A 115,343-nucleotide genomic window follows, 5' to 3' on the forward strand; every position below is an offset into this window, starting at 1 on the left:
TCCGATTATGACTGACAGTCGCGAACAACAAGGGGGAGCAAGCTCCCCCTTTGGTTTTTACCGGACACTAGTGACGCAGAGCGTGGGAACGATCAGGCCCCTGGATTCTCACCCAGGGGCCTTTTGCATTACCGCGACAGCGCTTACGCCGCCTTCGCTTCCAGCTGGCTCAACGAGCGGTTCAGCGCACTGAACACCGCCTTGAAGCTCGCCGTGGTGATATTTTCATCAATCCCCACACCATGCACCGGACGCTCGCCGTTCACGCGCAGCTCGATGTAAGCCGCCGCCTTGGCATGGGTACCGGCGCCGATCGCGTGTTCGTTGTAGTCCATGATCTCAACCTTGATCGGCAGCGCCGCAACCAGCGCTTCCAAAGTGCCGTAGCCCTTGCCGTTCCAGCGCAGGTTGGTTTCGCCCTGGCCCTTGCCCGAGACTTCCACTTCCACGGTGCTATTGCCGTTTTCTTCCTGCAGGCGATGGCTGACCAGCGCGTACGGGGTGTTGGCTTGCAGGTATTCACGCTGCAACAAGGCGTAGATCTGTGGTGCAGTCATCTCCAGGCCCACGCGGTCGGTTTCGGCCTGTACCACTTGGCTGAACTCGATCTGCATGCGGCGTGGCAAGCTGATGTCGTACTCCTGCTCCAGCAGGTAGGCGATGCCGCCTTTGCCCGACTGGCTGTTTACGCGGATCACCGCCTCGTAGCTGCGGCCGATATCCGCCGGGTCGATCGGCAAGTACGGCACTTCCCACAGTGCGTCGGCTTTCTGCTGGGTAAAGCCCTTGCGGATTGCGTCCTGGTGGGAGCCGGAGAATGCGGTGTGCACCAGGTCGCCGACGTACGGGTGACGTGGGTGCACCTGAATCTGGTTGCACTCCTCGACGACTTTGCGCACGCCATCGATATCGGAAAAGTCCAACTGCGGGTCGAGGCCTTGGGTGTACATGTTCAAGGCTACGGTCACAAGATCGACGTTACCGGTACGCTCGCCGTTGCCGAACAGGCAGCCTTCGACACGGTCGGCGCCGGCCATCAGGCCCAGCTCGGTAGCGGCCACGCCGGTGCCGCGGTCGTTGTGGGTGTGCAGGCTGATGATCACGCTGTCACGACGGTTGATATGGCGGCCGAACCACTCGATCTGGTCGGCATAGATGTTGGGTGTCGCGCATTCAACCGTGGCCGGCAGGTTGAGGATCATCTTGTGCTCTGGCGTCGGGTTCCATACCTCGATCACCGCATCACACACTTCCTTGGCGAACTCCAGCTCCGTGGCGCTGAAGGTCTCTGGGGAGTACTCGAAAGTCCACTGGGTTTCCGGCTGCTGGGCGGCGTATTTGACGAACAGCTTTGCCGCGTTGACCGCGATGGCCTTGATGCCATCTTTGTCCTGGTTGAACACGATGCGGCGGAACGACGGCGATGTGGCGTTGTACAAGTGCACGATGGCCTTTTTAGCGCCGCGCAGGGATTCGAAAGTACGTGCGATCAGGTCTTCACGGCCCTGGGTCAGCACCTGGATGGTGGTGTCCGCGGGGATGTGGTTGTCTTCGATCAAGGTGCGCACGAAGTCGAAGTCGGTTTGCGACGCGGCCGGGAACGAGGCTTCGATTTCCTTCACGCCTACAGACACCAGGGTCTTCCAGAAACGCAGCTTTTTCGCGGCGTCCATCGGCTCGATCAGCGACTGGTTGCCATCACGCAGGTCGGAGCTGCACCAGATCGGCGCTTCGGTGATGGTCTTCGACGGCCAGGTACGGTCCGGGATATCGATGGTCGGGAACGCGCGGTACTTCGAAGACGGGTCTTTGAGCATGCTCATCGGGAAATCCTTTGTAGTAGGGGCCGAGAAAAGGCGGCCTGCCGTAAAACTGTTATTGGGGGCGAAGCTTGGGACGAGGCAGATCGATTCAGCCTGGCAGTCGTGCGCTGACGAGGCACAGGCTACGGTGCTGGCGGAGCTGAATGAGGGTGTGAGAGGTTTTCATAAGCTCAACCCTAACCGCAGGGGTGAAAGATGGCAAGCAGTCGGGAAAAATTGAGATAAGTTCTGCTATTTGGCTGGGATTCGATATTTTGTGTCGGTTATTGAATGTGGGGTTTCTTTTTATTGCGCGGTACTTATCGGGCGCGCAATTGGGCTGGCAGGCTTGGCGTCATCGCGGGCAAGCCCGGCTCCCACAGGGAATCGCGTTCACCTGTGGGAGCCAGGCTTGCCCGCGATGAGCATAGGTATCTACACAACCGGTTAACACGAAGTCTGTGGCAGGTGGGCTGTTGTGGCGAGCAGGCTTGTCCTGCGTTGGGCTGCGAAGCGGCCCCAGTACAGGCACGGCAATTTTGCTGAAAGTACTCAGCGTCTGTTTTTGGGGCCGCTTCGCAGCCCAACGCAGGACAAGCCTGCTCGCCACAGGAGAAATAGGCTGCTTTTAAAAGTTGTGTAGATACCTATGCCACGATGAGGCCGGTAGGTTGAATATTTTTATCAGGGCTGGAACGCGCCAATAAAGATCGCCGGGTCAACCCGCGCATCGTTAAGGCTGATGTTCCAATGCATATGCGGCCCGGTTGCACGGCCAGTGGAACCGACCTTGCCCACCACTGCGCCGCGTGCCAGTTGGTCGCCGACTTTGACGTCGATCTTCGACATATGGCAGAACATGCTGATAAAGCCCTGGCCATGGTCGACGAACACGGTGTTGCCGTTGAAGAAGTAATTGCCGGTGAGGATCACCTTGCCCGCCGCCGGCGTCTTGATCGGCGTGCCCGCGCCCACGGCAAAGTCCAGGCCCGAATGCGGGTTGCGTTCCTCGCCATTAAAGAAGCGGCGCACGCCGAATTTGCTCGACAGTGGCCCGTTGACCGGTTTGTCCAGCAGCAGGTTGCTCGGTGTGTTCGGGCTGAAGCTGCGGTAAGCCTTGAGCTGCACGGCCAGTTCGCCCTCGATGCGCTTGAGTTGCGCCGGGGCCGGGTTCACCTGGCTTTTGTTCTTCAAGGTGATGTGCTGTTCGGGGTATTTCTTGAAGCCCACCACAAACGGCAAGTTCTGCCCGCCGCTGGTGATGCGCTCGGTACCGGGTTTGACGGTCAGCGGGATCCCGACAATCGCCAGCCAGTTGTTCTGTTCCTTGACCACAAGCACCGGCCGGTTCAGGTAGGTGGCTTTGGGCGCGCTGGCCGAAGTGCCGAGGTCGACCACCGCCACGCCACCCGGCACCGGCTTGTTCAGCAAACGCGTGATGTAGCTGTCGGCGTGGGCGTTGAAGGTCAGGCACAAGAGCATCAGCAGGCTAAATAAACGTGGCATCAATCAATCCAGTAACGAAAGGGTGACGGGCGTCAGGTGGTTATCTTCCACCCGCACCTGCAATTGGCCTTCGCCGAGCCGCGCGGTCAGGCGTTGGCCGGTGTGGGTTTGCGCGGCGTTGCGGATCGCCTGGCCGCGCTCGTCCAGCAGGATGCTGTAGCCACGGCCCAGAGTCGCAAGCGGACTGACCACCTGCAACGTCTGCACCTGGCTTTGCAGTTGCAGGCGGCGTGCCTTAAGGCCTTCGCGCATGGCGCGGGGCAGGCGTTCTGCGAGGCTATCGAGGCGCTGGCGCAGCAACGCCAGTTGACGGCCGGGGTGTTGGCCTGCGAGGCGGGTTTCGAGGCGGATCAGGCGTTCGCGACGGGTATTGAGGCTGCGCTCGAAGGCGCGGCGCAGGCGCATGTCCAGGTCGTCCAAACGCTGGGCTTGCTGGCGCAGACGTTCGCCAGGGTGACGCAGGCGGCGGGCCATGCCTTCCAGGCGCAGGCGATCATGGCTCAGGCGGTTGCGCATCAGCATCACCAGGCGGCGGTGCAGGTTTTCGACTTGGCGCACCAGGTGGCTGGCATCTGGTGCGAGCAATTCGGCGGCGGCGGAGGGCGTGGGGGCGCGTACGTCCGCCACAAAGTCGCAGATCGACACGTCGGTTTCATGGCCGACGGCGCTGACGATGGGCGTCACGCAAGCATCCACCGCGCGGGCCACTGCCTCTTCATTGAAGCACCACAGGTCTTCGAGCGAACCGCCGCCTCGGGCCAGGATCAACGCGTCGAAACCGCGCGCATCCGCCAGTTTCAGCGCGCGCACAATCTGCGGGATGGCTTCGCGGCCCTGTACGGCGGTGGGGATCAGTGTCAGTTCAACGTTCGGCGCACGACGACGGAACACGCTGATGATGTCGCGAATCACCGCGCCCGTCGGCGAGCTGATAATCCCAATGCGCCGAGGGTGCGCCGGCAGCGGCACCTTGCGCTCCGCGCTGAACAGGCCTTCGGCGCTGAGCTTTTCCTTCAACGCGTCAAAGGCCAAACGCAGCGCGCCATCGCCGGCAGGTTCCACGGTGTCGAGGATCAGTTGGTAGTCGCCCCGGCCTTCGAACAGCGAGACCTTGCCGCGCACCTTCACCGCCAGGCCGTCCTTCAACGCCTGGCGCACCCGTGCGGCGTTGTTGCGAAACAGCGCGCAACGCACTTGGGCGCCGCTGTCCTTGAGGGTGAAATACACATGGCCGGAAGCCGGGCGGGCGAGGTTGGAGATCTCGCCTTCGACCCAGATATTGGTGAACACGTCTTCCAGCAACACCCGCGCGCGGCCGTTGAGCTGGCTGACAGTCAGGACTTCGCGGTCCAGGCCCAAGCGGGCAAACGGATCTTTAATCATGAGGAGCGATCTTTAATCATGGGCGGCAGTTTATAGGCATTCGTGCAAGGTTTGGCAGAATTGCTCCACCAGTGCGCTCGGCGCCTGCGTGCAGGCAAGGGCCACGGTACTCAAGCAGTCCGGGTCCGCCAGGGACAAAAAGTGCAGGTTGGCCGGCGCTATGTCCTGCATGGATTTTGGTAACAAGGCAATTCCGAAGCCGGCCTGGATCAGCTGCAATTGCGTGGTTTTGCGCGACATCACCCGCGCTGCCTTGGGGAAAAATCCTGCGCGCATGCACAGTTCGGCTGACAGATAACTCAAGCCGCCACGTTGGGGGTGCGGAACTGAAATAAACGCTTCGTCCTTGAGCTGTGCCAGTTCGACAGGTGTATCACTGCCTGCCAGCGGGTGATTGGGCGGCACCGCCAACACCAGTTGTTCGCTATATAAAGGCACCACGCGCACGCCTTCGCGCTGTCGCAGCACCGGTAACCGTAAAAGGCCGACTTCCAGGCGCCCGTCGGCAATTTCTTCAAGTTGCGCCTCGGAAGACAGTTTGACGATATCCATCGATACGCCGGGGCAACGCTGCAGCCAGGTGCTGATGCCGTGCAGCAATGGCCCGCTCATCGGCACGGTGCTCGAATGGCTCAGGCGCAGGGTGCCAAGCTGACCCTTGCCAACCAGGGTGGCCATCTCGCTGGCCTTGAGCAGCTCGCTCAGCAGGTTGCGCGCCCTCGGGTAAAAGGCTTCGCCCGCCGCCGTCAGCCGGGGCTGGCGCGCGGTGCGTTCGAACAGTGAAGTTTGCAGCTGGGTTTCCAGCGCCTTGATCTGGCGGCTCAGGGCCGATTGCGCCACGAACAAACGCTCGGCGGCGGCGCTGAAGCTGCCGCTGTCGGCGATCTCTACGAAGTAGCGCAGTTGGCGGGTCGAGATCACTTGTCATGCCTTTTCAAGATAAGTGGAGGGCTTTGAAGATATTAGTCGCAACACTCGGCGATGGCTAAAGTGTTGGTTATCTCTTTCAAGGAATACGACATGAGCCCGGTTGAGCTGATGAGCCAGTGGTCGTTCAGTGGTGTCGATTGGCTGGTCATCGGCCTGGGTGTGGTGCTGGCCTATATCGTCTTCGGTATTGCCGGCTTTGGCACGGCGCTGGTGGCGGGGCCGATCCTGATTGTGTTTATGCCGCTGTCGAAGATCATCCCGCTGCTGGTGCTGCTGGATTTTGTCGCGGCCTTTGGCAATCTGCTGCAATCGCGGCGAGACGTGAACAAGCCCGAGCTGCTGCGGTTGCTGCCATGCATGGCCATCGGTTGTACGCTGGGTGTGATCTTTCTGCTCAACCTGCATTCGGATCTGCTGTTGCTGCTGATGGGGGTGTTTATCAGCGCCTATGCGATCTACAGCTTGTCGGTGAAGGCGCGGCCCACTCAGCTTTCCAAAGGTTGGTCGATTCCAATGGGCACCGTCGGCGGCCTGTTTGGTGCGCTGTTCGGCAGCGGCGGCTTTTTATATGCGATCTACCTCAACAGCCGTTTGCCCAAGGATGCGGCGCGGGCCACGCAAAGTGCGTTGATCAGTTGCAGCACGGTGGTGCGCTTGAGTCTGTTCCTGATTGCCGGGGTGTATGCGGACTTGCCGTTGCTGTTGTTGGCGCTGTGCCTGTTGCCGGCGATGGCCCTGGGGCTGTGGTGTGGGCGCAGGTTGACGATGCGGATGTCCCGCGAAGCCTTTGTGCGCTTGGTGACTTGGTTGGTGTTGGCCAGTGGGATTGCATTGATTGGGCGGTATTTGAGCACTTGACCTGTGTGGGGCAGGGATTAAGCTGCCAGGCTTCAAGGCCTCATCGCAGGCAAGCCAGCTCCCACAGGTGAATGCATTCCAAATGTGGGAGCCGCGCTTGCCCGCGATGTCGGCAGTCGCCACACCGCAGGGCTCCCAAGCACCATGAACTCCCAAAGCATCCTTGTCCCCAAAATCTCCACCTTGCCCGTCCACGAACCCCGCGCCCGGGCCATCGTGCGTTGGCTGGTGCGCAACAACATCATCAAGGAAGAGCTGACCACCTGCGGGCGCACCGGCAACCGCATGGCCTACGCCCTGGCCGACGGCGCCCGCGCCGTGGTGCTGCACCCCGAAGCGCTGCCGTTCAACGAGCCGATCAATGGCCTGGAGATCATCTACAAGCGCTGCATCTACACGCCGGCCAAGGGCTTTCTCGAAGAGGCCGGCTGCCCGGAGTGCCTTAAAGAAGTCGGCGAGGCGCTGTTCGAAAGCCTGGAAGACTGGATGCCCGGCCACACCGATAACTTCACTTGCCCGTTGTGTGGGCATGAAGATGACATCAATGGGTTTCTGTTCCTGCAGGAATGCGGCTTCTCCAACCTGGGTTTCATCTTCAACAACTGGGCGGAAGCGGGGTTCAAGCAGAGCTTTATCGACGAATTTGCCGACTGGTTGGACCAGAAGATGAGTTGGGTCAAAGTCGAGCTTTAACCTGATCGTTCCCACGCTCCTGCGTGGGAATGCATCCCGTGACGCTCCGCGTCACCATTGCGCAAGACCCCGGACGCGGAGCGTCCCTGGCGGCATTCCCACGCGGAGCGTGGGAACGATCTAGCGCTGCAGGTTTTATCCATCTATCAGTATTACCAAGTTTGTCAGAGTTTTACATTGAGCCCGACAGGGTGCATGTATATAATGGCGCGCTTCCATTTTCCCGCTCGGGAGCCCCCGCGATGCTGCGTATCAGCCAAGAAGCTCTGACATTCGACGACATTCTCCTAGTGCCCGGTTATTCCGAGGTGCTTCCTAACGAAGTCAGTCTCAAGACCCGCCTAACCCGTGGCATCGAGCTGAATATTCCTCTGGTTTCCGCTGCCATGGACACCGTCACTGAAGCCCGTTTGGCAATTGCCATGGCTCAGGAAGGCGGCATTGGCATCATCCACAAGAACATGACCATCGAGCAGCAAGCTGCCGAAGTGCGCAAGGTCAAGCGTTACGAAGCCGGTGTGGTGAAAGATCCAATCACCATCGAAGCCGACGCCACCGTGCGTGATCTGTTCGACCTGACCCGCCTGCACAACATCTCCGGCGTTCCGGTACTGCACGATGGCGACCTGGTCGGCATCGTCACTTCCCGTGACGTGCGTTTCGAGAACCGTCTTGAAGTCACCGTCCGTGAAGTGATGACGCCTAAAGAGCGCCTCGTTACTGTCAAGGAAGGCGCCGACAAGAACGATGTGCGCGAATTGCTGCACAAGCACCGCATCGAGCGCGTGCTGATCGTCGACGACAAATTCGCCCTCAAAGGCATGATGACCGTCAACGACATCGAAAAAGCCAAGGCTTACCCGCTGGCCAGCAAGGATGACCAAGGTCGTCTGCGCGTCGGCGCTGCGGTCGGCACCGGTAAAGACACCGGTGATCGCGTTTCGGCCCTCGTGGCTGCCGGTGTTGACGTGGTGGTGGTCGACACTGCCCACGGCCACTCCAAAGGCGTGATCGACCGCGTTCGCTGGGTCAAACAGAATTTCCCTGACGTACAGGTTATCGGCGGCAACATCGCCACCGGCGCAGCCGCCAAGGCCCTGGCCGAAGCCGGCGCCGATGCGGTCAAGGTCGGTATCGGCCCTGGCTCCATCTGCACCACGCGTATCGTCGCCGGTGTAGGCGTGCCGCAAATCAGCGCCATCGCCAACGTTGCTGCTGCCCTTGAAGGCACGGGCGTTCCGTTGATCGCCGACGGCGGCATCCGTTTCTCCGGTGACCTGTCCAAGGCCATCGTAGCCGGTGCTTCCTGCGTGATGATGGGCTCGATGTTCGCCGGTACCGAAGAAGCACCAGGTGAAATCGAACTGTTCCAGGGCCGTTCGTACAAGGCTTACCGCGGCATGGGTTCGCTGGGCGCCATGTCCCAGGCGCAGGGCTCTTCCGACCGTTACTTCCAGGACTCCTCGGCAGGCGCCGAGAAGCTCGTACCGGAAGGCATCGAAGGCCGTGTGCCGTACAAAGGCACCCTGAGCGCGATCATCCATCAATTGATGGGCGGCCTGCGTTCCTCGATGGGCTACACCGGCAGCGCCGACATCGAAGAAATGCGCACCAAGCCAGAGTTCGTACGGATCACCGGCGCCGGCATGGCTGAATCCCATGTCCACGACGTGCAGATCACCAAGGAAGCGCCGAACTACCGCGTAGGTTGAGGCTTCCAGCAAAACGTTAAGTAACCGGGGCTGTTCTTTCAGCCCCGAGTTGTTTCTGATTCATTAGACGAGACTGACTTCATGGCCCTCGACATTCACGCCCACCGCATCCTGATCCTCGACTTCGGTTCCCAGTACACCCAACTGATCGCCCGCCGCGTGCGTGAAATCGGCGTGTACTGCGAACTGCACCCGTTCGACATGGACGACGAAGCGATCCGCGAATTCGCACCGAAAGGCGTCATCCTTGCCGGTGGCCCCGAGTCCGTGCACGAAGCCAACAGCCCGCGTTGCCCGCAAGCCGTATTCGAACTGGGCGTGCCCGTCTTCGGTATCTGCTACGGCATGCAGACCATGGCCGAGCAACTGGGCGGCAAGGTTGAAGGTTCCGAACTGCGTGAATTCGGTTATGCCCGTGTCGACGTGGTCGGCAAGAGCCGCCTGCTGGACGGCATCGAAGACCACATCGACGCCGACGGCCTGTTCGGCCTCGACGTGTGGATGAGCCACGGTGACAAGGTCACCAAGATGCCGGAAGACTTCCACATCCTGGCCAGCACCCCGAGCTGCCCGATTGCCGGCATGTTCAACGACGAGCGCGGCTACTACGGCGTGCAGTTCCACCCGGAAGTGACCCACACCAAGCAAGGCGGCCGCATCCTGTCGCGCTTCATCCTCGACATCTGCCAGTGCGAAGCCCTGTGGACCCCGTCGAAAATCGCTGAAGACGCCATCGCCAACGTGCGTGCCCAGGTCGGTACCGACAACGTATTGCTCGGCCTGTCCGGCGGCGTTGACTCCTCCGTGGTTGCCGCGCTGCTGCACAAAGCCATCGGCGACCAGCTGACGTGCGTGTTCGTCGACAATGGCCTGCTGCGCCTGCACGAAGGCGAGCAAGTGATGGCCATGTTCGCTGAGAACATGGGCGTCAAGGTGATCCGCGCCAACGCCGAGGACCAGTTCCTCAACAACCTGGCGGGCGAAAGCGACCCAGAGAAGAAGCGCAAGATCATCGGCCGCACCTTCATCGACGTGTTTGATGCCCAGTCCAACAAACTGGACAACATCAAGTACCTCGCCCAAGGCACCATCTACCCTGACGTGATCGAGTCGGCTGGCGCCAAGAGCGGCAAGGCCCACGTGATCAAGTCCCACCACAACGTGGGTGGCCTGCCGGAGGAGATGAACCTCAAGCTGGTAGAGCCGCTGCGCGAACTGTTCAAAGACGAAGTCCGCCGCCTGGGCCTGGAACTCGGCCTGCCGTACGACATGGTCTACCGCCACCCATTCCCAGGCCCGGGCCTGGGCGTGCGCATCCTGGGTGAAGTGAAAAAGGAATACGCCGACCTGCTGCGTCGCGCCGACCACATCTTCATCGAAGAACTGCGCAAAGCCGACTGGTACCACAAGGTCAGCCAGGCATTCGTGGTGTTCCAGCCGGTGAAATCGGTGGGCGTTGTGGGCGATGGCCGTCGTTACGCGTGGGTTGTTGCGCTGCGTGCCGTAGAGACCATCGACTTCATGACCGCGCGTTGGGCACACCTGCCGTACGAGCTGCTGGAGACTGTCAGCGGCCGTATCATCAATGAAATCGAAGGTATTTCGCGCGTGACGTATGACGTGTCGAGCAAGCCGCCGGCGACGATTGAGTGGGAGTGATCCTGCGCTAGCAGGTGAATGCTGAATAACAAAACCCCGGCCAGGTGCCGGGGTTTTGTGTTTCTGGAATACGCCAGATCAAACAACACTGATCGAAGTGTGGGAGCGGGCTTGCCCGCGATGAGGGCCTATCAGGCAACACATCGATAACTGACAGGACGCCATCGCGGGCAAGCCCGCTCCCACATTTGATCTTCTTTCGGCTTTAGCGCCGCGCAATATCCGAAAAATAAAACTTATCCAACGTATGCCGCGACTCGGTGTACTCGAACTGCCTGCCATCCTGCAAAAACGTCTGGTTGCTCACCACAATCACATGGCTTTGCCCATCCAGATCCAGATGCGCCTGGTCGTCCTTGCTGCGCGGCAGGGCTTCGATGGTGCGCTGCGCATAACTGATCTGCAGCTCCAGCGTCTGTTCGATAAACGCATAGATCGACTGCTCGGCGATGTCGCGGTCCAGGCCGGGGATCAGGTCAGCCACAAAGTGGTTGATGTCCAGGATCACGCGTTTGCCGCCGATGCGCCGTACCCGTTTGATGCGGGTGATCAGAGCGCCGGGCGCGGCTTCGATGTGTTGCAGCAGCGAGCCTTCGAGCGGGAACTGGCTGAATTCGACTACTTCGGTGCGTACGTCATCGCCCAGGTCAGCGTGGGTTTCGTGGAAGCTGACGATGCCGCCCAGTTGGAACTCAATGGGGTTGGGCGACAACACAAACGTGCCCTTGCCGTGGATTTTTTGCGCAAAACCACGCTCCTGCAACTGCTCGATGGCGCGGCGCACCGTGCCACGGCTGGCCTGGTAGGCGTCCATCAGTTCGGTTTCAGAGGGAAGGCGCGTACCGCGTTGCAGGCGTTCAGTGGTGATGCTGGCAAGCAGATCCGTATAGATCTGGTTGTATTTGCTCATGGGGATGGCTCTGTGCCGGCTTGATGAAAGTGAACGGCGGGTTCAAGGCAGGAACCTTAGTGGCAGAGGTGGGCTTTGTCCATTGGACCTGCGTGGAATTAGGGAAATGTCTGACTTCAAATTCAGAAATTTAAACTTTATGTAACTCGTACAGACGAGTTATTGATTTAACTCGTACATACGAGTACTTTTGCCCACGGCGTGCTGCCAATGACTGCCCCCAAATAAAAAAACCAAAGTGGAAACCAAGCATGAGCCACGACTATTCCAATATTGCCCGCGAGATTCTCGAGAACCTCGGGGGCAGCGACAACCTTGAGCAAGCCGCCCACTGCGTGACCCGCCTGCGCCTGGCGCTCAAGGACCCGAGCCTGGTCAACAGCAGCGCGTTGAACCAGGTCGATCTGGTCAAGGGCTCGTTCTTCACCGGCGGCCTGTTCCAAGTGGTGATCGGCCCCGGCGAAGTGGAAAAGGTCTATGCCGCCCTGCGTGAGCAGACGGGTCTTGCGGCTTCGACCATCGCTGACGTCAAGCAGAAGGGCGCCGACAAGACCAACGCCATGCAGCGTCTGGTGCGTGTGTTCTCCGACGTGTTCATGCCGATCCTGCCCGCGCTGATCATCGCCGGCCTGCTGATGGGCGTGAACAACCTGATGGGCGCCAAGGGCATGTTCATTGAGGGCCAGACGCTGCTGGAGGCGTATCCGAACCTGGATGGCCTGTGGAGCCTGATCAACCTTATGGCCAACACCTCGTTTGTGTTCCTGCCGGCGCTGGTGGGCTGGTCGGCGGCCAAGCGCTTCGGCGGCAGCGAAATCCTCGGCATCGTGCTCGGCCTGATGCTGGTGCACCCGGACTTGCTCAACGCCTGGAACTACGGCAAGGCGGTGGCCGGGCTCGATGGCCAGAGCTTGCCGTACTTCGATATTTTCGGTTGGTTCAAGATTGAGAAGGTGGGTTATCAGGGCCAGATCCTGCCGATCCTGATGGCGGCCTATGTGATGAGCGTGATTGAAAAGTGGCTGCGGGCACGCGTGCCAAACGCCATCCAACTGCTCGTGGTGCCGATCACCACCATCGTCGTCACCGGCGTGCTGGCGCTGGCCATCATCGGCCCGGTGACCCGTCACCTCGGCATCCTGATTACCGAAGGCGTGGTCACCCTGTTTGACCTGGCGCCGATGGTTGGCGGGGCGATTTTCGGCCTGTTGTACGCGCCGCTGGTGATCACCGGCATGCACCACATGTTCCTCGCCGTGGACCTGCAACTTATCTCCACCCAGGGCGGCACCTTTATCTGGCCGATGATCGTGATGTCCAACCTGGCCCAGGGCAGCGCCGCACTGGGCGTGTTCTACATGACCCGCAACGCGCGGGACAAAAGCATGGCCTCGACCTCGGCGATTTCCGCTTACTTCGGCATTACGGAACCGGCGATGTTCGGCGTGAACCTGCGCTTCAAATTTCCGTTCTATGCCGCGCTGCTGGGCTCGGCGCTGGGCAGCATTTTCCTGTCACTTAACAAGGTGACGGCCTCGGCCATCGGCGTGGGTGGCTTGCCTGGGTTTATTTCGATCATTCCGCAGTTCATCCCCAGTTTTGTGATCGGAATGGTCATCGCCATGGTCGTGCCGTTTGTTCTGACCTGTGCGTTGAGCATGAAGATTGTGCGGCCGGGGTATCGCGTCGCTTGATCGATCGCTATCGCAGGCAAGCCAGCTCCCACATTTGAATGTGTTCACACATCAAAGTGGGAGCCGGGCTTGCCCGCGATGAGGCTCTCAAAGCCAGCACACAACTCAATTGAAGGAACCCACCATGCAAGACTGGCAAGACTCGGTGATCTACCAGATCTACCCCAAAAGCTTCCACAGCCACGCGGGTAACGCCACCGGTGACCTGCTTGGCATCGTGGACAAACTCGATTACCTCAAGTGGCTGGGCGTGGATTGCCTGTGGATCACCCCGTTCCTGCGCTCGCCGCAACGCGACAACGGCTACGACATCAGCGACTACTACGCCATCGACCCCAGCTACGGGACCATGGCCGATTGCGACCTGCTGATCAGCGAAGCGGCCAAGCGCGGCATCAAGCTGATGCTCGACATTGTGGTCAACCACACCTCCATCGAGCATGAGTGGTTCCAGCAGGCGCGCAGCAGCCTCAACAACCCGTACCGCGACTTTTACATCTGGCGCGACCAGCCGAACAACTGGCAATCCAAGTTCGGCGGCTCGGCCTGGGAATACGAGGCGCAAACCGGCCAGTACTTCCTGCACCTGTTCGACCATACCCAGGCCGACCTCAATTGGGACAACCCCAACGTGCGCGCCGAGGTGTACCAGTTGATGCGCTTCTGGCGTGACAAAGGCGTGGGTGGCTTCCGCCTGGACGTGATCAACCTGATCTCCAAGCCTGCCGATTTCCCCGAAGACAACACCGATGGCCGCCGCTTCTACACCGACGGCCCGAACGTGCATGAGTACCTGCAGGAAATGCACCGTGAAGTCTTCGAAGGGCACGACCTGATCAACGTCGGCGAGATGTCGTCCACCAGCCTTGAGCACTGCATTCGTTATTCGAATCCGGCGTCCAAAGAGCTGTCGATGACCTTCAACTTTCATCACTTGAAAGTCGATTACCCGAACCTGCAAAAGTGGGTGAAGGCCGACTTCGACTTCCTGCAGCTCAAGCAGATTTTTTCCGACTGGCAACTGGGCATGCAGGCCGGTGGCGGCTGGAACGCGCTGTTCTGGTGTAACCACGATCAGCCGCGAGTGGTCTCGCGTTTTGGTAACGACGGCGAGTACCGCGTGGTCTCGGCCAAGATGCTCGCCACTGCGCTGCACTTCCTCCAGGGCACGCCGTATGTGTACCAGGGCGAAGAGCTGGGCATGACCAACCCGGGTTTCGACAAGATTGAGCAGTACCGCGATGTCGAGACCCTGAACATCTTCCGCCTCAAGCGTGATGCCGGTGAGTCCGAGGCGTCGAGCATGGCGGCGATCATGCAGAAGTCGCGCGACAACAGCCGCACGCCAATGCAATGGAACACCCAGGCCAATGCCGGTTTCAGCAGCGGTGAACCGTGGATCGGCATCCCGGCCAACGCGGCGCAGATCAACGTCGAAAGCCAGCTGGATGACCCCGATTCGGTGCTGCATCACTACCGCGCGCTGATTGCGTTGCGTCGTCACGAGCCGCTGATCCAGGAGGGCGTTTATCGCCAACTGCTGCAAGACCACCTCCAGGTCTGGGCGTATCTGCGCGAAGGCGATGGCGAGCGCTTGTTGGTACTCAACAACTTCTACGGCACACCCTGCGAAATCCAACTGCCGGAAGGCGTCATCAGTGCGGCGAACGAGCAACGCCTGCTGATCAGCAATTACCCCGACTGCCCGTTGCGTTCGAGCACGGTGGTGTTGCGCCCGTATGAATCGTTTGTGCTGCACCTCAAGGACTGAGACCCGCTGCATCCCCCGTATGGGAGTGCGGGGGCGCTTCACCAAAAAACATAATAAAAATATCGGAGTGCTTCATGAAAACAACAATAAAGCTGGGCCTCATTGCTTCATGTCTTACCGCACCTTTTGCCGTTCAAGCCCTGGAGTTTGCCGGCTACTTGCGCAGCGGCGCGGGGACTTCAACAGGCAGTGGCAAGCAACAGTGTTTCCAACTGCCGGGGGCGCAATCCAAATACCGCCTGGGCAACGAATGCGAGCAGTACGCCGAACTCGAGTTGCGCCAGGACCTGTTGACCCTCGACGACGGCTCGGTGCTGAGCGTCGATGCCATGGCATCGCTGTACAACAAATACGACCGAGCCCTGAAGTTCCAGGGTGAGGACAACGGCTCGGCGCGCATGCCGCAGATGTACGCGCAGTGGTCCAACCTGCCCAGCCTCAATGGCGGCTCGGTGTGGGCGGGGCGCCGTTACTACAAGCGTAACGACATCCATATCTCCGACTTCTACTACTGGAACCAGAGCGCCACGGGCGGCGGTGTCGAGGACGTCAAAATCGGCGACCTCAAATACAGCTACGCGCTGTCGCGCAAGGACAACCTCTACCAGAAAGAATACGCCACCCGTCACGACTTCAACGTGGCAGGCTTCAAGACCAACCCCGGCGGTGAGCTGGAGTTTGGCTTGAGCTATATAGAAAAAGCCGGCGGGCGTGAGGCCAACAGCGGTTGGGCGATCACCGCGCAGCATGTGCAAAAACCGTTTCTGGGCGGCAAGAACAAACTCGCCTTGCAGTACGGCGAAGGCCCCGGCACGGGTTTGGGCTATACCGGCGATACCGCCTTGGACAAGAGCAGCAAAAGCTACCGCGCCGTGGAGTTTTTCGACTGGCAGGTGACGCCGCGTTTCGGCGGGCAGGTCGAGGCAGTGTATCAAAAGGATATCCGCCCGGGCAGCCAGGACCAGACCTGGATGTCCATCGGTGTGCGCCCGGCATATGCCATCAGCGAACAGTTCAAACTGGTCACCGAGCTTGGGCATGATCAAGTCGAGGCCGCCGGTGGTACGCGCAAGCTGAGCAAATTTACCTTCGCCCCGACCTGGTCGCCCAACGGCCCGGATTTCTGGGCACGGCCGGAAGTGCGGTTGTACTACACCTATGCAACCTGGAACGAAGCGGCCAAGCGTGCGGCGAACGAACTGGCGGCGGGCTCGGCGTTGTCCGACACCGGCGCCTACGGCACGGCGCGGCACGGCTCGAATGTGGGTGTGCAAGTCGAATACTGGTGGAAATAGCTCGGTTTTAAGTGAACGCTTTTTAGGTGGGAGCTGGCTTGCCTGCGATAGCAACCCCTCGGTCTTACTGAGACACCGAGTCGCCGGCATCGCAGGCAAGCCAGCTCCCACAGTGGATCGTCGTTCGCCCTATGATTTTTACAGAACAAAACAGCAGGTGAAGTCATGACCACAACTCAACCCCTGGAACTGCTGGCGCCCTTGTCCGGGGTGCTGCTGGCGCTGGACCAGGTGCCTGACCCGGTGTTCGCCAGCCGCATGATCGGCGACGGCCTGTGCATCGATCCCACCTCGCAGACCCTGTGCGCGCCGTTGGCCGGGGTGATCAGCAATATCCAGGACACCGGGCATGCGGTCAGCGTCACCGGCGACAACGGCGTGCAGGTGCTGATGCATATTGGCCTGGACACGGTGCACCTGGCTGGCAAGGGCTTCACCCGTCTGGTCGAGGAAGGCCAGCGGGTCGAGGTCGGGCAGCCGTTGATCGAGTTTGATGCCGACTACGTGGCGCTCAATGCGCGCAGTTTGCTGACCTTGATGCTGGTGGTCAGCGGCGAGCCGTTTGTGTGGCTGGCATCGGGCAGTGGCGCGGTGGAGGTGGGCCAGCCGCTGTTGCACGTCTCACCCGGCCAGGCCGCTGAAACCGTGGGCGAGGAGGAAGGCGATGCACTGTTCTCCAAACCGCTGACGTTGCCCAATGCCAACGGTTTGCACGCACGCCCGGCCGCCGTGCTGGCCCAGACGGCCAAAGGTTTCAACGCCAGCATTTACCTGCACAAGCAAACCCAGAGCGCCAACGCCAAGTCATTGGTGGCGATCATGGCGCTGCAAACCGTGCAGGGCGATACCTTGCAAGTGAGTGCGGCGGGAGAGGATGCCGATGCGGCCATCAAGGCATTGGTAACCCTGCTGGCGCAAGGTTGCGGGGAGGCAGTCGAAGAGTCTGTTGCGCCTGTTGAAACGCAGTCACCCGAGTCATCGGCGACCTTGTTGCGCGGCGTGTGTGCTTCGCCCGGCTCCGCGTTTGGCCAGGTGTTTCAAGTGGCGGAACCCGAGTTGCACATCGAGGAACAGGGCGCGGGTGAATCCGTTGAACACGCTGCGCTGAGCCGCGCCTTACTGGTAGCCACCGAAGCGCTGCAAGTGTTGCAAGACAAAGCGGTTGGCAGCGCCCAGGCGGAAATCTTCCGCGCCCATCAGGAACTGCTTGAAGACCCGACCCTGTTGGAGCAAGCCCATCGCCTGCTCACCGAAGGCAAGAGTGCTGCCTTTGCCTGGAACAGCGCCACGGCCGCAACCGCCAAGCTATTTCTCGGCCTGGGCAGTGCGTTGCTGGCTGAGCGCGCAGCGGATTTGGCCGATGTTGGCCAGCGTGTGCTGAAGTTGATCCTCGGTATTGAGGACAGCGCCTGGGCGTTGCCGGATCGTGCGATCGTGATTGCCGAGCAACTGACCCCCTCGCAAACCGCTGGCCTCGATACGCGCAAAGTGTTGGGGTTCGTCACCGTCGGCGGCGGCGCCACCAGCCATGTGGCGATCCTGGCGCGTGCCCTTGGTTTGCCGTCGTTGTGCGGCGTTCCGGTACAGGCACTGGCGCTGGCCAACGGCAAGCAGGTGCTGCTCGATGCCGACAAAGGCGAGCTGCACCTGGAGCCTGACCTGGCCGCTGTCGAGCAACTGGCCGCTACCCGCAAGCAACACATACTGAGACGTGAGCGTGAGGTGGCGCAGGCCGCCTTGCCCGGTATCACGCGCGATGGTCATCATGTCGAGATCACGGCCAATGTCGCCTCGTTGCAGGAGGTCGAGCAATCCCTGGCCTTGGGCGGTGAAGGCGTTGGCCTGTTGCGTTCGGAGTTTCTCTACCTGGACCGCAATCGCGCGCCCAGCCCCGAGGAGCAAGCCGGCACCTACAGCGCCATCGCCCGAGCCCTGGGCAGCGAACGCAATCTGGTGGTGCGCACCTTGGATGTGGGCGGCGATAAACCTTTGGCCTATGTGCCGATGGAGCGCGAGACCAACCCGTTCCTCGGCCTGCGTGGTATTCGCCTGTGCCTGGAACGCCCTGAATTGCTGCGCGAGCAGTTCCGCGCGATCCTGGCGAGTGCCGGATTTGCGCGGCTGCATATCATGCTACCGATGGTCAGCCTGCTGTCGGAGCTGCATCTGGCGCGCAAGATCCTTGAAGAGGAAGCGCTGGCGCTGAGCCTGACCGAGCTGCCAAAGCTGGGCATCATGATCGAGGTGCCGTCTGCGGCCTTGATGGCAGATGTCTTCGCGCCGCATGTGGATTTCTTCTCCATCGGCACCAATGACCTCACCCAATACACCCTGGCCATGGACCGCGACCACCCGCGCCTGGCAAGCCAGGCCGACAGCTTCCATCCGTCGGTATTGCGCCTGATTGCCACCACGGTCAAGGCCGCCCACGCCCATGGCAAGTGGGTCGGCGTGTGCGGCGCGTTGGCGTCTGAAGCACTGGCGGTGCCGGTGTTGATCGGGCTGGGGGTGGATGAACTGTCGGTCAGCGTACCGCTGATCCCGACCATCAAGGCCACCGTGCGCGAGCTGGACATGGCCGACTGCCAGATCATCGCCCGCCAGGTGCTTGGCCTGGAAGAAGCCGCCCAAGTACGCGAGGCCCTGCGCCTGTACCACGCGGCCACTGTTGAAACCTCACCTGTCGTGGAGCACTGAGCATGTTCGAGAAATTACAGCGCGCATTCTGGAAGGCCCTCACCCCGGACTTGATTGCCGAAACCGTGGTGGCGCCTGCGCAGGGTCTGTTGTCGACCGAGGTACTGAGCGCATTGGGCGGTGTGGATAACCTCAAGTCGCAACAGCGCGTGGCACTGACGCGGGTGCGGGTGCAGTTGCAGGATGCAGGGCGGCTGGATGCCCAGGCGCTGAAGGCGGCGGGTGTTGCGGGTGTGATGGTCTTAACGGGCGGGGTCGTGCATCTGCTCACTGGCCTATAAAACGACGAGGATCAACTGTGGAAGCCGGGCTTGCCCGCGATAGCGGTGTGTCAGGAAACGAATATGTTGACTGGCTAGCCGCCATCTCGGGCAAGCCCGGCTCCCACAGGGTTATGGGTCGTTTGGGCGATTGGGTTTACAACTGCGGGTTATCTTCCGGCGGCTTGGTCTTGTCGATACCCGGCACGTGCAAGTTGCCTTCCACCACCTGGTTGCCTTCCAACTGCGGCTGGGTCACCCAGGTGAGAATGTCGTAATACCGGCGGATGTTCGCGACAAAATGCACCGGCTCGCCACCGCGGGCATAACCGTAGCGGGTCTTGCTGTACCACTGCTTCTGCGACAGGCGCGGCAGCATCTTCTTCACGTCCAGCCACTTGTTCGGGTTCAGGCCGTCTTTCTTGGCCAGCGTGCGCGCATCTTCCAGGTGGCCGGTGCCGACGTTATAGGCGGCGAGGGCGAACCAGGTGCGGTCCGGCTCGGCAATGCTGTCGTCCAACTCATCCTTGATCTTGGCCAGGTACTTGGCACCGCCCATGATGCTTTGCTTGGCGTCCAGGCGGTTGGACACGCCCATGGCCTGGGCGGTGTTCTGGGTCAGCATCATCAGGCCGCGCACGCCGGTCTTGGAGGTGACGGCCGGTTGCCACAGCGATTCCTGATAGCCGATGGCCGCCAGTAGGCGCCAGTCGACCTTTTCTTCCTTGGCGTAGGCGCGAAAGTGTTTCTCGTACTTGGGCAGGCGTTGCTGCAAATGCTGGGCGAAGGTGTAGGCGCCGACATAGCCGAGTACATCGACATGCCCGTAGTAACGGTCTTTCAGTCGCTGCAGGGTGCCGTTTTTCTCAACCTTGTCCAGGTAGCTGTTGATCTCGTTGAGCAGGCTATTGTCTTCACCCGGCGCCACGGCCCAGCTCTGGTTGCTGGCATTGCCGAGGTCGAAGGCCACGCGCACGTTGGGGAAGTACACCTGGTTCATCGCCACTTCGTTGGAGTCCACCAGGGTCAGGTCGATCTGGCCCTCGTCCACCATGCGCAGCAGGTCCACCACCTCCACGGCGTCGGACTCTTCGTATTCAATCGCTGGGTTCTGCTTTTTAAGTGCCGCCAATTGCTCGGCGTGGGTGCTGCCTTTGAGCACCATGATCTTCTTGCCCACCAGGTCTGCCGGGCCGGTGGGGCGCGACTGGCCATTGCGGTAGATGATCTGCGGCGTGACTTCCAGGTACGGATGGGAGAAACGCACCTGTTGCGCGCGCTGCTCGCTGCTGACCAGGCCGGCGGCCGCAAGAACCGGACCGTTGGGTTTGCCCAACTGGCCGAACAGGTCATCGAGATTATCGGCGGTCTCGATCTCCAGCTTCACGCCCAGGTCATCGGCAAAGCGCTTGACCAGTTCGTACTCGAAACCGGTTTCACCGTTGCGGTCCTGGAAATACGTCGCCGGGCTGTTCCGGGTAATCACCCGCAATACGCCATCCTCCTTGATTCGCTCGAGCGTGCTGGGCTTATCAACACAGGCGCTGAGCATCAGGAAGAGTCCGGTTGCGATCAGCCATTTGGCGCATCGCGGGCGTAAAGCAGTAGGGGAGAACATCTGCGCAGTATACGCAAACGGCCCTCGGCGCCATATCTCGACAGCAGCGGACTTGTCTGCTAGCACCCGCAAAACCGGGCTGCAGCCCGCAGAAACGTGGGTTGGCGAGGGTTTGTGACGGTTAAAATAACTGCTCGCCAACCCCAGGATTTCGCCCCGAAAGCGTGCAATCGCTGCCAACTGACGTTCGGCAGCGGCCAGCCGTGCCGTTTCGGGTGCCGTTGGCGCAGGTTTACGCTAGAATGCACGGCCTCAAAGCACACCCCCTTCCCGAGGCTGTCCCGAAGATGTTGATCCTGCGCGGCGCTCCTGCCCTTTCTGCCTTTCGCCACAGCAAACTCCTTGAGCAACTGAGCCAAAAGGTTCCAGCTGTTACAGGCTTGTATGCTGAATTTGCTCACTTCGCCGACGTAACCGGCGTCTTGACCGCCGACGAACAGCAAGTGCTCGCACGCCTTCTGAAGTACGGCCCCAGCGTTCCCGTTCAAGAGCCCACCGGCCGCTTGTTCCTGGTTCTGCCGCGGTTCGGCACCATCTCGCCCTGGTCGAGCAAGGCCAGTGATATCGCGCGTAATTGCGGCCTGGAAAAAATCCAGCGCCTGGAACGCGGTATCGCTTTCTACGTCGCCGGCCAGTTCAGCGATGCCGAAGCCGAGCTGATTGCCAGCAGCCTGCACGACCGCATGACCCAGATCATCGTCAGCCAGCTGGAACAGGCTGCCGGCCTGTTCAGCCACGCCGAGCCCAAGCCGCTCACTGCGATTGACGTGCTCGGCGGTGGCCGCGCCGCCCTCGAGAAGGCCAACACCGAACTGGGCCTGGCGCTCGCCGAAGATGAGATCGACTATCTGGTCGACGCCTTCAATGGCTTGAAGCGCAACCCGCACGACATCGAACTGATGATGTTCGCCCAGGCCAACTCCGAGCACTGCCGTCACAAGATCTTCAACGCCAGTTGGGACATTGACGGCGAAAGCCAGGAAAAAAGCCTGTTCGGCATGATCAAGAACACCTACGTGATGCACAGCGAAGGCGTTCTGTCGGCTTATAAGGACAACGCTTCGGTGATCGTCGGCTCCGTTGCCGGCCGTTTCTCCCCGGCCCCTGAACCCCGCCAATACGGCGCGGTGCAGGAGCCGGTGCACATCCTCATGAAGGTTGAGACCCACAACCACCCGACCGCGATTGCCCCGTTCCCGGGCGCAGCGACAGGTTCGGGCGGCGAAATCCGTGACGAAGGCGCCACCGGCCGTGGCGCCAAGCCAAAGGCTGGCCTCACCGGTTTCACTGTGTCCAACCTGCAGATCCCGGGCTTTGAACAGCCGTGGGAAGTGCCCTACGGCAAGCCTGAGCGCATCGTTACCGCACTCGATATCATGATCGAAGGCCCGCTGGGCGGCGCCGCGTTCAACAACGAGTTCGGGCGCCCGGCACTCACCGGCTACTTCCGTACATTTGAACAATCCATCACCACCCCGCGTGGCGATGAAGTGCGCGGCTACCACAAGCCAATCATGTTGGCCGGCGGCATGGGCAACATCCGCGAAGAACACGTCAAGAAAGGCGAGATTCTGGTCGGCTCCAAGCTGATCGTCCTCGGCGGCCCGGCGATGTTGATCGGCCTGGGCGGCGGCGCAGCTTCTTCCATGGCCACCGGCACCAGCTCGGCAGACCTGGATTTTGCTTCCGTACAGCGCGAAAACCCGGAAATGGAACGCCGCTGCCAGGAAGTCATCGACCGTTGCTGGCAGTTGGGTGACAAGAACCCGATCAGCTTCATCCACGACGTCGGCGCCGGCGGTTTGTCCAACGCCTTCCCCGAGCTGGTCAACGATGGCGACCGTGGTGGCCGTTTCGAACTGCGCAACATTCCAAACGACGAGCCGGGCATGGCCCCGCACGAAATCTGGAGTAACGAATCCCAGGAACGCTACGTACTGGCCGTTGGCCCTGAAGACTTCGCGCGCTTCCAGGCCATCTGCGAACGTGAGCGTTGCCCGTTTGCCGTGGTCGGCGAAGCCACTGCCGAACCACAGCTGACGGTCACCGACAGCCACTTCGGCAACAGCCCGGTCGACATGCCGCTGGAAGTACTGCTGGGCAAAGCCCCGCGCATGCACCGCTCCGCCGTGCGTGAAACCGAGCTGGGCGATGACTTCGACCCAAGCACGCTGGAACTGGCCGACAGCATCGAACGCGTGCTGCACCACCCGGCCGTGGCGAGCAAAAGCTTCCTGATCACCATTGGCGACCGCACCATCACCGGCCTGGTGGCCCGTGACCAAATGGTTGGCCCATGGCAAGTGCCGGTGGCCGACGTTGCCGTCACCGCCACCAGCTTTGACGTGTACACCGGTGAAGCCATGGCCATGGGCGAGCGCACGCCGCTGGCCCTGCTGGACGCCCCTGCGTCGGGCCGTATGGCGATTGGTGAAACCCTCACCAACATCGCCGCTTCGCGCATTGGCAAGCTGTCCGACATCAAACTGTCGGCCAACTGGATGTCCGCTGCCGGTCACCCAGGTGAAGATGCGCGCCTGTACGACACCGTCAAGGCTGTCGGCATGGAGCTGTGCCCGGAACTGGGTATCACCATTCCGGTGGGCAAGGACTCGATGTCCATGGCCACCCGTTGGAACGAAGACGGCACCGACAAGAGCGTGACCTCGCCGCTGTCGCTGATCGTGACCGGTTTTGCCCCGGTCACCGACATCCGCCAGACCCTGACCCCGCAACTGCGCATGGACAAGGGCACCACCGATCTGATCCTGATCGACCTGGGCCGTGGCCAGAACCGCATGGGCGCCTCGATCCTCGCGCAAACCCACGGCAAACTCGGCAAGCACGCGCCGGACGTGGATGACGCCGAAGACCTCAAAGCCTTCTTCGCCGTGATCCAGGGCTTGAACGCCGACGGCCACCTGCTGGCGTACCACGACCGTTCCGACGGCGGTTTGCTGACCAGCGTTGTCGAAATGGCATTTGCCGGTCACTGCGGCCTGAACATTGTGCTCGACAGCGTTGCCGAGGATGCTGCCGAAATCAACGGCATCCTGTTCAATGAAGAGTTGGGCGCCGTGATCCAGGTTCGCCAGGACGCCACTCCGGACGTACTCGCACAATTCAGCGCCGCTGGCCTGGACGACTGTGTGGCGGTGATCGGTCAACCGATCAATAACGGTGAAATCAATATCTCCTTCAATGGCGATACCGTGTTTGCCGGCCAGCGCCGCTTGCTGCAACGCCAGTGGGCCGAGACCAGCTACCAGATCCAACGCCTGCGTGATAACGCCGACTGCGCCGAGCAGGAATTCGACGTGATCCTGGAAGAAGACAATCCGGGTCTGAGCACCAAGCTCAGCTTCGACGTCAACCAGGACATCGCCGCGCCTTACATCAAGAAAGGCATTCGCCCACAAGTTGCCGTACTGCGAGAGCAGGGCGTCAACGGCCAGGTGGAAATGGCGGCCGCGTTCGACCGCGCCGGCTTTAATGCGATCGACGTGCACATGAGCGACATCCTCGCCGGTCGCGTTGACCTCAACGAGTTCAAAGGCCTGGTCGCTTGCGGTGGTTTCTCCTACGGTGACGTGTTGGGTGCCGGTGAAGGCTGGGCCAAATCGGCCCTGTTCAACAGCCGTGCGCGCGATGCGTTCCAGGGCTTCTTCGAGCGTAACGACAGCTTCACCCTGGGTGTGTGCAACGGTTGCCAGATGATGTCCAACCTGCACGAGTTGATCCCGGGCAGCGAGTTCTGGCCGCACTTTGTGCGTAACCGTTCCGAGCAGTTCGAAGCCCGTGTCGCCATGGTGCAGGTGCAGGAATCCAACTCGATCTTCCTGCAAGGCATGGCCGGTTCGCGCATGCCAATCGCCATCGCCCACGGTGAAGGCCACGCTGAATTCTCCAGCGAAGAAGCCCTGCTCGAAGCCGACCTGTCCGGTTGTGTGGCGATGCGTTTCGTCGACAACCACGGCAAGGTCACAGAGAGCTACCCGGCCAACCCGAACGGCTCGCCGCGCGGGATCACCGGCCTTACCAGCCGCGACGGTCGCGTGACCATCATGATGCCGCACCCGGAGCGTGTATTCCGCGCCGTGCAAAACTCGTGGCGCCCTGAAGAGTGGAACGAAGACGGCGCGTGGATGCGCATGTTCCGCAACGCTCGCGTGTGGGTGAACTAAGGCGGTGTACAAGCTTGCCTTCTTTGTGCCCGCCAGCCATGTGGAGACGGTGAAAACCGCCGTCTTCGCCGCCGGCGGCGGGCGCATCGGCAACTACGACAGCTGTGCCTGGCAAGTGCTGGGCCAGGGCCAATTCCGCGCGTTGGACGGCAGCCAGCCGTTTCTTGGGCAGGTGGGCCAGGTTGAAGTGGTTGAAGAATGGAAGGTTGAGCTGGTGGTGGCGGATGAGTTGATCGTGGCGGTTGTAGCCGCGTTGAAACTCAGCCATCCCTATGAGACACCGGCGTATGAGGTGTGGCAGTTGGCGGATTTTTGATTCGCAGGTTGCAGAAACGAGAAACCCGCTGGGCCAGTTTGGTCAGCGGGTTTTTTGTTGGTTGTAAGGGCCAATCGCAGGCAAGCCAGCTCCCACATTGATCGTTCCCACGCTCCGCGTGGGAATGCATCCTGTGACGCTCCGCGTCACCCTTGTGCAGGGCGACGGCCTGGACGCGGAGCGTCCGGGGCGGCATTCCCACGCAGAGCGTGGGAACGATCGGTCAGGCGTTGATTGGTCGGGTAACCAGCCGCTCCAGTGCCTCGCCCAATCCAGTGGCCTTGTCACCAATCAACAAATGCCAAACCCCGCTGTCCAGCTGGCTCACACCCTGGCAACCCAGCGCAGTCAGGTCCGCTTCAGACAGCACCGAATCATCCCCCAGTTCCACCCGCAATCGGGTCATCGCCACCGCTTCCAGCTGGCGCACATTCGTGCGGCCGCCTAAAGCATTCAGCCACTTCTCGGCCTCTTGCACATTCACCGCGACCGGTTTATCCACAGGCTGGGCGGCCACCGGCGCACTGGCAACAAACGACGGCATCGCCAGGCGGATCTCATCCGCAATGCTGTCGGCCATCGGCCCTACGACCACCTGCAAGCTCCCGCCGTTACCCGGCCGAACCACGGCCATCGCGCCCAGTGCTTTCAACTGCGCATCCACCGCCTTGTTACGATCCACCATGTCCAGGCGCAGACGAGTCGTACACGCGCCGACACTCAGCAAATTCTCTGCACCGCCGAGTGCACTGATGTAGGCACTGGCCCGCTGGTTATCGGTCATCACCTCAGCCTGCACCACCTGGTTGTCTTCACGCCCCGGTGTCTTCAGGTTGAACCGACGAATGCAATAGTTGAACACGCTGTAGTAGATCACCGCGTAAGCCAACCCGACCGGGAATACCAGCCAGCCGTTGGTGGATTTGCCCCAACCGAGCACCATGTCGATAAAGCCACCGGAGAAGGTAAAACCGAGGTGGATATTCAGCATATTGGTCACGGCCATCGACAGGCCGGTGAGCACCGCGTGGATGAGGTACAAAAATGGTGCGAGGAACATAAACGCGAATTCGATCGGCTCAGTCACACCGGTCAAAAACGAGGTCAGCGCCATCGACAGGAAAATCCCGCCCATGACCTTGCGGCGTTCCGGCAGTGCATTGCGGTACATCGCCAAACACGCGGCGGGCAGGCCGAACAACATCACCGGGAACATGCCGGTCATGAACTGGCCGCCTTTCGGGTCGCCGGCAAAATACCGGGTCAGGTCGCCGGTGACGATGGCGCCGGTGGTTGGGTCGGTAAAGCTGCCAAACACAAACCACGCCATGTTGTTGAGGATATGGTGCAAGCCGGTGACGATCAGCAGGCGGTTGAACACGCCAAACACGAATGCGCCAAAGCTGCCGCTTTCCATCAGCAGCACGCCGAAACTGTTGATGCCGTGCTGGATCGGCGGCCAGATCAGGCCAAAGATCACGCCCAGGGCGACCGCCGAAAACCCGGTGACAATCGGCACAAACCGTCGCCCACCAAAGAAGGCCAGGTACTCCGGCAGCTTGATGTCCTTGAAGCGGTTATACAGCCCACCGGCCATCAAGCCGCTGGCGATACCGGCGAGCATGCCCATGTTGATGGTGGTGTCCATCACCTTGAGCGTGGAAATCATCACCAGGTAACCAATCGCCCCGGCCAAACCCGCCGTGCCGTTATTGTCGCGGGCAAAACCGACGGCAATACCGATGGCGAAGATCAGCGCCAGGTTGGCGAAGATTGCTTGCCCGGCATCGTGCATCACCGCGATGTTCAAAAGGTCGGTGTCGCCCAGACGCAGCAAGAGGCCGGCGATCGGCAGAATCGCGATTGGCAGCATCAGTGCGCGGCCGAGGCGTTGCAGGCCTTCGATGAAATGTTGGTACATGGCGTGTCTCCCTATTCTTGTTGTTTTCAGCTCAGCGGCCAGTGGTGTTGACAGGCTTGGCGAACGGCCTTGGCGCTGCTCAGGTCGAGCAGGCCTTGGCTCAATTGCCGGCATTGCGCCGCGTCCAGGTGGCGAACGCGGTCCTTGATTTCTCCGATTTGCGGCGGGCTTACCGACAGTTCACTCACACCCAGGCCAACCAGCACCGGCGTGGCCAGCGGGTCGGACGCCAGGGCGCCGCACACACCCACCCAACGCCCATGCTTGGCGGCGCCGGCGCAGGTTTGCGCGATCAAGCGCAGCAGAGCCGGGTGCAAGGCATCCACCCGTGCGGCGAGGCCCGCGTGGTCGCGGTCCATGGCCAGGGTGTACTGGGACAGGTCATTGGTGCCGATGGATAAAAAGTCCGCGTGTTTGGCGAGTTGCTCAGCCATCAGCGCGGCGGCGGGCACTTCGATCATCACGCCCAGTTCCGGGCGCTGGGTCAGTTCCAGCTCCGCGCAGAGTTCATCCAGGCGCTGGCGGATCTGCAGCAGTTCATCCACCTCGCTGACCATCGGCAGCAGGATGCGGCAACGCGCCACCGGAGACACTTGCAGCAGCGCGCGCAGTTGCTGGTCGAGCACGTCCGGGCGCACCTGCGCCAGGCGAATGCCGCGCAGGCCCAGCACCGGGTTGGCCTCAACCGGCAACGGCAGGTAGTCGAGCTGTTTGTCGCCGCCCACGTCGATGGTGCGGATGATCACCGACTTGTCGCCCATGGCATCCAGCACGGCCTGGTAGGCCTGGCGTTGCTCCTGCTCATCCGGCGCGGTGCGGCGGTCGACAAACAGGAATTCGGTGCGCAGCAAGCCCACACCATCGGCACCGTTCTCAAACGCCACTTTAGCCTCGGCGCTGGAGGCAACATTCGCCGCCACTTCAATGCTCACGCCATCGCGGGTTTGCGCCGCTTGTTGGGCTTGGGCCTGTTGTTGCTGACGGCGCAACTTTTGCGCATCACGAATCTGGTGCACTTCGGCGTGGCGCGCCTCGCTGGGTGCCAGTTCCAGGCGACCGTTGGCCGCGTCCAGCACCACGCGTTGGCCTTGGGGCACGTCGAGCACTTCGGCGCCCAGCGCGACCACGCACGGCAAGCCTTTGCCTCGGGCCAAAATCGCGACGTGAGACGTAGCGCCGCCTTCGGCCATGCAGATACCCACGGCGTTTTGTGCGCTCAGTTGCAGCAGGTCGGAGGGGGTCAGTTCATGGGCGCTGACAATCGCGCCGGCCGGCAATTCGAAGTGCCAGACTTCCCCCAACAGCGCACGCAGTACTCGCTGTTGCAGATCGCGCAGGTCGTTGGCGCGCTCGGCAAACAGCGGTTTACCCAGGGCCAGCAACACCGCGCATTGCGCCTGGATCGCATCGCGCCAGGCGTGGGTAGCGGCGCTGCCTTGCTCGATGGCACGGGTGGCGGCATCCAGCAGCGTGGGGTCTTCCAACAGCGCAAGGTGGGCGGCGAAGATGTCTTCTTCTTCGACGTTCTTGCGTTGGCGTGCCTGTGCCAGGGTGCTGCGGATTTCTCCGCGCACGTGCTCCAGCGCGGTGTCCAGGCGTTGCAGTTGTTCGTCGGCGATGTGGTTGCCCGTGTCTTGCGGCAGTTCGATACCGGTGAGGCGAAACAGCGGCCCGCAGACCAGGCCGGGCGCGGCGCACACGCCTTGCAACACACCGGCTTCGGTGTTCGCCCGACGCGGTGTCACGACTACCGGCGCGTGGTGTTCTTCACTCACAGCAACCGACAGTGCGGCCACCAGCGCCTGCAACGCCGCCTCGCAATCCTTGCCGCGACAGGTGATGCGCACTTCATCACCTTCACCAATGCCCAACCCCATCAAGCCAATCAGGCTATCGCACGGCGCCGACTTACCGGCGAAGTGCAACTCTGCATGGCTGCTGAAACCTTGCGCGGTCTTACGCACCAGCGCGGCGGGGCGTGCATGCAAACCGCCACGGTGGGTAATGCGCACGCTGGCGCGCACTTCGGTGACAGAGTTATCCACAGCCGCCTGCAACGGCGCTACCGAACGCGCGGCAATGTGCAGCAACGGCTCACCCACCTTGACGGTTTTTCCTGCAACCGGCCGTAGCTCAAAACCCTCGCCATTAGTCAGGATAATCAGGCTGACCAGGCTTTTGCACTGGCGCGCAATGCGATCCAGATCAAACTGCACCAGTGCCTGGCCCTGGCTCACCCGTGCGCCTTCCTTCACCAGCAGGGCAAAGCCTTCGCCGTTCAATTCCACGGTGTCGATGCCCACATGCATCAACACTTCGGCGCCGTTGTCGGCACGAATCGTCAGTGCATGCCCGGTGCGCGCAACGTGGATGATCACGCCGTCACAGGGCGCGTGCAGGCAATCGTTAAGTGGGTCGATGGCAATACCGTCGCCCATGGCGCCACTGGCGAACACTTCATCGGGAACGTTGCCCAGGCTCAGCACCGGGCCACTGAGTGGGGCGCTTAGGGTCAATTCATTATTGTTGTAGGACATGGGCACGGTACTCATCAGGAAAACGCGACTCAGTGAGTGCGGGTAACTTTGCTCAGGTGGCGCGGCTGGTCCGGGTCCATGCCCCGGGCCTCCGCCAGGCCTGCGGCCATCACGTAGAAGCTTTGGATCGCCAGGATCGGGTCCAGGCTCGGGTGTTCGGCGCGGCTCAGGGTCAGGTCGCGCTCGCTGATATCGTCCGGCGCGGCCAGCAGCACGCGGGCGCCGCGTTGGCGCATGTCAGCGGCCAGGCTCAACAAGCCGGCCTGCTCTGCACCGCGTGGGGCGAACACCAGCAACGGGTAGCCTTGGTCGATCAAAGCCATCGGTCCGTGACGCACTTCGGCGCTGCTGAAGGCTTCGGCCTGGATCGCCGACGTCTCCTTGAGCTTGAGTGCGGCTTCCTGGGCGATGGCAAAACCGGCGCCGCGGCCGATGACAATCAGCCGCTGACTGGCGCACAAGGCCTCGACCGCTGCGCGCCAATCCTGGGTGGCGGCTTCACGCAGGCCGGCGGGCAACGCCTGGCAGGCTTGCAGCAGCAACAGGTCCTGGTTCCAGTGGCCGATCAACTGCGCGCTGGCGCTTAAAGTGGCGATAAAGCTTTTGGTCGCGGCGACACTCTGCTCCGGCCCGGCACACAGTGGCACATGGAATTCACACGCGGCTTCCAGTGGTGAGTCTTCGGCGTTGACCATCGAAATGCTCAAAACCCCGCGTTTGCGCAGCAGGCGCAGGCTGTTGACCAAATCCGGGCTTTGCCCCGACTGGGAGAAACCGAACGCCACCTGGCCGCTGACCTTTAACGGCGCTTGCAGCAAGGTCACCACCGACATCGGCAACGACGCCACCGGAATGCCCACATGCTGCATGGCCAGGTAGGCGAAGTAACTGGCGGCATGGTCTGAACTGCCACGGGCGATGGTCATCGCCACTTGCGGTGGCTGGCGGCGCAGGCGCCCGGCAACTTCCTCCAGTATCGGGTTGAGGCGCTGCAGTTGGGCCTCCACGGCGTCACAGGAGGCCAGGGCCTCTTCAAGCATTTTTGAAGTCAATGGTTTCTCCTTCGACCATTACGTCGGTGAGTGTCAGGGAGCGGTCCATGCGCACGCAGTCGGCAAAGCTGCCCGGTTGCAGGCGCCCGCGTTCTTCGAGGCCCAGATAGTCCGCAGGAAACTGCGACAGGCGTTGTGAGGCTTCGCTGATCGGCAGGCCGATTTTCACCAGGTTGCGCAGCGCCTGGTCCATGGTCAGGGTGCTGCCGGCCAGGGTGCCGTCGGCCAGGCGCACGCCGCCCAGGCATTTGGTGACGGTGTGGCTGCCCAGCTTGTATTCGCCGTCGGGCATGCCGGCGGCGGCGGTGGAGTCGGTGACGCAGTACAGGCACGGGATCGAGCGCAGCGCCACGCGTATGGCGCCGGGATGCACGTGCAGCAAATCCGGGATCAATTCTGCGTACTTGGCGTGGGCCAACGCGGCGCCGACGATGCCCGGTTCGCGGTGATGCAGCGGGCTCATGGCGTTATACAAATGCGTGAAGCTGGTGGCGCCGGCGGCGAGGGCAGCGACGCCTTCTTCGTAGCTGCCCAGGGTGTGGCCGATTTGCATGCGCACGCCGCGTTCGCTGAGGGCGCGGATCAAGGCATCGTGGCCGGCGATTTCCGGAGCAATGGTGATCACCCGGATCGGCGCCAGGCGCAGGTAGGCTTCGACTTCGGCCATCAATGCGGTGTGGGCAAAGTTGGGCTGCGCGCCGAGTTTTCCCGGATTGATGTAGGGGCCTTCCAGGTGTACGCCGAGAACCCGGGCGCTGCCTGTAGGACGCTGCTCGCAGAACGTGCCGAGTTCGCCGAGCACGCGGGAAATTTCATCCACCGGTGCGGTCATGGTGGTAGCCAGCAGCGAGGTCGTGCCAAAGCGCACGTGGGTGCGGGTGATGGTCTCGAAGGCGTCGGTGCCTTCCATGATGTCTTTGCCGCCACCGCCGTGAACGTGCAGGTCAATAAAGCCTGGCAGCAGGTACGGCAGGTCATTGTCGTTCGGGTCGCACGGCGTGCCGTCGATGGCGACCACCTTGCCGTGTTCGTGCACCAGGCGGCCGCGAATCCAGCCGCCGGGCGTGAGGATGTTGTCTTCGGACATGGGCAGTTCTCTAAACCCGCAGTTCAGCGGAGTAGTCATTGCGGCGCAGCTCTGCGACGAAGTCGTAGTAGTCGTTGCGGCAGTAGGTGTCGGTGATTTCAATCGGCGTGTTGTCGGCGGTGTAGCCGACTCGGGTCATCAGCAGCATGGCGGTGCCGGGGGCGATGCCGACCAGCTTGGCGAACTCATCGGAGGCATTGATCGCCTGGATATGTTGCAGCGCGCGCACCACCGGTTTGCCAATGCTTTCCAGGTATTCGTACAGCGAGTTGCCGATGGCTTGCGGGTTTGGCAGCACGGAGGCGGGCATGGCGGTCATTTCAATTGCCATTACGGTGTCGTCAGCCTTACGCAGGCGTTTGAGCCGCGCCACTTTGTCGGTCGGCGACAGGCCCAGGCGGATCAGTTCTTCGTGGGTCGGCGGGGTGATGTCGCGCTCAAGCCACTGGGACGTGGGCACAAAGCCCTTGAGGCGCAACATCTCGCTGAACCCCGACAGGCGCGACAGCGGCTGCTCCAGACGCGGGGTGATAAAGGTCCCCGAGCCTTGGCTACGGCGAATCAAGCCTTGGGCAAACAGCACTTCCAGGGCTTTGCGCGCGGTGACGCGGGAAATGCTCAGTTGCTCACTCAGGACACGTTCCGACGGCAACGCCTGTTCGGATTTCCACTCGCCGGCATGGATCGCCGCTTCGAGCTTGCGGGCCAATTGCAGGTACAGCGGCGTGGACTGTTTGTCGTCGGGGCGCAGCGCCAGTATGGGATTCATCTGTCAGGTTTCCGATGCGTTATTGGAATGTTGTCGCCCGGTATTGGCCGGAAATTAATACCACTTAAATACCATGTCAATGCAGCGAAAACAGTGCGGTAGCCTGTTTCAGCGCACATTAAGGGTGCCTGATATAAAGTGGTATTAGAGAGGTCTTGAGTGCACGCACAATTGCGCAGCCCGCGCAGTGAACTGGTATTCACCGGCAGGCGCTGCCATGGGCAGGGATTTTTTTTAATTATTTTTGAGTTATTTTACAAACGGTAGGCGATTACGGACGAATCTCGATCAGGGTGCCGTCTTTGACCAGGTTCCAGACTTCGCGCATGTCCACGTTGCGCATGCCGATGCAACCGTCGGTCCAGTCCAGGGTGTGAAACCACTGTTCCGGGTATTCCTCGGTGTCGGGCGTGCCGTGGATCATGATCATGCTGCCCGGTTTCACGCCTTCGCGGCGCGCGCGGGCCGAGTCACTGATATTGGGGTAGGAGATGTGCATGGCCAGGTTGAAGCGGTCGCTGGTCTTGCGCCAGTCGATCCAGTAGAAGCCCTCTGGCGTGCGGCGGTCGCCTTCCATCAGTTTGGTGCCCTTGGGGTTTTTACCGAGCGAGATGCGGTAGCTCTTGAGCGGTTTGCCGTCGTTGATCAATTGCAACTGATGGGCGGACTTGAGCACCAGGATTTTCTCGACCGGTTTGCCGCCGAGGGTTTCCACCGTGGAGGCCGAAGACAGGCTAGCGAACGACAGGCAGATCAGAGCGAGCAACCAACGCATTAAAACGGTTTCCCTTGTAAAAGGTGCTGCCTGGAGTTATTTGGCCGGCCGCGTCATTGGCGGCACCGACTCGCTGCGCACCGGGAACAGCTGTTGCCTGCGGTCAGCGAAGAAGCATTCTAAGGTACGCCCGACCGTGCGGAAAGCCAGCTCGGACCAAGGGATGTCGGCCTCATCAAACAGCTTCACTTCAAGGCTCTCGGGGCCTGCGGCGAAGTCCAGGTCGACCAGTTCGGCGCGGTAGAAGATATGCACCTGGCTGATGTGCGGTACATCGATCAGGGTATAGATGCTCAGGTTGCGCACGCGGGCGCAGGCTTCTTCCAGGGTTTCGCGGGCGGCGGCCTGCTCTACGGTTTCGCCGTTTTCCATAAAGCCTGCGGGCAGGGTCCAGTAACCCAGGCGCGGTTCGATGGCGCGGCGGCACAGCAGCACTTTATCGCCCCATACCGGCACGGTGCCGGCGACGATATTGGGGTTCTGGTAATGAATGGTCGAGCAGTGATCACACACGTAGCGCAGGCGGCCGTCGCCTTCGGGAATGCGTTGGGTAACCGGTTTACCGCACTGGCTGCAGAAATTCATGCTGGGGTTCCTGGAAAGTGCGTCTATCTTGGCGTGGCGGGCAGGGCGCTGCAAGTTGTCGTTTAGCGACACGCCGGTGGTTTTGGGGTTGGGCGCCTGCCTGCTTTGGTGCATGATACAAGGTAGCCAACAGACCGAGATGACTCATGCTGGACGAGCTACTTCGCCGGGTAACCAATCACACCCCCCACACCTTGGAAACTGACGGGCGTTTCCCCGAGGCCGCCGTGTTGGTGCCGATCACCCGCAGCGACGAACCCGAGCTGATCCTGACCCTGCGCGCCAGCGGTCTGTCGACCCACGGTGGCGAAGTGGCGTTTCCTGGCGGGCGGCGCGACCCCGAAGACCCGGACCTGATTTTTACCGCACTGCGCGAAGCCGAAGAGGAAATCGGTCTGCCGCCCGGTCTGGTGGAAGTGGTCGGCCCGTTAAGCCCGTTGATTTCCCTGCATGGAATTCGTGTAACGCCTTACGTCGGTGTGATCCCCGATTACGTCGAATACCTGGCCAACGATGCCGAGATCGCCGCCGTGTTCAGCGTACCGCTGGAGTTTTTCCGCCAGGATCCGCGCGAACACACCCACCGCATCGATTACCAGGGCCGCAGTTGGTATGTGCCCAGCTACCGATTTGGTGAATACAAGATCTGGGGGTTGACGGCAATCATGATCGTCGAGCTGATCAACCTGCTCTATGACGACGCCCAGATCAGCCTGCACCAGCCGCCTAAAAGCTTTATCAATATCTAAGCCATCGCTTGAATGGCCAGCCGTGAGGACACACCATGAAATACCGCCTGGGCGACGCCCGCGTCGAGACGCACCCGCACAGCTGGGTGGCGCCGAATGCCACGCTGGTCGGCAAGGTCAAGCTGGAAGAGGGCGCCAACGTCTGGTTCAACGCGGTATTGCGTGGCGATAATGAGCTGATCCTGATCGGCAAGAACAGCAATGTGCAGGACGGCAGCGTGATGCACACCGACATGGGCTACCCGCTGACCCTGGGCACCGGCGTGACCATTGGCCATAACGCCATGCTGCACGGCTGCACCGTTGACGACTACAGCCTGATCGGCATCAACGCGGTGATCCTCAACGGTGCCAGGATCGGCAAGCATTGCATCATCGGCGCCAACTCGCTGATTGGCGAAGGCAAGGAAATCCCCGATGGCTCGCTGGTGATGGGGTCGCCGGGCAAGGTGGTACGTGAGCTGACCGAGGCGCAAAAGCGCATGCTCGAAGCCAGCGCCGCGCACTATGTGCATAACGCGCAGCGGTATGCGCGTGACCTGGTTGAGCAGGAAGAATGAACCCGGTTGAACGCCCCGTCGCCTCGCCGTGCGTGAGTATTTGTGCGCTGGACGATGACGATATTTGTACCGGCTGCCAGCGCACCGTGGATGAGATTACGCGCTGGAGCCGCATGGACAATGCCGAGCGCCGGGTGGTGCTGGGGTTGTGCCATGAGCGGGCGAAGGCAAGTGGGTTGGTGTGGATGATGCCTGGTAAATCTGGCACCTGAGCGACCGCTATCGCAGCGATGCGGCGGCCCGACAAGCCAGCTCCCACACTTGATTTGTGAATACCTTCAAATGTGGGAGCTGGCTTGCCTGCGATGAGGCCCGCCCAGACGACATATTTCAAAATGTGAAGTACCCTGTGCCCCTTGCCCACAGGTCCTCCCCCATGCTCTTCCTGATCGCCTACATCAGCAGCGTCGTGCTGATCAACTTCGCTTTCTCCACCGCCCCGCACCTGGATGTCATCTGGTCCGCCTGGGGTGGCCTGGTGTTTATCCTGCGTGACATGGTGCAAACCCGCTTCGGCCATGGCGCAATCATCGCCATGCTGGCAGCGCTGGTGCTGTCGTATATCACCTCTGACCCGTCCATCGCGCTGGCCAGCGCCACGGCGTTTGCGGTGTCCGAGTGCATCGACTGGCTGGTGTTCAGCATCACCAAGCGCCCGCTGCACGACCGCCTGTGGATAAGTTCGGCGCTGAGCATTCCCATCGATACGTTTATCTTCTTCGGCTTGATCGGCGCGCTCACACCGGCAGTGGCCGGCACCGCGCTGGTGTCCAAATTTGCCGGGGTCACGGTGGTGTGGCTGATCATGGCCTGGCGTATGCGCAAACGGGCTGTCGCCAACTGAGGCCATTTTTTACAGTTCATGTAAAATGCCGGCCTTTCTCCCCATGATCCGCTCCCCTGAGGACCTGAGATGACCCGAATCGGAACTCCATTGTCGCCAACCGCGACCCGCGTTTTGCTGTGTGGCTGCGGTGAGCTGGGCAAGGAAGTGGTAATCGAACTGCAACGCCTGGGCGTTGAAGTGATTGCCGTGGATCGCTACGCCAACGCGCCGGCCATGCAGGTTGCGCACCGCAGCCACGTGATCAACATGCTCGACGGCGCCGCCCTGCGTGCCGTGATCGAGGCCGAAAAGCCGCACTTCATCGTGCCGGAAATCGAAGCCATCGCCACTGCAACGCTGGTGGAACTGGAAGCCGAAGGCTTTACCGTGATCCCGACCGCGCGTGCCACGTCGCTGACCATGAACCGTGAAGGCATCCGTCGTCTGGCCGCTGAAGAGCTTGACCTGCCGACTTCGCCGTACCACTTCGCCGACACCTTCGAAGACTACAGCAAGGCCGTGCAAGACCTGGGCTTCCCGTGTGTGGTCAAACCGGTGATGAGTTCGTCGGGCAAGGGCCAGAGCCTGCTGCGCAGCGCCGATGATGTACAAAAAGCCTGGGATTACGCCCAGGAAGGCGGGCGTGCCGGCAAAGGCCGCGTGATCATCGAAGGTTTTATCGACTTCGACTACGAAATCACCCTGCTGACCGTGCGTCACATCGGTGGCACCACCTTCTGCGCGCCTGTAGGGCACCGTCAGGAGAAGGGCGATTATCAGGAATCCTGGCAGCCGCAAGCCATGAGCCCGATTGCCCTGGCTGAATCCGAGCGTGTAGCCAAAGCCGTGACCGAGGCGCTGGGTGGCCGCGGTCTGTTTGGCGTTGAGTTGTTCATCAAGGGCGATCAGGTGTGGTTCAGCGAAGTGTCGCCACGCCCGCATGACACCGGTCTGGTGACCCTGATTTCCCAGGACCTGTCGCAGTTTGCGCTGCACGCGCGCGCCATCCTGGGCTTGCCGATTCCGTTGATCCGCCAGTTCGGGCCTTCGGCTTCGGCGGTGATCCTGGTGGAAGGGCAGTCGACTCAGACAGCGTTCGCCAACCTCGGTGCTGCCTTGAGCGAACCGGACACGGCGTTGCGTCTGTTTGGCAAGCCGGAAGTGAATGGCCAGCGCCGCATGGGCGTGGCGTTGGCGCGGGATGAGTCGATTGAGGCTGCCCGAGCTAAAGCGACCCGTGCTTCGAAGGCTGTTGTTGTAGAGCTGTAAACCCAACCCGATCGTTCCCACGCTCTGCGTGGGAATGCAGCCCGGGACGCTCTGCGTCCCAAAGCGTGACGCGGAGCGTCACAAGAGGCATTCCCACGCGGAGCGTGGGAACGATTGGCTTCAGGCGACCTTGTTCAAATCATTATCCCGCGTCTCTTTCAGGCACAGCACAGCAATCAAGCTGAGCAACGCTGCCGCCGACACATACCCGCCGACATAACTCAGCCCACCCATCGCCACCAGCTTGGTTGCGAAAAACGGTGCGGCCGACGCGCCGACAATCCCGCCGAGGTTATACGCCGCCGAAGCGCCGGTATAACGCACGCGGGTCGGAAACAGCTCCGGCAGCATTGCGCCCATCGGGGCAAACGTGATGCCCATCAGGAACAGTTCCAGCGCCAGGAACAACGCCACCGCCCAGGTTGAACCGTGGGTCAGCAGCGGCTCCATGGTGAAACCCGACAAAATCGCCAGCACCGCGCCGACGATCAGCACCGGCTTGCGCCCGTAGCGATCACTGGCCAAGGCTGCCAGCGGCGTGGCCAACCCCATGAACAGCACCGCAAAGCACAGTAAACCGAGGAACATCTCACGGCTGTAGCCCAAGGTCGAAACCCCGTAGCTCAAAGAAAATGCGGTGGTGATGTAAAACAGCGCATAGCACACCACCATCGACGCGGCGCCCAGCAGCACCGGCAGCCAATGCTGGCTGAACAGCTCTACCAGCGGCACTTTCACCGGCGCCTCTTTGGCCACGGCGTTGGCGAATACCGGCGTTTCGTGCAGCTTGAGCCGCGCATACAGGCCGACCATCACCAGCGCTGCGCTGAGGATGAACGGGATGCGCCAGCCCCAGCTGCGGAACTGCTCGTCGTTGAGGCTCATGGCCAGGATCAGGAACAGGCCATTGGCTGCCAGAAAACCAATTGACGGACCCAGTTGCGGGAACATGCCGAACCAGGCGCGCTTGCCCTTGGGGGCGTTCTCGGTGGCCAGCAGCGCCGCGCCGCCCCATTCGCCGCCAAGGCCCAGGCCCTGGCCGAAGCGCAGTACACACAGCAGGATCGGCGCCCAAGCGCCAATGCTGTCATAGCCCGGCAGCAAGCCGATCAGGGTGGTACACACGCCCATCAGCAGCAGCGAGGCGACGAGGGTAGATTTGCGCCCGATACGGTCGCCGAAGTGGCCGAACAGCGCCGAGCCCAGCGGGCGGGCAATAAAGGCGATACCGAAGGTCAGGAACGACGCCAGCATCTGCGCGGTGCCGGAGGTCTGTGGGAAGAACACCGGGCCAATCACCAGTGCCGCAGCGGTGGCGTAGATATAGAAATCGTAGAACTCGATGGCAGTGCCGACGATGCTGGCAGTGGCAACCCGTGCGGTCGAGTTGAGCGGGGCGGCGGGTGCGGCCTCGTTGTAGGTGGTGCTCATGGCAGTATCCCTGACGGTCATTGCGCGTTTGGACGCGGATTATTATTGGTCGAACACCCATGGATCAGGGTTGTAAGCGGAGCGGCTCGGGATGGGAGCAAACACCGGTCAGACACGGTAAGGCGGTGCCTGGACGCGCTGAGTGCGGGTAGCACGCGGTCGGGCGGGGCTTGGGTAAGCCGAGCCGATTATAGGAAGGGGTTTGTAGATCCAACAAGGGGGCGTTGGCAGGCAAATAATCTAAATGTGGGAGCTGGCTTGTGTGGGGATTGGCTTGTGTGGGAGCTGGCTTGCCTGCGATGGCATCACCTCGGTTCAACTGAATGACCGAGGTGCCTGCATCGCAGGCAAGCCAGCTCCCACATTGGATCGAGTGGTGTCAGGGGAAGTTATGCAGCTACCGGCACGCGGCTGGTATGCCAGATCAGCACCTTGCTCACGCGGTTGTCCTCGGTCTCGAGGATTTCCAGGCGGTAGCGGCCGATTTTCAGGCACACCGCGCAGTCGGGAATAGTCTCGAGCGCCTCGGTAACCAGGCCATTGAGGGTCTTGGGGCCGTCACTGGGCAAGTGCCAGCCCAGGCTTTTGTTCAGTTCGCGGATCGAGGCGGCGCCGTCGATGATGTAGCGGCCATCGGCTTGGGCTTCGATGTGCGGGTTATCCACCGCCTGGTCGCTTTCGAATTCGCCGACGATTTCTTCGAGGATATCTTCCAGGGTGACGATGCCCAGCACTTCGCCGTATTCGTCCACCACCATGCCCAGGCGCCGTTGCTGTTTATGGAAGTTCAGCAGCTGCAATTGCAGTGGCGTGCTTTCCGGCACGAAGTAGGGTTCGTGGCAGGCGGCGAGCAAGGCTTCTTTGGTCAGGCTGGCGTCGGGCAGCAAGTGCTGGATCTGGCGAGTGTTGAGCACTGCTTGGACCTGGTTGATGTCGCTGTGAAACACCGGCAGGCGCGTGCGCTGGGACGTGCGCAGTTGCTCGATGATGGCTTCGACCGAGTCATCCAGGTTGATGCCATCCACTTCACTGCGCGGCACCAGGATGTCGTTGACCGTGATGTTGTCCAGGGCGTGGATGCCTGGCAGGCCGGGCGTGCGATTGTCGTTGGCCTCGGGCTCCGGTTCGTCGTCATGCTCGGGCAGCGGCTCGTCGCTCTTTTTTACCACGCCGGATTTGCGCGCGAAGGGGCGCAACAGCAACAGGCTGATGCCGTTGAGCAGCCAGGCCAGTGGATAAAGGATTTTCAGCGGGACGCCCAGCAGCGTATTACCGAAACCCAGCACGGCTTGGGGGTGACGAACGGCCAGCGCACGGGGCAGATAGTCGGCAAGTATCAGCAGGATGGCGCAGGAGATCAGCCAGCCGAGCCACGGGCCGTTTTGCGCCCAGGCATAAATCGCCAGTAACGTGCACAGGATCACCACGGCCGCCCGACACAGGCTGTTGCACAGGATCAGGCTGTTACGTGGGAAGTTCAGGCGGGCGGCGGCCTTGTCGCCTTGGCGTGTGCCAGGGCGTATGGCCAGCAGGTGTTGTTGTGCGGCTTCGATGGCGGTAAACAGCGCCGCCCATAAGATCAGCAGGGCGATTACCGCGAGCATCGGCCCAAGGGGCAAGTTGTCCATTATTGCTGCCCGTCAGATATGCAGGATGTATTCGCGAACCAGCTTGCTGCCGAAGTAGGCCAGCATCAGCAGGCAGAAACCGGCCAGGGTCCAGCGGATCGCCTTGTGCCCGCGCCAGCCGAGACGGTTACGCCCCCACAACAGCACGCTGAACACCACCCAGGCCAGGCACGCCAGCAGGGTTTTGTGCACCAGGTGCTGGGCGAACAGGTTCTCGACGAACAGCCAGCCGGAGATCAGCGACAGCGACAGCAGCGTCCAGCCGGCCCAGAGGAAACCAAACAGCAGGCTTTCCATGGTTTGCAGCGGCGGGAAGTTCTTGATCAGCCCGGACGGGTGCTTGTTTTTAAGTTGGTGATCTTGCAGCAGCAGGAGCAAGGCCTGGAACACCGCGATGGTGAACATGCCGTAGGCCAGGATCGACAACAGGATGTGCGCCAGGATGCCCGGCTCTTCGTCGATGACCTGCACGGTGCCTGTTGGCGTGAATTGCGCCAGCAGCACGGTCAGCATTCCCAGCGGGAATAGCAGCACCAACAGGTTTTCGACCGGGATGCGGTAGCAGGCCAGCAAGGTCAGCGCGATAACGGCAGCGGCGATCAGGCTGGCGGCGCTGAAAAAGTCCAGGCCCAAGCCGACCGGCGTCATCAGGTGGGTGAACAGGCTCGCGGCGTGAGCCAGCAGGGCGACGACGCCCAGGCCCACCAGCAGACGTTTGTCCGCTTTAGTGCCTTGGGCCAGACGAGTGCCCTGATAGAGAGTCGCAGCGGCATATAAAAGGGCGGCGGCGAGGCTGGGTAGCAAACTGGGTGACAAGGGGACCATAAATCCTGATAGACAAGCCCGAAAGGCGCTGAGTTTGGCACACACCTGCGCTGCACGAAAGACTCCCGGGCCAGACAGCGCGTGTGCAGCGGCGCAGTCTTCGCTATAATCCGCGACCTGCCCACGCCGCAGGCTTGCTGAGCGCTGTTTTTAATAGCGATTTACCACAGCCTGGGCTGCCATTACCTCGGTCACCACTGCATTTCGATGAATAGGGCCTGAAAGGATCGCGCATGTTTGAAAACTTGACTGACCGTCTCTCGCAGACGCTGCGCCATGTCACCGGCAAGGCCAAGCTGACCGAGGACAATATTAAAGACACCCTGCGTGAAGTGCGCATGGCGTTGCTGGAAGCCGACGTGGCCTTGCCTGTGGTCAAGGACTTCGTCAACTCGGTCAAAGAGCGCGCAGTGGGCACCGAAGTGTCCCGCAGCCTGACGCCGGGCCAGGCATTTGTGAAGGTCGTCCAGGCCGAACTCGAAAGCCTGATGGGCGCAGCCAACGAAGACTTGAACCTCAGCGCCGTGCCACCGGCCGTTGTGCTGATGGCCGGTCTGCAGGGCGCGGGTAAAACCACCACCGCCGGCAAGCTGGCGCGCTTCCTTAAAGAGCGCAAGAAGAAGTCGGTCATGGTGGTATCGGCTGACGTCTACCGTCCGGCCGCGATCAAGCAGCTGGAAATGCTCGCAGGCGAAGTCGGTGTGACCTTCTTCCCGTCCGACCTGAGCCAGAAGCCGGTCGACATTGCCAACGCGGCTATTAAAGAAGCCAAGCTCAAATTCATCGACGTGGTCATCGTCGATACCGCCGGTCGCCTGCACATCGACGAAGAGATGATGGGCGAGATCAAGGCGTTGCATGCCGCGATCAACCCGGTCGAGACGCTGTTCGTGGTCGACGCCATGACCGGCCAGGATGCGGCCAACACCGCCAAGGCTTTCGGCGATGCACTGCCGCTCACCGGCGTGATCCTGACCAAGGTCGACGGTGACGCCCGTGGCGGTGCCGCGCTGTCGGTACGTGCTATCACCGGCAAGCCGATCAAATTCATCGGTATGGGCGAGAAGAGCGATGCGCTCGAGCCGTTCCACCCTGAACGTATCGCCTCGCGCATCCTTGGCATGGGCGACGTGCTCAGCCTGATCGAGCAGGCCGAAGCCACGCTCGACAAAGACAAAGCCGACAAGCTTGCTAAAAAGCTGAAGAAGGGCAAGGGCTTCGACCTCGAAGACTTCCGTGACCAGCTGCAACAGATGAAGAACATGGGCGGTCTCGGTGGCTTGATGGACAAGCTGCCGAACATCGGCGGTGTGAACCTGGCGCAAATGGGCAATGCCCAGGGCGCGGCAGAGAAGCAGTTCAAGCAGATGGAAGCCATCATCAACTCCATGACCCCGGCCGAGCGCCGTGACCCTGAGCTGATCAGCGGTTCGCGCAAACGCCGGATCGCCATGGGCTCCGGCACCCAGGTGCAGGACATCGGTCGCTTGATCAAGCAGCACAAGCAGATGCAGAAGATGATGAAGAAATTCTCCGCCAAAGGCGGGATGGCCAAGATGATGCGCGGCATGGGCGGTATGTTGCCCGGCGGCGGCATGCCGAAAATGTAAAAAGTATTCGAGCGCAAGCTTGCTTGCGCTCCGACCCACAGGGACGTGGGATCTCCAGCAAACCCGCGGTTAGCGGGAGCTGACTCGCCGTTTTAACCGACGGCTCTATAGCAGATCTGAGTGGCACGCTGATAGGCGCCAGAAAAAGACATTTGCAAAAGTCCGGATATTCCTTAGAATATGCGGCCTTTCGGGCACCTATGCCCGCTGTGCATTTAGATTTGCAGCACCGACTACAGGAACGATGTTCACATGCTAACAATCCGTCTTGCCCTTGGCGGCTCCAAAAAGCGCCCGTTTTACCACTTGACCGTAACCGACAGCCGCAACCCGCGCGACGGTTCGCACAAGGAACAGGTTGGTTTCTTCAACCCTGTTGCTCGTGGTCAAGAAGTTCGTCTGTCCGTGAACCAAGAGCGCGTAGCCTACTGGCTGAGCGTTGGCGCACAGCCATCCGAGCGCGTTGCAAAACTGTTGAAGGACTCGGCTAAGGCCGCAGCCTGAGCAATATGAACGCGACGCCAGCTGTTGCTGATGATTTGATCGTTATCGGCAAGATTTACTCTGTTCATGGCGTTCGCGGCGAAGTGAAGGTGTATTCCTTTACTGATCCGACTGAAAACCTGTTGCAGTACAAAACCTGGACGCTCAAGCGCGAAGGTAGTGTGAAACAGGTCGAGCTGGTCAGTGGACGCGGGAGCGATAAGTTCCTGGTCGCAAAGCTCAAGGGTCTTGATGACCGTGAAGAAGCTCGTCTTCTGGCCGGTTATGAGATCTGCGTGCCGCGCAACCTGTTCCCTGAATTGACCGACGGCGAGTACTACTGGTACCAGCTGGAAGGTCTGAAGGTTATTGATCAACTGGGGCAATTGCTCGGGAAAATCGATCATCTTCTGGAAACCGGCGCCAATGATGTAATGCTGGTCAAGCCTTGCGCTGGCAGCCTGGATGATCGCGAACGCCTGTTGCCCTATACCGAGCAATGCGTGTTGGCCGTCGACCTGGCCGCGGGCGAGATGAAGGTGGAATGGGACGCGGACTTCTAAGCGTGGCTAATTTGCGCATTGAAGTGATCAGTTTGTTTCCCGAGATGTTTTCCGCCATCAGCGAGTACGGCATCACCAGTCGGGCGGTGAAACAGGGGCTGTTGCAGCTCACCTGTTGGAACCCGCGAGACTACACGACAGATCGACATCACACTGTGGACGATCGCCCATTTGGCGGTGGCCCGGGCATGGTGATGAAGATCAAGCCCCTGGAAGATGCGTTGGTCGAGGCCAAGGCAGCAGCCGGGGAGAAGGCGAAGGTAATTTACCTGTCCCCTCAAGGCCGTCAGCTGAAACAGGCTGGCGTGCGCGAACTGGCGAATGAGGAGGCCTTAATCCTGATTGCCGGTCGCTATGAAGGCATTGACGAGCGTTTTATTGAAGCGCATGTCGATGAAGAGTGGTCGATTGGGGACTATGTCCTGTCTGGCGGCGAGCTGCCGGCGATGGTCCTGATAGATGCGGTTACACGACTGCTGCCTGGAGCTTTAGGGCATGCGGACTCCGCGGAGGAAGATTCCTTCACGGATGGTTTGCTGGATTGCCCGCACTACACCCGACCGGAGGTGTATGCGGATCAGCGTGTTCCCGACGTATTGCTAAGTGGCAATCACGCACACATCCGGCGTTGGCGTTTACAGCAGTCCCTTGGTCGGACCTATGAACGACGCGCCGATCTTCTGGAAAGCCGCTCGCTTTCTGGAGAAGAGAAGAAGCTGCTCGAGGAATACATCCTCGCGCGGGACGATAGTTAACAACGTATCGATGGTAGGTCCATTGACTTACCTTAGGAGCACAGCATGACTAACAAAATCATCCTTGCACTCGAAGCAGAGCAGATGACCAAAGAGATCCCTACCTTTGCCCCGGGCGACACTATTGTCGTTCAGGTGAAAGTGAAGGAAGGCGACCGTTCGCGTCTGCAAGCGTTCGAAGGCGTGGTAATCGCCAAGCGTAACCGTGGTGTGAACAGTGCTTTCACTGTTCGTAAAATCTCCAACGGTGTTGGCGTAGAGCGTACTTTCCAGACCTACAGCCCGCAAATCGACAGCATGGCCGTTAAGCGTCGCGGTGACGTACGTAAAGCCAAGCTGTACTACCTGCGTGACCTGTCCGGTAAAGCAGCTCGCATCAAGGAAAAACTGGCTTAAGTCCAGCTTCCCGATGCAGAAAAAAGCAGCCTACGGGCTGCTTTTTTGTGCCTGAAATTTGTCTGTTTACCGGTATTTGCCCATGACCACCCGCCTCGAAGAAATCCAGCGCCGCACCGACCTGTCCGTCACCCACGTGACCAAAGCCGTGTTCCCGCCGACCACCAACCACCACAACACCCTGTTCGGCGGCACTGCGCTGGCGTGGATGGATGAAGTGTCGTTCATCACCGCCACGCGCTTTTGCCGCTTGCCACTGGTGACCGTGTCCACCGACCGTATCGACTTCAACCACGCGATCCCGGCCGGCTCCATCGTCGAGTTGATCGGCCGCGTAATCAAAGTGGGTAACACCAGCCTCAAGGTCGAGGTTGAAGTATTCGTCGAGAGCATGAGTGCCGATGGCCGTGAAAAGGCGATCCAGGGCGTGTTCAGTTTTGTCGCGATTGATGCTGACAAACGCCCTGTGCCGGTATTGCCTGGTTTTGCCGACTGACTTATTCGGCTGTGTTGTTTTCTGGTTGAATCACGGCCAGCAAGGTCCAGCCAGCTACGGGTTTCAAGCTGCTGTCCGGGGTTACCACGTGTACCCAGCCTGCGGTATCGCGGGCAAACAGCAGCGTCGCGCGGTCACCATGCAGCGCCTGGTACTGTTCCCAGCTGAAGCCTTCGGTCAGGTTGGTGCTATACAGCTCTGCACCTTGGCCCAGCAGGCTCGCAAGTTTGGTGTAGCTCAGGGGTTGGCTGCCCAGCAAATGGCCACGGTGCTCGTGGCTGGCCCGGTGCTTATCGGTGCGACGGCTTTCCTGGCTGCTGGCCAGGGCGAACAGACGATGCCCAAAATCGTGGCGAAAGCGCATGGCGGCCAAAGTGTTCAGTTCGCCCGAAGGTGAGAGCGCCAGCAAATGCCCGAGGCCGACCAGATCCAGATGCGATTCGGCATGCTGTGATGCCGGGTTGCCGAAGTAAGTGGGTAGCCCTTCCATTCGGCTGGCGCGGATGTTTTCCCAGCTGGAGTCGGTCAGCAGCACTCTGCTGCCCAGTTGTTGCAAGGCTTTGCCCAGGATGCGCGCCGGGCCGTTCGCGCCGACGATCAGGAAGCCGCTGGGCGCAGGCTCGGCGACTTTCAGCAGGCGTGCCAGCGGGCGGGCCGTGGCGCTTTGCAGGACAACGGTGCCGATAATCACCGCGAATGTCAGTGGCACCAGTAACAGTGCGCCTTCATGACCGGCCTCATCCAGGCGAATGGCGAAAATCGCCGACACGGCTGCGGCCACGATCCCGCGTGGTGCAATCCAGGACAGCAGGGCACGTTCACGCCAGTTCAGGCCGGAACCAAAGGTCGAAAGCGCGACGTTCAAAGGTCGTGCAATAAATTGAATGATCAGTAACAGGATCAGTACGAACGGCCCCAAGGCAATCAGGGCGTTCAGGTCCAGGCGCGCGGCCAGCAGAATGAATAACCCGGAAATCAGCAGGACGCTGAGGTTTTCCTTGAAATGCAGGATGTGGCGTACGTCAACGCCCTTCATATTGGCCATCCACATGCCCATCAGCGTCACGGCCAACAGGCCGGACTCATGCATCACCTCGTTGGAGGCGATGAAGATTCCCAGAACGCCAGCCAGCGTAGCCAGGTTATGCAGGTATTCCGGCAGCCATTGCCGGCGCATGATCTGCCCCAACACCCAACCACCGGCGACGCCGAACAGGCTGCCGCACAGGATCACGCCGCCAAAGGTCAGCAGGCTGTGACTCAAGCCGTCGCCTGACGCGCGAGCGATGATAAAGCTGTAGACCACCACGGCGAGCAGCGCACCAATCGGGTCAATGACAATGCCTTCCCAGCGTAAGATATTGGCGATCGAGGCTTTTGGCCGCACGACACGTAACATGGGCACAATCACGGTAGGCCCGGTCACCAGCGTCAAGGTGCCGAAAAGCAGGGCGAGCATCCAGTCAAAACCCAGCAGCCAGTGGGTAGCCAGGGTAATGACGGCCCATGTCGACAGGGCGCCGACCGTGACGAGGCGATGCACGACGCTGCCGATCTCCTTCCATTCCGAAAGGTGCAGCGTGAGGCTGCCTTCAAACAGGATCAGTGCCACGGCCAGGGATACCAATGGCATCAGCAACGGACCGAACATTTCCTGAGGGTTCAGCCAGCCCAGCACCGGCCCTGCCAGGATTCCGCTGACCAGCAGAAACAGAATGGCGGGAAGTTTCAGGCGCCATGCCAGCCATTGGCAGGCCAACGCGGCCACGCCAATGCCACCAAATGCCAGCAGAATCTGTTGTTCGCTCATTGAAGCTTCCTGTTCCTTGAAATAGCGGGCTATGAAAGACTAGTGCCCGTTGTAACAGTTCACTAAATAATTTGCGCAAAGCCCTGTGCTGCGCTGCTTGAGTGCCCATGCCCGCCATTGACCATCCCCTGATCGACCGCTTCCTCGACGCCCTGTGGCTGGAAAAAGGCCTGTCGGACAACACCCGCCAGGCTTATCGCAGCGACTTGGCTTTGTTCAATGGCTGGTTGCAGGACAAAAACCTTGAACTGATCAATGCCGGTCGTGAGTTGATCCTCGATCACCTGGCCTGGCGTCTGGAGCAGAATTACAAGCCGCGTTCCACGGCGCGATTTCTCTCGGGCGTACGTGGGTTTTATCGCTATTTGCTGCGGGAAAAGCTGATTGCTGTCGACCCGACCCTACAAATCGACATGCCCCAGCTCGGTAGGCCATTGCCTAAATCCTTGTCGGAAGCTGACGTCGATGCCTTGCTCGCCGCCCCCGATCTGAGCGAAGCCATCGGCCAGCGCGACCGCGCCATGCTTGAGGTCTTGTATGCCTGCGGTTTGCGCGTGACCGAGCTGATCAGCCTGACCCTGGAGCAAGTCAACCTGCGCCAGGGCGTGTTGCGCGTGATGGGCAAAGGCAGCAAGGAGCGGCTGGTGCCGATGGGCGAGGAGGCGATTGTGTGGGTGGAGCGCTATATGCGTGACGCCCGCAATGAGCTGCTTGGTGGGCGACCCAGCGATGTGCTGTTCCCCAGCCTGCGCGGCGAGCAGATGACTCGCCAGACCTTCTGGCACCGTATCAAGCACCAGGCCAAGGTCGCCGGGATCGGCAAGGCGCTGTCGCCGCATACCTTGCGCCATGCATTCGCCACGCATTTGCTCAACCACGGCGCGGATTTGCGCGTGGTGCAAATGCTGCTGGGCCACAGCGACTTGTCCACAACTCAGATCTACACCCATGTGGCACGCGCACGCTTGCAGGAGATGCACGCCAAGCACCACCCGCGCGGTTGAAAGCCGCCAATTTGTCCCGCCACCGGCTGCCCTGGCGCCCAACTGTGGTAGGCTTTGCCGGTTAGTAAAGGGGACGGCCACTGCCCGCGTTTCCAAGCGGTGTTCCACAGCCGTCCCTGCATCTGCCTTCAGGAGTTCCCATGCGCTTGACCCAGATTATTGCCGCCGCAGCGATTGCGTTGGTTTCCACCTTTGTTGTCGCCGATGACGCCGCCGAACAAACCATTCGCAAGAGTTTGGCGGACCTGAAGCTCGACACCCCGATCGAAAGCATCAGCGCCAGCCCCATGGCCGGCCTGTATGAAGTCAAGCTCAAGGGCAGCCGTGTGCTGTACGCCAGTGCCGATGGCCAGTACATCGTCCAGGGCTACCTGTTCCAACTTAAAGACGGCAAGCCGGTCAACCTGACCGAGAAGGCCGAGCGCCTGGGCGTGTCCAAGCTGATCAACGGCATTCCGGTGGCTGAGACCGTGGTTTACCCAGCCATTGGCGAGACCAAGACCCACATTACCGTGTTCACCGACACCACGTGCCCGTACTGCCACAAGCTGCACGCCGAGGTGCCTGCGCTGAACAAGGCCGGTATCGAAGTGCGCTACGTCGCGTTCCCGCGCCAGGGCCTGGGTTCGCCGGGTGACGAGCAACTGCAAGCCGTATGGTGTTCGGCCGACAAGAAATCGGCCATGGACAAAATGGTCGATGGCAAGGAAATCAAGGCGGCCAAATGTGCCAACCCGGTTTCCAAGCAGTTCGCCCTCGGCCAGTCGATTGGCGTGAACGGTACACCGGCCATCGTTTTGGCTGACGGCCAAGTGATTCCGGGCTACCAGCCGGCGCCACAAGTTGCCAAACTGGCACTGGGTGCGAAGTAAGCAGTCATCGTCGAGCCTTTGACGATCATGCCCCGTCGAACAGTCGACGGGGCATTAATTGAGAGCCGCAGTTGTGCGGCTGTTTACCACGGCCGACCTTGAGTCGGCCGTTTCATGGGGAGTTCTTCAGTGAAACCGGTCAAAGTAGGCATCTGTGGGTTAGGGACCGTCGGTGGCGGCACCTTGAACGTACTTCAGCGTAATGCTGAAGAAATTTCCCGCCGTGCAGGGCGTGGGATTGAAGTGGCGCAAATTGCCACGCGTACGCCAAAGCCTCAGTTCCAAACGACCGGTATTGCGATTACCAACGATGTCTTCGCCGTGGCCACCAACCCTGAAATCGATATCGTCATCGAGCTGGTTGGCGGTTATACCGTGGCCCGCGAGCTGGTGCTGCTGGCCATCGAAAACGGCAAGCACGTGGTCACCGCCAACAAGGCGCTGATCGCCGTACACGGCAACGAGATCTTCGCCAAGGCGCGTGAAAAGGGTGTGATTGTCGCGTTCGAAGCCGCCGTGGCCGGTGGCATCCCGGTGATCAAGGCGATCCGTGAAGGCCTGTCTGCCAACCGTATCAACTGGGTGGCCGGTATCATCAACGGCACCGGTAACTTCATCCTCACCGAAATGCGCGAGAAGGGCCGCACCTTCGAAGACGTGCTGGCCGAAGCTCAAGCCTTGGGTTACGCCGAAGCCGACCCGACCTTCGACGTGGAAGGCATCGACGCAGCGCACAAGCTGACCATTTTGGCGTCCATCGCCTTTGGCATTCCGCTACAGTTCGACAAGGCCTACACCGAAGGCATCACCAAGCTCACCACCGCCGACGTGAACTACGCCGAAGCCCTGGGCTACCGCATCAAGCACCTCGGTGTGGCGCGCAGCACCCCGGCCGGTATCGAATTGCGTGTACACCCGACGCTGATCCCGGCTGACCGCCTGATCGCTAACGTCAATGGCGTGATGAACGCCGTGATGGTCAACGGTGACGCCGCCGGCTCCACCCTGTTCTACGGCGCGGGCGCCGGCATGGAGCCGACCGCTTCGTCGGTGATCGCCGACCTGGTAGACGTGGTTCGCGCCATGACCAGCGACCCGGAAAACCGCGTGCCGCACCTGGCCTTCCAGCCGGATTCGCTGTCGGCCCACCCGATCCTGCCGATCGAAGCCTGTGAAAGCGCTTACTACCTGCGCATCCAGGCCAAGGATCACCCAGGCGTGTTGGCCCAAGTGGCCAGCATCCTCTCGGAGCGTGGCATCAACATCGAGTCGATCATGCAGAAGGAAGTCGAGGAACAAGACGGCCTGGTGCCGATGATCCTGCTGACCCACCGCGTGCTCGAGCAGCACATCAACGATGCCATTGCCGCGCTTGAAGCGTTGCAGGGCGTGGTTGGGCCGGTGGTGCGCATCCGTGTTGAACACCTGAACTAATCGTTTAGCGGCAAGGGCCCCACACGTTCGGCGGCCCTTGTTCAGAATGCTCTAGAGGAGCCAGTCATGCGTTATATCAGCACCCGCGGCCAGGCACCGGCCCTGAACTTCGAAGACGTTTTGCTCGCCGGCCTTGCCACTGACGGCGGCCTGTACGTGCCGGAAAACCTGCCACGTTTCACTCAGGAAGAGATCGCCTCGTGGGCCGGCCTGCCGTACCACGAACTGGCGTTCCGGGTGATGCGCCCGTTTGTTACCGGCAGCATCCCCGATGCGGATTTCAAAAAGATTCTGGAAGAAACGTATGGCGTGTTTTCCCACAACGCCATCGCACCCCTGCGTCAACTGAACGGCAATGAGTGGGTACTGGAGCTGTTCCACGGCCCGACCCTGGCGTTCAAGGACTTCGCCCTGCAACTGCTCGGTCGCCTGCTCGATTACGTGCTGCAAAAGCGCGGCGAGCGCGTGGTGATCATCGGTGCCACTTCCGGTGATACCGGCTCGGCGGCCATCGAAGGTTGCAAGCACTGCGAGAACGTCGACATCTTCATCCTGCACCCGCACAAGCGCGTGTCGGAGGTGCAGCGTCGCCAGATGACCACCATCTTCGGTGAGAACATCCACAACATCGCCATCGAAGGCAACTTCGATGACTGCCAGGAAATGGTCAAGAACAGCTTCGCTGACCAGAGCTTCCTCAAAGGTACGCGTTTGGTGGCGGTGAACTCGATCAACTGGGCGCGGATCATGGCCCAGATCGTCTACTACTTCCACGCCTCCCTGCAGTTGGGCGGCCCGGCGCGTTCGGTGTCGTTCTCGGTGCCGACCGGCAACTTTGGCGACATCTTCGCCGGTTACCTGGCGCGCAACATGGGCCTGCCGATCAACCAGTTGATCGTCGCCACCAACCGCAACGACATCCTGCACCGCTTCATGAGCGGCAACCAGTACGTCAAGGAAACCCTGCACGCCACGCTGTCGCCATCGATGGACATCATGGTCTCGTCGAACTTCGAACGCCTGCTGTTCGACATGCATGGTCGCAACGGCGCAGCCATTGCCGGTTTGATGGACACCTTCAAGAGCGGCGGTGGTTTCAGCGTTGATGAAGAGCGCTGGACCGAAACCCGCAAGCTGTTCGACTCCCTGGCCGTGGACGATGCGCAAACCTGCGAAACCATCGCCGAAGTCTATGCGCAGACCGGCGAGCTGCTCGACCCGCACACCGCTATCGGTGTGAAGGCCGCACGCGAATGCCGTCGCAGCCTGGACATCCCGATGGTGATTCTGGGCACCGCCCACCCGGTCAAATTCCCGGAAGCGGTGGAGAAGGCCGGCGTTGGCAAGGCGCTGGAGTTACCGCCGCACCTGGCTGACCTGTTCGAGCGCGAAGAGCGCTGCACCGTGCTGGCCAATGATCTGAAAGCTGTGCAGGCGTTTGTCAGCCAGCATGGCAATCGCGGCAAGCCACTCTGATTCATCAGTGGCTGCGCGGCAGATCAAGCCCGTCTTCGTGACGGGCTTTTTCATTCTGGCGGGCCATACTTGCGCAGGCGCTTAACCCGAAGACTCAAGGAAACCCAATCGGTGCATGCAGTAATCCAATGGACGGTGCGTTTGGCGTGTGTGCTCTTGCTTGGCCAAGTGCCAATGGGCCTGGCCGCCGTCAGCCTGCCTTTCAAACTGGTGCCGGCGTTTATCCCGCTGGAGCCGTTGCCGCTGGCGCCGGCGCAGCAGCAGTGGCTGGCAGCCCATCGGACCTTGAAGGTGGGGATTTCCATTGATGACTATCAGCCGATTGATATCACCCGCGACCGCAATCGCTACCAGGGCATCAGTGCCGATTACCTGAGCCTGGTCGGTGCGCGCCTGGGTGTGTCGATGCAGGTGCTCGGTTTTGCCGAACGCGCCCAGGCGGTCGAGGCGTTGCGCAACGGTGCCATTGACATTCTCACCAGCGCCAATGGCTATGAGCGTGATGTACCCGGTTTGCAGTTTACCCGCGACTACATGCCCGACCGGTCGGTAGTAGTACTGTGTCGCGACGATAGCCAGGGCGACGATCTGACGGGCAAGAAGCTGGTGTTGCTCGATGGCTATGCCAACGTCAAGAACGTGCATGCCGCCTACCCCGGCAGCCACATCATGCTTGCGCCCAACCTCTACAGTGGGCTGGAGGCGCTCAATCAGGGCGACGCCGATGCGTTTATCGGCAACGAAGTCATCGTGCGCGCCTACAAGTCGCTGCGGCCTTACCTGAGGTTGCAGATCAAAGAAGAAAGTCGCTTGCCCCCGATCGGCTTCGCGTTTGCCACTCGCCAGGCCGACCCGTTGCTCGGTGCCATGATGGACAGCGCGCTGGCGAGCATCGATGAGTCGGTGCAGCGCGAAATTCTCGCGCGCTGGACCACCGGACTGGGTGTCGGTTTTGGTGTTGAGCGCATTGCGCTGTCGGCCTCGGAGCGGGCGTGGGTGTTGCAGCACCCGCATGTGGTGGTGGCGGCCCAGCAAATGTCGCCTTACGTGTTCAGAGACAAGGACGACCGCTGGGTGGGCTTGAACGTTGACCTGCTCAACCGGATTTCGCGCATGACCGGTTTACAGTTTGTCTTCGAGGAGGCGCATTCCACTGCGCAAACCCTGAGCTGGCTGGAAACGGGCAGGGCGGACATGAACACCACCTTGGCCGAGAATCAGGAGCGCCAGGCGCTGCTCAACTTCAGCCACAGTTTCGGTGGCTCTGGCTGGGTGTTTGTCGAGCCTGCTGATGCGGCGCCGCTGACCGGCCTGGATCAGTTGGCCGGCAAGGTGCTGGTGCTGCCGGCACGGCATGTACTTGAGCCCTACATTCGCCAGGCGTACCCGCAGATCAACCTGCGCTTGGTCACTGATTACACCCAGGCCCGTGACTGGGTAAGACGCGGCGAAGCGGCTGCCACGCTGCAGACAGAAGTGGAAGTGCAGAGTTACCCACAGGATGGCCTGCGCATTGGCCGCAGCGTCGATGGCAAGTGGTCGGCCAACAGCCTGTCGGTGCGCAAGGACCAGCCTGAACTGTTGAGCATTCTGAACAAGGCGCTGGAAGCCTTGCCGGTCGCCGAGCTGAGCGCCTTGCGCCTGCGCTGGATCGGCGCGGTGGCGATTCCGGTGCCGGCCTGGCAGCGTGTCCCTGCCTGGGCTTACTGGACGGTGGCCATGGCGATCCTGTTTGTGCTGGTGTCGTTGGTGTGGAACAGCCGGCTCAAGCGCCAGATCCACCAGCGGCTGGAGGCTGAACGTCGGCTCAATGACCAATTGGCCTTCAAGCGCGCCTTGCTCGACGGCATGCCCAACCCGCTATTCGTGCGCGACCTGGCCGGGCGCCTGGTGACCTGCAACAAAAGTTATGAACAGCAATTGGCAACTCGCCTTGAAAAGATCCAGGGCCTGACCTTGATGGAAAGCGCGGTGATGCCCGAACTCACCGCCGCGCGCCTGCATGCAGGCCATATGGTGCAACTGGCCACGCAACAACCGCTGTTTGTCGACCGGGAGCTGGAACTCAACGGCGGCAGCGTTCACGTGTACCAATGGACTGTGCCGTTCTTTGACGCCGAGAACCGTTTGCAGGGGTTGCTGGGTGGCTGGATCGACATCAACGAGCGCAAAGTCCTGGAGCATCAATTAATGGACGCGCGTCAGGCCGCCGACGAAGCGAACTACGCCAAAAGTGCGTTTCTCTCAACCCTGAGCCACGAGATTCGTACACCGATGAACGCCATCATCGGCTTGCTCGAACTGGAGCAGGAACGCTGCCTGGCAGCCGGCCAGCCTGTGTCCGACGCCTTGCAGGTAGCCCATCGCTCGGCACGTGAGCTGATTGCGTTGATGGGCGACAGCCTGGACCTTGCCAAGATTGAGTCGGGCCATATGCAACTGGCACCGCAATCGACTGAGCTGAAGGGCTTTTTCGAAGGTATCCAGCGCTTGTTCGAGGCCACGGCGCAAAAAAAGGGCCTGCACCTGACCCTGGCGTTTGACCCGGCAGCCCAGGGTTATTACTGGTTTGACCCGCTGCGCTTGCGCCAAGTGATGCACAACCTTTTGGGCAATGCGCTCAAGTTTACTCAGCACGGCGGGGTGCGTATCAGTGTCGATTGCCGGCACGATGAGGCCGGCGCCGAATACCTGCACCTGTGCGTGGAAGACAGCGGTCCGGGGATTGGGGCCGATCAGCAAGCGAGGATGTTCAAGCCGTTTGTGCAGATGAGCGCTTCGACCGCGGCCGAGCATGGCGGCACCGGCCTGGGTTTGAGTATCTGCCAGCAGTTGGTGGAGTTGATGGGCGGTAGCATTCACCTCAACAGTGTCGTGGGCGCAGGTACGGTGGTGTGCATCGACCTGCACCTGGCGCGGATCAGCACTGACGACGTACCGGCACCCGTCGGTGCTTCATTGCCGCCTGCCGGTCGCAGCCTGTCGGTGCTGGTGGTCGATGATCTGGCGGCCAACCGTCTGGTACTGGTGCAGCAGTTGGAGTTCCTCGGCCATCAAGTGGTCGCCGTCGATTCAGCGCAGGGCGCGTTGCAGGCATGGTCGCAGCAAGGCTTTGACGTGCTGGTCACCGATTGCCAGATGCCGGGCATGTCCGGCTATGAGCTGAGCCAGGCGATCCGACGGATTGAAGCCACTGAGCAGTTACCGCGTTGCGCAGTGATCGGTTGCACCGCGAATGCCATGCAGGATGAACAACAGCGTGGCAAGGAAGTCGGCATGGATGAGCTGTTGGTCAAGCCGATCACGTTGCAGCGCTGGGCTCAGGTGCTGGCAGAACGGGCGGCGCCACGCTCTTTTGATATCCAGACCCTGCGCACCATGACCCAGGCTGAAGGGCCGGTGCTGCACAGCATGCTGCAAGAGTTGGCCAGGAGCCTGGACCGCGAGCATGAAGTGATGGGGTTGGCCTTGGGCGAGCAAGACATGGCGCGCCTGAATGCGTCGTTGCATCGGCTCAAGGGTATTTGCTCGCTGGTCGATGCGCTGCCGCTGGCCAAGGCGTGCATGGCCCTGGAGAGCTGCGCACGTGAGGCGCGCGGCAGCGAACTTGAGGCGCCGTGGTCAAGGTTGTCCCAGGCGTTGATGGTGTTCCGTCGCGACCTGCAACCCTACCTGGACGCTCACGTTTAGGACACGTCCTATGGGGCGCCCTGCAGCTTTTGGTTACTGTGCCGGTCTTTGCCCGCTGCCGACAGAGTTGCCCATGCGTTCCCTCAAAGTGCTGATCCTTGAAGACAACCCGTTTCAACTGATGGCGCTGCACCAGATGCTCAATGCCAACGGCGTGTTCAACGTACTCACCGCCGAGACGGTTGAAGCCGCCCGCCAGTCCCTGGACAGTGCCGGCCCGGTGGACATTGCTATTTGCGATCTGTACCTGGAGCAGGGCGATGGCCTGGAGTTGATCCGCGAACTGGCCGAGCGCAGCCTGGCCCAGGTGCTGATCCTGCTCAGCAATGCCGAACCGGACGTGCTCGAAGGCGTGGCCAATATGGCGCGGCAACAGGGGCTGAATGTGCTGGCGTGCTTGCCCAAGCCGGCGTCGGCCAAGCTGGTCGGGCAAGTGTTGATGGACTGCCAGGCGCGCTTGCGTGCGGGGCCGCCGGTGACCTCATGGGCGCGGGTGCGTCATCTGCTCGACCTGAGCGAGCGCGAGCCGTTGCCACCCTCGGCGGACGTCAGCCAGGCCAGCATCGCGCGCTGTGGCCGGGTTTGGTATCAGCCTATCGTCAGCCAGGCCGGCGTGCTGCAACGGGTCGAGGCCCTGGCCCGTTGGCAATCTAATGAAAATGAGCTGCTGTTGCCTGACGACTTTTTGCCGGTGCTGGAGTTTGCCGGCATGGAAGAGGCCTTCACTTGGCACGTACTGGAGCAGGCACTGGGCCTGGCTGGCCAGGTCATGGACCAGACCGGGCAACTGCTGCCTGTAGCGGTGAATATTCCCGGGCGCATGCTGGAGCGACCGCACTTTCCCCAAGTACTGCAAGGCCTGCTGCAACTGCACGGCGTGCCGGCCCATGGGCTGACCCTGGAGTTGGTGGAGACCTCACGGTTAAAAACCGACAGTGCCCACCTCACCGGGCTGCTGCGCTTGCGGATGATGGGGTGCAAGTTGTCCATTGGTGATTTCGGCGTCGGCGGCACCAGCCTGCAGAGCCTGCTGGCGTTGCCCTTCACTGAGCTGAAGATCCCTCCGGTGTTTGCCAGTGGCATGGCCGAGGATGATCGCAAGGCTGCCGTGGTGGCGGGTGCCATGAGCATGGCTGCGCACTTGGGCATTGGCGTGGTGGTGACCGGGGTGGAAAGCGCCGCCGATTACCATGCCGTTGGAGAATTGGGCGCGGCCTGGCTGCAAGGCTGTTTTATCGCGCGGCCAATGGAGGTCGAGGCGCTCAAGCAATGGATCGCGTTTCAGGCTATGCCAGTCCGTGTTCCTGCACATAGATAAACAGCGCGGCATCGTTGCCCAGGCCCAGCTTGCGCATGGCGCTGACCTTGTGCGCGCTGACCGTCTGCTTGCTGCGATGCAGTTGCGCGGCGATCTCGCCCACCGCCAACCCGGCAGCCAACAGGCGGATCACCTCCAGTTCCCGAGGTGACAGCTGTTGCTGCGACTGCAGGTGGTCAGCGCCGACTTCGCCGGCAAGGCTCAGTGCCTGGCGAATGGCGTGGGCCACATAAGGACGCCCTTGCCGCACGTGGTGAATTGCTTGCGGCAGCTCATCGGCCAAGCTGGCCTTGCTCAGCAGGCCCATGACCCCCAGTTTCAGAATGGAATGAAACAAGCCGGCGTTATTGAGCATGGTCACCACCACAATCGGCAGTTCGGGATGGTGCCGACGCAGCTGTTCTATCAGGCGCAGCCCGTCGGCCTGAGGCTCGGCGGGCATCATGAAGTCGGTCACCAGCACATCACAGGCACAGGTGTTCAGCTGTTCAATCAGGGCTTGGGGCGAATTGGCCTCGGCGACGATGCGTACCCGTTCGTCACGCTCCAACACGGCGCGCAAACCAATCAGAAAAATCGGGTGGTCGTCGGCGAGGACGATGCGCAGTGGCGCTTCAGACGCGGCTTTCAAGGCAGGCTCCCAGGATAATCCAGGGATTCTAGCCTGTTGGAGGTTGTTTTCTCTCTGTCATCTTTGCCGTGCATGCTCGGTTGACTCGGGCAGACGACGATACAAAAGGTCGAACTTTCTGCTGCGGGCACGGGTCACTTGAATGTCAGCACCTTGGTGACATTTTTGTTTTTCGAACTTTATTCGAATGATTGAGTGGTGATCGAGATGGAAAGTATCAGCCTATTGCTCGAAGAAGCACTGAGCCCTTATCAGGTTACGTTGACCACCTCGGGTGTGCAGGGCGAGTGCCTGGTGACCGTGAAGAACCCGGCTGGCGCTATTGTCGTCGAGCGGGAAGTCGATCGCGCGCAATTGACCGATAAGCGCGTGCTGGTGGATGTGGTCGATTGCCTGCTGCGCGACCTTAAAATCGCCGAAGGGCGCCTGGAACCCTCGGTTATCGCCGCCTTGCGCAACGCCGCACAGACTCGCGGCAGCGTGATCGCATGAAGAATTGTTTAATTGGCGAAACTTCCTACGCCATGCCCGGTCAGATTTTTTAACGGCAAGAGCAAACATTGTGCTCCGGTGTTTGTGGCTTGTTGTACTGGTCTTTGTAGGCCACGTTTAACCCCGAAGTGTCTCCCCACTCTTCGGGGTTTCTTTTTGCCTGGGATTTGCCTCGCTGAGGGTCAGGTCTCGGTGCTCAGGGCTCGGGAGAGTCGAGGAAGAAACTCGGGTTGTGCGACAAATACTGTTCACGCATCACTGGGTCTAACCACGAGGCGTAGGACTGTTGCACCTGCTCCAGTGGAATCTCGCCCAATGCCTGATCGATTCGCTGCATGGCCTGGCGACCTTGCGGCGTGTTGGAGCAAGCGATATGCGTGCGTTGGTAAGGCGCTGAGCCCTTGATGGGAAAGAACAGCAGGTCGTGGGCCGCAATTCCCTGTTGCTGGGCGTGATAGCGGATTTCCGGCGGGTAACCCAGCACCGCCTCCAGCCGCCCCAGGCGCTGCATCTGCAACAGGCTGCCAAGGGCGTCATTGCCGTAATGCAGGGCCAGGGTGTGCGGGTCGGCGTGCTTTAGCTGTTCATCGACGGCGGGGCCGTAACTGCGTTCGGCAGTGGCGCCAATGCGCGCCGTATGGGATTTGAGAAAGGCTTGCAGGTCAAACTGACCCTCGACGATATAGGGCGCCATGGCCGCCTGGTGGCTGCGCTGGATCGTCACCCCATTGCTGACCGTCACGAATGCCTGGGCGGAAAACACCACGTACTGGGCGCGCTCCGGCGTCCACAGCAGCGATGGGTCACAGGTCAGGGATTGAGCACGCAACATTTGAATGCCGCGCGCGCGGTTGACGTGCATCACTTGATGACGATACTCCGGCAGGTGCTCCCTGAGCATCGGCAACAGTTGGTCGAGTGCGCCCTGGTTTTTTTGCGGGCCTTCGAAGATGGTCATTGGCGGCAGGTCGCGCAGCAGCCAGGTCAGTGTGTCCTCGGCCTGAGCCGAGAGCGACCAGCCGCCGAGCAGCGTGCTTACAAGGAGCAAGCGGACGTACGGGCGAACCATCAGATCGCGCCATCCTCACGCAAACGGGTGATGGCGGCGGCGTCGTAACCCAGCTCATTGAGCACCGTGCTGTTGTGCTCCCCTAACTGCGGCCCAACCCATTCGCAACTGCCCGGCGTCTCGGAGAGCTTGGGCACGATGCCTGGCATCTTGAAGTCCTTGCCACCTGGCAGCTGCGCCTTGAGGAACATTTCCCGGGCCAGAAACTGCGGGTCGCCGAGCATGTCTTCGGCGCTGTAGATACGGCTGGCGGGTACTTCGGCCTTGTTCAGTTGCTCGACCACTTGCTCCAGCGGCAGCGAGTTGACCCACCGATCAATCACCCCGTAAAGCTCGTCACGGCGGCTGTCGCGCCCGTCATTGCTGGCCAGGGCCGGGTCATTGGCCAAATCGTCGCGGCCGATGGCGCTCATGAAGCGCTTGAAGATGGCATCGCCATTGGCGCCGATCTGCACATGCTTGCCGTCAGCACTGGTATGAATCGAGGACGGCGTGATGCCGGGCATGATGTTGCCGGTGCGCTCGCGGATAAACCCGAACACGTCGAACTCCGGGATCATGCTTTCCATCATCGCGAAGATGGCTTCGTACAGCGCCACATCCACCACTTGGCCGAGCCCGCCGTTGACCTCACGGTGACGCAACGCCATCAGCGCGCCGATCACCGCCCACAGAGCCGCGATGGAGTCGCCGATGGAAATCCCGGTGCGCACCGGCGGGCGATCTTCAAAGCCTGTGATGTAGCGCAGACCGCCCATGGACTCGCCCACCGCGCCAAAGCCCGGCTGGTCTTTCATCGGGCCGGTCTGGCCGAAACCGGAGAGGCGCACCATCACCAGCTTGGGGTTCAGCGCGTGCAGGGTTTCCCAGCTCAAACCGAGTTTTTCCAGCACGCCGGGGCGGAAGTTTTCGATCAGGATGTCGGCGTCCGCCAGCAGCTGTTTAAGAATCGCCAGGCCATCCGGGTGCTTGAGGTTCAGGGTCAGCGACTTTTTATTGCGCGCCTGCACAAACCACCACAGCGACGTGCCTTCGTACAGCTTGCGCCACTTGCGCAGCGGGTCGCCGCCATCGGGGGATTCGACCTTGATCACCTCGGCACCGAATTCGGCGCAGATACGTGAGGCAAACGGTCCGGCGATCAGGGTGCCCAGTTCGATGACTTTCAGGCCGGCGAGCGGTTTGGCATTAAACGACATGAGGATCCTTAGCAAGCAGGGGCGGTGGTGTCATGCCTTTTAACATAGGCGAGCGGCCCAGGGATAAGCATGATGCAGCGCAGTATTCGTTCAATGGCTGCCCCATCGGTTAGACTGGCGACCTTTCCCTGTCTTTAGAAGCCCGTTCATGGCCCAGCCGTCCACGACCTACAAATTTGAACTGAACCTCACCGACCTCGATCGTTCGGTGTACGAGAGCGTCAAGCAGACCATCGCCCGCCACCCTTCGGAAACCGAAGAACGTATGACCGTGCGGCTGCTGGCCTACGCCCTTTGGTACAACGAGCAGTTGGCGTTCGGGCGTGGCCTGTCAGATGTAGACGAGCCAGCCCTGTGGGAAAAAAGCCTGGATGATCGGGTTCTGCACTGGATTGAAGTCGGCCAGCCCGACGCCGACCGCTTGACCTGGTGCTCACGCCGTACCGAGCGCACCAGCCTGCTGGCCTATGGCAGCCTGCGCGTATGGGAAGGCAAAGTGGTGCCGGTGGCCAAGAACCTCAAGAACGTCCACATCGCCGCCGTGCCGCAGGAAGTCCTCGAGACCCTGGCCAAGGACATGCCGCGCGTGATCAAGTGGGACGTGATGATCAGCGAAGGCACTATTTTCGTGACTGACGACCGTGGCCAGCATGAAGTGCAGCTGGAGTGGCTGGTCGGCGAACGCGGCTAAAAAGTAAAACTGTGAAAAGCTGGCTTGTGTGGGAGCTGGCTTGCCTGCGATAGCATCACCGCGGTATGTCTGATGGACCGAGGTGCCTGCATCGCAGGCAAGCCAGCTCCCACACAAGCCAGCTACACAAACAGGTTCCAGCGTTGATCTGTGTTGATTGCTCAATTGTCGTTTAACCGTTGTATCTGAAGAGAAGCTTCCGTTACCCCATGCGTATCGATCCTCGCCCGTTGCCCGCTGTCCTGCCGTTTCTCGGTGAATTGCCACCGCTGTTGACCCGTCTCTACGCCGCACGCGGGGTGCAGTCGGAGGCTGAGCTGGACAAGAGCCTGGCGCGGTTGATTCCCTACCAGCAACTCAAGGGCATCGACGCGGCGGTAGACCTGCTGGTGACGGCCCTGGAGCAGCGCCAGCGCATCCTCATCGTCGGTGACTTCGACGCCGATGGCGCCACGGCCAGTACCGTGGGCACGTTGGGCCTGCGTTTGCTCGGCGCGGCGCATGTCGATTACCTGGTGCCCAACCGCTTCGAATACGGCTACGGGCTTACCCCGGAAATCGTCGCTGTGGCGCTGCAGCGCGAGCCGCAGCTGCTGATCACCGTGGATAACGGCATCTCCAGCGTTGAAGGCGTGGCGGCGGCGAAGGCCGCCGGGTTGCAGGTATTGGTCACTGACCACCACTTGCCGGGTGATGAATTGCCGGCGGCGGACGCCATTGTCAACCCGAACCAGCCTGGCTGCGAGTTCCCCAGCAAGGCGTTGGCCGGCGTGGGTGTGATCTTTTACGTGCTGATGGCCCTGCGCGCGCGGTTGCGCAGCCTGGGCTGGTACGACAACAAACCCCAGCCAAATATCGGCGAACTGCTTGATCTGGTCGCCTTGGGCAGCGTGGCTGACGTGGTGCCGCTGGATGCCAACAACCGCATTCTGGTGCATCAGGGCCTGGAGCGTATTCGTGCCGGGCGTGCGCGGCCGGGGATCAAGGCGATCCTCGAAGTGGCCAAGCGTGATGCGGCGCGTATCACCTCCACCGACCTCGGTTTTATCCTCGGGCCACGCCTCAATGCCGCGGGGCGCCTGGATGATATGAGCCTGGGCATCGAATGCCTGCTCACCAGCGACGTGGCGGCGGCACGGGAAATGGCCGCGCAACTGGACGGCATGAACCAGGACCGCAAATCCATCGAGCAAGGCATGCAGCGCGAGGCCCTGGCCCAGCTCAAGGACTTGCCGGTGGAGTCGATGCCTTACGGCTTGTGCCTGTTCGACCCTGAATGGCACCAAGGTGTGATCGGTATTCTGGCGTCACGCATGAAAGAGCGGTATTTCCGTCCGACCATCGCCTTCGCCGACGCCGGTGACGGCCTGCTCAAGGGCTCAGGGCGTTCTGTGCAGGGTTTTCACATCCGTGATGCCCTGGCGGTGGTCGCCAGCCAGCATCCCAACCTGATCGCCAAATACGGCGGCCACGCCATGGCCGCCGGCCTGACCTTGCCCGAGGAAAACTTCCCGCTGTTTGCCGAAGCCTTTGATGCCGAAGTGCGCCGGCAACTGTGTGAAGAAGACCTCACCGGTCGCCTGTTGACCGACGGTACGTTGGCGGTGGAAGAGTTTCACCTGGAACTGGCGCGTGCACTGCGACATGCCGGGCCATGGGGCCAGCACTTTCCCGAGCCGTTGTTTCACGGTGTGTTTCAGTTGGTGGAGCAACGTGTGGTTGGCGAGCGGCACCTGAAGGTGGTGCTCAAGAGCGAATGCGGGTCAGTGAAGCTCGATGGCATTGCGTTTGGTGTGGACCGTGAGGTGTGGCCGAACCCGACGGTGCGTTGGGTGGAATTGGCCTACAAGCTGGATGTGAACGAGTTTCGTGGCAATGAAACTGTGCAACTGATGATTGCGCATATCGAACCGCGCTGAGTCTGAGCCACACCACAAAACAACTGCGGGAGCGGGCTTGTGTGGGAGCTGGCTTGCCTGCGATGCGGACGCCTCGGTCTATCAGACAGACCGAGGTGATGCTATCGCAGGCAAGCCAGCTCCCACAGAGGTGCCCACGTTCAGCTTTGTGGGCAGCCTTGGATTACTCAGTTTTGTCTTTGGCCTGATGCTTCACAATGATATCCACCAAACGCTGAGCCAGCGCCGGGTAGTTCTCATCAAAGTGATGCCCGCCCGGCAGCTTCACAGCCTCGCCTACGGCAGTGGTGTCGGTGCAACCACTCTCGTTGACTTCTTCAGCACCGTAGATGCACACCACTTTATCGGCTGGCAGCTTGGCCATTTCCGGGCCAGTGGCGGCCTCTTTGCCGGCATTGCCCAGCCAGCCTTCCACTTCGATTTCAAAGCTGCCAGTGCGTGCGAATGCGAGCAGGATAATGGCGTCGACACGCTGCTGTTCGCTTTCCGGCATGCGGTTGTAGATCGCTGGCAGTACGTCGGCGCCGAACGAATAGCCGGTCAGTACGAAGCGCTTGGTGCCCCACTTCTGGCGGTAGTGCTGCATCAGCTCGGTGAGGTCTTTGGCGCTTTGTTCCGGGGTCTTGTGCTGCCAGTAGTAGCGCAGGGTGTCGATGCCGACCACCGGGTAGCCGATCTTGGCCATTTCACCGGCCACATCGCGGTCCAGGTCACGCCAGCCGCCATCACCGGAGAGGAACAAGGTAACGGTGTCCTTGGCTTGGCCAGCCGGTACTTCGACCACCGGAATCGCCAGGCCGCCGTTGTCCGAACCGACCAATTGCTTGCGCAGTTCGTTGTTCAGTACCTGTGGGTAGTGAATGTCGTAGTCGCTGATGCTGGTAGTCGCGCGCGGTGTATCGCGTACGAAACTGGCGCTTTCATCGTCAGGGTTATCGTTCCACGCCACCAGCCAATTGCCATGGGCAGAGGTCTTCGGCAGTGGGTCCTTGCAACCTTCCTGGACCAGGGCGAAGCCGACGGAGATGGCGTTGGCCTTGTCGTCGTTCTGTGTGGCCAGCCAGCGCCAGGCGAGCGCGGCGCCAGGGCCGATGCCGCTGACCAGCGTCGCCGGGCCTTTAAGCTGGGCCAGGGCGCTTTGCAGGGCTTGTTCCTGCAACTTGCAGTCATCTTTTGGCAGGATCACTTGAACGATTTGCGCCGAGCCGCCCTGGCTCAGGGCAATCAGTTGGCTGTCGCTCAAGGTCTCATCGGCCATTACAGCCACGGCCACGCGGGCCTTGGCCGAGCCGTTAGGCGTCACACGGGTCATCACCGAACCGTCGGCCTGGGGCAGTTGTTCCAGGATCGGTTGCGGGGCAGGGCGGTTCCAGTACCAAAAGCCACCCGCCGCGATCAGCGCGAGCAGCACTACTAAGGCCAATACATACCGCCAGGAGCGTCGAATCATCAGCGTTTCACCAATCCAGTCAAGCCGCCCGCAATCAGGGCGGCGGTATCGGCCAGTGCCACCAGCGGATCAAGTCCTGCGGGCACGGCCATATAACGGGGTTCCCAGTCAGGCTGGAACTTGTCTTTGAAGCGGCGCAAACCTTGGAAGTTATACAGTTGCTCGCCGCGGCGGAACACCATCGAGCCCAGGCGTTGGGTCAGCGGCGCACCACGGCGCGGTTGCAGGCCCGACAACGGCACCATGCCGAGGCTGAAGCGGGCGTAGTCATGGTTCTTATAATGTTGAATCAGGCCAACCATCATGAATTCCATGGTCAGCTTCGGCGCGTCCGGGTGCGCACGCATCAGGTCGAGACTGGCCAGGTCATGGTTGTAGGTCTCGAGCAGGTTGGCGAAGGCTACCGGGCGCCCTTCGAAGCGAATGATCGCGATGCGAAAGTGCTTGAGGTAGTCGTCACTGAAACGTCCGAGGGAGAAGCCCTTTTCCCGCACGTTCTTGCCGGTCAGCCACGCATCGGAAATGACTTTGAGCTCATCCATCGGCGCCTGGCCCGGGTCGCAGATCTCCAGGGACAGGCCGTCCCGGGTGCCACGGTTCCAGGTGTAGCGCAGGTCCTTCATCTCTTTGCCCTTGGCTTCCAGGTCAAAGCGTTTGAGGTCGACGCGGGCTTCTTCGCCCAGCTTGATCGCGGTGAGGCCAATGTCCATGTAGTACGGCAGGTTCTCGGCGCGTACTTGATAGAACACTGGGCGCGCGTGATGGATATCACACAGGTCGCGGAACTGCCAGATCATCTCCGCGCGGGGCTGAGTCGGGCCGATCGGGTCGTACAGGGCCACCAGGCTGCGCCCGCGACGGGCGTACATCAGGAAGGCTTCATCGTTGGGGTGGAACAGCAACGCCTTGTCGCCGGTCAGCGCCAGGCCGCCGTCGGGTTGCGAGGAGGCCATCAGGATCTTGGTGGCGCGCTCCAGCTCATCCGGTGTCGGCAAGTGAATGACCGGGCGCGCAGTGCGCAACAGCCAGGTCAACGACACGATCACCAGCAACACCGCCGCACCCAGCAATGAACGCAGGCCCCGTGGAGCGTTGGCGTCCAGGGTGAACTGCCACCATAGCTGATGGCTGTACGGCACGTCTTGATAGGCAAACAGCAGCAGCCAGATCGAGGCGCCCAGCACACAGACACTGGCCACCAGGTACAGGGGCGAGAACGGCAGCTCAGTCAGGCGGCTGGCGCGGTAAAACGAGCGACGGAAGATCGCCAGCAGCACCGCCGTCATGATCATCAGGCTGGCTTCTTCCCAGTCGAAGCCTTTGAGCAGCGAGAGCAGGGCGCCGGTCAGCAGCAGCACCATGGTCAGCATCCAGGCCGCCGACAAACGTCGACGCAGGCCTTGGGCGAGCAGCAGGCACAACACGCCGATCAGGCTGGCACCGAAGTGCGAGGCATCAATCAGGCGGTGGGGAATCAGGAAGCCGATGTTTTCCAGGCGTGAGTCGATTTCCGGCGTGGCGCCGGAAAACAGCAGGACCACGCCGGACAAAAAAACCAGTACGGCCAGCACCGGCGCCGCCAGGCCCGAAGCAACCCGCAGGCTTTGCTGGGTCTGGAACAGGCGCTGGGCTTCGTTGACCAACAGGAAGATACAGGCGATCAGCAGCGGCAGAACCACGTAGATCATCCGGTACAACAGCAGGGCGGCGGCCAATGGCGCGGCGCCGAGTTTGTCGGCAAACGCGGCCAGCAGAATTGCCTCGAACACGCCCACGCCACCCGGCACATGGCTGAGTACACCGGCAGCCAGGGCCAGCAAATACACCAGCAGGAACGGGCCGAACGGCGGCGCTTCCGGCAGCAACATATAAAGGACGGTGGCGGCAGCGGCCACATCCAGCGCGGTGATGATCAGTTGCAGGAAGGTCAGGCGGCGGCCCGGCAGGCGCAGCGTGCGACGCCCGGCCTTGACCAGCAGGTTGTCCGGGTAAGGTTGTTCCGGCAGGCGCCGGCGATAAATACCGATGCACAGTGCGACTGACAGCAGCAATACCGCGCCGGCGATGCCACCGAGCAAACCTTGGGACAAATGCAGGTAGGTCGAGGCCGCGGGCAAGTTGCTCAAGGTGGCCAGTGCGGCCAACGGCGGCAGGGCGGTGCCCAAGGCCAGGCTGGCAAACACGGTCATGTGCGCCACTTCCGAGGCACCGATGCCATGGCGTGCATATAAACGGTAGCGTACTGAACCGCCCGAAAGCATCGACAACCCAATGGCATTGCCGATGGCAAAGGCGGTGAAGCCACCCATGGCCAGGGTCTTGGCCGGGAGCTTCACGCCGGCATAACGTGCGCCGGAGAATTCGTAGCCCAATAGAATGATGAAACCTGCGACCGCGGCGGCAAATGCGCCGAGCAAGGCAGGCTTGGGCACTTCCAGGATCGAGTCGTGGAGCGCGTAAAGGTCCAGCTCCAGCAGCAAGTGTCGGCAGGCGATCAGGGCGATAGCGAACAGCAACAGGGTGACGGCCAGCCCAATGGGTTGACGGTATTTGCTCAACAGATCCAGCCATCGCAAACGGGTGGGAGTGATCGGTTGTTCCGCTGTGACGGTGTCTTGTGGTTCAGACGAGTTGGCGCGCATCAATCACCTCGTGGATTGTGCGCGACAGGATGGAGGTATCCAGCCAAGTTACCAATCCCTATGGACAAAATAATTACAAATATTAACGCTTATCGTCGGGGGCGGCGACAGCGGCCATTGGTCGTAGAGGGTCGAGCTTGAGCACTGAGCATAGCTTGCAATGACATGGACTCTGCAAACCGAATACGGTTTCATGAAAGATGCCATACCATTGTTTCAGAAGAACTTTTTCACCGGATACAAAAAAGGCCACTCTTTCGAGTAGCCTTTTTTGATGTTTGGTTGCGGGAGCCGGATTTGAACCGACGACCTTCGGGTTATGAGCCCGACGAGCTACCAGACTGCTCCATCCCGCGTCTGTGGGCGGCATTCTACAGCCCAACGGCGAGGTGTCAACCGTTAATAGTCTGATGGGTCAAATAAGTGGAAATTAGTCACTCCACAGCCACCTTGTGCGGTAAGTGCTGGGTGGGCAACGTTTTTTCTGTCTTACAATTTTCATACAGGGCTAAAACAGGCACGCACAAAAAAGGCCACTCTTTCGAGTAGCCTTTTTTGATGTTTGGTTGCGGGAGCCGGATTTGAACCGACGACCTTCGGGTTATGAGCCCGACGAGCTACCAGACTGCTCCATCCCGCGTCTGTGTGTCGGCATTCTACAGAGGAACGCAGGTGTGTCAACCTGTGAATTGAAGAAAAGCGCTTGTGGTTCAAGCGGTTAGCTCTCCAAGGTGGGCTTCAAACGGCCTCGGGGCCAGTCTGGCCAAGGGTTTGGGCTCTATTGGTGGGTAGATTTCGATTGAGAAAATAAATTCATCTGGGAAATTTCCTACCGCTCTAACGGCAGATTCAAACTACTGGTGCTATATACAGGAGTGAGTGCGATACTGGCCGCCCGTTGGATTACACCCTCTGTTTATATGACGCAGCGCAAAATCATCCACGTCGACTGTGATTGCTTCTACGCCGCCATCGAGATGCGCGACGACCCGAGCCTGGCGCAAAAGCCACTGGCGGTCGGCGGCTCGGCAGACAGGCGAGGGGTGATTGCAACCTGTAACTATGAGGCGCGGGCCTATGGCGTGCGCTCGGCCATGTCATCGCGCCACGCCTTGAAGCTGTGCCCGGACCTGACCATCGTCAAGCCGCGCATGGATGCTTATAAAGAAGCGTCGAAGGAAATCCAGACGATCTTTCGCGACTACACCGACCTGATCGAGCCGTTGTCGCTGGACGAAGCCTACCTGGATGTGTCCGACAGCCCGCATTTTGGCGGCAGTGCCACGCGTATCGCCCAGGACATCCGCCGGCGCGTCTCCAACCAGTTGCACATCACCGTGTCGGCCGGCGTGGCGCCGAACAAGTTTCTGGCCAAGATCGCCAGCGACTGGAAAAAACCCAACGGCCTGTTTGTGATCACCCCGGATCAGGTCGAAGACTTTGTGTCGCAGTTGCCAGTGAAAAAGCTGCACGGTGTCGGCAAGGTCACCGCCGACAAGCTGGCGCGCCTGGGCATCGAAGACTGCCTGCAACTGCGCGAGTGGAACAAGCTGGCGCTGGTGCGTGAATTCGGCAGTTTTGGCGAGCGGCTCTGGGGCCTGGCTCGTGGGATTGATGACCGTGTGGTGCAGAACGACAGCCGCCGACAATCGATCAGCGTGGAAAATACCTACGACGTGGACCTGCCGGATCTCTCAAGTTGCCTGGCGAAACTGCCTGAGCTGATGGAAACCCTGGCAGGGCGCATGGCGCGTATAGACAGTAGCTACCGCGCGGGCAAGCCGTTCGTTAAGGTGAAGTTTCATGACTTTACCCAGACGACGCTGGAGCAGGCCGGGGCAGGGCGGGATCTGGAGAGTTATCAACAGCTGTTGACCCAGGCGTTTAACCGGGGCGGGAAGCCGGTGCGGTTGTTGGGGATTGGGGTGCGGTTGCTGGACCTGAGCAGCGGTAACGAGCAGCTTCAATTTCCCTGGTAGAAACCGGATCAAAAAAATGTGGGAGCTGGCTTGCCTGCGATAGCGCAGTGTCAGTCACTGATGTTGTGACTAATACACCGCTATCGCAGGCAAGCCAGCTCCCACATTTGGATTTTTATCCAGCCTGAAGTCTCAGCGTGCCCCAGGATCTGCGACGAGTCTTCCCGCATCCTTGGTCAGCGCCTGCAGAAACTCCTGCTGCAACTCCGGATCATTGCGCGTCAATTCGATCAGGCTTTGTTCCAGCTCGCTGGCTTCTTCCTCCAGGCCCAGCTCCGACAGGCGTTTGACCCGGTGCACCCATTGGTTCACTTCGTCATCTTCCAAGTCGTCGTAGATCAGGCCATGGGCTTCGAGCAACTTGCCGCGCAGGGTGTTGCTGATCGCCAGGGTCGAGTCGGAATGCACATCGTCCTGGCCATCTTCCACGCTGATCTTCAAGGTGCTGACGTGGTTCAGGTCCTGCTCGGCAAATGGGCTGTCCAACAGGTTCAGGCGCAGTACGCCATCGCGGTCGGTGGTCAGCTCATGGGTCTGCTTGCCGGCGGTAACTTGCACCGGTCGCTCGCTCCAGGGCAGGCTCGAATACTCCGTGCGCTTGTCGCGCTGCACTTCATCGATACCCGCCAGGTTCTGTTGCGCACGGCCGTGGGATTGCACGTTCATGAACGGGTTGATGCCGTCCACGCCGTAGCTCAGCCAGTCGCGCGTCATGCTGGTGGGCAGGTTGCCGAGGGCGAAGACATTCACCACGTTGGCGCCCGCGCCCGCTACCAGTGCAACAGCACCCAAAGGCATCTCATAGAGTTTGCGCCAGGGCTGGTAGGGGGTGTAGCGATCGTAACGGCGGGTGACTTCGAACTCGGTGACCTCAAAGGTCTTCTGCTCGTGAATGCGAACCCGGCGTTGCGGCAGTTCCAGCACTTTGGGTTCGCCTACATCGATTTGCAGGCTGTGATCGAGCAACTTTCGCTCGACCCGCTCCTCGTGCTCGCTGCGTTGCGACATTTGATTGGCGCAGCCGCTGACCAGCAGGGCGCCGCACAAGGCGGCGCCCCCCAGGGCTCTGGTGTTTCGCTTGAACATGACTTCTCTTGATCTGGTTTTCAGCGACGAATACGCGCCTGAAGGAAAGACAGCACGTCAGCCACCGGCAACGGTTGGGCTTCGGCTTCGGTCCGGCTCTTGTATTCCAGATTGCCATCCGCCAGGCCGCGGTCACTGACCACGATACGGTGCGGGATGCCAATCAGTTCCATGTCGGCGAACTTGATGCCCGGGCTGGTTTTCTTGTCCCGGTCATCGAGCAGCACTTCAAAACCGGCAGCCGTCAGTTCGGCATACAGTTTGTCGGTGGCTTCGCGTACTTGCTCGTTGTCGTAGCGCAGCGGTACCAGGGCGATCTGGAACGGTGCCAGGGCGTCACTCCAGATGATGCCTTTCTCGTCGTTGTTCTGCTCGATGGCAGCGGCAACCACGCGTGATACGCCAATGCCGTAGCAGCCCATGTCCAGGGTGATCGGCTTGCCGTTCTCGCCCAGCACTTCGCACTTCATCGCCTTGCTGTACTTGTTGCCCAGCTGGAAGATGTGCCCGACTTCGATGCCGCGCTTGATTTCCAGGGTGCCCTTGCCATCCGGGCTTGGGTCACCGGCCACCACGTTACGCAGGTCGGCCACGGTCGGAACCGGCAAGTCACGCTCCCAGTTCACGCCGAAGTAGTGCTTGTCATCAATGTTGGCGCCGATACCGAAGTCGCTCATCAGCTCGACCGAACGGTCGATGATGATCGGCAACGGCAGGTTCAGCGGGCCCAGCGAACCAGCACCGGCGCCAATGGCGTCGCGCAGTTCGGCATCGGTGGCCATGACCAGCGGGCTGGCCACGCCAGGTTGCTGGGCAGCCTTGATTTCGTTGAGTTCGTGGTCGCCACGGATCACCAGGGCGATCAGCTTGTCTTCTTCTTCGGCGCGCACGATCAGGGTCTTGATGGTCTTTTCAATCGGCAGATTGAATTTTTCCACCAGGGCCGCGATGGTCTTGGTCTCTGGCGTGTCCACCAGGCGCAGTTCTTCAGCCGGTGCGGCGCGGGACGTTTCCCGTGGCACGGCTTCGGCTTTCTCGATGTTCGCCGCGTAGTCGGAACCGTTGCTGAACACGATATCGTCTTCGCCGGACTCGGCCAGCACGTGGAACTCGTGGGAGCCGGCGCCGCCGATGGAGCCGTTGTCCGCTTCAACCGGACGGAACTTCAGGCCCAGGCGCGTGAACACGTTGCAGTAGGCGGTGTGCATGCGGTCGTAGGTGGCCTGCAGGGACGCCTGGTCGGCGTGGAACGAGTAGGCGTCTTTCATGATGAATTCGCGGCCGCGCATCAAACCGAAGCGTGGGCGAATTTCGTCACGGAACTTGGTCTGGATCTGATACAGGTTCAACGGCAGCTGCTTGTAGCTGCTCAACTCGTTGCGCATCAGGTCAGTGATCACTTCTTCATGGGTCGGGCCGGCGCAGAAATCGCGGCCATGACGATCCTTGAAGCGCAGCAACTCAGGGCCGTACTCTTCCCAGCGCCCGGATTCCTGCCACAGCTCAGCCGGTTGGGTGCTCGGCATCAACACTTCCAGAGAGCCGGCGGCGTTCATTTCTTCGCGAACGATGGCTTCGACCTTGCGCATCACCTTCAAGCCCATGGGCAGCCAGGTGTACAGGCCGGAGGCCAGTTTGCGGATCATACCGGCGCGCAGCATCAGCTGATGGCTGATCACAACCGCGTCGGAAGGCGTTTCTTTCTGTGTGGCGAGCAAATATTGACTGGTACGCATGGTAGGCCGTTGTCGGTTGCTTGGACTTGAAATGACTTGGGATTGTACGGGCGGTTGTCGCTGGAGTACAGGCGTGAGGTCGTGGCGGTGTTTCTGGTTGAGTAGAGCGCGTGTGGGAGCTGGCTTGCTATGGAGAGGGCGCTTGCTGTGGCGAGGGAGCTTGCTCCCGTTTGACTGCGCAGCAGTCACCGGCTTTTTTGGGGGCGCTTCGCACCCCAGCGCAAGCAAGCTCGCTCGCCACAACAAGCCAGCTCCCACATTGGCTGAGGTGGGTCAGTCTTCTGCGGGAGGATTCAACCGCGCCCGTCGGCTTTCCTGAAACCAGTGCAGCGCAATCAGGAACAGCGTCGGCACACCCAGCAGGCAAGTGATGATGAAGAAGTTGTGATAACCGAACTTCTCTACCATCACGCCCGAGTAGCCACCAATCAGGCGCGGCAGCAACAGCATGATCGAGCTGAGCAGCGCGTATTGGGTGGCGGAGAACTTGAGGTTGGTCAGGCTCGACAGGTAGGCGACAAACGCCGAAGTGGCCAGCCCCGAACTGAAGTTATCCAGGGAGATGGTGAAGATCAGCATCTGCAGGTCCGGGCCCATGTCGGCAAGCATCACGAACAGCAGGTTGGTGGCCGCCGAGGCAATGCCGCCGATAAACAGGATCGGCAAGATGCCGAAGCGCACAATCAACAGGCCGCCCATACCGGCGCCGAGCAGGGTCATGATCAGGCCGAAGATCTTGCTGACCCCGGCGATCTGGTCCTTGGTAAAGCCCTGGTCGATGTAGAACACGTTGGCCATCACGCCCATTACCGTGTCGGACATGCGATAGGTCGCAATCAGCCCGAGCAGCAGCAGCGCCTGCCAGCGATACCGCAGGATAAAGTCGTTGACCGGCGTCAGCACCGGCGCCAAACCCCGGCGGCCCATGGCCGAGAGGCACAGGGTGGTGAGGATGATGTACAGGATGGCGCGCAGGAACGCGCGATCTTCCATCAGCAGCTCCCACAGGCTCACGCCGTGGAACAGCACGCTGGCGAAATCGGTGTTGTACAACTGGGTGAACATCGCCGGGACCGACACCAACAGCACGATCAGCACAAAGACCGAGACAAGCTGATGCGCAAAGCTGTAGCGCCCGGCCTGCAATTGGGTGCGCAGTGGCACATCGGGTTCACGCATGAAGAAGGTGGTCAGCAGTGCCGGGATCATCAGCACGCCGAACAGCACGTAAGTGCCGGTCCAGGCCGAGTGTTTATAGTTGAAGCCGGTGGAACCGAAACCTTCGGCAAAGAACAGCGCGCCGGCGGTGGCCAGCAGTGCGGCGATGCGATAGCCGGACATGTAGCTGGCAGCCAGCGCGGCCTGGCGGCTGTCATCGGCTATTTCCAGGCGATAGGCGTCTACCGCAATGTCTTGGGTGGCCGAGGCAAAGGCTACGATAACGGCAATGGCGATCAGCCAGGACAAGTGCTTTTGCGGGTCGCAGAAACCCATGCCGATCAACCCGAGGATCACCAGCGTCTGGGCAAGTACCAGCCAGGAGCGACGTCGTCCCAGTTTGCCGAGCAGCGGCAGGCGCCATTGGTCGAGCAGCGGCGACCAGACCCATTTAAACGCATAGGCCAGGCCGATCAGGCTCGCATAGCCGATGGTCTCGCGGGCCACACCGGCCTCGCGCAACCACACAGATAGCGTCGAAAACACCAACATGTAAGGCAAGCCGGCGGCGAAGCCGAGCAACAACAGGACTAACGTCGAAGGGCTGGCATAGGCGGCGAGCGCGGCGCGCCAGGTTTTACGGGGCATGGGCTGGAGTCTGCCTCAGATTTGCGGAAACAAAGCGCGCACTCTAACCGCTGTGCTCTACCGGGCGCCAGCCATGACGCTGAATATCAACGCGATTGTTCAGGATACTGACGCCTTCACTGCGCAAACGCGCACGTTGTTCGTCGCCTGAAGCGCTGCCCACCGGCAGACTTATCCGACCACCGGCACCCAATACCCGATGCCAGGGCAGACGGGTGTCCTCCGGCAGTTGGCTGAGCGTGCGCCCGACCCAGCGGGCAGCACGGCCCAGGCCGGCCAGGTGCGCCAACTCGCCGTAACTCACCACGCAACCTTCGGGCACTTGCGCCAGGGTCAGGTACAGGGCCGTTCGGCGCATGTCTGCGGGGCTTTGGGGGGCGTCTTCGGGTGAGTGAGGTGTGGGCATCGCCGCGTCTTTATAAAGAGGTGTTTTTGTAAGAAACGTCTGTAATCATGCCGTTGAGAATTGAACTCAATATAAATCCTTGAGTCAGTCCAAGCTATCTAACACGATAACGCCCCTTTTTCGCCATTTTCGAGCCTCGAATTCGCTTATGTTGTCCAGAACCCTGCTCTGCCTTGCTGTTCTCAGCGCCTCCACGCCCCTGCTCGCCGACACCATCTGGTTGAAGAACGGTGACCGCCTGACCGGCAAGATCAAAGTCTTCGACGGTGGCAAATTGCTGATTCAGACCAACTACGCAGGGGCCATCCCGGTGGATTGGAAGCAGGTCAAGACCCTGGAAAGCGATCAGGAACTGCTGGTCAAGCAGGACGCTTACACCGGTGAAAAGGCCAAATCCCTGAAAGCGGCGGAGGATGGCAAGGTCACCCTGACCAATGGCGAAGCGCCGAAAACCGTGGACTTGGCCAGCATCCAGCAGATCATCAAGCCAAAGCCTGTGATCGAAGACCTGGTGTGGAAGGGCAATGTCGACCTGGCGCTGGACTACAAACGCGCCGACAAGGACACCAACGACTACGACATCGACTTCAAGACCACCGCCCGTCACGGCCAGTGGCGGCATACCGCCCAGGGCGAATACAACCGCGAGTTCCAGGATGACGTGACCACCACCGACAACTGGTCGCTCGAATATGACCTGGACCGCTTCATCACCGAGCATTGGTACTGGCAGGGCCGCCTGACCTACAAGCGTGACAAGGTTGAAGACCTGTCCCGCCAGCGCACCGTCGGTACTGGCCCTGGCTACCAGTTCTGGGACGATGAGCTGGGCGCGTTCTCCCTCGGCTCGCTGGTCAACCGCACCGATTACCAGTATTCGGACGATCGCAAGAGCAACTTCTATTCCCTGGCCATGAAGTGGAGCTACAACCGCTACCTGGTGGGCAAGACTGTGGAATTCTTCACTAACGGCGAAGTGGGCAAGCCGCTGGCCGGGCCGTCCGATTACTCCCTGGATGCGGAAATGGGCCTGCGCTACAAAGTCACTGAATGGGCCTCGCTCAACCTCAAGGCCGAGCGCGACATCATTAATGGCGAATCGCAAAGCAGCTTGGACAAGACCCGTTACACCGCAGGCTTCGGCGTCGCCTGGTAAAGCCGCCCGTTAAAACCTGCATTGGGCACTCTGGCAACCTGCGCCGATATTGATTACCTTGTGTTGAGATTCATTCCCATAGACGCCATAGGCTGTGGGCGGCTGAACACCCGAGGAGTCCTACCGTGAGCACGCAGGTTGCCAAGAACGCCCGAGAGCTGTTGCTCAAGGAATACCGTGGAGCGCTCTCCACATTGTCCAAAGCCATGCCGGGTTTTCCCTTCGGCTCAGTGGTGCCGTACTGCCTCGACGCGCAGGGCCAGCCGATCATCCTGATCAGCCGCATCGCCCAGCACACCCACAACCTGCAGAAAGACCCCAAGTGCTCGCTGCTGGTGGGTGAGCGCGAGGCGGATGACGTGCAAGCGGTAGGGCGCCTGACCTACCTGGCCGAAGCCGAAAAGCTTGAGGATGAGGCTGCGATTGAAGCCGCCGCCGAGCGCTATTACCGCTACTTCCCGGATTCGGCCAACTACCACAAGGCCCACGATTTCGACTTCTGGGTGCTCAAACCGGTGCGTCACCGTTACATCGGCGGCTTTGGCGCGATTCACTGGGTCGACCAGCTCACCCTGGCCAACCCGTTTGCGGGCAAAGCCGAGCGCAGCATGATCGAGCACATGAACAGCGATCACACCAAGGCCATCGCCCACTATGTGGAGCTGACCGGCCTGCCGACCACCGAACCTGCGCAATTGGCCGGTATCGACGGCGAGGGCATGCACCTGCGCATCGGCCAGTCCTTGTATTGGCTGCCGTTTGCCGAGCCTTGCAACACGCCGACACAAGTGCGCGAAGCCCTGGTTTCATTGGCTCACGCTGAGGTCTGGCCGAAAAAAGAAGCCGTCAGCGCTTGAATTCACGAAACGGCGACGTCATTTAAGGTGGACTGGCAAGGCATTCTTGCGTTGAGGAACCATTTGATGCGCCCTTTTTTATTGCTCTTTCTGCTGTTCCCGGTGTTGGAGCTGTTCGTATTTGTTCAAGTCAGCAGTGCCATCGGGTTTTTCCCGGCACTGTTGCTGATTATTCTCGGCTCGATGCTCGGCGTCCTGGTGCTGCGCGTCGCCGGCCTGGCCACGGCGTTGCGTGCGCGTGAAAGCCTGAACCGCGGCGAACTGCCTGCTCAGACCATGCTTGAAGGCCTGATGATGGCCTTGGCCGGCGGCCTGTTGATCCTGCCGGGCTTTATCAGCGACGTGGTCGGCCTGGTCATGCTGCTGCCGTTCACCCGCAAGCTGCTGGCCGGCAAGATGCGCCAGCGAGCTGAAGAAGCGGCGATCCGCCAGCGCGCCTTCGCCGATGACCTGCAACCCCGTGGCGGCCCGGCGCCACGCCAGCCGTTGGGGCGTGAAGGGGATGTGATCGAAGGCGAGTTCGAACACCGCGACAGCAAATAACCGCATGACCTGCACGGTGCCTTTGGGGGCCGTGCTGCTTTTGCCGCCCGGCATTCGTAAAAAATTTCCGTCGCGGCCTCTTGTAATAAGCTTATGCGCCCTTATGTAACGGTCACCGCAAGGTTTCTGGTGGCGACACCAGACAGACTTCCGCGTCTTGCTTGGCGAGGCGCGACCGGCACCGCCGGAATACAACTTGCCGGTATCGATACCGGCCGATGAAAAACACAATTAGGAGAGATCGACAATGAGCAAGCTTCGTCCTCTGCACGACCGCGTCGTAATCCGTCGCAGCGAAGAAGAAAAGAAAACCGCTGGCGGTATCGTTCTGCCAGGTTCGGCTGCTGAAAAAGCCAACCACGGTGTGATTCTCGCTGCAGGCCCGGGCAAGACGCTGGAAAACGGTCAAGTACGTGAGCTGGCCGTAAAAGTGGGTGACAAGGTTGTTTTCGGCCCTTACTCCGGCAGCAACACTGTGAAAGTCGACGGCGAAGACCTGCTGGTCATGGCTGAGAACGAGATTCTCGCCGTTCTGGAAGACTGATTCCCCGCTCATTTTCCCGTTACTACAAAGTATTTAAGGAATATCGATCATGGCTGCTAAAGAAGTTAAATTCGGCGATTCCGCCCGCAAGAAAATGCTCACCGGTATCAACATCCTGGCTGACGCGGTAAAAGCGACCCTGGGTCCTAAAGGCCGTAACGTGGTTATCGAGAAGAGCTTCGGCGCTCCGACCATCACCAAGGACGGCGTTTCGGTAGCCAAAGAAATCGAACTGGAAGACCGTTTCGAAAACATGGGCGCGCAGCTGGTCAAAGACGTTGCCTCCCGTGCCAACGATGACGCTGGCGACGGCACCACCACCGCTACCGTACTGGCTCAGGCCATCGTCAACGAAGGCTACAAGGCCGTCGCTGCCGGCATGAACCCGATGGACCTCAAGCGCGGCATCGACAAGGCGACCATCGCCATCGTTGCTGAGCTGAAAAAGCTGTCCAAGCCATGCGCCGACACCAAGGCTATCGCTCAGGTAGGCACCATCTCCGCCAACTCCGACAACTCCATCGGCGACATCATTGCCGAAGCCATGGAAAAAGTCGGTAAAGAAGGCGTGATCACCGTTGAAGAAGGCACTGGCCTGGAAAACGAACTGTCGGTTGTAGAAGGCATGCAGTTCGACCGTGGCTACCTGTCCCCGTACTTCGTCAACAAGCCTGAGACCATGGTTGCCGAGCTGGACAGCCCGCTGATCCTGCTGGTCGACAAAAAGATCTCGAACATCCGCGAAATGCTGCCAGTGCTGGAAGCCGTTGCCAAAGCCGGCCGCCCACTGCTGATCGTTTCCGAAGACGTTGAAGGCGAAGCCCTGGCGACTCTGGTTGTGAACAACATGCGTGGCATCGTTAAAGTCGCCGCCGTCAAGGCGCCAGGCTTCGGCGACCGTCGCAAGGCCATGCTGCAGGACATCGCCGTTCTGACCGGCGGTACCGTTATCTCCGAAGAGATCGGCCTGAGCCTGGAAAGCGCCACCCTGGAAAACCTGGGTAGCGCCAAGCGCGTGACCATCTCCAAAGAAAACACCATCATCGTTGACGGTGCTGGCGTTGAGCAGGATATCCAGGCTCGCATCACTCAGATCCGTGCCCAGGTTGCCGAGACTTCGTCCGACTACGACCGTGAAAAACTGCAAGAGCGTCTGGCCAAGCTGTCCGGCGGCGTTGCAGTGATCAAGGTTGGCGCCGGTTCCGAAGTTGAAATGAAAGAGAAGAAAGCCCGCGTTGAAGACGCCCTGCACGCAACCCGTGCAGCCGTTGAAGAAGGCGTGGTACCTGGCGGTGGCGTTGCGCTGATCCGCGCTCTGGAAGCACTGGCTGATCTGACCGGCGACAACGCTGACCAGAACGTCGGTATCGCTGTTCTGCGTCGCGCCGTTGAAGCGCCGCTGCGTCAGATCGCTGCCAACTCCGGCGACGAGCCAAGCGTTGTGGTCAACGAAGTCAAGAACGGCAAAGGTAACTACGGTTACAACGCTGCGACTGGCGAATACGGCGACATGATCGAAATGGGCATCCTGGACCCTACCAAGGTGACTCGTTCCGCGCTGCAAGCAGCAGCCTCGATCGGTAGCCTGATCCTGACTACCGAAGCTGCAATCGCTGACAAGCCAAAGGCTGAAGGCGCAGCTGGCGGCGGTATGCCAGACATGGGCGGCATGGGTGGCATGGGCGGCATGATGTAAGCCAGCCTTACCCAGCTATTAAAAAGCCCCGCCTGCAGTGATGCAGGCGGGGCTTTTTTGTGCGGTATTCAAAATGCAGGAGAACCCATGTGGGAGCTGGCTTGCCTGCGATGGCATCACCTCGGTGCACCAGACATACCGAGTCGCCTGCATCGCGGGCAAGCCCGGCTCCCACATGGCTGCCTGTGTTGATCTCAACCCAATGTACGACGTCGCAACAGCTTCCTGAAGGTCATGCCCCTTGCCAGGGTTACTTGGGCAGCCGGCATAAGTGCCACGGGTTGCGGTGCAGCAGCTTGGTTGAGTGGGCCAGGGACAGGCAGGTGCGTGAGTTTCTCAACGCTGGCGGCTCGGGGCCACCTCCGAGGTGGCGGGGTGAGGAGCGCATCCTGCGCCGTTGGCCGACGTGCCGTATTGGCGGTGTGATCGCCAGCGTGTTTGTCTTCCATCCGTGGTGATGGCTTGTCCGTAACCGCCAGGCGCGAGGCCGACGCATTACCGGGCACGAACACGCCGGCAACGATGCACAGCGACAGCATCAAGGTGGGCAAATGCTTCTTACGGGGATGCATGACAGGGCTCTCCAACCGGGATTCAGTTGGCGAGGTTACGGGCGATGGGATGGCTGCGCTGTCACAGGCTGTAACAGCGCTACAACCGGCGATACCCTTCAATAAGGACGAACACTGTCACTGTGGCAAGCCTGCTCGCCACGGGTTACTTTTCTCCAGTGCGATTTCTGACTCGACTTACTTGAACGCATCAGCCCAAAGACCTTGAAAGGCATGGCTCTAAAGAGGGCGCAACGGCAGTATCAGGCTCATGCGTGCGCCGCCCAGCGGGCTGCGGGTTACCGACAACTCACCGTGATGCCACTGGGTTGCGCGCTTGGCCAGCGCCAGGCCGAGGCCGAAGCCACTGGGTTCGTCGCCGCCCATGGCAAGCCGCACAAAAGGCTCGAAAATCTTTTCACGGTTCTCCGCCAATATACCGGGGCCATCATCGTCGACATGCAGCACCAAGTGCTGCTCACCCTGATAGGTGGCGCTCACGCACACTCGATCACGTGCATAGGTGATGGCGTTGCTCAAGAGGTTGCGCACGATCAAGTGCAGCAGGGCACGGTCGCCGATCAGTTCAAGCTGTGCAGGCTCGGTTTCCAGGCTTAATTGACGGTGGTGCCCATCCAGTAAGGCGAACTCCTGGTGCAGCCAATCACGCAGGTTGATGGGTTCGTGCTGCAAATCGGTCGGCGCGCCGGCCATTCGCGCAAAGGCCAAGCTGGCGCGAACCAGGGCTTCGAGTTCTTCGACATCGGTTTGCAAGCGCTCCTGAAGGCGTGCGCGGGTCGGCGGGTCTTCGCTCTTGCTCAGCAACGTAAGGGCGAAACGCATGCGCGCCAGCGGTGTGCGCAGTTCGTGGGAGACGGCTTGAGAGACTTCGCGATGGCGTTCGCTCATGGCGCTGATGTCCCGCGCATGCTGTTGCAAAGTCAGCAGCAACGGCGTCCATTCCTTGCCCAGGGCGGGCAGCATCACGTTTGGCGTGCGTGCCAGCGTGCCCAGGCACGTGTTGAGTGTGGCCAGGTCTTTGTTATGCCGTCGGTACGCACGCAAACCGAGGCCGAGCAACAGCAAAACCGGCAAGCCGGCGACGCAGGCGGTCATCCAGAAAATCGGAAATTTCAGCAGGTCCTTGACCTCGGCACTGCCCCACATAGGGCCGAATCGGATCACGGTTTCGTCGTCCAGCGGGAAGTAGCTGATGTCTTCGTCGCTGTTCAGTGCTGGCTGCTGGTGTTCGAGCATGACCATGGCTTCGGGCGGCAATTCGACGTCGTCATACGGGATCAGCTCTACCGGGTACTGGAAGTGCGCGCGCAGGATGTCCATGCGCGCTTCACGTTTCTCGGCAGGCAAGCCTTTGAGCTGCTCGGCCACCAAATAGCCTGGGCCGGCCATCAAACGCAAAAAACTGTCCTCGCCGACAAACACCGAGGCGTTGGTGCACAGCCACAACAGATAAAGGGTCAAGCTCGTCCAGCCCGCGCCCGCCACGGCCACCATCCAGGGGCGCAGTTTAAACATGCTGGGCCGCCTGGGGGATTTCGACAAACAGGTAGCCTTGGGCCGTGATGGTCTGGATGGTCACCGGGCAGGCCAGGGTCATCAGCTTTTTGCGCAGGCGCGACACACGCATATCAATGGAGCGGTTAAGCCCGTCGTATTCCAGGCCGCGTAAGCTTTGCAGGAGTTTCTCGCGGGTCAGTAACACGCCGCTATGGCGGGCGAAAAACGCCAGCAGTTCGAACTCGGCCACCGAGAATTGCAATGGCGTACCGTCGAGCCAGGCGAAATGGCTATTAAGGTCCAACCGAAACGCGCCCCACTGATAAGACGCATTGGGCGCCTGGCGGTGACGACGCAGCAACGAGCGCACCCGGGCCAGCAATAGCAGCGGGTCGACGGGTTTGACCACGTAGTCGTCGGCGCCCACGTCAAATCCGGTTAATTGCTCGGCGTTTTCATCCAGCGCGGTCATCATCAGGATCAGCCCGGGGTAGCTGTCGCGAATCTGGCGGCACAGGGTAAAACCGTCGACGCCCGGCAACATGACATCGAGGATCAACAGTGCCGGTTTTTCATCAAGAATGCGCTGTGCGGCGCGATCACCACGGTGCTCCACGGCGACGGTAAAACCCTCCGCGCGCAGGAACTCGGCCGTCAGCGCGGCCAATGGGCGGTCATCTTCAATCAGCAACAGGGAGTCGGACATGCAAAGGCGCCATCGCCGGAGGATGGCGCAAGTGTCACGCCCTTGCCCTGTGGTAGGCAAGGGCCAGAGCGCAGCTGTCAGCGTACGCTGATTGCGGGGGGCACTTCCTTCGGCCCCTTCCAGCTCAGCAATTGTTGGGTGTAGCCATAGCTGGCCGCTTGGTAGTAGGTGATTGCGCGTTGGATCAACGGATCATCACTGCCTACACGCAGCTCCTGGCTTTCACCCAGGGCTTGATCGTGGCGACGCAGGCCCTGGCGTGGGCTTAGAATGGCCAGGTCCTTGCCGTCAAACAGCCCCAGATACTGGTAGTTGCCGACCACCACGCGCGGTGGCAACGGGTTGTCCTGCAACAGGTTGCGGCCGAAGAAGGTCGACTCGTAGCTCAGGTTGATCAGGCCCAGCAAGGTCGGCGCAAGGTCGATCTGGCTGGCCAGTTGTGCGCTTTCCCGGGCTTCGATCAGCTTGGGGGCATAGATGAACAGCGGGATCTGGTAGTTGGTGATCGGCAAGTCTTCCTTGCCTGCACTGCCGGCGGTGTGGTCGGCGACGAACACGAAAATCGTGTTATCGAACCAGGGTTTCTGGCGTGCCGCGTCGAGGAACTCGCCAATAGCGTGGTCGGTGTATTTGACGGCGCCGTCACGGCCTTTACCGGACTTGATATCAATGCGCCCGTCCGGGTAGGTGTAGGGACGGTGGTTGGACGTGGTCATCAGTTGCAGCAGGAAAGGCTGCTGCTTGGCGTAGTCGGCATCCGCGAGTTTCAGGGTTTGCCGGTAGAGGTCTTCATCAGCCATGCCCCAGGCGTTCTTAAACGAAATTTCCGCTTCCGGCACACTGCTCTGGTCGACGACCCGATAACCGTTGCCGCTGAAAAACGCGTTCATATTGTCGAAGTAACCGCGCCCGCCGTAGACGAACACGCTGTCGTAACCGACGGCACCGAGTTGTTGGCCAAGGCTTGCGAAACCGCTTTCACGGCCAATGCGCTTGACGATCGAGCGGCCGGGCGTGGGTGGAATCGCCAAGGTGATCGCTTCCAGCCCACGGTCAGTGCGGGTGCCGGTGGCATAGAAGTTATTGAAGTACAGGCTTTGTTTACGCAGCGCATCGAGGTTGGGCGTCAGGTTGTTCTCATCGCCATTGCTGCCCATGTATTTGGCGCTGAAGCTTTCGATGGTCACCAGCACGATGTTGGGTTTACGCAATGTGCCTGGGTTGTCGATAGTGCGGCGGATATCCAGCGGGTCTGTGCCGATAAAGTGCGCATTGGGTTCACTGAGTTCTGCGCGCAACTGTTTGGCGACAACTTCGGTTGGCAGGCTTTTGTAGAACTGCGTGTAATCGAGTTCGTTATTGCGAAAGGCGGCAAAAAATTGGTAGGGGCCGTTGCTCGCCAATTCGTTCATGTAGGCATTGCCGCCTTGGGCACGCGGGCTGTTCTGGCTGATCAATTGCACACTCAGACCGGCAGCTACCAACAGGCACAGGGCATTCAGCAAGCGGCCGCGCATGGCAGGGAGCGGGGCGTTCATCGCCGCATTGAACGGCTTGCGCAGGGCAAGGCTCACGACTATCGCCAGCATCGCCAACAAACTGAGCAGCTTGCCGATCGGGTAGGACTCCAGCAGGTTGTTCAACACCTCCTTGGAATACACCAGGTAGTCGACGGCAATGAAGTTGAAGCGCACACCGAACTCATCCCAGAACAACCATTCAGCGACCGCAGTGAACAGCATGGCGAACACGCTGACGGTGAGCACCGCTTGCAGGAACCAGCGATGGCCGCGGCGGCGCCACAACGCGGGCGGGCACAGCAGCAGATACAGGCCCAGCGGCAAGGCGGCATACACCAGGAAGCTCAGGTCATAGAGCAAACCCACGCCAAACACCGGCAGCAAATTGCCACCGACTTCATCCAGATGGGTGATCAGCAGCACGCTGCGGGTCAGCAGGAAAATCACCAGCCAGGTGGCGGTGACGAGCAGCAGAAAGCGCATAGGCGCTGTTTTGAAAAACCCCATGTCCATATTCCTTATATCGATGGGCGCGATGTTCGACCTGACACTGTAATCAGTTTGTGAAGCTATAGTGAAAAACTTGTTGGAATATGTAATTGGTTGAAAACCTTTATCGACGTGACCTCAAGGTCTATCCCTGAGCCACACTTGGCCTTAAGCTGCGCGAGCCAACAAGGCCGTTACCGCGTACGGAGACACTGCCCATGCGAATTCTATTGGTTGAAGACAACCGCGATATTCTGGCCAACCTGGCCGATTACCTGGGGCTAAAAGGCTACACCGTGGACTGCGCGCAGGACGGTTTGTCGGGCCTGCACCTGGCCGCCACCGAGCATTACGACCTGATCGTGCTCGACATCATGCTGCCCGGTATCGATGGCTACACGCTGTGCAAACGTCTGCGTGAAGACGCCCGCCGCGATACGCCGGTGATCATGCTCACCGCCCGCGACCAATTGGATGACCGGCTGCAGGGCTTCAAGTCCGGCGCCGATGACTACCTGCTCAAACCCTTTGCCTTGTCCGAGCTGGCCGCGCGCATCGAAGCCGTTTTGCGCCGTGCCCAGGGCGGCGGGCGCCGTGCCCTGCAAGTCGGTGACTTGAGCTACGACCTTGATACCCTGGAAGTCACCCGCGAAGGGCGCCTGCTCAAGCTCAACCCGGTGGGCCTGAAACTGCTCGCCGTGTTGATGCAAAAAAGCCCGCACGTACTGCGCCGCGAAATCCTCGAAGAAGCCCTGTGGGGCGATGATTGCCCGGACAGCGACAGCCTGCGCAGCCACGTTCACCAATTGCGTCAGGTGATCGATAAGCCGTTCGCCAAGCCGTTGCTGCAAACGGTACACGGTGTGGGTTATCGCCTGGCCGAGGGCCGTGATGGAGTTTAAGCAAAGCCTTGCCCAGCGGATCATCATCGCCTTTGCCTTGATGAGTGCGTTGGTGGCGGGGGCCTTCGCCATGGGCATCATTGCGACCGTGCACCTGGTGGAAGAAAAACTGATTTCGGCCGGCCTGGGCGGCGACCTGCAGCGCCTGTTGCTGATGGACAGTGTCGAGGACTGGAGCCACCGGCCCGAGCCCGACCAGCTGTTTTACTTCAGCGGCGGCCCTGGGGATTTCGAGCTGCCCAAAGACCTTCGGCACCTGGAGCCGGGCTTTCACGAAGTATTCCGCGAATCGCTGTCGTACCACGCCATGGTTGAAGTGGTGGATGGCCGACGGTATGTGTTGCTGCAAGACCAAAGCGATTTCGAAGAGCGCGAGCGCGTGCTGTTTGCCGTGGTGCTGGTGGGCTTTGTGCTCAGCCTCGCACTGGCGGTTTTCCTTGGTTGGGTGCTGGCCCGCAAGGTGATGGCGCCGGTGGTGCGTCTGGCCCGCCAGGTGCGCCATCGTGACCAATTGCTTGGCTTGGCGCCGCCGCTGGCGCCGGACTACGCCGCCGATGAAGTCGGCGAGTTGGCCGTGGCTTTCGACGCCACCCTGGGCCGCCTGCGCGCGGCCTTGTCCCGTGAGCAGCTGTTCACCAGCGACGTCAGCCACGAACTGCGCACGCCGTTGATGGTACTGGCCAGTTCCTGCGAGCTCCTGTTGGAAAACCCGGCTATTGACCCGCGTGGCCGCAACCAAGTGCTGCGAATCGCCCGTGCGTGCGAAGAAATGCGCGAGCTGGTGCAAACCTTCCTCATGCTGGCGCGTGCCAAACACGATGATGCCGCCATGTCGCCGCAGGTCAACGTCACGCAGGTGGCGGAGGACTTACTCGGCATCTGGCGAGGGCCTATCGAGCAAAAGGGCCTTGAGTTGATCTATAACCCGGGCAATCCCCTGGATACCCGCTACAACACCACCTTCTTGCACGCCGTGATGGGCAACTTGCTGCGCAACGCGTTGCACTACACCGAGCAGGGCTTTATCCGCCTCACGCTGGAACCGAGTGGCTTTATCGTCGAAGACTCTGGGGTGGGCATTCCCGAGGACAAGCGTGAAGCGATGTTCGAGCCCTTTGTGCGCGGCAGCGAGAAGCGCGGAGAAGGCCTCGGCCTGGGCTTGTCGCTGGTGCAACGCATCTGCGAGAGCCAGGGCTGGAGCGTCAGCCTGAGTACTATGGAGCCCAATGGCTGCCGTTTCCATGTCGAGTTGAGCCAGGTCAAACCCTGAGTACTTTCCCTGCCGCTATCCTGCGGCAGATACCCCGCTTTTCGGCGAAGATGGCCCCATGCCACTGCTTGTATCTGTAAAGTCTTGAAATGTATGGGGTTGGACAGGACAAGTTTTTCACAACGGGTTGACCTGTTGATCACAGTTTGCTGCTTAAGGTTGTAAGCATCAGCTACTGGAGATCCGTTGATGTCTACCCCAATCAAGCTCGATTTTTCCGAAAAGTACGACGATCAGCACGCGCAGAATTATTTGCTCAAGCATCAGGACAATCTGGCTCGCCGGCTGTCCCACAAACGCGACGAGCAATTGGCGCGCGGTGCGTTGGCCCTGGCGGGTGAGCCGGGCCTGGTGCTGGACCTGCCTTGCGGTGCCGGGCGGTTCTGGCCATTGTTGGCGGAGAAGCCCAACCGTGTGATTATCGGCGCTGACAATTCGGAGTCGATGTTGAAAGTTGCCACCGTCGCCCAGCCGGCGGAGGTGGTGAAGCGGGTACGGCCTTTGCAAACGTCTGCCTTTGATATCGATTTGCCCGATAACTCGGTCGACAGTATTTTTTGCATGCGCTTGATGCACCACATTGGTGATCCGGCGCACAGGCTGGCAATACTGAAAGAATTTCAGCGGGTTACCCGCGACAGCGTGATTATTTCGTTGTGGGTGGATGGCAATTTCAAGGCGTGGAAACGCAAGCGCGCCGAAGCCAAGCGTCGCAAGAAAGGTGAGCAGGAAGGTTACCAAAACCGGTTTGTGTTACCGGCTGCTACTGTCGAGGCAGAATTTGAGCAGGCCGGTTTCCGGGTCCAGGAATCCCTGGACTTCATGCCGCTCTACGCCATGTGGCGAGTCTATGTATTGCGTAAGAGGTAACAGGATGGCAGTTGAGTGCGTATCAGGCAGTCACGTAGCTCCCGAAGAACGATTTGATTTTTTCTGGCGTCAGCAGGGCGAGTGGGTCGAGGAACCCAACCGCCGACGCGGTGGTGAAAGCGGTGTGCAGCGGGTGGTCAGCCCAAATGGCCGCTTGCTCTACAGCAAGCGTCAGACCGGTCATATCTACCGCAGTTGGCTTCACCCGTTCGGACGCCCGACCGTGTTGCGCGAACGTGACGCCCTCAAAGGCCTGCGTTCGCTGGATGTCCGCGTACCGGAACTGGTGTTTTGCGGCGCACGCCGTGACCCCGAGCACCAATGGAAAGCCTTGTTGGTCACGGCGTCCCTGGACGGTTTCGACGAGATCGAAAACTGGTACGCCGCCGGCGGCCGTGAGCAGTACGGCGAGTTGCTCCATGAGCGCATGCTCAAGGAATTGGCGGGCACCCTGGCGCGCATGCACAAGGGCCGCTGGCAACATGGTTGCCTGTACATCAAGCACATTTTTGTACGAGTGACCGGCGAAGGCGACTCGGCCAACGTGGAAGTGGCGCTGCTGGATTTTGAAAAGTGCCGCCAGCGGTTGACTGCTTATCGGGCCGCTTCCCATGACATGCTGCAACTGCGTCGCCATTCGTCGTGGAACAGTACCGACTGGGAAAAACTCAGCTACTTTTACGAGACGGCGTTTGGCAGCGCTATCAAGGGCTTAACTAGATGAAGCTAGAAATAGCACGAGGTGTGTTCCTGGTCGGCGCGTTGGGCATTGCAGCCCTGGCGCTGGCTGTGTGGGAACAACCTCGCACACAGGTGCTCAGTGCGGCGCAGGGTAGCGGGCAATGCCTGCTGCCACGTGTTGCCAAGACGAGTGTGGCGGCCAAGCCGGATCATGACTTGCTGTTGTTCATGTTCGGGATGTCCCAAGGGATGAGGCCGCAGAGTTGAAAGATTCCACACCCCCGACAAAAGGGCCTTGCGATGCGAGGCCCTTTTTTTTTCTCAAATTATCAGGTGCAAGTGGTTGTCCCAAAGCCCCGAGGGCAGCTCCAGCGGCTTGGCCACCAACTGCGGCTGGCGGCAATCGTAGAAGCGACAACGGCCCTGGCCTGAGGTGACGACAAAGCCATCCGTCACCGCACCTACACCGGCACAGTCGGGCAACGGCCCGTCCAGGCGCAGCGCACCGCTGTCCATGTCCCAGATAAAAAACCTGTTACCCCGCGGCGCTGTGAGTGCGACCAGACGCAGTTCGCTGTGCACGGCGACGCTGGCGGTGTAATGCCCCATGGCTTGCAGTTGCTCATCGGCCACCGGGAACGCCACGAACGGCTGCCCTGGGCGCTTGATCGCGAGCAACTCGGAGCGCTCCTGGGACGGCCCCATGAACTGCTGCCCGGTGAGGATTGTGCCATCGCTGGCAATCCCCATATGCCGCACGCTGTTCATCTGTTGGTCCAGGGTTTCCTTGCTGATCAGGCTGCCGTCGCGGTGCATCAGCACCAGGCTCGGTTCCATGGCGTTGAGGTTCATCTCCACACGACTTTCGGCTTCGGTGCGAATGCCGCCGTTGGCCACCACCAGGGTTTCGCCGTCGGGCATCCATGACACTTGATGCGGGCCGATGCCATGGGTGGAGATTTCGCCACTGTGCACCAGCCGCTCGCCCTCGAACCTGTACACACCGAGCAGGCCACGGCCGGGGTCGGAGGTGTCGTTCTCGGTGGCGTACAGCCAGTCGCCGCTGTTGTGGATCACCGCGTGGCCATAGAAATGGCGATTGGCATTGGAGGTGATGGTTTGCAGCAGCGTGCCAGTACGCAGGTCGATCAGGTAACTCTCGGTGCCCGGGCGACGGGCGACGAACAGCGCAATCGGCAGTATCGGGTGGTTGATGATGTCATGGCAGCGCTGGCCGACCTGGGTGGCAAACACTTGCGTGCCGTCCAGGCGAAAACCCACGGCATAGTGCTTGCCGTCCGCATCATCGCGTGCCGACAGCAGCAGCGGTGCCTGCTTCTTTTGTTTGAACAGCGTCCAGCCACCCAAAGTGAGTGCACTGAGCAGCACACTGCCAACCGCCAAAGCCTGTCGCCTGAGCATCATCAGTCACCGTCGTTGGCGTTAAAGCCCAGTTGAATGCCCAGCGCCTTGGCCAAATCACCTTCGTGCAGGCGGTGGACCACGTTGAGGCTGTCATAGATGTCATTGAGCTGTTGGCGCCCGGCATCGTCGGCCAGCAATTCGTTGAGCGTGCGCTGGTTGCTGGCGAACAGCTTGAGCGAGGCTGCATAAGCGGCGTCGATCTTGTCGGCCAATGGCTTCTGCTCGGACGGCAGCAGGCCGCGCAGGCCCTTGTTGTCGACGCCGACCCACACGGTCTGCGCCGCCGCCAGGCTGGCTTGCAGGCTTTGCAGGGACGACTGGCTGCGCCAGGCATCGGCCTGGAAGGGTTGCGGGATGCCCTTGGTCTGGCGGCCCATCGGCGTGCCGAGTTTTTTCTTCAAGGTATCCAGTGCGGTGACTTGCACGCGCAGCAGGTCAGCGATGGCTTCGTGGGAATCGGCGTAGCGCTGGTTCGGGAACTTGGTCATCTGCGCGAGCATGCCATCGGTGCTGTTCCAGCTTGCCAGGATCTCTTCGGCCAGGGTTTTCTGACGCTCACCAATGGCCACCAGCAGTGGGCAGTAACGGGCTTTCTGGGCTTCGTCGGCGACGTCGGTCTTGGCGTCGTAGAGGATGTATTCGTAGGCCGACAGGCCTTGCACCACCACGCTGGACTTGGCCAGGGCGGCGCCGTCGATCTGCGGCTGGGCGCTGACCAGTTGTTCGACTTGTCGGCCCACAAGGTTTTTCTTGTCCGGCCAGAACTGCACTTGCCACGAACGGTTGCCCTCGGCCAGCGGGCCGATCAGCAGCGGCTGCAGCTCAGCCCAGGCTTTTTGCGCATGCAGGAAGTCGGCGCGGGCGGTCTCCAGGCTTTCCTTGCCCTGGCAGTAGGCGAGGGCGCTGACGGCCAGTTGGCGGTCGGCTTCAACCCAGCGGCTGTAGGTGGGCAGGATCACTTGCTTGGCGATGGCCGCCGAGGTCACCGCCTGCGGGTCCTGGGGCGAGCAGGCGCCGAGGGCGAGGGCGGCAAGGCTGGTGAATAGCAACTTGGGACGGAACATGTCGAGCTCCCTACTGTAATTGTGGCAATGCTTATAAAGAGTTCAGGAACGCCAGCAACGCAGCACGCTGCTCGGCATTAAAGGACAACACATGTTGCTGCGCCGCTTGCGCTTCGCCGCCATGCCAAAGCACGGCTTCGAGCAGGTTACGGGCGCGGCCGTCATGCAAAAACTGGGTATGACCACTTACGGCCTGCGTCAGGCCAATGCCCCACAACGGCGGCGTGCGCCAGTCGCGGCCGCCGGCCTTGAACTCGCTGCGGTGGTCGGCCAGGCCTTCGCCCATGTCGTGTAACAACAGGTCGCTGTAAGGGCGAATCACCTGGTTGGCCAATTCAGGCTCGACGGCCGTGGCCGCCGTGGTGAACGTCGGCTTATGGCAACCCTGGCAACCGGCCTGGTAGAACAGGTTTTTGCCGGCGAGCACCTGCGGCGTGTTGACGCCACGGCGCGCCGGTACGGCGAGGTTGCGGGTGTAGAACAGCACCAGGCGCAGGATGTTATCGCTGACTTCCGGCTCGCCCTCGGGGCCATTGCCATTGGGCGCCTGTTTGCAGGCGACTTGGGCGGCGGTGCAGTCATCAAAGGGTCTCAGGGACGTGGTGAGGCCCATATCACCAGAAAACGCGTGAACATTTTGTTGATTGAGGTTGGGTTGCCCGGCTTTCCAGCCAAAGCGCCCGAGTACGGTTTGGTGCTGCGCGTCATCCCAGACCCAATTGGCGCGACCAATGAGGGCTTCCTTGTCGGCGGTTTTTGCGTCGGTGTTGCGCAAGATGTCGGCATCGCTGATGGCTTCGAGCAGGCCCAGTCCGATCATCGGTGGCGCAATCCGCGCCGAGAAAAGTGTTTCGGCGTGCATCGGGCCGTAGCCCAGCTGGGTGATTTGCAGATTTGGCTTGCGCAACTCGACCACGCTGCCGTCCTTGAAGGTCACGTTGACGGGCGTGTAGTCGACCCGCACTTTGCCTTCAGGCGCCACGCCTGGCACGGCCATGTCCTGCAGTTGCCCACCGTAGACCGGCTCGGGCACCACGCCGATCTGCTCGATGAGCCTGGCATCGGCGGGCGCAGGCGGGATCGACAGGCGCACCAGCATCGACACCGCATTCGGTGCGTCGGGCAGCGGCGGATGGCCACGGCCGTCCTTGATATGGCAGTTCTGGCAAGCATTGGTGTTGAACAACGGGCCTAGACCGTCACGCGCGGTGGTGGTGGACGGCGCAATCACCCAGGGGCTGCGAAAGAAGCTGTTGCCGACGCTGAAATCCAGGCGACGGGTGGGCGCCAGGTTGGCCGAAGGCAGGGAAAACGCGTTCTGGTCGCGCTTGTTCACCGTCGTCGCGCCGCCCGCTCGTGATTCACCCGGCTCTGCCTTGGTAAACCTGGGGGCGTCGTCGCAGGCGGTCAGGCTCAAGGCCATCAATGCTGCGCACAGACGAAGAGGCGAACGGACCATCGGGTTTCCTGCGACTAAGGCGAAAAAGAGGGTCGCAAAGTCTAACAGGGCAGGGCGGATTGAATAAGAGCAATTATCGTTTGGTGGTATTTGATTCATTCCCGCTAGAATGACCGCACATTTTTTCTGGAGGTGGCCAATGCAGGCTCTCGACGCTTTGCTCAACCGTGTTTCCGTGCCGCGTTTGCTGGAGCCGGCGCCGACCCAGGAGCAGCGCGATGTGCTGTTCGCCGCCGCCATGCGCGCGCCCGACCATGGTCAACTGCGCCCATGGCGCTTTCTCACCGTAGAAGGTGCCGCCCGTGAGCAGATGGGCACGCTGCTGGCCGAAGCCGCACGCCTGCAGGACGCCGACGCACCGCAAGCCGCTATCGACAAGGCCGAGAACGGCCCGCTGCGTGCGCCGTTGGTGGTGGTGGTGATTGCGCGTCTGCAAGAGCACTTTAAGGTGCCTAAATCCGAGCAACTGCTGGCGGCTGCGTGTGCGGCACACGGTATTTTGCTGGCGGCTTATGCGCAGGGGATCGGGGCGGTGTGGCGCACCGGTGAGTTGTCGTACTCGGCCCATGTGGCCAAAGGCTTGGGGCTGACTGCGGATGAGGAAGTGATTGGCTTCCTCTATTTGGGCACGCCGCAGAACCCGCCGCGTACAGCGGCTAAAGAAGATTTAGCGGCGTTTGTTCAGGCCTGGACTGGCGTCTAATTGTGGGAGCTGGCTTGCCTGCGATAATGGCCTGTCAGTCATGGATGTACTGACTGACCCACCGCCATCGCAGGCAAGCCAGCTCCCACAGCGGATCTTCATTGTTTTGAAGATCGGGTTTATACCTTGAACTGATCCATTAACTTCATCTGCTGGGTTGCCAGCGCATTCAGTTGGCTGCTGATGGCCGCTGACTCGGTGGCCTGGCCGGTGAGGGTTTCGGTCACGGTGCGGATCGCCGAAACGTTGCGGTTGACCTCTTCGGCCACGGCGCTCTGTTGTTCGGCGGCGCTGGCGATCTGCAGGTTCATGTCGCTGATCACTGTTACCGCGTCACTGATCTTGCCCAGCGCCTGCACCGCTTGATGGATCTGCCCGGCATTGCTCTGGGCCTGGTGCTGGCTGGAATGCATGGTCGCCACCACGCCACGGGTGCCGCTCTGGATGCGCTCGATCACCAGGCGAATTTCCTCTACTGAGTCCTGGGTACGTTTGGCCAGGTTGCGCACCTCGTCGGCCACTACCGCAAACCCACGCCCGCTTTCCCCTGCGCGTGCGGCTTCGATGGCGGCGTTCAGCGCCAGCAGGTTGGTTTGCTCGGCAATGCTGCGGATCACTTCGAGCACCGAACCAATCTGCTCGCTGTTGACCGCCAACGCTTCCACTTCGGTCACGGCCTTGCTGACTTCTTCGGCCAGGGTAGTGATGTCGCGGGTGCTCTGCTCGATGATCGACATGCCGTCGCGCGCCGACTGGTCTGCGCCACGGGCGGCGCTGGCAGCGTTGGAGGCGCTGTTGGCCACATCATGGGCGGTGGCGCTCATTTCATTGGAGGCAGTGGCCACCTGATCGATTTCGCGGAACTGCACCTGCATGCCTTCGCTGGTCTGGCGGGCAATGGCTGAGGACTGGTCCGCCGTGCCACGCGCTTCAGTGATGCTCTGCTTGATCTGTGCAATGGTCGGTTGCAGCTTGTCGAGGAAGCGGTTGAACCAGTTTGCCAACTCGCCCAGTTCGTCCTTCTTGGCGTAGGTCAGGCGCTGCGTGAGGTCGCCTTCGCCGCTGGCGATGTTCTTGAGCATGGCCGCAACGGTGTTGATCGGGCGGGTCACGCCGGTGGCGGTCAGCCAGATCAGCAGCAGGCCGAGCAGGGCCGCGGCGGCGCCGACCAGCAAGGCTTTGAGCGTGCCCGAGGCTTGGGCTTTGTCGAGCACGTCTTGCAGTTTCAAGGTGTCGGCCAGCATCACGTTCTTGGGCAGTTTGATCACAACGCCCCAGGCCTTGGCGTCGGCAATCGGCTTGACCGGGTACACGGCGCGGATCGTGTCATCTTGCTCACGGATCGTGCGTGTATCGTTGGCCAGCAGTTGCACGATTTCCTTGCCTTCCGCGCCGATGGTGTCGATCAGGTTTTTGCCGACTTTGTCCGGCTGGCCGCTGTAGGCCGCAATCAAACCGGTGCTGGACAGAATCTCCAGGTGCGCCGCGCCGTCGAACAGTTCTTTTTGCGCCGCGTCCGTCATCGCCTGCAGCGTATTGAGCGCCAGGTCGATACCGACCACACCAATGACTTTGCCGTCTACGATCAGCGGCAGCGAAATAGTGGTCATCAGCACCTGCTTGCCGGCCACTTCATCGGAATACGGGTCGAGCAGGCACACCGTGCGCGTGTCCCGTGGGCAGGTGTACCAGATGTTGTAGGGCGTGCCGCTGAGGTTGAGAGTCGTTTTGGTCAGGTCATCCTCGACCATCACGGTGTTCAGGCCTTCGCCGCCAGCGCGGCTCCAGTAGCTGGAGAAACGGCCTTTTTCATTGGAGACGCGGGTTTTGTCGTTGACGAAGTCGCTGTCTTTGCCATCCAGGCCATTGGGTTCGAATGACAGCCAGATGCCCAGTACCTTGCTGTTGCGCTCAAAGGCGGTTTTGACACTCTGGTTGAGCTCTTCTCGCAATGCGCCGGGCTCCAGCGCTCGTTTGTTGGCGAGGGCACGCAGGTCTTTGACGTGATCGGCCAGCGCGGTGACCACCACGAGGTTTTCGCCAAAGGTTTTCTGTAACTGCACTGCTTGTTCGGCGGCCTTGGCTTGCAGCAGGTGTTGAACGCTTTGGGTGAGCATTCGCGAGCTTGAATCGCTGATCAAATGGTCATTCTGACCGGTCTCGTACAGGTTGATACTGATGATCAGCGCTATCACCCCCAGCAGACAAAGGCCGGACAACAGCACGATTTTCAAGCGGATGGAGAGGGTGTCGAACATAGGTTCACTCGCGATTGGACTCGTTGAAAGGCAAGCAGGGCGAGCCAAGTCCATTCGGCGCTATGTCCGGAACATCGGCGTAACGGGATGTTTCATGAGGGAAAGGCGATGAGCGGTAGGAAAAGCACTACGCGCCGCGTTATACGGGGGCTGCAAGCCGTTCCGGGCGTGACCAGATCCACAGGTTGCCCAGGCTCATGCCGGCAATCGCCAGGTAGATCGGCCAGCCGTGATCGAGCATCACCAACATCAATACGGCGCACAGCAGCATGCTCACGGTGGCGCTGACTTTGGCGCGGCGCGCGATGATCTTGCCATTGCGCCAGTTGAACAGAATCGGTCCGAACAGCCGGTGGTTTTCCAGCCAGGCGCTCAGGCGCGGCGAGCTTTTAGTCGCCGCCCAGGCGGCCAGCAGGATGAATTCGGTGGTGGGCAAACCCGGTATGACAATCGCCACCAACCCAATGCCCAGGCTGACGTAGGCCAGCAGGCCGAAGAGCAGCTGGGCGATTTTTGAGGTGGATTGGGTTTTGCCGGTCATGCTGAAGTTTATCTGTTGAGGGGTTACACATTATTCGAACTGAAATCCGCTCAAATGTGGGAGCTGGCTTGTGTGGGAGCTGGCTTGCCTGCGATAGCATCGACTCGGTCTGACAGGTAGACCGAGGTGAGCGCATCGCAGGCAAGCCAGCTCCCACACAAGCCAGCGCCCATCGTGGCCTGTTACGCCAGTTCAGGGGCGCTAGCGTACGCCTGTTCCAGCAGCACGGTGAAGCGCACAAACGCATCGATTGCACCTTTCTCCACCGCCGCTTCTTCTTCGGCGCTGAACGCCAGGCCGTCGAGGGTGCGGGTGAAGCGCTTCCAGCCTTCAGCGCGGCCACCGGCCGGCTCGCCCAAGTGACGGGCACCGAAGGTTTCGCTCAGGCCCAGGCCCACGGCGCGCTTGATCAAGAATGCAGCGCCCAGCTTGGAGCCTTCGGACACGAACAACCAGCCCAGGGCTTCGGCTTTGCTCGGGTTTTTCACGGCGCCGGCAACCGGTGCTGGCACGTCGGTTTCCAGGTCGGCCAGGTCGAGTTTGGCGGCGTCGGCGCGGCAGCGCTCAGCCAGGTCCGGGACGATCTTGATCAGCTCGGGGTCGTTGTACAGCGCCACCAGTTCTGACTGGAACAGGTACTGCGCCACTACAAAACGGGCGAAGTTGGCTGGGGTTTCAAACGGCGCGTGGGCTTTGACCAGCGCGTCGAGCTTGGTGTGTGGCGCGTGGGTGATCTGGTTCAGGCGCTGGGAGCGCAGGCTTGGGCGTTCTGCGGTAGGAGAAGCGGTCATCGAAAAAATCCTTGAGAAGGGGCGCGCCTGGGTGCTCTAAAGAGAGCTGTTATCAACTAGACGAACAAGAAGACGCGGCACAGTAAAAAAACCTCACCTCGCCGCTGATAAAGGGCGGCGAGGTGAGGGCGGCTGTCAGATGTCCCAGATCAGGTTGATCGCGAAGTTGCGACCCGGCTGGGTCAGGCGGTCGAGGTTGGCCGGTGCGGTCACGCCGGCTTCGCCGACGCCGTCGTAGCTGCGCACGTCATCCCAGTTCCAGTACTTCTTGTCGGTGAGGTTGTAGAGGCCGCCGTTGATGGTCACGTCGTTGGTGACTTTGTAGAAACCGGTGAGGTCGACGATGCCAAAGCCTGGGGTCTTGAACGGAGCGCTGGTGCTGCCATCCGGCGCGTGGAAGGTGGTGCTGTCGACACGGTTCTGTTTTTTCACCAGCGTCCAGCTGACCAGCGCGCCGTATTGCTCTTGCTCGTAGCCCAGGCCGAATACGCCTTTAAGCGGGTTGACGCTGTTGAGCGGCTCGCCGTTGTCGTCGTTGCGGCCGTAGGTGTAGCCCACCGAACCTTGGGTGTAGAGGCCTTGTGGCGCTCCGAACGCATCGAGGTTCAGGCGGCCTTTGGCCTCAACCCCCTTGATGGTGGCGTGCTTGATGTTGTTGGCTTCGAAAGTTTGGATGTCGCCGCCGGCGACCGAGGCGTCTTCGTCGATAAAGTCGCGGTACTTGTTGTAGAACACCGCGATGTCGAAGGAGCCCTCATCGAACTGGCCGCGAATTCCGGTCTCGATACCCTTGCTGGTTTCCGGCTTGAGGTTCGGGTTTGGCTCGACGGTGTAGCCCAGGTTGAGGTTTTCAAAGCGGCCATACAGCGCCTTGGCCGACGGGGTGCGGAAGCCCTCGGCGTACTGGCCGAACCAGGTGTACTGATCGGTTAGCGCGTAGGTCAGGCCGAATTTTGGCGTGACGCGGTGCCAGGTTTTTTCTTTGTCGCTGACCGGGTAGGCGCCGGTCGGGTTTACGGTGTTGAGGAATTCCTGGGTCAGCTTGGGCTTGAGCCGGGTGTAGTCGTAACGTACGGCGGGCAGGAAGGTCCATTTGTCCCAGCTGATCTGGTCCTGGGCGAACAGCGAGTAAGTGTTGATGGTCGGGTCCGGGAAGTCGCTGGACTTTTTCACGCTGTCGCCGGCAGACGGGCTGGGCGCGCCGATCGCCGTGCAACCTGAGCCGACGGCGAGGCAGTAGGCCGAGCCTTCGCGCGAGCCGCTGACTTTCTGCTGCTTGAGGGTGGTGCCGTAAGTCACTTGGTGATCGGTTTCACCGAGGCTGAACGCCTTGTCCAGCTGTGCGTCGAAGACCCACTGTTTCTCTTCGTACAGGGTGTCGCGGGTGCGCATGACGCGGCGCGATGGCTGGTAGATTTCAGCGGTGCTCTGGTCAGTCTTGGCGATCTGGTAGTTGAGGCTGGTCTTGATCTGATCGGCTATCGGCGAGTCGAGGGCAAAGCGGTTTTCGATGCCGAAGCGTTCACGGGTGATGGTGTCGTTACCCGAACGCCCACGGTAGAAATTGAAGCCACGCCCGCCGACGAAGGGGCCGCCCACGGCGTTCTTCAGATTGACATCGCGATCATCCTTGAACTTCTCATAGGTCAATCCCAGCCGATTGTCATCGCCATAATTCCAACCCATTTTCGCCAGGATATTGGTGGTGCGCGCATCTTCCGGGTTAGCGCCGGTACGGGCCAGGCCGGTGGCGTTGTTGCCGTCGTAGGACTCCATTTCATGGCCATTGCGCTGGCTCAGGTGCAGCAAACCGTCGAAGTCCTGCACGCGGCCGGCGACGGTGCCGGAGGTCAGCCAGCTGTCGTCGGCGGAGCTGTAGCCGGTTTTGAGGCGGGCGCCGACGTCCTGGCCGGGCTTGATGATGTCGTCCGGGTCGAGGGTGAAGTAGCTCACCGCGCCGCCGATGGCGCTGCTGCCGTACAGGGCCGAGGCTGGGCCGCGCAGGATCTCGACGCGCTTGACGATTTCCGGGTCGACGTAGTTACGACGGGTCTTGGCGTACGGGCCGTTGAAGAAGTTGTCCGGCACTTCCACGCCGTCCACTTGAGTGAGGATGCGGTCGCCGTCGATGCCGCGAATGTTGTAGCCGGCGTTGCTGGCGCGGGTGCCTGCGCCGCCGACCGACACGTTGGGCTCGTAACGCACCAGTTCACGGATGGTGTTCACGTTCTGGCGGTCCAGCTCCTCACGCGCATGCACAGTAACGGTGCTTGGCACGCTGTTGACGTCTTGCTCACTGCGGGTGGCGCTGATGGTCACCTGATGCAGATTGAGCGTGCTGCCCGCTGGGCGCTTTTCCAGCACGATGTTGTTATTGCCCAGTTTGCGGTAGCTCAGGTTGGTGCCCAGCAACAGCCGGTCCAGGGCTTTTTCCGGCGAGAGTGCGCCGCGCACGCCGGGGGACGACACACCCTGGCCAAGCTCTGCCGGCAGGCCGACTTGCCAGCCGGTCACGCTGGTAAAGGCATTCAACGCCGACACCAAGGGCTGCTGTTCGATACTGAAACTGTAATTGCCGTGGCTGCGCGCGGCCGGTTCGGCGGCAGTGGCGGCCATCACCGGCGCGCCGGCCAGCAGGATGGCGGCGGTGAGCAAGGACAGGACGGGCGAAGAGGACCGGCGGTTGAAACGAGAGGACATCGAGAGCGCTCCGGGGATACGAATCTTATAGTTGCGAGCTGATCAAATAGGAATCAGTTGCATTGGCTATAACGAGACGAACCACCGGTTACTATCGAGTAAAAATAATTCTCATTTAGTTCAAGATGACCAGCGCTGGGTACTCCGAGAGCTTGGCCGAGGTGATGTGCGCCAGGGAGCGCACCACATCCAGCGGTTGGTCGAGGCGGTAATTGCCGGTAACGGCCACGCTTGCGAGCTGGTTGTTGGTGTTGACGATCCAGCCGGGGTAATAACGGCGCAACTCGGCGAGCACTTCGCTCATCGGGCAGTTTTCGAATACCAGGCGGCCCTGGACCCACGCCAGGTCTTTACTGGCATCCAGTTTGGCCGGTTGGCCGAAGCCTTTGGGGCCGATGCGGATACTCTCTCCGGCGCTCAGACGCACGCGGGCATCGTCAAAGGTGTTGCTCAAATCCACATCGCCGCGCTGCACCTGCACCTGGGCCTCGCCATTGAGGTAGCGCACGGCGAAGTCGGTGTCGCGCACGCTGGCGCGCACGGGGCCGGCGTCAATCTCCAGCGGCAGGCCACGGCTGGGCGCCACCTCAAAGAAAGCTTCGCCCTGGAACAGTCGGGCGACGCGCTGGTGGTCCTTGATGCTGCTGGAAAACGCCGAGTTGGTGTTGAGCAACACTTTGGAGCCGTCATCCAATTGCAGGCGCTGGCGTTCACCGACGACGGTGAGGTGGTCGGCCTGCAGGCGCACGGGCAGGTTGCTGAAGCTGAACAGACCGATCAGCAGCACAGCGGCGGTGGCCAGGGGTTTCCAATGCGGCTTGATACGCCGCCACGCGCTGGGTTTGCGCGGCACTGCCAGGGCCACGGCGGCGCTGTGAACCGGCGCGCCGCCCCAGGCGGCCTGGGCCTTGCTGAAGGCGAGCAGGTGCGCCGGGTCGCTGGCAAGCCAGGCATCAAACTCGGCTTGCTGCCCGGGTTGCGGGCATTGCAAGGCAATCAGCCAATCGAGGGCTTGGTCCATGGCCGTGTCTTGCAGCACCTCATGAGCCAGCTCATGGGGGCGCAGCTTATTCGGGTCAGTCACGGTGTTCCTCGGGTCTTCGCCACGTTCTACTCATCGTTCCTACAGCCTGGGTCGACACCTCTGTCGGGTGAAGCTTAAGGCTGATCCAGCCGTTCGGCCACTCCTACACAGATAGCCATGATCAATTTCAGTTCCTTTTGCACCGTGCTCAAGGACACTTGCAACTGATCGGCAATCTCCTGGTAGCTGCAACCGTGCAGGCGGCTGAGGATGAAAATCTGCTGCTGGCGCGCGCTCAACTGGCCGAGGCTGACGCTCAGGTGTTCGAGCAATTGCTCGGCCTGGGTGGCGTCCTCGGGCGTGCTGATCGGCGCGGCGACGCTCTGCAGTACGTCCAGCGGCACATCTTCTTGCAGTGTGCGGGCCTGGATGCGGCGCGAGCGCAGATGGTCCAGCGCCAGGTTGCGCGCGGTTTGATAGACGAAGGGTTCAAGGTGATCGATCGGCCGCTCGCTGAGCGCCCGCGTGACGCGCAGGTAGGTTTCCTGCAACAGGTCTTCGGCGGTGCTGTGGTTATTCACCATCCGCTGCAGAGTGCGTAGCAGAATCACCCGTTGGGTGAGAAAGACTTGGTTGAAGCGAGATTGGCTCACAGTGATACCAGACCGGTTTGCAGTTAATGATAATGCTTATCATCAACTAAAATGGCAAGTGGCACTTTGAGATGCTGCGTCGACTCCTGTGGGAGCTGGCTTGTGTGGGAGCTGGCTTGTGTGGGAGCTGGCTTGCCTGCGATGCAGGCGCCCTGGTCTTTCAGACAGACCGCGGTGATGCTATCGCAGGCAAGCCAGCTCCCACACAAGCCAGTCCACACAATGGAACAACCGGGTCGGTTTACTCGGCGTTGCAGAGCGCCAGGCAGTTATCCAGCATACGGTTGGAGAAGCCCCACTCGTTGTCATACCACGCCAGCACTTTGAGCAACTTGCCACTGACCTTGGTGTGATTGGCATCGAAAATCGACGACAGCGGGTTATGGTTAAAGTCGCTCGAAACCAGTGGCAGGGTGTTGTAGCCGAGGATCTTCGAATGCTGGCTGGCTTCTTTCAGCAGTGCGTTGACTTGCTCGGCGGTGGCTTCTTTTTTCAGCGTCACGGTGAGGTCCACCAGCGACACGTTGATCACCGGCACACGCACGGCCATGCCGGTCAGCTTGCCTGCCAGTTCCGGCAGTACCAGGCCGACCGCTTCAGCGGCGCCGGTCTTGCTCGGGATCATGTTCTGGGTGGCCGAACGCGCGCGGTACGGGTCGGTGTGGTACACGTCGGTCAGGTTCTGGTCATTGGTGTAAGCGTGAATGGTGGTCATCAGGCCGCTTTCGATGCCCAGCTCGCGGTGCAGCACCTGAGCCACAGGCGCCAGGCAGTTGGTGGTGCACGACGCGTTGGAGATGATCTGGTGCGATTGACGCAAAATGTCATGGTTTACCCCGTAAACCACGGTGGCGTCGGCGCCTTTGGCCGGGGCCGAGATGATCACCTTGCGCGCACCGGCGGTAATATGAGCGGCAGCCTTGTCGCGGTCGGTGAACAGACCGGTGCATTCGAACACTACGTCGATCTTGTGCGCAGCCCATGGCAGGTCGGCCGGGTTGCGAATGGTACTGACGGCAATCCGGTCACCATTGACGGTCAGGCTTTCCTGATCGTGGGCGACCTCTGCGTCGAAAGTGCCGTGCACGGTGTCGTATTTGAGCAGGTGGGCATTGATCGAGCTGTCGCCCAGATCATTGATGGCGACGATCTGCAAATCCTGGCGGTAGCCTTGGGTATACAGTGCGCGCAGGACATTACGGCCGATACGGCCAAAACCATTGATTGCGATACGAAGAGTCATTGGAAAGTGCCTGTCGTCGATTTGTTGTAAGAATTACAAGATTATTCGCATAAAAATAGAAAACAAGCCTTTTTAGTGGCAATATTTTGTTCAATCTACAACGAGTGACCTGAATCAACTGGTCCGATGATTCAAACGACACCCTGCCATCCCATGAGCTGCGGGCGTTTGATCAGCATAGACTCTCAGGTCGCCACATCCGTTAGCCTGGAGTTCTATACATGCATCCCCGCGTTCTTGAGGTCACCGAACGGCTTATCGCCCGCAGTCGTGCAACCCGCGAGGCTTACCTTGCGCTCATTCGTGGCGCGGCCAGCGACGGCCCGATGCGCGGCAAGCTGCAATGCGCCAACTTTGCCCACGGCGTGGCCGGCTGCGGCACTGAAGATAAAAATAGTCTGCGTATGATGAATGCCGCCAACGTGGCAATTGTTTCGTCATATAACGACATGCTCTCGGCGCACCAGCCGTACGAACATTTCCCGGAACAGATCAAGAAAGCCCTGCGCGAAGTCGGCTCGGTCGGCCAGTTCGCCGGTGGCACGCCCGCCATGTGCGACGGCGTGACCCAAGGCGAGCCTGGCATGGAGCTAAGCTTGCTCAGCCGCGAAGTCATCGCCATGTCGACGGCGGTAGCGCTGTCCCACAACATGTTCGATGCCGCGCTGATGCTGGGCATCTGCGACAAGATTGTGCCGGGGCTGATGATGGGTGCGCTGCGCTACGGCCACCTGCCGATGATCTTCGTGCCGGGCGGCCCTATGCCGTCGGGCATCTCCAACAAGCAGAAAGCCGACGTGCGCCAGCGTTATGCCGAAGGCAAGGCTACCCGTGAGGAACTGCTGGAATCGGAGATGAAGTCCTACCACAGCCCCGGCACCTGCACCTTCTACGGCACCGCCAACACCAACCAGTTGCTGATGGAAGTGATGGGCCTGCACCTGCCGGGCGCTTCGTTCGTCAACCCGTACACGCCGCTGCGTGACGCGCTGACCCGTGAGGCCGCGCACCAGGTCACGCGCCTGACCAAAGCCAGTGGCGACTTCACGCCGATTGGCGAGATCGTCGACGAGAAGTCCATCGTCAACTCCATCGTCGCCCTAAACGCTACCGGCGGTTCTACCAACCACACCCTGCACATGCCGGCTATCGCCATGTCGGCGGGCATCATCCTCACCTGGCAGGACATGGCCGACCTCTCCGAAGTGGTGCCGACCCTGTCCCACGTTTATCCAAACGGCAAGGCCGACATCAACCACTTCCAGGCAGCGGGCGGCATGTCGTTCCTGATCCGCGAACTGCTCGAAGCCGGCTTGCTCCATGAGGATGTGAACACCGTGGCGGGCAAGGGCTTGAGCCGTTACACCCAGGAACCGTTCCTGGTCGACGGCGAGCTGATCTGGCGCGACGGCCCGATCGAAAGCCTCGACGAAACCATCCTGCGCCCCGTAGCCCGTGCGTTCTCGCCGGAAGGCGGCTTGCGCGTGATGGAAGGCAACCTCGGGCGTGGTGTGATGAAGGTTTCGGCCGTGGCGCCGGAGCATCAGATAGTCGAAGCACCGGCCGTGGTGTTCCAGGATCAGCAGGATCTGGCCGATGCATTCAAGGCCGGCCAGCTGGAAAAAGACTTTGTCGCGGTGATGCGCTTCCAGGGGCCGCGCTCCAACGGTATGCCGGAACTGCACAAGATGACACCGTTCCTCGGTGTGTTGCAGGACCGTGGCTTCAAAGTTGCGTTGGTAACAGACGGGCGTATGTCTGGCGCGTCGGGTAAGATCCCCGCCGCGATTCACGTCAACCCCGAAGCCCAGAGCGGCGGGCCGCTGGCGCGGGTCAAGGATGGCGATATCATTCGCGTCGATGGCGTAAAGGGCACCCTGGAGCTTAAGGTGAACGCCGAAGAATTTGCAGCGCGCACGCCTGCCACGGGCCTGTTGGGCAACAACGTGGGGGCCGGTCGCGAGCTGTTTGCATTTATGCGCTTGGCCGCAAGCTCCGCAGAGCAGGGCGCCAGCGCCTTTACCTCTGCCTTGGAGACGCTTAAGTGAAGCTTGCGCTGGTCGGTGACATTGGTGGTACCAACGCCCGTTTTGCGTTGTGGCGGGATCAGGAACTGCATTCGATCCGCGTGCATGCCACGGCGGACCACCACAGCCCTGAGGAAGCCATCAAGGTTTACCTCAAGGAGGAAGGCCTGGAAATCGGGGACATCGGCGCGGTGTGCCTGTCAGTCGCGGGGCCGGTGAGTGGCGATGAATTTAAATTCACCAACAATCACTGGCGGCTGAGCAAAACTGCGTTTTGCAAAACCCTGCAGGTCGATGAGCTGCTGCTGGTCAATGACTTCACGGCCATGGCCCTGGGCATGACGCGGCTCAAACCCGATGAATTCCGTGTGGTGTGCCAAGGCACGCCGGAGCCGTTGCGCCCAGCCGTGGTGATCGGCCCGGGCACTGGCCTGGGTGTGGGCACCTTGCTGGATTTGGGCGAAGGCCGTTACGCGGCGTTGCCAGGGGAGGGTGGCCATGTCGACCTGCCGCTGAGCAGCCCGCGTGAAACCCAGTTGTGGCAGCACATCTACAGCGAGATTGGCCACGTCAGCGCGGAGACCGCCTTGAGCGGTGGCGGCCTGCCCCGTGTGTACCGCGCCATTTGTGCGGTCGACGGGCACACGCCGGTGCTGGACACGCCCGAAGCCATTACGGCAGCGGGCCTGGCTGGCGACGCGGTGGCCATGGAAGTGTTGAACCAGTTCAGTATCTGGCTGGGCCGTGTGGCCGGTAACAACGTGCTGACCACCGGTGGGCGTGGTGGTGTGTACATCGTGGGTGGGGTGATTCCGAGGTTTGCCGACTTCTTTATCAACAGCGGTTTTGCCAAGAGTTTCAGCGACAAGGGCTGCATGAGCGACTACTTCAAAGGCATTCCGGTGTGGTTGGTGACGGCGCCGTATTCCGGGTTGACCGGGGCCGGTGTTGCGCTTGAACAGGCTTTTGCGTAGGGGCTGATGGCCTCATCGCAGGCAAGCCAGCTCCCACAGTTGACCGGGTTCCAACCTTGGAATGCAGTCAACTGTGGGAGCTGGCTTGCCTGCGATAGGGCCTCAAGCGCAACAAATGATTTAAGCTTGGCCATAACAACAAGGAGGACCCCGTGAGCGTAATCAGTAAATCGATTCTCCTCGTCGACGACGACCAGGAAATCCGCGAATTGCTGCAGACCTACCTCAGTCGCGCCGGCTTCCAGGTACGTGGCGTACCGGATGGCGCGGGGTTCCGCCAGGCGATGAACGAGGCGCCGTGCGACCTGGTCATCCTCGATGTGATGTTGCCGGACGAAGACGGTTTCAGCCTTTGCCGCTGGATTCGCCAGCACCCGCGCCAGGCGCAGGTGCCGATCATCATGCTGACCGCCAGTTCCGACGAAGCCGACCGTGTGATCGGCCTGGAGCTGGGGGCCGACGACTACATCGGCAAACCCTTCAGCCCGCGCGAGCTGCAAGCGCGGATCAAAGCCTTGTTGCGTCGCGCCCAGTTTGGCCAGGAGCGCACGGGTGGCGGCGACGTTCTGGTGTTCGATGAGTGGCGCCTGGACATGATCAGCCATCGCCTGTTTCACGTGGACGGCGAAGAGGTAATCCTCTCCGGCGCCGACTTTGCCTTGCTCAAGTTGTTTCTTGATCACCCCCAACAGATTCTCGACCGCGACACCATTGGCAACGCCACCCGTGGCCGCGACCTGATGCCGTTGGACCGTATCGTCGACATGGCCGTCAGCCGCCTGCGCCAACGCCTGCGCGATACCGAAAAACCTCCAAGGCTGATCCGCACCGTGCGTGGCAGCGGTTATCAACTGGCAGCCAGCGTGGTTGCCGGCAATGCCCACTGAGCCGCTGACCGAGCGCCGCCGGCGTTTTCCGGTGCCGCGTTCGCTGCTTGGGCGCATGTTGCTGCTGACCTTGCTTGTGGTGCTGTTTGCCCAGGCGCTGTCCAGCGTGATCTGGGTTTCGCAACTGCGCGCCACCCAGCTCGAAGGCCTGGTGACCAGCGCGCGCAGCCTGGCGCATTCGATGACGGCCAGCGTGAGTTACTTCCGCTCGCTGCCGGTTGCCTACCGCCCGTTGGTGCTCGACCAACTGCGCAGCATGGGCGGCACGCGGTTTGTGGTGACCCTCAACGACCGCCCATTGGACATGCAGATTCTGCCGCAGACCCCGCGCAAGCAGGCGGTGCTGCAAGCCGTGGACGAGGTGCTGCGCCAGACCCTGGGCAGCGACGTGCATATCTCGGTGGAGTTCGTCAGCGCCGAGGACCTGCGTATTTTCAATGCGGGCCTCAAACTCGATGAACTGCCGCGTTCCTGGGCGCATTACGCGCTGACCCTGGAGCCGGTGAACCCGCCGGTGCTGGTCACGCAAATCCAGCTGGCACCCGGCGAATGGCTGTACATCGCCTCGCTGCTGCCCGAGCCCTACACCAGTTTGGAAGAACAAGGCCTGCCGTCGCAGCAAGTGTGGTTTATCGTGCTGACCAGCGGTTTCCTGTTGCTGTTTATCGGCCTGCTGGTGCACTGGCAAAGCCGGCCGCTCAAGCGCCTGGCCCGTGCAGCGCGGGACATGTCCCTGGGCGCCGATGTGGAACCGGTGGCCGAAGGCGGTGGCAGCGAAGTGGTGGAAGTGGGCCGTGCGTTTAACGCCATGCGCGAGCGCATCAGCCGTTACCTCACCGAGCGCAGCCAACTGTTCAGCGCGATTTCCCACGATTTGCGCACGCCGATCACGCGCCTGCGCCTGCGCGTGGAGTTGCTGGAAGACGAAAACCTGCAAGCCAAATTCGGCCGCGACCTGGATGAGCTGGAGCTGCTGGTCAAGGGCGCGTTGCAGTGCGTCAAAGACACCGACATCCACGAGAACATCGAGCCGGTCGACCTTAACCACGTGCTTGATTGCCTGGTGGAACCGTACCTGGCGCCGAACGGTAACGGCCGTATCACCCAGCACGGACGGGCGCTGACCCCTTATCCGGGCAAACCGCTGGCGCTCAAGCGCTGCATCGGCAACCTGATCGACAATGCCTTGAAGTACGGGCAGAACGCGCATTTGCATATCGAGGACGATGGCGTGGAGTTCATCCTGCATGTGGATGACGAAGGCCCGGGCGTGCCGGAGCAGCGTTTGGAACAGGTCTTCGAACCGCACTTTCGCCTGGCTGGCCAGCAGCAGGGGTATGGCTTGGGCCTGGGCATCGCGCGCAACATTGCCCACAGCCATGGTGGGGAAGTGAGTTTGCAGAATTTGCGCGAAGGCGGGTTGCGGGTGACCTTACAACTGCCGCGAACCCTGGACTAATGTGGGAGCTGGCTTGCCTGCGATGCAGGCACCCTGTTCTTTCAGTCAGACCGCGGTGATGCTATCGCAGGCAAGCCAGCTCCCACACAAGCCCGCTCCCACATTTTGATCCCGGTTGAGTCAGAAACTTTGGCGCAGCCGGGCCAAATCCCGCAGCGGCGGTGCCCCGAACAACCGGCTGTATTCCCGGCTGAACTGCGACGGGCTCTCATACCCTACCCGATACCCCGCTGCCGACGCCTCCAGCCCTTCGGCAATCATCAATCGCCGCGCTTCCTGCAACCGTAACTGCTTCTGGTATTGCAGCGGACTCATCGCCGTAATCGCCTTGAAGCGATGGTGCAAGGTCGAAACACTGAGGTTCACTTCCCTGGCCAGGTCATCAATGCGCAGCGGTTGTTCGAAGTTACCGTTCAACCATTTGATGGCCTGACTCACGCGATGGCTCTGACTGTTGGCCACGGCGATTTCATACAGTCGATAACCCTGCGGGCCACGTAACAACCGATAGAGAATCTCGCGGTTGATGAGTGGCGCGAGCATGGCGATGTCTTTCGGTGTGTCCAGCAGGCGCGCCAGGCGCAACACGGCGTCGAGCAGTTGGTTGTCGATGCGGTCAACGTACATGCCACGCGATGTCGGCCTGGAGGGCACGCCCATCGGGCCTGCCTCGGCGATCAATGCGGTGAGCTGGGCCGGGTCGATATTGATGCGCACCGACAGGTTGGGGTCTTGCGGTGTGGCGTCGATGATCCGCCCGGCGACGGGCATCGCCACCGAAAACACCAGATAATTGAGCGGGTCGTAGGCAAAGATCTCGTCGGCCAGGCGCACTTCCTTGCTGCCGCTGGCCAGAATGCACAGGGCGGGTTCGACCAGCACCGGCATGAAATCGCGCGGGGTGTTGTGGCGGTTCAGATACAGCGAGGTAATTGCCGTGCCGTAGGAGCCATCTTCCCAGGTATGACGGTGAACAATGCTGGCCAGCTCGGCGCGTTGTTTTTCCATCTCGGCATCGAGGGGCATTGGCTTGGTTTCGGGCGACGACATGGAGCGTCCTCTACTGACTGCTTTGATGGGCCCAGCTTAGCGGCGGCTTTTCAAAAGGTGTTACTTCGATTCTGCACAATCCTTGCCTGATCCTGCGATAAGGCGTGAATCAGGCAAGTGCAGGGCCTGTCATGTGCCTGAAACACTGAGTGTGCGGTTGGAATAAATCCCTGGGGCCAGACGTCTTATCTACGCTTCTCGCAGGATTGTGCAATAAGCCTGCAGGAATCGACTAACTGCGCCCATCTTCGCGCCGCTATCTTTGATCCTGTGGCAACACGCCCTCACAGTGCTTGCCGAGCATCACTTCTCAACGGGAGAGTCGAACATGTCCACCCCCATTCCCGCGAGCCATATGGCCTTTATCCGTGCCCGTACCGGGTGCAGCACCGAACTCGGTGCACGCTTGAGCAGTTTGATCGAACCGGGCCGTCAGGCTCAGGGTTGCCTGCAATTCTCGTTGCAGCATTCCCAGGTCGATCCCGATGTATGGCTGGTCTCGGGCTTCTGGAGCAGCGAGCAGGCGATGAGTGCCTACTTCAGTTCCCCTGCCTTGATGCTCTTTACTGAGCTGTTGAACGACATGGTAGTGCGCAGCATGGACTTCCAGACCTTCACCGACGCATCCGCCGCCCATGCTTACGGTGAGTACCTGCAATTGGCCGGTTAGCGGTTAGAATGGCCGACTTTTCATTGGCCAGGACCTGCAACATGGCACGTAAACAATTTGCCCATCACGAAGCCGTTTCTGCATTAGTGCGTGAAGAAGAGGGTGGCTACAGCGCCGCCGTCGCCGTCAAGGCACTCGATGGCATGGGCGCCCCGAAGTTTCACAAGATCCTGGATGGCCAGACCTTCAAGACCGCCTCCGACGCCGACGATGCAGCGACGCTGCAACTTGAATGTCTGGTTGATGTGGACGAAGACGGTCAGTTGACTTGGGCAACGGCCGCAAGCTGAAGCCGAACACTTTATATCGCTCAACAGAAATCAAATGTGGGAGCCGGGCTTGCCCGCGATAGCGGTTTGCCAGCCAACTCATCAGGTGGCTGACAAACCGCTATCGCAGGCAAGCCCGGCTCCCACAGGGTTCTGTTGTGTGTGTTGGGCAGTGAATCAGCGCGGGCGATACATCTTGAACAACGCCTCCGGTCCCAACTGGAAATAATCCGCCGGGCCACCGCCGCGCAAAATCGGCTCAGCGGCCGCCGTGTCGTAAACCCCATCCTTGAGCAGCCACTTGGCAATGTGCACGGCAACCACCTCACCGAGCACCAGCCAGCTAGGCACCAACCCCTTGTCGGCACGCTGCAGTTGAATGATCTGCGTCACCTTGCATTCAAACGACACCGGGCTTTCGCCCACCCGTGGCACCGCGACGATTTTCGAGGCCACCGGCGTCAGGCCGGATAACTCGAATTCATTCACGTCCGGTGATACGGCCGCGCAACTCTGGTTCATCTGCTCGGCCAGCGGGCGGGTGGCCAGGTTCCAGACAAATTCGCCGGTCTGTTCGATGTTGTTCAGGCTGTCTTTGCGCCCGACACTGGAAAACCCAATGATCGGCGGGATGTAGTTGAACGCGTTGAAGAAACTGTAGGGCGCCAGGTTCAGGCGGCCCTCGCCATCGTGTGACGAGATCCAGCCAATCGGCCGTGGCCCGACTATGGCATTGAACGGATCATGGGGCAGGCCGTGGCCGTTGGCGGGTTCGTAGAAATGGATATCGTCGGACATGGGCCAGGGTTCCTGCTGCGCGTTGGAGGAGGCCGTCATAGTGCAATCCAGAGCGATGAATTTCCATCGCGCGTATGGAATTTTCATTGATTGCCCACCTATTTTTCACAGCCCCGCGTTCAGTCTGCGCGCCAGGTCGGCACCCCTTTAAGTCGGCTGATTGAAAGACTGAGCTTCGGAGCCTTCTCGCACATGAACAAACTTCCTCAGATCACCCTGGCGTTCTGGGTCATGAAAATCTGCGCAACGACCCTGGGCGAAACCGCCGGGGATTTGCTCTCGATGACCCTTAACGTCGGCTACGCCATCAGCTCGATGATCCTGATCAGCGTGTTTCTCGTCACGCTGCTGACACAGCTCTGGTCGAAAACCTACAACCCGGTGCTGTACTGGATCGTGATCCTGTCCACCAGCACGGCCGGCACCACCATGTCGGACTTTATGGACCGCACGTTGGGCCTGGGCTATGCGGCAGGGTCGATGATCCTGATCGTGATCCTGATGATCATCTTTGCACTGTGGCGCTTGAGCGGCGACTCGCTGAACGTGAACAAGGTCCAGACCTTTCGCGGCGAGCTGTTTTACTGGATGGCGATTCTGTTTTCCAACACCTTGGGCACCGCGTTGGGCGACTTCCTGGCGGACGATTCGGGGTTGGGCTTTGCCGGTGGCGCCTTGCTGATCGGCTCGGCGATTGCGCTGGTGGTCGCACTCAAATACTTCACACAGATATCGTCAGTGCTGCTGTTCTGGGTGGCATTTGTGCTGACCCGCCCGTTTGGTGCGACCCTGGGCGATTTTCTGACCAAACCCTCTGAAAAGGGCGGGCTGGATTTCGGCACCGTTGGCTCATCGGCGGTGCTGGCGGCAGTGCTGGTGGTGATGATTGCCGGGGCGGCATATGCGCAGCGTCGGTATGGGCGTAGCGCAATAGCGGACGTTTCCTGAAACCAAATGTGGGAGCGGGCTTGCCAGCTCCCACATTTTTTACCGCGCTAAACCCTTAGTCGGTGGTGATACGCGAGTGTTTACGGGTGTCTTTCATGGTCACGTAAACCACCAGCGACACCGCGATACACGCGGTCACATACCAGTAGTAACCCGTCTCCATGCCGATGTTCTTGAACCACAGCGCAATCACTTCAGCCGTACCGCCGAAGATCGAAACGGTCAGCGCATACGGCAGGCCCACGCCCAGCGCACGGATCTCGGTTGGGAACAGTTCAGCTTTCACCACCGCGTTGATCGAGGTATAGCCGCTGACGATGATCAGCGCCGCCATGATCAGGAAGAACGCACCCCACCAGCTTTGGATAGTGTGCAGGGTGGTGAGGATCGGCACGGTGAACAGCGTGCCGAGGATGCCGAAGGCGATCAGGATCGGCCGGCGGCCAACCTTGTCCGACAGCCCGCCAACCAGCGGTTGCAGGCACATGAACAGGAACAGTGTGGCGGCCGAAATGGTGGTGGAGTCGGAGATGCTCATGCCCACCGTGTTCACCAGGTATTTCTGCATGTAGGTGGTGTAGGTGTAGAAGGCCAGGGTGCCGCCCATGGTCAGGCCGACCACGGTCATCACTTCCTTGGGGTGACGCATCAAGGTGCGCATTGCGCTTTCCTTGGCTTTTTCCTTTTTGGTGAACGACTCGGTTTCTTCCATGCCACGACGCAGGAACAACGCGACGACTGCGCACAGCGCGCCGATGGCGAACGGGATGCGCCAGCCCCAGGCATACAGCTGCTCGGTGGTCAGGGTTTGTTGCAACACGATCAATACGGCAAGGGCGATGAGCTGGCCGGAGATCAGGGTCACGTACTGGAAGCTGGAGAAGAAACCGCGACGCTCCTTGGTCGCCATCTCACTCAGGTAAGTGGCCGAGGTGCCGTACTCGCCACCGACCGACAGGCCCTGCAGCAAACGTGCAAACACCAGCAGGATCGGCGCGCCGATACCGATGGTGTCGTAGCCCGGCGTCAGCGCGATCAGCAGCGAGCCGAAGCACATCAGCAATACCGAGAACATCAGCGCAGCCTTGCGCCCTTTGTAGTCGGCATACAGGCCCATCAGCCAGCCACCGATCGGGCGCATGATAAAGCCCACGGCAAAGATGGCAGCGGTGTTCATCAACTGAGCGGTGGAGTCACCGGCGGGGAAGAAGGTCTTGGCGAAGTACAGCGAGAAAGCGGCGTAGACGTACCAGTCGTACCATTCGACCATATTGCCGACGGAGCCACTGAAGATCGATTTGATACGGCTGGTAGTGGTGCGCTCTTTAGCCGGCGCGGCCGCCGACCCCAGAGGCAGGGCGTTGGAGTTATCCATTGAAGGATCCTTCATCTAGTTGTTTTTATGGAGCCGCACGAACGCAGCCTGGTTTGGGCTATAGCAGGAGCTGTGCCAAACAGATGAAGGCCCGGAATAGAAGGGTTACAAGATTTTTTTGAGCGGAAAGTCGCTGATGATTATTGGGTGGTGAGCGGAAATCCGCTTATGGCTGCTGGCCTCATCGCAGGCAAGCCAGCTCCCACAGGAACGCGCATTCCAACTGTGGGAGCTGGCTTGCCTGCGATAGCGTCTTCGAAAACGCCATCGAAAATAGCTAAAGAAACATCTCCCGCACCAACCCATGCCGCTGCATCTTTTCATTCAAGGTACGGCGCGGCAGTTGCAGCTCGGCCAACACCGCCTTGATATCGCCTTTGTGCCGCGTCAACGCAGCCTTGAGGCAATGCGCTTCGAACGCTTCCTGTTGCGCCGCCAGGGATTGCCCGGCCTCGACGCCTTCCGGCTCAGGTTCACCCAGGCCCAGCACTTGGCGCTCGGCGACGTTGGCCAGCTCGCGCACATTGCCCGGCCAGTCGTGGCTGAGCAGGCGCCCCAGTTGCGCGCCGCTCAACGGCTCGACGTTGCGGCCCAGGCGCTCGGCGGCGCTTTGGGCGAAGTGGTCGAACAACAGCGGGATATCTTCGCGGCGCTCACGCAACGGCGGCAGGCGCAGTTGTGCGACGTTTAAACGGTACGCCAGGTCTTCGCGAAACCGCCCGGCGCGGGCCTCTTCGAGCAAGTCGGGCTTGGTGGCGGCAATGATGCGCAAGTCCACATGGATACTTTGGTTGGAGCCCAGCCGCTCCAGTTTTTGCTCTTGCAGCACCCGCAACAATTTGACCTGCTGGGCCAGCGGCATGCTTTCGATTTCATCCAGGAACAGCGTGCCGCCGTGGGCATATTCCAGCTTGCCGATGCGCTTGCCCTGGGCGCCGGTGAACGCGCCGCTTTCGTGGCCGAACAGCTCGGCTTCAAACAGCTGCTCGGGGATGGCCGCGCAGTTGAGCGCGACAAACGGCTTTTTTGCCCGAGGGCCAAAATCATGCAGGCAACGGGCGACCAGTTCCTTGCCGCTGCCGGTTTCGCCACGGATCAGCACATTGACCGGCAAGCTGGCCAGGTCCAGCACTTGCCGGCGCAGGGTCTGCAAACCGCGAGACACGCCGAGCAGGCTCGATTCCAGCTGCGCCCGATGGTCGGCCTGTTGATGCAGGCGACGGTTCTCCAGGATCAACCCGCGTTTATCCAAGGCGCGGCGCAGGCTGTTGAGCAGTGCGTCCGGGCTGAAGGGTTTTTCCAGAAAGTCGTAGGCACCGTCGCGCATGGCTTCCACGGCCATCGGTACATCGCCATGGCCGGTGAGCAAGATCACCGGTAAGTCGGCGTCACGCCGCTGCACTTCGGCCAGCAGCTCCAGGCCGCTGAGGCCGGGCATGCGCACGTCGCTCAAAATGACGCCAGGAAAGTCTTTGGGCAGCTGTGCCAGGCATTCTTCGGCGCGACTGAACAACTGCACTTCGAATCCCGACAGGCTCAACCACTGCTCGACGGCGGTGCGAATACTCGCCTCGTCATCCACCACAATCACTGCGTTCAACATAGGTCGGGTGTCTCCAGCGCGATGGGCAAGGTCAGGGTAAATACCGCGCCGTCGCCACGGTTACCGGCGAGCAGGCGCCCACCCAGTTCATGCACGATGGCATAGGACACGGCCAACCCCAAGCCAAGGCCGTCGCCCACGGGTTTGGTGGTGAAAAATGGATCGAACACGCTGTTCAAATGGGCTTCGGCAATCCCGCCGCCGCTGTCGCTGACGCTCAGTTGCCACAGCTGTTGGTCGGCGTGCAGGCGGATTTCCAGGCGTTTGCGCGGTTTGTCGGCCATGGCGTCCAGCGCATTGCGTAGCAGGTTGATCAGCACTTGCTCCAGGCGGATCGCGTCACCGCGCACCCAGGCGGGGCGGCTCAGGTCCAGCACCACACCAATGCTTTCATCGCGCAGGCGGGCGTCGAGCAGGTGCAAGGATTGGTCGACCACCGTGGCCAAATCCAGCCGTTCGCGCAGGCCGCTGGGGCTCTTGCGGGCGAAGGTCTTAAGGTGGCTGGTGAGCGCCGCCATGCGCGTGAGCATGTCGTCCAGCGGGGTGAGCGCCTTATAGGCATCGTCCACGCGGCCGTGATCGAGCAGCAGGCGCAAGGTCGCCAATTGCATGCGCTGGGTGGTCAGCGGCTGATTGATCTCATGGGCGAGGGCAGCGGACATTTGCCCCAAGGCCGCCAGCTTGGCCGACTGCACCAGGCCATCCTGCGCAGTGCGCAACGCCTGGGTGCGTTCTTCGACAAGCTGTTCAAGCTCCTCGCGGCTGCGTTGGCGCAAACGGGCCAGGCGCCAGCGTTGGTTCAGGAACAGCAGCAGGAACACCAGCGCCAGCCATGAACCGGCGGCGGCAAGGCCAGCGTTGCGTTGGTCTTCAAAGGCGAATTGCGGTTTGCGCAGCAAGTGCAAGGTCCAGCCTTCGGCTTTCAGCGGCAGGGATTCCCAGATGTAATTGGCGTTGCCGTCGGGGCCGTTGACACGCATCAGATGGCTGTTTTCGTCAAAACGCTGCAATGTTTGGGTGTCCAGCGGCTGCAGCTGTTTCTTGTCGTATTGGCGAGTTGCCTTGAGTTCGGCAAGGTCGCTCGCCGACAACGGACGCAAGTTGCGGAAACGCCAGCCCGGCTGATTGGCGATAAACACGATGCCACGCGCATCGCTGACCAGCAGCAGGTCATTACCTTGGGCCCATTCGCGCTCAAGTTCGGGGAACTCCAGCTTCACCACCATGGCGCCGAGGAACTGTTCGTGCTCATCGACCACGGCGCTGGAGAGGAAATAACCCGGAATGCCGGTGGTCACCCCCACCGCATAAAAACGCCCGGTTCCCTGGCTCAAGGTCTGGCTGAAATACGGGCGAAACGCGTAGTTGTGCCCGACATAACTGCTGGGCAGGTTCCAGTTGCTGGCGGCCACGGCCAGACCGTTACGGTCCATCAATTCCAGAGTGGAAGACTGCGCGGCACCGTTGATGCGTTCCAGCTTGCGGTTGAGCAAGTCCTGGGTGGCGGTGTCCAGCGGGGCTTTAAGGGCGCTGATCATTTCCGAATCCAGCGCCAGTACGGCGGGCAGGGCACGGTAACGTTCAATCAGGGTATGCAGTGAGTTGGCATAGAGCGCCAGTTGTTGATTGGCGCGAGCGGCGTCATCCACCAAGGCCTGGCGTTCGGCATGGCGGGTGGCCAAGGCGGCGGCCAGCACGGCGCCGGCGATGATCAACAGCGAGTAGAAAGTCAGTCGCAGGGGGCGAGGGATCACGATCATACGGTGATGAACAGGCGCGGTAAGGGGCAAGCACCATAGCATGA

The 115,343-nt window shown here is 60.7% G+C and carries 95 protein-coding genes and 2 tRNA genes; 50 read left to right on the plus strand and 47 right to left on the minus strand.

Annotation, left to right across the window (positions count from 1 at the left end; genetic code table 11):
• Positions 1-143: 143 nt before the first annotated feature.
• From leuA to AOA62_RS17960, 4 genes are all read right to left on the minus strand, one after another.
• A complete protein-coding gene (leuA, locus tag AOA62_RS17940) occupies positions 144-1,823 on the minus strand; it encodes a 2-isopropylmalate synthase (protein ID WP_017138560.1) in 1,680 nt (559 codons plus the stop codon).
• Between the two features lie 663 nt (positions 1,824-2,486).
• Positions 2,487-3,308, minus strand: a complete 822-nt coding sequence (locus AOA62_RS17950; RefSeq protein WP_017134679.1) for a peptidoglycan DD-metalloendopeptidase family protein — start codon at positions 3,306-3,308, stop codon at positions 2,487-2,489.
• A gap of 3 nt (positions 3,309-3,311) precedes the next feature.
• Positions 3,312-4,691, minus strand: a complete 1,380-nt coding sequence (xseA, locus tag AOA62_RS17955; protein ID WP_058422672.1) for an exodeoxyribonuclease VII large subunit — start codon at positions 4,689-4,691, stop codon at positions 3,312-3,314.
• A 30-nt stretch (positions 4,692-4,721) separates the two neighbouring features.
• Positions 4,722-5,612, minus strand: a complete 891-nt coding sequence (locus AOA62_RS17960; RefSeq protein WP_099549336.1) for a LysR family transcriptional regulator — start codon at positions 5,610-5,612, stop codon at positions 4,722-4,724.
• A gap of 99 nt (positions 5,613-5,711) precedes the next feature.
• Here AOA62_RS17960 and AOA62_RS17965 point away from each other — a divergent pair, with 99 nt between their 5' ends.
• The 4 genes from AOA62_RS17965 to guaA all read left to right on the plus strand — a co-directional run bounded on the left by AOA62_RS17965 (position 5,712) and on the right by guaA (position 10,543).
• On the plus strand, positions 5,712-6,479 hold the full coding sequence (locus AOA62_RS17965; RefSeq protein ID WP_017134676.1) for a sulfite exporter TauE/SafE family protein: 768 nt from the start codon (positions 5,712-5,714) through the stop codon (positions 6,477-6,479).
• A gap of 144 nt (positions 6,480-6,623) precedes the next feature.
• Entirely contained in the window at positions 6,624-7,172 is a 549-nt protein-coding gene (locus tag AOA62_RS17970; protein ID WP_099549337.1) for a sugar ABC transporter ATPase, read from the plus strand.
• A 242-nt stretch (positions 7,173-7,414) separates the two neighbouring features.
• Positions 7,415-8,884 carry an IMP dehydrogenase gene (guaB, locus tag AOA62_RS17975; RefSeq protein ID WP_016977684.1) on the plus strand — a complete coding sequence of 490 codons (1,470 nt, stop codon included), beginning with the start codon at positions 7,415-7,417 and terminating at the stop codon, positions 8,882-8,884.
• 81 nt (positions 8,885-8,965) lie between these two features.
• Positions 8,966-10,543, plus strand: a complete 1,578-nt coding sequence (gene guaA / locus AOA62_RS17980; protein WP_099549338.1) for a glutamine-hydrolyzing GMP synthase — start codon at positions 8,966-8,968, stop codon at positions 10,541-10,543.
• A 205-nt stretch (positions 10,544-10,748) separates the two neighbouring features.
• Here the strand turns inward: guaA and treR are convergent, their stop codons facing one another.
• Positions 10,749-11,453, minus strand: coding sequence for a trehalose operon repressor (gene treR / locus AOA62_RS17985; protein WP_017139697.1), 705 nt, complete (start codon positions 11,451-11,453; stop codon positions 10,749-10,751).
• Between the two features lie 251 nt (positions 11,454-11,704).
• Here treR and treP point away from each other — a divergent pair, with 251 nt between their 5' ends.
• The 5 genes from treP (at position 11,705) to AOA62_RS18010 (ending at position 19,191) form a co-directional block, all read left to right on the plus strand.
• Positions 11,705-13,147 (plus strand): PTS system trehalose-specific EIIBC component, encoded by a 1,443-nt coding sequence (treP, locus tag AOA62_RS17990; RefSeq protein ID WP_017139698.1) that lies wholly within the window; start codon positions 11,705-11,707, stop codon positions 13,145-13,147.
• Between the two features lie 124 nt (positions 13,148-13,271).
• The gene (gene treC / locus AOA62_RS17995; protein WP_099549339.1) at positions 13,272-14,918 is read left to right on the plus strand and encodes an alpha,alpha-phosphotrehalase; all 1,647 of its coding nucleotides are present in this window, start codon (positions 13,272-13,274) and stop codon (positions 14,916-14,918) included.
• Positions 14,919-14,992: 74 nt separating this feature from the next.
• Positions 14,993-16,213, plus strand: a complete 1,221-nt coding sequence (locus AOA62_RS18000; RefSeq protein WP_099549340.1) for a carbohydrate porin — start codon at positions 14,993-14,995, stop codon at positions 16,211-16,213.
• A 165-nt stretch (positions 16,214-16,378) separates the two neighbouring features.
• Positions 16,379-18,910 carry a phosphoenolpyruvate--protein phosphotransferase gene (ptsP, locus tag AOA62_RS18005; RefSeq protein ID WP_017139701.1) on the plus strand — a complete coding sequence of 844 codons (2,532 nt, stop codon included), beginning with the start codon at positions 16,379-16,381 and terminating at the stop codon, positions 18,908-18,910.
• A 2-nt stretch (positions 18,911-18,912) separates the two neighbouring features.
• Entirely contained in the window at positions 18,913-19,191 is a 279-nt protein-coding gene (locus AOA62_RS18010; RefSeq protein WP_017139702.1) for a PTS transporter subunit EIIB, read from the plus strand.
• 136 nt (positions 19,192-19,327) lie between these two features.
• Here AOA62_RS18010 and mltF read toward each other — a convergent pair whose 3' ends face one another.
• Positions 19,328-20,788 carry a membrane-bound lytic murein transglycosylase MltF gene (mltF, locus tag AOA62_RS18015; protein ID WP_017139703.1) on the minus strand — a complete coding sequence of 487 codons (1,461 nt, stop codon included), beginning with the start codon at positions 20,786-20,788 and terminating at the stop codon, positions 19,328-19,330.
• A gap of 287 nt (positions 20,789-21,075) precedes the next feature.
• Between mltF and purL the strand changes: the two genes are divergently transcribed.
• Entirely contained in the window at positions 21,076-24,972 is a 3,897-nt protein-coding gene (gene purL / locus AOA62_RS18020; protein WP_099549341.1) for a phosphoribosylformylglycinamidine synthase, read from the plus strand.
• A 4-nt stretch (positions 24,973-24,976) separates the two neighbouring features.
• Positions 24,977-25,288, plus strand: coding sequence for an NGG1p interacting factor NIF3 (locus AOA62_RS18025; protein ID WP_065930379.1), 312 nt, complete (start codon positions 24,977-24,979; stop codon positions 25,286-25,288).
• Between the two features lie 223 nt (positions 25,289-25,511).
• Here the strand turns inward: AOA62_RS18025 and nagE are convergent, their stop codons facing one another.
• The 7 genes from nagE to AOA62_RS18065 all read right to left on the minus strand — a co-directional run bounded on the left by nagE (position 25,512) and on the right by AOA62_RS18065 (position 34,014).
• A complete protein-coding gene (gene nagE, locus AOA62_RS18035; RefSeq protein ID WP_099549342.1) occupies positions 25,512-27,209 on the minus strand; it encodes an N-acetylglucosamine-specific PTS transporter subunit IIBC in 1,698 nt (565 codons plus the stop codon).
• Positions 27,210-27,235: 26 nt separating this feature from the next.
• On the minus strand, positions 27,236-29,746 hold the full coding sequence (gene ptsP / locus AOA62_RS18040) for a phosphoenolpyruvate--protein phosphotransferase (protein WP_099549343.1): 2,511 nt from the start codon (positions 29,744-29,746) through the stop codon (positions 27,236-27,238).
• A gap of 29 nt (positions 29,747-29,775) precedes the next feature.
• Positions 29,776-30,786, minus strand: a complete 1,011-nt coding sequence (locus AOA62_RS18045; protein WP_099549344.1) for an SIS domain-containing protein — start codon at positions 30,784-30,786, stop codon at positions 29,776-29,778.
• Entirely contained in the window at positions 30,779-31,885 is a 1,107-nt protein-coding gene (gene nagA, locus AOA62_RS18050; protein ID WP_099549345.1) for an N-acetylglucosamine-6-phosphate deacetylase, read from the minus strand. The genes AOA62_RS18045 and nagA overlap by 8 nt, the downstream gene beginning before the upstream one ends.
• Positions 31,886-31,895: 10 nt before the next feature.
• A complete protein-coding gene (locus AOA62_RS18055; protein WP_099549346.1) occupies positions 31,896-32,654 on the minus strand; it encodes a GntR family transcriptional regulator in 759 nt (252 codons plus the stop codon).
• A gap of 271 nt (positions 32,655-32,925) precedes the next feature.
• Entirely contained in the window at positions 32,926-33,429 is a 504-nt protein-coding gene (locus AOA62_RS18060; protein WP_017139714.1) for a murein L,D-transpeptidase family protein, read from the minus strand.
• A 36-nt stretch (positions 33,430-33,465) separates the two neighbouring features.
• Positions 33,466-34,014, minus strand: coding sequence for an NUDIX hydrolase (locus AOA62_RS18065; protein ID WP_017139715.1), 549 nt, complete (start codon positions 34,012-34,014; stop codon positions 33,466-33,468).
• Between the two features lie 146 nt (positions 34,015-34,160).
• Between AOA62_RS18065 and AOA62_RS18070 the strand changes: the two genes are divergently transcribed.
• From AOA62_RS18070 to purT, 5 genes are all read left to right on the plus strand, one after another.
• On the plus strand, positions 34,161-34,763 hold the full coding sequence (locus tag AOA62_RS18070) for a CoA pyrophosphatase (RefSeq protein ID WP_017139716.1): 603 nt from the start codon (positions 34,161-34,163) through the stop codon (positions 34,761-34,763).
• A 35-nt stretch (positions 34,764-34,798) separates the two neighbouring features.
• Entirely contained in the window at positions 34,799-35,323 is a 525-nt protein-coding gene (locus AOA62_RS18075; protein WP_017139717.1) for a gamma carbonic anhydrase family protein, read from the plus strand.
• Positions 35,320-35,535 carry a DUF1289 domain-containing protein gene (locus AOA62_RS18080; protein WP_017139718.1) on the plus strand — a complete coding sequence of 72 codons (216 nt, stop codon included), beginning with the start codon at positions 35,320-35,322 and terminating at the stop codon, positions 35,533-35,535. Before AOA62_RS18075 ends, AOA62_RS18080 begins: the two co-directional genes overlap by 4 nt.
• A 164-nt stretch (positions 35,536-35,699) precedes the next feature.
• On the plus strand, positions 35,700-36,167 hold the full coding sequence (locus tag AOA62_RS18085; protein ID WP_099549347.1) for a VUT family protein: 468 nt from the start codon (positions 35,700-35,702) through the stop codon (positions 36,165-36,167).
• Between the two features lie 69 nt (positions 36,168-36,236).
• Positions 36,237-37,418 carry a formate-dependent phosphoribosylglycinamide formyltransferase gene (gene purT / locus AOA62_RS18090; RefSeq protein ID WP_017139720.1) on the plus strand — a complete coding sequence of 394 codons (1,182 nt, stop codon included), beginning with the start codon at positions 36,237-36,239 and terminating at the stop codon, positions 37,416-37,418.
• A gap of 120 nt (positions 37,419-37,538) precedes the next feature.
• On the opposite strand, the gene AOA62_RS18095 is transcribed toward purT, so the two are convergent.
• The 3 genes from AOA62_RS18095 to AOA62_RS18110 all read right to left on the minus strand — a co-directional run bounded on the left by AOA62_RS18095 (position 37,539) and on the right by AOA62_RS18110 (position 41,293).
• Positions 37,539-38,849: an MFS transporter gene (locus AOA62_RS18095; RefSeq protein ID WP_017139721.1), complete on the minus strand. Its 1,311-nt coding sequence runs from the start codon at positions 38,847-38,849 to the stop codon at positions 37,539-37,541.
• Positions 38,850-39,238: 389 nt separating this feature from the next.
• Positions 39,239-40,477: a transporter associated domain-containing protein gene (locus AOA62_RS18105; RefSeq protein WP_099549349.1), complete on the minus strand. Its 1,239-nt coding sequence runs from the start codon at positions 40,475-40,477 to the stop codon at positions 39,239-39,241.
• 12 nt (positions 40,478-40,489) lie between these two features.
• The gene (locus AOA62_RS18110) at positions 40,490-41,293 is read right to left on the minus strand and encodes an inner membrane protein YpjD (protein WP_169985211.1); all 804 of its coding nucleotides are present in this window, start codon (positions 41,291-41,293) and stop codon (positions 40,490-40,492) included.
• A gap of 242 nt (positions 41,294-41,535) precedes the next feature.
• Here AOA62_RS18110 and ffh point away from each other — a divergent pair, with 242 nt between their 5' ends.
• From ffh to AOA62_RS18140, 6 genes are all read left to right on the plus strand, one after another.
• A complete protein-coding gene (ffh, locus tag AOA62_RS18115; protein ID WP_017139724.1) occupies positions 41,536-42,912 on the plus strand; it encodes a signal recognition particle protein in 1,377 nt (458 codons plus the stop codon).
• 252 nt (positions 42,913-43,164) lie between these two features.
• On the plus strand, positions 43,165-43,416 hold the full coding sequence (rpsP, locus tag AOA62_RS18120; protein WP_003175899.1) for a 30S ribosomal protein S16: 252 nt from the start codon (positions 43,165-43,167) through the stop codon (positions 43,414-43,416).
• 5 nt (positions 43,417-43,421) lie between these two features.
• Entirely contained in the window at positions 43,422-43,958 is a 537-nt protein-coding gene (rimM, locus tag AOA62_RS18125; protein ID WP_099549350.1) for a ribosome maturation factor RimM, read from the plus strand.
• Positions 43,940-44,713, plus strand: a complete 774-nt coding sequence (trmD, locus tag AOA62_RS18130) for a tRNA (guanosine(37)-N1)-methyltransferase TrmD (protein ID WP_170875847.1) — start codon at positions 43,940-43,942, stop codon at positions 44,711-44,713. Before rimM ends, trmD begins: the two co-directional genes overlap by 19 nt.
• A 45-nt stretch (positions 44,714-44,758) precedes the next feature.
• The gene (gene rplS / locus AOA62_RS18135) at positions 44,759-45,109 is read left to right on the plus strand and encodes a 50S ribosomal protein L19 (protein WP_003175895.1); all 351 of its coding nucleotides are present in this window, start codon (positions 44,759-44,761) and stop codon (positions 45,107-45,109) included.
• An 82-nt stretch (positions 45,110-45,191) separates the two neighbouring features.
• Complete coding sequence (locus AOA62_RS18140) at positions 45,192-45,605, plus strand: acyl-CoA thioesterase (protein WP_016977715.1); 414 nt, start codon at positions 45,192-45,194, stop codon at positions 45,603-45,605.
• A gap of 1 nt (position 45,606) precedes the next feature.
• On the opposite strand, the gene AOA62_RS18145 is transcribed toward AOA62_RS18140, so the two are convergent.
• Complete coding sequence (locus AOA62_RS18145; RefSeq protein WP_099549351.1) at positions 45,607-47,415, minus strand: sodium:proton antiporter; 1,809 nt, start codon at positions 47,413-47,415, stop codon at positions 45,607-45,609.
• A 107-nt stretch (positions 47,416-47,522) separates the two neighbouring features.
• Between AOA62_RS18145 and xerD the strand changes: the two genes are divergently transcribed.
• The 6 genes from xerD (at position 47,523) to AOA62_RS18175 (ending at position 57,209) form a co-directional block, all read left to right on the plus strand.
• Positions 47,523-48,419 (plus strand): site-specific tyrosine recombinase XerD, encoded by an 897-nt coding sequence (gene xerD, locus AOA62_RS18150; protein ID WP_099549352.1) that lies wholly within the window; start codon positions 47,523-47,525, stop codon positions 48,417-48,419.
• 140 nt (positions 48,420-48,559) lie between these two features.
• The gene (locus tag AOA62_RS18155; protein WP_017139728.1) at positions 48,560-49,291 is read left to right on the plus strand and encodes a thioredoxin fold domain-containing protein; all 732 of its coding nucleotides are present in this window, start codon (positions 48,560-48,562) and stop codon (positions 49,289-49,291) included.
• A 129-nt stretch (positions 49,292-49,420) separates the two neighbouring features.
• Positions 49,421-50,725 (plus strand): homoserine dehydrogenase, encoded by a 1,305-nt coding sequence (locus tag AOA62_RS18160; protein ID WP_017139729.1) that lies wholly within the window; start codon positions 49,421-49,423, stop codon positions 50,723-50,725.
• A 66-nt stretch (positions 50,726-50,791) separates the two neighbouring features.
• Entirely contained in the window at positions 50,792-52,201 is a 1,410-nt protein-coding gene (gene thrC / locus AOA62_RS18165) for a threonine synthase (protein WP_099549353.1), read from the plus strand.
• Between the two features lie 111 nt (positions 52,202-52,312).
• Positions 52,313-55,891, plus strand: a complete 3,579-nt coding sequence (locus AOA62_RS18170) for a transporter substrate-binding domain-containing protein (protein WP_099549354.1) — start codon at positions 52,313-52,315, stop codon at positions 55,889-55,891.
• A 73-nt stretch (positions 55,892-55,964) separates the two neighbouring features.
• A complete protein-coding gene (locus AOA62_RS18175) occupies positions 55,965-57,209 on the plus strand; it encodes an EAL domain-containing protein (RefSeq protein WP_099549355.1) in 1,245 nt (414 codons plus the stop codon).
• Here the strand turns inward: AOA62_RS18175 and AOA62_RS18180 are convergent.
• Positions 57,178-57,840: a response regulator transcription factor gene (locus AOA62_RS18180; RefSeq protein WP_017139733.1), complete on the minus strand. Its 663-nt coding sequence runs from the start codon at positions 57,838-57,840 to the stop codon at positions 57,178-57,180. The genes AOA62_RS18175 and AOA62_RS18180 overlap by 32 nt on opposite strands.
• Before the next feature lie 207 nt (positions 57,841-58,047).
• Here AOA62_RS18180 and AOA62_RS18185 point away from each other — a divergent pair, with 207 nt between their 5' ends.
• On the plus strand, positions 58,048-58,332 hold the full coding sequence (locus AOA62_RS18185) for a DUF3509 domain-containing protein (RefSeq protein ID WP_026013896.1): 285 nt from the start codon (positions 58,048-58,050) through the stop codon (positions 58,330-58,332).
• A gap of 196 nt (positions 58,333-58,528) precedes the next feature.
• Here the strand turns inward: AOA62_RS18185 and AOA62_RS18190 are convergent, their stop codons facing one another.
• Positions 58,529-59,401 carry a TIGR02285 family protein gene (locus AOA62_RS18190; protein ID WP_017139735.1) on the minus strand — a complete coding sequence of 291 codons (873 nt, stop codon included), beginning with the start codon at positions 59,399-59,401 and terminating at the stop codon, positions 58,529-58,531.
• Positions 59,401-60,600, minus strand: coding sequence for a CaiB/BaiF CoA-transferase family protein (locus AOA62_RS18195; protein WP_099549356.1), 1,200 nt, complete (start codon positions 60,598-60,600; stop codon positions 59,401-59,403). Before AOA62_RS18195 ends, AOA62_RS18190 begins: the two co-directional genes overlap by 1 nt.
• A gap of 148 nt (positions 60,601-60,748) precedes the next feature.
• On the opposite strand from AOA62_RS18195, the gene AOA62_RS18200 reads away from it, so the two are divergent.
• The gene (locus tag AOA62_RS18200) at positions 60,749-61,291 is read left to right on the plus strand and encodes a YaeQ family protein (RefSeq protein ID WP_099549357.1); all 543 of its coding nucleotides are present in this window, start codon (positions 60,749-60,751) and stop codon (positions 61,289-61,291) included.
• A gap of 209 nt (positions 61,292-61,500) precedes the next feature.
• A complete protein-coding gene (recJ, locus tag AOA62_RS18205) occupies positions 61,501-63,210 on the plus strand; it encodes a single-stranded-DNA-specific exonuclease RecJ (protein WP_017139738.1) in 1,710 nt (569 codons plus the stop codon).
• A gap of 163 nt (positions 63,211-63,373) precedes the next feature.
• Here recJ and AOA62_RS18210 read toward each other — a convergent pair whose 3' ends face one another.
• From AOA62_RS18210 to AOA62_RS18225, 4 genes are all read right to left on the minus strand, one after another.
• Positions 63,374-64,660, minus strand: a complete 1,287-nt coding sequence (locus AOA62_RS18210; RefSeq protein ID WP_017139739.1) for a virulence factor family protein — start codon at positions 64,658-64,660, stop codon at positions 63,374-63,376.
• Positions 64,660-67,302, minus strand: coding sequence for a bifunctional lysylphosphatidylglycerol flippase/synthetase MprF (gene mprF / locus AOA62_RS18215; protein ID WP_017139740.1), 2,643 nt, complete (start codon positions 67,300-67,302; stop codon positions 64,660-64,662). The genes AOA62_RS18210 and mprF overlap by 1 nt, the downstream gene beginning before the upstream one ends.
• 279 nt (positions 67,303-67,581) lie before the next feature.
• A tRNA-Met gene (locus AOA62_RS18220) sits at positions 67,582-67,658 on the minus strand.
• A gap of 207 nt (positions 67,659-67,865) precedes the next feature.
• Positions 67,866-67,942: transfer RNA gene (locus AOA62_RS18225), tRNA-Met, on the minus strand.
• A gap of 280 nt (positions 67,943-68,222) precedes the next feature.
• On the opposite strand from AOA62_RS18225, the gene dinB reads away from it, so the two are divergent.
• A complete protein-coding gene (gene dinB, locus AOA62_RS18230) occupies positions 68,223-69,281 on the plus strand; it encodes a DNA polymerase IV (RefSeq protein ID WP_099549358.1) in 1,059 nt (352 codons plus the stop codon).
• 132 nt (positions 69,282-69,413) lie between these two features.
• Here the strand turns inward: dinB and AOA62_RS18235 are convergent, their stop codons facing one another.
• From AOA62_RS18235 to AOA62_RS18255, 4 genes are all read right to left on the minus strand, one after another.
• Positions 69,414-70,367 (minus strand): hypothetical protein, encoded by a 954-nt coding sequence (locus tag AOA62_RS18235; protein WP_099549359.1) that lies wholly within the window; start codon positions 70,365-70,367, stop codon positions 69,414-69,416.
• 20 nt (positions 70,368-70,387) lie between these two features.
• Positions 70,388-72,103: a proline--tRNA ligase gene (locus tag AOA62_RS18240; protein WP_099549360.1), complete on the minus strand. Its 1,716-nt coding sequence runs from the start codon at positions 72,101-72,103 to the stop codon at positions 70,388-70,390.
• A gap of 273 nt (positions 72,104-72,376) precedes the next feature.
• Complete coding sequence (locus AOA62_RS18250) at positions 72,377-73,909, minus strand: AmpG family muropeptide MFS transporter (RefSeq protein ID WP_017139744.1); 1,533 nt, start codon at positions 73,907-73,909, stop codon at positions 72,377-72,379.
• A gap of 43 nt (positions 73,910-73,952) precedes the next feature.
• Entirely contained in the window at positions 73,953-74,315 is a 363-nt protein-coding gene (locus AOA62_RS18255) for an MGMT family protein (protein ID WP_099549362.1), read from the minus strand.
• 148 nt (positions 74,316-74,463) lie between these two features.
• Here AOA62_RS18255 and AOA62_RS18260 point away from each other — a divergent pair, with 148 nt between their 5' ends.
• The 5 genes from AOA62_RS18260 to groL all read left to right on the plus strand — a co-directional run bounded on the left by AOA62_RS18260 (position 74,464) and on the right by groL (position 79,111).
• Positions 74,464-75,471 (plus strand): DUF481 domain-containing protein, encoded by a 1,008-nt coding sequence (locus tag AOA62_RS18260; RefSeq protein ID WP_017139746.1) that lies wholly within the window; start codon positions 74,464-74,466, stop codon positions 75,469-75,471.
• A 125-nt stretch (positions 75,472-75,596) separates the two neighbouring features.
• A complete protein-coding gene (locus AOA62_RS18265) occupies positions 75,597-76,328 on the plus strand; it encodes a HugZ family protein (protein ID WP_017139747.1) in 732 nt (243 codons plus the stop codon).
• A gap of 66 nt (positions 76,329-76,394) precedes the next feature.
• Positions 76,395-76,871 carry an FxsA family protein gene (locus AOA62_RS18270; protein WP_016975517.1) on the plus strand — a complete coding sequence of 159 codons (477 nt, stop codon included), beginning with the start codon at positions 76,395-76,397 and terminating at the stop codon, positions 76,869-76,871.
• Between the two features lie 247 nt (positions 76,872-77,118).
• Entirely contained in the window at positions 77,119-77,415 is a 297-nt protein-coding gene (gene groES, locus AOA62_RS18275; protein WP_017139748.1) for a co-chaperone GroES, read from the plus strand.
• A gap of 49 nt (positions 77,416-77,464) precedes the next feature.
• On the plus strand, positions 77,465-79,111 hold the full coding sequence (gene groL, locus AOA62_RS18280; RefSeq protein WP_017139749.1) for a chaperonin GroEL: 1,647 nt from the start codon (positions 77,465-77,467) through the stop codon (positions 79,109-79,111).
• A gap of 194 nt (positions 79,112-79,305) precedes the next feature.
• Here the strand turns inward: groL and AOA62_RS31470 are convergent, their stop codons facing one another.
• From AOA62_RS31470 to AOA62_RS18295, 4 genes are all read right to left on the minus strand, one after another.
• Complete coding sequence (locus AOA62_RS31470; RefSeq protein WP_143521861.1) at positions 79,306-79,683, minus strand: hypothetical protein; 378 nt, start codon at positions 79,681-79,683, stop codon at positions 79,306-79,308.
• Positions 79,684-79,902: 219 nt separating this feature from the next.
• Positions 79,903-81,198 carry a sensor histidine kinase KdpD gene (locus AOA62_RS18285; protein WP_017139750.1) on the minus strand — a complete coding sequence of 432 codons (1,296 nt, stop codon included), beginning with the start codon at positions 81,196-81,198 and terminating at the stop codon, positions 79,903-79,905.
• A complete protein-coding gene (locus AOA62_RS18290) occupies positions 81,191-81,886 on the minus strand; it encodes a response regulator transcription factor (protein ID WP_099549363.1) in 696 nt (231 codons plus the stop codon). The genes AOA62_RS18285 and AOA62_RS18290 overlap by 8 nt, the downstream gene beginning before the upstream one ends.
• A 77-nt stretch (positions 81,887-81,963) precedes the next feature.
• On the minus strand, positions 81,964-83,913 hold the full coding sequence (locus AOA62_RS18295) for an LTA synthase family protein (protein ID WP_099549364.1): 1,950 nt from the start codon (positions 83,911-83,913) through the stop codon (positions 81,964-81,966).
• A 200-nt stretch (positions 83,914-84,113) separates the two neighbouring features.
• On the opposite strand from AOA62_RS18295, the gene colR reads away from it, so the two are divergent.
• The 5 genes from colR to AOA62_RS18320 all read left to right on the plus strand — a co-directional run bounded on the left by colR (position 84,114) and on the right by AOA62_RS18320 (position 87,885).
• Positions 84,114-84,797, plus strand: a complete 684-nt coding sequence (gene colR / locus AOA62_RS18300) for a two-component system response regulator ColR (protein WP_003175870.1) — start codon at positions 84,114-84,116, stop codon at positions 84,795-84,797.
• Entirely contained in the window at positions 84,787-86,067 is a 1,281-nt protein-coding gene (locus tag AOA62_RS18305; protein ID WP_017139753.1) for a HAMP domain-containing sensor histidine kinase, read from the plus strand. Before colR ends, AOA62_RS18305 begins: the two co-directional genes overlap by 11 nt.
• 189 nt (positions 86,068-86,256) lie before the next feature.
• Positions 86,257-86,937 carry a class I SAM-dependent methyltransferase gene (locus AOA62_RS18310; RefSeq protein ID WP_017139754.1) on the plus strand — a complete coding sequence of 227 codons (681 nt, stop codon included), beginning with the start codon at positions 86,257-86,259 and terminating at the stop codon, positions 86,935-86,937.
• A gap of 4 nt (positions 86,938-86,941) precedes the next feature.
• Positions 86,942-87,661 carry a lipopolysaccharide kinase InaA family protein gene (locus AOA62_RS18315; protein ID WP_017139755.1) on the plus strand — a complete coding sequence of 240 codons (720 nt, stop codon included), beginning with the start codon at positions 86,942-86,944 and terminating at the stop codon, positions 87,659-87,661.
• A complete protein-coding gene (locus AOA62_RS18320) occupies positions 87,658-87,885 on the plus strand; it encodes a hypothetical protein (RefSeq protein WP_017139756.1) in 228 nt (75 codons plus the stop codon). The genes AOA62_RS18315 and AOA62_RS18320 overlap by 4 nt, the downstream gene beginning before the upstream one ends.
• 54 nt (positions 87,886-87,939) lie before the next feature.
• On the opposite strand, the gene AOA62_RS18325 is transcribed toward AOA62_RS18320, so the two are convergent.
• From AOA62_RS18325 to AOA62_RS18335, 3 genes are read right to left on the minus strand one after another with little or no spacing between them, the layout of a single operon-like run.
• Positions 87,940-89,040 (minus strand): DUF1513 domain-containing protein, encoded by a 1,101-nt coding sequence (locus AOA62_RS18325; protein ID WP_099549365.1) that lies wholly within the window; start codon positions 89,038-89,040, stop codon positions 87,940-87,942.
• Positions 89,041-89,042: 2 nt separating this feature from the next.
• The gene (locus AOA62_RS18330; RefSeq protein ID WP_017139758.1) at positions 89,043-90,107 is read right to left on the minus strand and encodes an imelysin family protein; all 1,065 of its coding nucleotides are present in this window, start codon (positions 90,105-90,107) and stop codon (positions 89,043-89,045) included.
• A gap of 31 nt (positions 90,108-90,138) precedes the next feature.
• The gene (locus tag AOA62_RS18335; RefSeq protein ID WP_099549366.1) at positions 90,139-91,566 is read right to left on the minus strand and encodes a di-heme oxidoredictase family protein; all 1,428 of its coding nucleotides are present in this window, start codon (positions 91,564-91,566) and stop codon (positions 90,139-90,141) included.
• Positions 91,567-91,705: 139 nt separating this feature from the next.
• On the opposite strand from AOA62_RS18335, the gene AOA62_RS18340 reads away from it, so the two are divergent.
• On the plus strand, positions 91,706-92,269 hold the full coding sequence (locus tag AOA62_RS18340; protein WP_099549367.1) for an NAD(P)H nitroreductase: 564 nt from the start codon (positions 91,706-91,708) through the stop codon (positions 92,267-92,269).
• 119 nt (positions 92,270-92,388) lie between these two features.
• Here AOA62_RS18340 and AOA62_RS18345 read toward each other — a convergent pair whose 3' ends face one another.
• The 7 genes from AOA62_RS18345 to gap form a co-directional block, all read right to left on the minus strand.
• On the minus strand, positions 92,389-94,527 hold the full coding sequence (locus tag AOA62_RS18345) for a methyl-accepting chemotaxis protein (protein ID WP_099549368.1): 2,139 nt from the start codon (positions 94,525-94,527) through the stop codon (positions 92,389-92,391).
• Between the two features lie 139 nt (positions 94,528-94,666).
• Positions 94,667-95,068: a YbaN family protein gene (locus tag AOA62_RS18350; protein ID WP_017139762.1), complete on the minus strand. Its 402-nt coding sequence runs from the start codon at positions 95,066-95,068 to the stop codon at positions 94,667-94,669.
• A 182-nt stretch (positions 95,069-95,250) separates the two neighbouring features.
• Positions 95,251-95,859 carry a biliverdin-producing heme oxygenase gene (locus tag AOA62_RS18355; protein ID WP_017139763.1) on the minus strand — a complete coding sequence of 203 codons (609 nt, stop codon included), beginning with the start codon at positions 95,857-95,859 and terminating at the stop codon, positions 95,251-95,253.
• A 135-nt stretch (positions 95,860-95,994) separates the two neighbouring features.
• The gene (locus AOA62_RS18360) at positions 95,995-98,559 is read right to left on the minus strand and encodes a TonB-dependent receptor (RefSeq protein ID WP_099549369.1); all 2,565 of its coding nucleotides are present in this window, start codon (positions 98,557-98,559) and stop codon (positions 95,995-95,997) included.
• Between the two features lie 115 nt (positions 98,560-98,674).
• A complete protein-coding gene (locus AOA62_RS18365) occupies positions 98,675-99,643 on the minus strand; it encodes a FecR domain-containing protein (protein WP_099549370.1) in 969 nt (322 codons plus the stop codon).
• 74 nt (positions 99,644-99,717) lie between these two features.
• Entirely contained in the window at positions 99,718-100,236 is a 519-nt protein-coding gene (locus AOA62_RS18370; RefSeq protein ID WP_056858662.1) for an RNA polymerase sigma factor, read from the minus strand.
• Positions 100,237-100,477: 241 nt separating this feature from the next.
• On the minus strand, positions 100,478-101,479 hold the full coding sequence (gap, locus tag AOA62_RS18380; protein ID WP_099549372.1) for a type I glyceraldehyde-3-phosphate dehydrogenase: 1,002 nt from the start codon (positions 101,477-101,479) through the stop codon (positions 100,478-100,480).
• Between the two features lie 221 nt (positions 101,480-101,700).
• Between gap and edd the strand changes: the two genes are divergently transcribed.
• The 4 genes from edd (at position 101,701) to AOA62_RS18400 (ending at position 106,826) form a co-directional block, all read left to right on the plus strand.
• On the plus strand, positions 101,701-103,527 hold the full coding sequence (edd, locus tag AOA62_RS18385) for a phosphogluconate dehydratase (RefSeq protein WP_017139768.1): 1,827 nt from the start codon (positions 101,701-101,703) through the stop codon (positions 103,525-103,527).
• Positions 103,524-104,480: a glucokinase gene (locus AOA62_RS18390; protein WP_099549373.1), complete on the plus strand. Its 957-nt coding sequence runs from the start codon at positions 103,524-103,526 to the stop codon at positions 104,478-104,480. Before edd ends, AOA62_RS18390 begins: the two co-directional genes overlap by 4 nt.
• Before the next feature lie 152 nt (positions 104,481-104,632).
• Positions 104,633-105,367, plus strand: coding sequence for a response regulator (locus AOA62_RS18395; RefSeq protein ID WP_017139770.1), 735 nt, complete (start codon positions 104,633-104,635; stop codon positions 105,365-105,367).
• A complete protein-coding gene (locus AOA62_RS18400; RefSeq protein WP_017139771.1) occupies positions 105,357-106,826 on the plus strand; it encodes an ATP-binding protein in 1,470 nt (489 codons plus the stop codon). The genes AOA62_RS18395 and AOA62_RS18400 overlap by 11 nt, the downstream gene beginning before the upstream one ends.
• Positions 106,827-106,946: 120 nt before the next feature.
• Here AOA62_RS18400 and AOA62_RS18405 read toward each other — a convergent pair whose 3' ends face one another.
• Entirely contained in the window at positions 106,947-107,876 is a 930-nt protein-coding gene (locus AOA62_RS18405) for an AraC family transcriptional regulator (RefSeq protein WP_099549374.1), read from the minus strand.
• A 328-nt stretch (positions 107,877-108,204) separates the two neighbouring features.
• Here AOA62_RS18405 and AOA62_RS18410 point away from each other — a divergent pair, with 328 nt between their 5' ends.
• Positions 108,205-108,546 carry an antibiotic biosynthesis monooxygenase family protein gene (locus AOA62_RS18410; RefSeq protein ID WP_017139773.1) on the plus strand — a complete coding sequence of 114 codons (342 nt, stop codon included), beginning with the start codon at positions 108,205-108,207 and terminating at the stop codon, positions 108,544-108,546.
• A gap of 41 nt (positions 108,547-108,587) precedes the next feature.
• Positions 108,588-108,836, plus strand: a complete 249-nt coding sequence (locus tag AOA62_RS18415) for a hypothetical protein (RefSeq protein ID WP_099549375.1) — start codon at positions 108,588-108,590, stop codon at positions 108,834-108,836.
• A gap of 156 nt (positions 108,837-108,992) precedes the next feature.
• On the opposite strand, the gene AOA62_RS18420 is transcribed toward AOA62_RS18415, so the two are convergent.
• The gene (locus tag AOA62_RS18420; protein WP_099549418.1) at positions 108,993-109,613 is read right to left on the minus strand and encodes a flavin reductase family protein; all 621 of its coding nucleotides are present in this window, start codon (positions 109,611-109,613) and stop codon (positions 108,993-108,995) included.
• A gap of 192 nt (positions 109,614-109,805) precedes the next feature.
• Here AOA62_RS18420 and AOA62_RS18425 point away from each other — a divergent pair, with 192 nt between their 5' ends.
• A complete protein-coding gene (locus AOA62_RS18425) occupies positions 109,806-110,561 on the plus strand; it encodes a hypothetical protein (RefSeq protein WP_099549376.1) in 756 nt (251 codons plus the stop codon).
• 55 nt (positions 110,562-110,616) lie between these two features.
• Here AOA62_RS18425 and AOA62_RS18430 read toward each other — a convergent pair whose 3' ends face one another.
• The 3 genes from AOA62_RS18430 to AOA62_RS18440 all read right to left on the minus strand — a co-directional run bounded on the left by AOA62_RS18430 (position 110,617) and on the right by AOA62_RS18440 (position 115,299).
• On the minus strand, positions 110,617-111,936 hold the full coding sequence (locus tag AOA62_RS18430; protein WP_017139777.1) for an MFS transporter: 1,320 nt from the start codon (positions 111,934-111,936) through the stop codon (positions 110,617-110,619).
• Between the two features lie 277 nt (positions 111,937-112,213).
• Complete coding sequence (locus AOA62_RS18435; RefSeq protein ID WP_099549377.1) at positions 112,214-113,539, minus strand: sigma-54 dependent transcriptional regulator; 1,326 nt, start codon at positions 113,537-113,539, stop codon at positions 112,214-112,216.
• A complete protein-coding gene (locus tag AOA62_RS18440; RefSeq protein WP_017139779.1) occupies positions 113,533-115,299 on the minus strand; it encodes an ATP-binding protein in 1,767 nt (588 codons plus the stop codon). The genes AOA62_RS18435 and AOA62_RS18440 overlap by 7 nt, the downstream gene beginning before the upstream one ends.
• Between the last annotated feature and the right edge of the window lie 44 nt (positions 115,300-115,343).

The sequence above is a fragment of the Pseudomonas sp. 2995-3 genome, from assembly GCF_002742565.1.
Classification (GTDB): Bacteria; Pseudomonadota; Gammaproteobacteria; order Pseudomonadales; family Pseudomonadaceae; genus Aquipseudomonas; species Aquipseudomonas edaphica.

Coding starts and splice junctions, on each gene's coding strand:
- leuA (WP_017138560.1), bottom strand. CDS start 1,823: ATGAGCATGCTCAAAGACCCGTCTTCGAAGTACCGCGCGTTCCCGACC.
- AOA62_RS17950 (WP_017134679.1), bottom strand. CDS start 3,308: ATGCCACGTTTATTTAGCCTGCTGATGCTCTTGTGCCTGACCTTCAAC.
- xseA (WP_058422672.1), bottom strand. CDS start 4,691: ATGATTAAAGATCCGTTTGCCCGCTTGGGCCTGGACCGCGAAGTCCTG.
- AOA62_RS17965 (WP_017134676.1), top strand. CDS start 5,712: ATGAGCCCGGTTGAGCTGATGAGCCAGTGGTCGTTCAGTGGTGTCGAT.
- AOA62_RS17970 (WP_099549337.1), top strand. CDS start 6,624: ATGAACTCCCAAAGCATCCTTGTCCCCAAAATCTCCACCTTGCCCGTC.
- guaB (WP_016977684.1), top strand. CDS start 7,415: ATGCTGCGTATCAGCCAAGAAGCTCTGACATTCGACGACATTCTCCTA.
- guaA (WP_099549338.1), top strand. CDS start 8,966: ATGGCCCTCGACATTCACGCCCACCGCATCCTGATCCTCGACTTCGGT.
- treR (WP_017139697.1), bottom strand. CDS start 11,453: ATGAGCAAATACAACCAGATCTATACGGATCTGCTTGCCAGCATCACC.
- treP (WP_017139698.1), top strand. CDS start 11,705: ATGAGCCACGACTATTCCAATATTGCCCGCGAGATTCTCGAGAACCTC.
- treC (WP_099549339.1), top strand. CDS start 13,272: ATGCAAGACTGGCAAGACTCGGTGATCTACCAGATCTACCCCAAAAGC.
- AOA62_RS18000 (WP_099549340.1), top strand. CDS start 14,993: ATGAAAACAACAATAAAGCTGGGCCTCATTGCTTCATGTCTTACCGCA.
- ptsP (WP_017139701.1), top strand. CDS start 16,379: ATGACCACAACTCAACCCCTGGAACTGCTGGCGCCCTTGTCCGGGGTG.
- AOA62_RS18010 (WP_017139702.1), top strand. CDS start 18,913: ATGTTCGAGAAATTACAGCGCGCATTCTGGAAGGCCCTCACCCCGGAC.
- mltF (WP_017139703.1), bottom strand. CDS start 20,788: ATGTTCTCCCCTACTGCTTTACGCCCGCGATGCGCCAAATGGCTGATC.
- purL (WP_099549341.1), top strand. CDS start 21,076: ATGTTGATCCTGCGCGGCGCTCCTGCCCTTTCTGCCTTTCGCCACAGC.
- nagE (WP_099549342.1), bottom strand. CDS start 27,209: ATGTACCAACATTTCATCGAAGGCCTGCAACGCCTCGGCCGCGCACTG.
- ptsP (WP_099549343.1), bottom strand. CDS start 29,746: ATGTCCTACAACAATAATGAATTGACCCTAAGCGCCCCACTCAGTGGC.
- AOA62_RS18045 (WP_099549344.1), bottom strand. CDS start 30,786: ATGCTTGAAGAGGCCCTGGCCTCCTGTGACGCCGTGGAGGCCCAACTG.
- nagA (WP_099549345.1), bottom strand. CDS start 31,885: ATGTCCGAAGACAACATCCTCACGCCCGGCGGCTGGATTCGCGGCCGC.
- AOA62_RS18055 (WP_099549346.1), bottom strand. CDS start 32,654: ATGAATCCCATACTGGCGCTGCGCCCCGACGACAAACAGTCCACGCCG.
- AOA62_RS18060 (WP_017139714.1), bottom strand. CDS start 33,429: ATGCGTTGGTTGCTCGCTCTGATCTGCCTGTCGTTCGCTAGCCTGTCT.
- AOA62_RS18065 (WP_017139715.1), bottom strand. CDS start 34,014: ATGAATTTCTGCAGCCAGTGCGGTAAACCGGTTACCCAACGCATTCCC.
- AOA62_RS18070 (WP_017139716.1), top strand. CDS start 34,161: ATGCTGGACGAGCTACTTCGCCGGGTAACCAATCACACCCCCCACACC.
- AOA62_RS18075 (WP_017139717.1), top strand. CDS start 34,799: ATGAAATACCGCCTGGGCGACGCCCGCGTCGAGACGCACCCGCACAGC.
- AOA62_RS18080 (WP_017139718.1), top strand. CDS start 35,320: ATGAACCCGGTTGAACGCCCCGTCGCCTCGCCGTGCGTGAGTATTTGT.
- AOA62_RS18085 (WP_099549347.1), top strand. CDS start 35,700: ATGCTCTTCCTGATCGCCTACATCAGCAGCGTCGTGCTGATCAACTTC.
- purT (WP_017139720.1), top strand. CDS start 36,237: ATGACCCGAATCGGAACTCCATTGTCGCCAACCGCGACCCGCGTTTTG.
- AOA62_RS18095 (WP_017139721.1), bottom strand. CDS start 38,849: ATGAGCACCACCTACAACGAGGCCGCACCCGCCGCCCCGCTCAACTCG.
- AOA62_RS18105 (WP_099549349.1), bottom strand. CDS start 40,477: ATGGACAACTTGCCCCTTGGGCCGATGCTCGCGGTAATCGCCCTGCTG.
- ffh (WP_017139724.1), top strand. CDS start 41,536: ATGTTTGAAAACTTGACTGACCGTCTCTCGCAGACGCTGCGCCATGTC.
- rpsP (WP_003175899.1), top strand. CDS start 43,165: ATGCTAACAATCCGTCTTGCCCTTGGCGGCTCCAAAAAGCGCCCGTTT.
- rimM (WP_099549350.1), top strand. CDS start 43,422: ATGAACGCGACGCCAGCTGTTGCTGATGATTTGATCGTTATCGGCAAG.
- trmD (WP_170875847.1), top strand. CDS start 43,940: ATGGGACGCGGACTTCTAAGCGTGGCTAATTTGCGCATTGAAGTGATC.
- rplS (WP_003175895.1), top strand. CDS start 44,759: ATGACTAACAAAATCATCCTTGCACTCGAAGCAGAGCAGATGACCAAA.
- AOA62_RS18140 (WP_016977715.1), top strand. CDS start 45,192: ATGACCACCCGCCTCGAAGAAATCCAGCGCCGCACCGACCTGTCCGTC.
- AOA62_RS18145 (WP_099549351.1), bottom strand. CDS start 47,415: ATGAGCGAACAACAGATTCTGCTGGCATTTGGTGGCATTGGCGTGGCC.
- xerD (WP_099549352.1), top strand. CDS start 47,523: ATGCCCGCCATTGACCATCCCCTGATCGACCGCTTCCTCGACGCCCTG.
- AOA62_RS18155 (WP_017139728.1), top strand. CDS start 48,560: ATGCGCTTGACCCAGATTATTGCCGCCGCAGCGATTGCGTTGGTTTCC.
- thrC (WP_099549353.1), top strand. CDS start 50,792: ATGCGTTATATCAGCACCCGCGGCCAGGCACCGGCCCTGAACTTCGAA.
- AOA62_RS18175 (WP_099549355.1), top strand. CDS start 55,965: ATGCGTTCCCTCAAAGTGCTGATCCTTGAAGACAACCCGTTTCAACTG.
- AOA62_RS18185 (WP_026013896.1), top strand. CDS start 58,048: ATGGAAAGTATCAGCCTATTGCTCGAAGAAGCACTGAGCCCTTATCAG.
- AOA62_RS18190 (WP_017139735.1), bottom strand. CDS start 59,401: ATGGTTCGCCCGTACGTCCGCTTGCTCCTTGTAAGCACGCTGCTCGGC.
- AOA62_RS18195 (WP_099549356.1), bottom strand. CDS start 60,600: ATGTCGTTTAATGCCAAACCGCTCGCCGGCCTGAAAGTCATCGAACTG.
- AOA62_RS18200 (WP_099549357.1), top strand. CDS start 60,749: ATGGCCCAGCCGTCCACGACCTACAAATTTGAACTGAACCTCACCGAC.
- recJ (WP_017139738.1), top strand. CDS start 61,501: ATGCGTATCGATCCTCGCCCGTTGCCCGCTGTCCTGCCGTTTCTCGGT.
- AOA62_RS18210 (WP_017139739.1), bottom strand. CDS start 64,660: ATGATTCGACGCTCCTGGCGGTATGTATTGGCCTTAGTAGTGCTGCTC.
- mprF (WP_017139740.1), bottom strand. CDS start 67,302: ATGCGCGCCAACTCGTCTGAACCACAAGACACCGTCACAGCGGAACAA.
- dinB (WP_099549358.1), top strand. CDS start 68,223: ATGACGCAGCGCAAAATCATCCACGTCGACTGTGATTGCTTCTACGCC.
- AOA62_RS18235 (WP_099549359.1), bottom strand. CDS start 70,367: ATGTTCAAGCGAAACACCAGAGCCCTGGGGGGCGCCGCCTTGTGCGGC.
- AOA62_RS18240 (WP_099549360.1), bottom strand. CDS start 72,103: ATGCGTACCAGTCAATATTTGCTCGCCACACAGAAAGAAACGCCTTCC.
- AOA62_RS18250 (WP_017139744.1), bottom strand. CDS start 73,909: ATGCCCCGTAAAACCTGGCGCGCCGCGCTCGCCGCCTATGCCAGCCCT.
- AOA62_RS18255 (WP_099549362.1), bottom strand. CDS start 74,315: ATGCCCACACCTCACTCACCCGAAGACGCCCCCCAAAGCCCCGCAGAC.
- AOA62_RS18260 (WP_017139746.1), top strand. CDS start 74,464: ATGTTGTCCAGAACCCTGCTCTGCCTTGCTGTTCTCAGCGCCTCCACG.
- AOA62_RS18270 (WP_016975517.1), top strand. CDS start 76,395: ATGCGCCCTTTTTTATTGCTCTTTCTGCTGTTCCCGGTGTTGGAGCTG.
- groES (WP_017139748.1), top strand. CDS start 77,119: ATGAGCAAGCTTCGTCCTCTGCACGACCGCGTCGTAATCCGTCGCAGC.
- groL (WP_017139749.1), top strand. CDS start 77,465: ATGGCTGCTAAAGAAGTTAAATTCGGCGATTCCGCCCGCAAGAAAATG.
- AOA62_RS31470 (WP_143521861.1), bottom strand. CDS start 79,683: ATGCATCCCCGTAAGAAGCATTTGCCCACCTTGATGCTGTCGCTGTGC.
- AOA62_RS18285 (WP_017139750.1), bottom strand. CDS start 81,198: ATGTTTAAACTGCGCCCCTGGATGGTGGCCGTGGCGGGCGCGGGCTGG.
- AOA62_RS18290 (WP_099549363.1), bottom strand. CDS start 81,886: ATGTCCGACTCCCTGTTGCTGATTGAAGATGACCGCCCATTGGCCGCG.
- AOA62_RS18295 (WP_099549364.1), bottom strand. CDS start 83,913: ATGGGGTTTTTCAAAACAGCGCCTATGCGCTTTCTGCTGCTCGTCACC.
- colR (WP_003175870.1), top strand. CDS start 84,114: ATGCGAATTCTATTGGTTGAAGACAACCGCGATATTCTGGCCAACCTG.
- AOA62_RS18305 (WP_017139753.1), top strand. CDS start 84,787: ATGGAGTTTAAGCAAAGCCTTGCCCAGCGGATCATCATCGCCTTTGCC.
- AOA62_RS18310 (WP_017139754.1), top strand. CDS start 86,257: ATGTCTACCCCAATCAAGCTCGATTTTTCCGAAAAGTACGACGATCAG.
- AOA62_RS18315 (WP_017139755.1), top strand. CDS start 86,942: ATGGCAGTTGAGTGCGTATCAGGCAGTCACGTAGCTCCCGAAGAACGA.
- AOA62_RS18320 (WP_017139756.1), top strand. CDS start 87,658: ATGAAGCTAGAAATAGCACGAGGTGTGTTCCTGGTCGGCGCGTTGGGC.
- AOA62_RS18325 (WP_099549365.1), bottom strand. CDS start 89,040: ATGCTCAGGCGACAGGCTTTGGCGGTTGGCAGTGTGCTGCTCAGTGCA.
- AOA62_RS18330 (WP_017139758.1), bottom strand. CDS start 90,107: ATGTTCCGTCCCAAGTTGCTATTCACCAGCCTTGCCGCCCTCGCCCTC.
- AOA62_RS18335 (WP_099549366.1), bottom strand. CDS start 91,566: ATGGTCCGTTCGCCTCTTCGTCTGTGCGCAGCATTGATGGCCTTGAGC.
- AOA62_RS18340 (WP_099549367.1), top strand. CDS start 91,706: ATGCAGGCTCTCGACGCTTTGCTCAACCGTGTTTCCGTGCCGCGTTTG.
- AOA62_RS18345 (WP_099549368.1), bottom strand. CDS start 94,527: ATGTTCGACACCCTCTCCATCCGCTTGAAAATCGTGCTGTTGTCCGGC.
- AOA62_RS18350 (WP_017139762.1), bottom strand. CDS start 95,068: ATGACCGGCAAAACCCAATCCACCTCAAAAATCGCCCAGCTGCTCTTC.
- AOA62_RS18355 (WP_017139763.1), bottom strand. CDS start 95,859: ATGACCGCTTCTCCTACCGCAGAACGCCCAAGCCTGCGCTCCCAGCGC.
- AOA62_RS18360 (WP_099549369.1), bottom strand. CDS start 98,559: ATGTCCTCTCGTTTCAACCGCCGGTCCTCTTCGCCCGTCCTGTCCTTG.
- gap (WP_099549372.1), bottom strand. CDS start 101,479: ATGACTCTTCGTATCGCAATCAATGGTTTTGGCCGTATCGGCCGTAAT.
- edd (WP_017139768.1), top strand. CDS start 101,701: ATGCATCCCCGCGTTCTTGAGGTCACCGAACGGCTTATCGCCCGCAGT.
- AOA62_RS18400 (WP_017139771.1), top strand. CDS start 105,357: ATGCCCACTGAGCCGCTGACCGAGCGCCGCCGGCGTTTTCCGGTGCCG.
- AOA62_RS18405 (WP_099549374.1), bottom strand. CDS start 107,876: ATGTCGTCGCCCGAAACCAAGCCAATGCCCCTCGATGCCGAGATGGAA.
- AOA62_RS18410 (WP_017139773.1), top strand. CDS start 108,205: ATGTCCACCCCCATTCCCGCGAGCCATATGGCCTTTATCCGTGCCCGT.
- AOA62_RS18415 (WP_099549375.1), top strand. CDS start 108,588: ATGGCACGTAAACAATTTGCCCATCACGAAGCCGTTTCTGCATTAGTG.
- AOA62_RS18420 (WP_099549418.1), bottom strand. CDS start 109,613: ATGTCCGACGATATCCATTTCTACGAACCCGCCAACGGCCACGGCCTG.
- AOA62_RS18425 (WP_099549376.1), top strand. CDS start 109,806: ATGAACAAACTTCCTCAGATCACCCTGGCGTTCTGGGTCATGAAAATC.
- AOA62_RS18430 (WP_017139777.1), bottom strand. CDS start 111,936: ATGGATAACTCCAACGCCCTGCCTCTGGGGTCGGCGGCCGCGCCGGCT.
- AOA62_RS18435 (WP_099549377.1), bottom strand. CDS start 113,539: ATGTTGAACGCAGTGATTGTGGTGGATGACGAGGCGAGTATTCGCACC.
- AOA62_RS18440 (WP_017139779.1), bottom strand. CDS start 115,299: ATGATCGTGATCCCTCGCCCCCTGCGACTGACTTTCTACTCGCTGTTG.